The sequence below is a fragment of the Pseudomonas sp. SJZ077 genome, from assembly GCF_007993905.1.
GTDB lineage: Bacteria > Pseudomonadota > Gammaproteobacteria > Pseudomonadales > Pseudomonadaceae > Aquipseudomonas > Aquipseudomonas mandelii.
This window is the reverse complement of the sequence record NZ_VIUJ01000009.1, coordinates 55266-170608: the sequence shown is the minus strand read 5'-3', so window position 1 is coordinate 170608 and position 115343 is coordinate 55266. Positions and strand designations below refer to the sequence as shown.

The window sequence follows — 115343 nt, the reverse complement described above, 5'->3', positions numbered from 1 at the left end:
CCATCACCCGCACCGACGTGATCGACAGCATCCTCCAACGGTTCGCCGACCCGAGCTGGGAAGCGATCGAAAACGAGTGGCTGACGGGTGACATCGGTTCCCGTGAATGCCTCAGCCGCCAGCTCTCGCTGGTCAAGGCCACACCGGGCGAACTGCTCGGGTTCTTCGACACCATCGAGATCGACCCGGACTTCCCTGACTTCGTCGACCACGTCATCGGCCTCGGCGCTTCCCTTGAAGTGGTCAGCGACGGCATCGAGCAAGGCATTGCACGGATCCTGGCGCGCCACTACGTCAGCCTTTTGCCGATCCTCGCCAACCGCCTGCGGCAGCTCGACCACCAGAGCTGGCGCATCGACTTCCCTCACGCAAGCGATGCCTGCCGCGCCGCGTCCGGCAACTGCAAATGCAAATCCACCCCCAGCGCCAAACGGGTGCTGGTGATCGGCGACGGTCAGTCCGACATGTGCGTGGCCGCCACCGCCGATTTCGTATTCGCCAAGGATCGCCTGGCCGAGCACTGCGAGCGCAACAGCATCGCCTACGCCCGCTTCGACAGCTTCGCCGATCTGCCTGCGTTGCTCGCCCTGCTGCCAAGCGCCAGCGCCGCCAACGCCACCTCTTTCAACGTAGAAACACAGGAACGCTTCCACCATGTCTGATATTCGAATCGCCACACCTGAAGACCAGGTTCTTCTGGATAAAGAAGCCAAGTACTGCTCCTACGGCGACACCGTTCACTACATCGATCCGCCGCGCATTTTCAGCCGCTGCGAAGGCTCCTACGTCTGGGACACCGAAGACCAGGCCTACCTCGACCTGCAAATGTGGTACTCGGCGGTCAACTTCGGTTATGCCAACCCGCGCCTGAACAATGCGCTGAAACAGCAGATAGACACCCTGCCGCAGATTGCCAGCCAGTACCTGCACAAGGGCAAGATCGAGCTCTCGGAAATGATCGCCGTGGACGCGAAAAAGAAGTTCGGCCTCGACGGCCGGGTGCACTTCAACGTCGGCGGTTCGCAGTCCATCGAGGACTCGCTGAAAGTCGTGCGTAACGCCACCAATGGCAAAAGCCTGATGTTCGCCTTCGAGGGCGGTTACCACGGTCGCACCCTCGGTGCGTCGTCGATCACCTCCAGCTACCGCTATCGCCGCCGCTACGGCCACTTCGGCGAGCGCGCCAATTTCATCCCGTTCCCGTATCACTTCCGTGGCCCGAAAGGCATGACCAAGGAAGAGTACGGCAGTCATTGCGTGCAGCAATTCGCCCGCCTGTTCGAGACCGAATACAACGGCGTCTGGGACCCGAAAGTCGGCCAGAGCGAATACGCCGCGTTCTACGTCGAGCCGATCCAGGGCACCGGCGGTTACGTGATTCCGCCGATGAATTTCTACAGCGAACTCAAGCATGTGCTGGACCAGCACGGCATTTTAATGGTGGTCGATGAAATCCAGATGGGCTTCTGGCGCACCGGCAAGCTGTGGTCGATTGAGCACTTCGATGTCAAACCGGACGTCATCGTCTTCGGTAAAGCCTTGACCAACGGTCTCAACCCATTGGGCGGCATCTGGGCCAGGGAAGAGCTGATCAACCCGAAAATCTTCCCGCCAGGCTCGACCCACTCGACCTTCGCCTCCAATCCGCTGGGCACGGCGGTCGGCCTGGAAATGTTCAAGATGACCAGCGAAGTCGATTACGGCAAGAGGGTCATGAACAAGGGCAAATACTTCCTCGAAGGCTTGAAAGACTTGCAGAAACGCTACCCGATCATCGGCGACGTCGATGGCCTGGGCCTGGCACTGCGTTGTGAAATCTGCGGGCCGGACGGCTTTACGCCGGACAAGGCAACGCTCGACTTCATGGTCGAAGAAGGCATGAAAGGTGACATCGAAATTGACGGCAAACGCCTGGGCCTGATCCTCGATGTGGGCGGTTACTACAAGAACGTAATCACCCTCGCGCCGTCGCTGGAAATCAGCTACCCGGAGATCGACCTCGGCATCGCGCTGCTCGACCGTCTGCTTGATCGGGCGATGAAACGATGACCCCCTCTTTTTCAAGGGCAGACGAGATCGACATGGGCGAAGGCAGCGCCGGTTTCGTTCTCGGCAACGGCGAGGTCGCGGTGTTGTTGATCCACGGCCTCACCGGCACGCCGACCGAATTGCGACGGGTCGCGATGGGCCTGGCCAAGGCCGGCTGCACGGTCTATGTGCCGACCCTGGCCGGCCACTGCGGGGACAACGCCGACCTGCAAGCCACCGGTTGGCACGACTGGTACGAGAGCGCGCGCAATACCTTCGTTGGTGTGCGGCGCAAGCATGAGCATGTGTTCGTCGGTGGCTTGTCGATGGGCGCGGTGCTGGCGATGTACCTGGCGGCCGAGCATCCGGGGCAGATCGAAGGCTTGCTGCTGTATTCGACCACCCTGCGCTACGACGGCTGGAACATGCCTTGGGTCGCCAAACTGAGCAGCCTGGTGATGTCGATTCCGTTTGGCGTGCACCTGTGCCGCTTCAACGAAAAATCACCGTTCGGCATCAAGGACGAACGCTTGCGCGCCATTGTCGAACGGCAGATGAAGGCCGGTGAAAGTGCCAATGCCGGATTGCTGACCATGTCCGGCGTGAGTGTCCGGGAACTGCATCGATTGGTGGCCGCGGTGAAAAAGCGCATGCCGCAGATCACCACCCAGGCGCTGGTGTTGCACTCACGGGAAGACGACATCACCAGCCGCTGGAACGCCGACTATGTCGAACGCAAACTCGGCGGCCCGGTAGTGAAAGTCCTGCTCGACGATTGCTATCACATGATCACCGTCGACCTGCAATACCGCCGGGTCGTGGAGCTGAGTGCGGACTTCATCCAGCACCGGTTCATGCAACAAGTCACCGCCCCGCAACCCATGCGCCAGGACTATCGGCAACTGGCCTGAACACATTTGAAGAAGCTACGCATGCCCACCCTGTTACCCACCATGGCAGCCATCCCCCAATCCCTGTAGGAGCGAGCCTGCTCGCGATGCACTCAAGAGCGCCGCGTTTCTCCTGTAACCCCACGTTATCGTTAACGACCATCGCGAGCAGGCTCGCTCCTACAAGGAAACGATGTGATCACTGCCCTTGCCTATTCAACCATCGAAGCCATCGACCGCAGTGCCTGGAATGCCTGTTTCCCCGGCGAACTGGAGGACTGGGATTATTACCGGGCCGTTGAACAGGCAGGCATTGCGGATTTCCGGTGGCGCTATCTGGCGCTGTACGAAGACGAGGTGTTAGTCGCGGCGGCAGTGGCATTCACCACCGCGTATTCGCTGGACACCACGGTTCAGGGACCGGGTAAACGCGTCACCGAACAGTTGCGCCGCTGGTGGCCAGGGCTGTTGGACATCCGCTTGTACGCCCTCGGTTCGCCGGTGGCCGAGCAATGCCATGTGGGGACCGCACGCCAGATCGACCCCGCACGGCGTCCGGCCTTGCTTGAGCAATTGTTAATCCTGGCGCGCAACGACGCCGACCAGGCCGGAATCGGTCTGCTGGCGGTCAAGGACGCGTCCCATCGCGATCCACAGTGGTTGCAGGTGTGCCAGGCGGCCGGTCTGCAAAGCATGCCCGGCCTGCCCAGCGCCGAACTGCCGATCCGTTTTGGCTCCGTGGACGCTTACCTCGGCACGCTCGGCAAATCCACCCGTAAAGACCTGCGCCGCACGTTGCGCGGGCAAGGTCCGCGCATCGAATGGCGGCGCACTGTGGAAGACCTGCTCCCGCACATGATGGCGCTTTACGAAGCCACCCTTTCACGCAGCGACCTGACCTTTGAACGCTTGCCATCGGAGTACTTCCGCCAGGTCCTCGAATACCTCGATGAACGCGCCGCGTGCGTGCTGTACTGGGTCGGCGATGAGCTGGTAGCGTTCAACCTCGTGCTGCTGGACGAGCAACGCCTGGTCGACAAATTCTTCGCCCATGACCTGACCCGGACCCGCGAGCACAATCTGTACGTGCGCAGCTGGCTGGCCAATGTCGACTACTGTATTGAACACGGCATCCCGATCTACGCGTGCGGTCAGGCCGGCTATGCCAGTAAGCTGCGCCTGGGTTGCTCGTTCACCGGCAACACCGTGTTTTTCCGCCATCGCAACCGAGTGCTCGACGGTCTGTTGCGACTGGTGAAAATGTTCATTCGACCGGACCGCTCCGACCCTGCCATGGCTGCTGCATTAAGCGAAACTTCATGATCAAAAACCGCCCCGCCACCGCCCGACCTTTCGCCCTCTCCGGCTGGAGCCTGCAGCGCAAACTGGTGTTGGCGTTCTGGCTGGTCAGCGTGATTCCGACCATGATCGCCGCAGAACTGGCGGCCACCACCCTGTCGCAGATTTTCGACAGCAACGTGCGGATCTGGCTGCAGGAATCGACCCAGATCGTCGAGGACGAGATCACCGAGATCCGCCGGGATAACGCCCGGGCCGCGCAGTTGTTCCTGCGCTACACCCGCCCGCCGACGGACCGTTTGTCGAGCAAACACGACAAACTGACCACCGACATCGCCGATTCCATGGGTATCGACGTGGTGGCGCTGGTGCGCAACAGCGATCACAAAGTGGTGTTCAGCACCGCCGCCGATGACATCGTCCGGCAAATCAGCACCGAGTCCAAGGCGTTGTTGCAGACCCTGCAAGTTGGCGGCATCCCCACCGGCACGGTGGTCTCGACCTTCGAGACCGATCAGGACGGCATCGACTACAAACTGGTGATCGCCACCTACCTGGACAGTAGTTTCCTCACCAGCGTCGCCGATGTGCACTCCCTCGACCTGCGCCTGTACCTGGCCAAGGCCGATGACTTCTCGGAGATCTTTTCCACCCAGCGCTTCGAAGATCACCCGGCGGCGGTACCGGAAAAAATCGAACAGACCCTGCGCAGCACCAAGCAGCCGATCGAACAATTCACCAATCGCTACAGCGGCATCTACCGGCCGATCCTCAATGAAAGCGGTGAGCTGCAAGGCGTGATTTTCAGCGGTCTGCTGCGCCACACCAGCCTGGTCGGGCTGGTGAACCAGAGCAACCTGTTCATCCTGATTTTCCTGCTCAGCTCGGCGGCGTCCCTGGCGGTCGGCTGGATTGTTTCGCAACGCCTGACCAAGCCGTTGCGCGGGTTGTCCAAAGGCGTGCAAGCGGTGATTGCCGGGGATTACCGCCAACGCCTGGCGGTCACCGGCGGCGACGAACTGGCGGAATTGAGCAGCACCTTCAACCACATGAGCGAACGCCTCGGCGAGTTGCAGCACTTGGAATCGCAACTGCGCCGCCGCGACCGTCTGCATGCCCTGGGTGAAGTCGCCATGGGCCTGGCCCATGAAATCCGCAACCCGCTGGGCATCATCAAGACCGCCACGCAACTGCTGCACCGGCGCGCCGATTTGCCCGAGACCGACAAGCGTCACCTGGAATACGTGGTCAGCGAAGTCAGCCGCATCAACGACCTGATCACCGATTTCCTCGACTTCGCCAAGCCCAGCGCGCCGATGCGTTCGACCCAGGCGGCGCGGCCGCTGGTGGATGACCTGGTCGGCTTCTGCGCCCCGGAGCTGGCCAGCCATAACATCGATGTGCACATCGACGATCAGGCCCCCGGCGCGACCCTTCATGTCGACGCGCGGCAACTCAAGCAGGCGGGCCTGAACCTGATCGTCAACGCCATCGACGCCATGCCCGACGGTGGACGGCTGACCGTGGCGATCAGCAGCGAATCGCCGTACACCGTAATCAGCATCAGCGACACCGGCCAGGGCATCGAACCGGATATGCTCGAACGGATCTTCACGCCGTTCGTCACCACCAAGGCTTCGGGTACCGGCCTGGGGCTGGCGAAGGTGTTCTCGATCATGGAAGGTCATGACGGGCGCATCGAATGCGTCAGTGAAAAAGATGCCGGGACCACCTTCACGCTGTACATTCCGGCCAACGGTGAAGACTTCGACGAGGGCAGCGATGACACATAACGTACTGGTGGTGGATGACGAGCCCAAGCTCTGCGACCTGCTGGCATCGGCCCTGGGTCAGAACGGCATCCAGGTGTTCACCGCCGGCAACGGCTTGCACGCGCTCAAGGTGCTGGAGTGCGAGGACATCGACCTGGTGATCAGCGACTGGCGCATGCCCGGCATGGACGGCCCGCAGTTGCTGGCGGAAATCAAAAGCCGTTATCCGCAGCTGCCGGTGATCGTCATGACCGCCTACAGCACGGTGAAAAACGCCGTGCAGTCGATGCGCAACGGCGCCTTCGACTACATCGCCAAGCCGTTCGACATCGACGAACTGGACATCACCGTCAGCAAGGCCCTGCAATTTCGCGACATCCTCAAAGACAACCAGCGCATGCGTGCCGAGCTCGATGAGCATCAGCAGATTGACAGCCTGATCGGCGACAGCCCGAGTTTTCGCCGGGTGCTGCACGCCATCGATTCCGTGCGCGAAAGCAACGCGACGATTCTGCTGACCGGCGAAAGCGGCACCGGCAAGGAAATGGTCGCCCGGGCGATCCACAAACACGGTAACCGCGCTGACAAACCGTTTGTGGCGGTGAACTGTGCGGCGATCCCGGAAGGGTTGCTGGAAAGCGAAATGTTCGGTCACCGCAAAGGCGCGTTTACCGGCGCCGTGGCGGATCGCGTCGGGCGCTTCATGCAGGCTGACAAAGGCACGTTGTTCCTTGATGAAATCGGCGAAATGCCGCTGGCCTTGCAGGCGAAAATCCTCCGGGCCTTGCAGGAACGGGTGATCGAGCCGGTGGGCGATCCGCGCGAGCGCAAGGTCGATGTGCGGGTGATTGCCGCGACCAACAAGAACCTGCTGGACGCGGTGGCCAACAAGGAGTTTCGCGAGGACCTTTATTACCGCCTCAATGTGTTCCCGATTCCCTTGCCGGCCCTGCGCGAACGTGTGGAAGACATCGCGCCGCTGGCCCGGCATTTTGCTCACACCCTGGGCGCCACGGCAGGCAAGCGTTTTACCGGATTCAGCGCGGAAGCCTTGCAGGCCATGGCTCATTATTCGTGGCCAGGGAATATTCGTGAGCTGCAGAACTGCGTGGAACGAGCGACGATTGTCGCGTCGGGGGCGGTGATTGAAGAGGAAGATTTGCCGGCGTATCTGTTTGCCTCAAATGCCGGCACCAGCGGTGCGCTGGTCACCGAAGGCAGCGTGCCGGCGGATCTGGAAGCGGCGTTGGCGGAGGTCGAGAAGGCTTACATTCTGGCGGCGCTGGCGCAGAGCAATGGTGTACAGGCTGCGGCGGCGCAGTTGATCGGGATCTCCGAGCGCAGCTTCTGGTATCGCCTGAAGAAACTGGGCATCCACGTCGACAAAATCGTCAGGTAACCGCTCCCCCCTGTGGCGAGGGAGCCTGCTCCCGCTCGGCTGCGCAGCAGTCGTAAATCCAGCGAATGCGGTCTGCCTGGCTACAACGGTGCTGACATTGGGGCCGCTTCGCAGCCCAGCGGGAGCAAGCTCCCTCGCCACAGAAACACTCCCGGTAATTAGCTCACGGTCCCGCCCTTCGATTCGCTCATGATCTGCCGAATCGCCCCGACAAAGGTTTCGACCGGCTGCCCGCCCGTCACCGCGTACTGCCCGTTGAACACCACCGTCGGCACCGAACTCACCCCGCGCGCCAGCCACAACTTCTCTTCTTTGAGCACCTCTGTGGCGAATTCATCGGACGCCAGAATCGCCTCCGCCCGCTGCCGATCCAGCCCCACGCTTTCAGCCATCAGCGCCAACTGCTTGTGATCCGACGGATTGCCGCCCTCAGTGAAATACGCCTTGAACAGCGCTTCCTTCAGATTGAACTGCAACCCTTCCAACCCCGCCCAAAACAACAACCGATGCGCATCAAAGGTGTTGTAGATGCGGCTGTTGCCATCAGTGCGAAACGCGAACCCGACCTCGGCGCCACGGGCGCGGATCATCTCGCGGTTCTTCTGCGACTGCTCCGGGGTCGAGCCGTACTTTTCAGTGATGTGTTCGGTGATGTTCTGCCCTTCCGGCGCCATTTTCGGGTTCAGTTCGAACGGCTGGAAACGGATCTCGGCCTGGACCTCATCGCCCAGCAAATCCAGGGCCCGGGTCAGGCCATACAGACCGACCACGCACCATGGGCAGGACACGTCGCTGACGAAATCGATTTTCAGGGGGGTACTCATCATTCACCTCGCAGGCTTGGATCGCGCCGGAAAGTTTGAACGATACACCTGAAAGACCGAGGTGGCAGCCATTCCCCGTCCCCCTGTGGGAGCGAGCCTGCTCGCGATGGCGTCGTGTCAGTCGCCATCTGCTTGACTGATACACCGCCTTCGCGAGCAGGCTCGCTCCCACAGGGGATTTTCGGTGTTTTTGGACGTGTGTTTAGTTCTGTTTAAGGTTACTTCCTGAAAGCTACAGCGCCTTGCGCCGTCGCCTACAACAACGTCAGAATCCGCTGGCTTGTGCGCCTGGGTGGCCGTCGGTAACTTGGTTCGTGTCACTGATTCCCAGTGATCGGGTTTAGTAGCCCGGCTAATACGCTTACGGTTGCACAAGTGTCATCCCGTCAGGTTTTCACCTGCACTTGATGGTAGCTGTGCGCATGGCGCCCTCGGGCGCGCCGGGTTTTGGGCGTATTTTACCGGTCTACTAACTTGCGCACAGCTGCCACCCCTCCGTTTAGTAGCGAGACAGGTTGCGGCTCTACTATTAGGAAAAATACCCCATGTTCAAAATTACTCCGAACCCACCGGAAACCGACGACGTCTCCCCCTACGAAACCCCGGACTCCAAAAAACTCAACGAAGCCGCCGACCGCGCCCTCGATTTCTACCTCAAACCGGTCATTCCCAAAGACACCCCACGCCGGCCCAGCACCATCTACACCATCGCCCCCGACATCGATCAAGAAACCCTGCTGGCCAACGCCTGCGAATCCTTGGCGTCAGCGAGCGTGATGCTGAGTGATTTCGCCGGGTTGCTGGAAGGCCCGCAGCGCAACACTGTGCTGGGCATTCAGCAGTCCGTCATGCTGGGTGAACTGGCGGTGAACCGGATGCTGGATAACTTCGTTCCACCAAGCGCCGCGACCTGATTGGCTGACAAGGTTCCACTAACGAAGAAGATCCAAATGTGGGAGCGAGCCTGCTCGCGATGGCGGTGTGACATTCAGCATTGATGTTGACTGACACACAGCCATCGCGAGCAGGCTCGCTCCCACATTGGTACTGGGTACTACAGGAGGTTCGGAGTGGGCACCGGATCGATCTGTGCCCAATGCGAAGTGTCTTCGCGGTGGGCCTGCAAATACGGCAAAACCGCCGCCAGCAACGGCGCCTTGAACGCCTCCTGGAATCGATGCGCCAACCCCGGAATCAGCTTCAACTGACTGCCACGAATATGCGCCGCCAGATGGACGCCATGCATCACCGGCAACAGCGGATCGGCCGTGCCGTGAACCACCAGCGTCGGCACGCGCAATTGGTTAAGCAGCGCCACACGACTGCGCTCGGCGAGGATCGCCATGATCTGGCGCTTCACGCCCTCCGGGTTGAACGCCCGGTCATAGGACAACGCCGCCTGATGCAGCAACGCTTGCCGATCATCACTGACGGTCGGGCTGCCCAGCGCTGCCAGCAAATCGGCCTGCTGTTCCAGCGCCACTTCGCGATTCGGCGCGCTGCGCCGCGACAACAGCTGCACCAACGCCGCACTCGGCGCCGGCAAGCCTTCGGCCCCGGAACTGGTCATGATCAGGGTCAGGCTCTCGACCCGTTGCGGCGCCATCGCCGCCATGTGCTGGGCAATCATCCCGCCCATGCTCGCGCCCAAGACGTGAAACTGCTCAACCTTCAACGCATCCATCAGGCCAAAGGCGTCGTCCGCCATGTCGGTCAGGGTGTACGGCGCCGCCACCGGCAGACCGAGTTTGTAGCGCAGCACTTCGAAGGTCAGGTTGGCGTCGGCGGGCGTTTGCCGCCAGGTCGAGAGACCGACGTCGCGATTGTCATAACGAATCACCCTAAAACCCTGCTGACACAGCGCGACCACCACCTCGTCAGGCCAGTGAATCAACTGCCCGCCCAGGCCCATCACCAGCAACAACGCCGGGTCGGACGCACGGCCGATGCTCTGGTACGCCAGGCTCACCTGCGCCAGATCGGCCTGTTGGGTGGGAACATTGACATCGCAACGAGACGCCGCCAAAGACGGCAGGCCAAACAACAGCAAGGCCAGAAAAATGAATGCACGCATGAAAAAACACCGAAACGCAGAACCCCAGTAGAGCGCGAGTCTGATGAAGTTTGATCAAGCGCGCTGCCACAGTTACGTGACAGTTTGATGAAGATTGCCGAGCGGTCATTTTCGGGACCGCGTTATCGTTCATCGCGAGCAGGCTCACTCCCACAGGATTGATGTCGTACACAATATTTGTGATCGACCTAGATCCAATGTGGGAGCGAGCCTGCTCGCGATGGCGTCCGAACTGACGCTACATCGGCTAAGCCAACTGACTGCGCAACTGCCGCGCCGCCGCCACCATGTTCACCAGCGCCGCCTCGGTCTCCGGCCACGCCCGGGTCTTCAGCCCGCAATCCGGGTTCACCCACAACCGCTCCGCCGGAATGCGCTTCACGGCTTTGCTCATCAACTTGACCATCTCAGCCGTGTCCGGCACCCGTGGCGAGTGGATGTCGTAGACGCCCGGCCCGATGTCGTTCGGGTAGTCGAACGCTTCGAAGGCTTCCAGCAATTCCATGTCCGAACGCGAGGTCTCGATGGTGATCACGTCGGCATCCATCGCCGCGATGGACTCGATCACGTCGTTGAATTCGCTGTAGCACATGTGGGTATGGATCTGGGTTTCGTCCCGCACGCCGGAAGCGCTCAAGCGGAAGGCTTCCACCGCCCAGTCCAGGTATTCCTGCCATTGCGCCCGGCGCAGCGGCAAGCCTTCGCGGAACGCTGCTTCGTCGATCTGCACGATCTTGATGCCGGCGTTTTCCAGGTCGACCACTTCATCACGCAGGGCCAACGCCAACTGCTGCGCCTGGATTTTGCGCGAGACGTCTTCGCGCGGGAACGACCACATCAGCATGGTCACGGGACCGGTGAGCATGCCTTTCATGACCTTGTCGGTCAGGCTTTGCGCATAGGTGATCCAGTCGACGGTCATGGCGTTCGGACGGCTCAGGTCGCCGTAGATGATCGCCGGTTTGACGCAGCGCGAACCGTAGCTCTGCACCCAGCCGAAACGGGTGAACAGGTAGCCGTCCAGTTGCTCGGCGAAGTACTCGACCATGTCGTTGCGCTCGGCTTCACCGTGCACCAGCACGTCCAGGCCCAGGCGTTCCTGGACTTGCACCGCGTGACGGATTTCGCTGTGCATGGCATCGGTGTAATCGTTGGCCGACAGCTTGCCTTGCTTGAACGCCTGGCGGGCCAGACGGATCGAACCGGTCTGCGGAAACGAGCCGATGGTGGTGGTCGGGAATGCCGGCAGTTTCAGCCGAGCGCGTTGCTGCTCGATGCGCTTGGCGAACGGCGAGTGACGTTGGCTGTCCGCTGCGCTGATCGCATTGATGCGTGCCTGCACGTGGGCTTTATGGATACGCGGCGACTCGGCGCGGCTCGTCTGAATCACTCGGCTCTGGGCCAGAGCCGCTTGTACTTTGGGCGATTGCGGGTCGTTCAGGGCATCGCGCAGTACGGCGATTTCACCGCACTTCTGCACGGCGAAGGCCAGCCAGCTTTTCAGTTCAGGATCGAGTTTGTCTTCCCGTTCCAGGTCCACCGGGCTGTGCAGCAGCGAGCAGGAACTGCTGACCCACAGGTTGTCGCCAAAGCGCTCTTGCGCCGGTTGCAGTTGCGCGAGCACTTGCTCCAGTTCGCAACGCCAGACGTTGCGACCGTTGACCAGGCCCACCGAAAGAATCTTGTAGGTCGGCAGACGGTCCAGCACCTGACCGAGTTGATCCGGCGCCCGCACTGCGTCGATATGCAGGCCTTGCACCGGCAGGCCGACTGCCAGGCCGAGGTTGTCTTCCAGGCCACTGAAGTAGGTCGCCACGAGCTTTTTCAGCGGCGAGTATTGAAGGATGTGGTAAGCGCGCTCGAAGGCGTTTTTCCAGGCTTGTGGCAGGTCGAGGGTCAGGATCGGTTCGTCGATCTGCACCCATTCCACGCCTTGGGCGGCGAGGCGGCCGAGGATTTCACCGTAGATCGGCAGCAGGCGTTCGAGCAGGTCGAGCTTGTCGAAGTCGTTGCCTTTGGCCTTGCCCAGCCACAGGTAAGTCAGCGGGCCGATGATGACGGGTTTGACGTTGTGGCCGAGGGCCTTGGCTTCGTCGACCTCGTCGAACAACTGTTCCCAGCTCAGTTTGAACTGTTGGTCAGCTGTGAATTCCGGGACCAGGTAGTGGTAGTTGGTGTCGAACCACTTGGTCAGCTCCTGGGCATATTGGGCCTGGGTGTGTTCGCCACCGCAGCAGGCCGCCGTGGCGCCTCGGGCCATGGCGAACAGGGTGTCGAGGGTCGGCAGGCCGCGCGCATCCTTGGCACTGTCGAAACGCTCGGGGATCACGCCGAAGGTCAGGGAATGGGTCAGCACCTGGTCGTACCAGGCGAAGTCGCCGACGGGCAGCAGGTCGATGCCGGCGTCTTTCTGCAACTGCCAGTGGGTGGCGCGCAGTTGGCGGCCGACGCTTTTCAGCGCGTCCTGATCGAGGTCGCCCTTCCAGTAGGATTCGAGGGCTTTTTTCAGTTCGCGGTCAGCGCCGATGCGCGGAAAACCAAGTGTGTGGGCCAGAGCCATGGTGAATTTCTCCCTGTAAAAGATGGCGCTATTGTCGACAGCCAACCCAACATGAGACAAACTCAACCTTTTCGTGTTGATCACAAGTTTTCCTCATGGAGCCCCCGGTGCTTGAAATCCGCCACCTGAAGACCCTGCACGCCTTGCGCGAAGCCGACAGCCTGGTCGATGCCGCCGACCGTCTGCACCTGACCCAATCGGCCCTGTCCCACCAGTTCAAGGAACTGGAGGAGCGCATGGGCATGCCGTTGTTCGTGCGCAAGACCAAACCGGTGCGGTTCACCAGCGCCGGGTTGCGCCTGCTGCAACTGGCCGACGCCACCCTGCCGCTGCTGCGCGGTGCCGAACGCGATATCGCGCGGTTGGCGGGCGGCACCGCGGGCCGTTTGCACATGGCAATCGAGTGCCACAGTTGCTTCCAGTGGCTGATGCCGACCATCGATCAGTTCCGCGATGCCTGGCCGGAAGTCGAGCTGGACCTGGCTTCGGGCTTCTCCTTCGCCCCGCTGCCGGCCCTGGCCCGTGGCGATCTGGATTTGGTGGTGACCTCCGATCCGCTGGAACTGGCCGGGATCACCTACGTGCCGCTGTTCACCTATGAAGCGATGCTCGCGGTGGCCAATCAGCACCGTTTGGCGAACAAGGCCTACATCGTGCCGGAAGACCTGCTCACGGAAACGCTGATCACCTACCCGGTGGAACGCGACCGGCTGGACATCTTCACCCGTTTCCTGGAACCGGCCGACATCGAACCGGCGCAGGTCCGCACCTCGGAACTGACGGTGATGATGATGCAGTTGGTCGCCAGCGGACGCGGCGTCTGCGGCATGCCCCATTGGGCGCTGCATGAATACAGCTCGCGGGGTTACGTGAAGGCCAAGCGGCTGGGCGAGAAAGGATTGTTTGCGACGCTGTATGCGGGGATTCGTGCGGACATGCTGGATGCGCCGTACATGCGCGACTTCTTGCTGACGGCCAAGGACACATCATTCTCGACACTCGACGGCGTCAGCGCAGTCCGCTGACACACCACAACCGCTGTAGGAGCGAGGCTTGCCCGCGAAAGCGGTGTATCAGCCAAGTAGATATCGACTGTCACGACGCCTTCGCGGGCAAGCCTCGCTCCTACAGGGGTCTGTGGTGGGTTTAGAGCTCGCGCCACATGTGGATTTTGTCGAAGTAGTCTTCGCCGACGCGCACCGCCATGGGTTCGAGGCCGAACTGTACGAAGCCGCAACGCTGGTACAGGTTGAACGCCGCCTCATTGCCGGCGGTGACGGTGAGCTGGATCAGCCGCAGGCCTTTATGGTTCTGCGCTTCATCCAGCGCGGCTTGCACCAGTTGCTGACCCAACCCGCGCTGCCGGACTTTGCCGGACACATACATGCCAAACAGCGTCGCCTTGTGCCGGGCCTTTTCCCGGGGTTCGAAGGCCAGGCCGACGATGCCTGACAACGCGCCGTCCTCGAACGCCCCGAACACCACATCCAGCTTGCTGGTCAGGCGCGACTCCCACCAACTCAGCGGCATTGTTGCGCGTTCGCGCACACTCGAAGTGAAGGCCTGCGGGTGCAGGTCGTAGGCTTCCAGCATCAGCGCCCGATAGTCCAGCGCATGGCTGGCATCCAGTCGTTCAATCCACATGGTCAAGCCGTCCGTCGTTGCTCAAGCATCAGCCGCACCGCCAGCGCGGACAGGACAAACCCCATGAAATAACGCTGCAGCGCCAGCCAGGTCGGGTTGTTGACGAACCACGACGCGATGCCTGCCGCGAAGATCGCGATCAGCAGGTTGACGCAGAAACTGACGCTGATCTGGGTCAGGCCCAGCACGATGCTCTGGGTGAACACCGAGCCATGCTCAGGCGTGATGAACTGTGGAAACACCGACAGGTAAAACACCGCGATCTTCGGGTTCAGCGCGCTGGTGAGAAACCCCATGGTGATCAGTTTTCGCGACGAGTCCGGCGGCAACTGCTGCGCTTCGAAGGGTGAACGTGCGCCGGGTTTGACCGCCTGCCAGGCCAGCCACAACAGATACAGCGCGCCGGCCCATTTCAACACTTCGTAGGCCATCGGCACGGCCAGAAAGACCGCGGTCAAACCGGCCGCAGCGGCGAACAAGTGCACGAAGAATCCCGCCACCACGCCGAGCAACGAAGTCACGCCGGCCTTGCGCCCCTGGCAGATCGAACGGGAGATCAGGTAGATCATGTTCGGCCCCGGCGTCAGCACCATCAGCAACGCGGCAGCGGCGAAAATCAGCAAGTCTTGAAGTGGGATCATGGGGCAGTCCTAGTCCGTGGATGATCAGGCGATTGCAGTCAGCGAAGCTCGATAAAACGGCAGGATCACGTCCCGTGTCAATGGCGCCAACGAGAGATCGCCGTCGGTGGCCGGATCGATCCAGCGCACCTCTTCAATCTCCGCGGCGGGCGAGACGTCTGAATCGATGGTCAGTAGAAAGAGTTCAGCCTGGACGACAAAACCCGGCTCGTTGGCCGCCGGTGCCGAAAAGGGCCCCAGGTAGGTGGCGTGCGCGGGGTCGATGACCAGTCCAAGCTCTTCTTCCAGCTCACGGGCCAGGGCGTGAACCGGTTGTTCATGGGCCTCGATCTTGCCGCCGGGTTGCATGAAGGCTTCGGTGCCGCGTTTGCGGACCAACAGCGTGCGACCGTCAGGGCCGATCAGCAGGGCGGCGGCGATGCGGATGGTGCGGGGGGAAGGGGCGGATGAAAGCGTCATGGATCTGAGTGTGCCTTGAGTGAAAGGCGCAAAGGATCACATGGGTGTCGCGCCGGCGTCACGGGGGAAAATAGCGGTCTAGCCCTTTGTGGGAGCGAGCCTGCTCGCGATAGCGGTCTTTCAGTCAACATTCATGGTGAATGTCAGGCCGTCTTCGCGAGCAGGCTCGCTCCCACAGGGGTCAGTGTTGAGTCTTCCAAAGGGGGATCAGGGCTGAGTTTGAACCACCAGCGGCGCTTCGAGGATTGCGGCTTCCACCTCCTCCGGCACTTTCACAAAAACGCTGTATTTCGCCCCTTCCATCGCCTCGAACGCGATCAGTTTCTCCACCAGCGGCCCGCTCAGCACCTTCCCCGCATTGAGCAACAGCATGCCGTTATCGGCATTGAGGTTGCGCGCCAGAATCATGCCGGTCGCCAGGTCCCGGGTGGTCAGTACCTTGACCGTCGGATCGGCCAGTGACACATCGCTCTGGTAGGCGGCGCAGACCTGAATGAAGTCCTCCACCAGATCAGGATCGTAGAGACGACCGGCGTACTGGCGAATATAGACCAGGGCTTCATCGCTGTTCATCTGGCGCTCAAGGATCAGCCCACGCTGCAACTCGATGAAATCCACCGCCAGTTTCAGCCACCGCGCCCCGAGCGGAATCGCCTCGCCCTTGAGCCGGTCGGGGAAACCGGTGCCATCCCAGCGCTCCTGATGGTGAAGGATCAGGCGCGCCGCATCCTTCATCGGATCGAGGGTCATCAGCAACGATTCGCTCTGCTTCGGATAACCGCGATAGCGTTCCTGATCGTTGTGGTGCAGCAAATCCGCAGGCGCGGTCATCATGCTGTCGGTCCAGCTCAGCTTGCCGATGTTGTAAAGCGCCGCGGCCATGGTCAGGTCGCGGGTACTGCCCTCGTCCACGCCATGGAGTTTGCAGTACACCCGCACCAGTTCGATGATCTGCCGGTTCGTCTGCTTGGCCGGTGGCAAACGCAGGTTGGCCAGCAGCGAGAACACCTCGGTGCCGGTGACATAGCTGTGTTTGAGCTCTTCGTAGGCCAGGTCGAGCATGTCGGCCGTCTGCTGCAGCTCGGCGGTGCGGGACGCAACGTGTTTCTCCAGGGTCGCGTTGAGCAACCTCAATTCTTCGTTTTGCTCCCAGGTCTCCTGCACCAGATGCAGGCGTTCGCGCTCGGAACGCTGGTAGGCGAGGGATTGTCGCAACGTCAGCAGCAATTCCTCATCGTGCCAGGGTTTGCTGATGTATCGGTCAATCTGCCCGTCGTTGATTGCTTTGACGATCATCGTCAGGTCGGCATAACCGGTCAGCAAAATGCGCAGCGTGTCGGGATGGCGCTGGTGAATGTGCGCCAGCAGCGTGGCGCCGTCCATGTTAGGCATGCGCGCATCGCTCATCACCAGGTCGACGGGCTGTTTCGCCATGATATCCAGGGCTTGCTCCCCGCTGGTGGCCAGCAATACTTCGTAGGGCTGGCCGCGCAAGAGCCGGCGCAGACTGTTGAGGATAGACTCCTCGTCGTCGACCAGCAGAATCGTGGGTTTATCGGCAAAAGTAGTGGGGAGTTGCTCTTCCATGGCATTACCTCAAGCAAAACGGGCGTCGTCGCGTCAATCATCAGCCAGAACATTCCGTTTCTGGCGCTGCCTGAGCTACAGGCTAGATGATTTCCAGCGACGCCCCTGGAAATGATTCGTTTCAGGCGACCGGGCGAAGTGCTGCACAGGCGACTATGCTCAGTTCACTCGGATCCACTTTATGCGCTTGGCCACGTGATCAGGGAAAGGATGCCCCTATGAGCACACCGCACCACCACATTGCCACCGCTCCCGGCGTATGCCTATGAATACGCTGCTGGCACGAACCAACCGTCGGATACTTATCGTCGACGACACCGCGTCTATTCATGCGGACTTCATCAAGATCCTCAGCCCGCCATCGCCCGAAGACGACGACCTGATCAGCGCCGAAAAAGCCCTGTTCGGGACGCAAGCGACGGCAACCCTGCAAAGTTTCATGCTCGATTCGGCGTTTCAGGGGCTGGAAGCACTGGACAAGGTTGAACGAGCGCTGGCCAACGACCTGCCCTATGCGATGGCTTTCATCGACATGCGCATGCCGCCGGGCTGGGACGGCCTGGAAACCATCGAACGGCTGTGGCAGGTCGATCCCAAGCTGCAAGTGGCGCTGTGCACCGCTTATTCCGACTATTCCTGGGAAGACATCGATGAACGCCTGGAACTGGGCGATCGCCTGCTGATCCTGAAAAAACCATTCGATGCCATCGAAATCCGTCAGTTGGCCAGCGCCCTGACCGCCAAATGGCAAATGACCGAAGACGCCGAACTGAAGATGTCGTTGCTGGAACAGGCCGTGGAAGAACGCACCCGGGAGCTGTCCGACGCCAACATCATCGTGCAGAACAGCCCGACCATTCTGTATCGCCTGCGGGGCGAACCGTCGTTTCCGCTGATGTACATCTCCCACAACATCACCAAGTACGGTCATGTCGCGGCGAATCTGGTCGCCTCGGCCAACTGGGCCCGGGAGTTGATCCATCCCGACGACCAGCCGAAAGTCGACACGGCCATGGCCCGAGTGCTGGATCGCCATGCGGGGGGGGCGTCCATCGAGTTTCGGATGCGCACCGGCAACGGTGCCTGGCGCTGGGTCGAAAACCGCTATATTCCGGTGCGAGACGCCGAAGGACGTTTACTGGAAGTCGAAGGCATCATCATCGACGTCACTGAACGCAAGGTCGCCGAGGAGAAAATCGCCCTGCTGGCCCGCACCGACGGGCTGACGGGGCTGGCCAACCGTGCCACCTTGATCGAGCGCCTGCATCAGGCCTTCGCCGCTGCGCGCCGGGGTGCAACACCGTTCGCGATGTTCTACCTGGACCTTGACCACTTCAAACGCATCAACGATACCCTCGGTCATCCGGTGGGAGATCTGTTGCTGCAGGAAGTGGCCCGGCGCATCAAAGCCTGTGTGCGCGAAAACGACGTGGTCGCCCGCCTCGGCGGCGACGAGTTTGCCATCCTGCAACTGGACGTCAGCGACCCGACCCAGTCTGCGTCCCTGGCGGCCAAGGTCCGCGATGCACTGGTGCTGCCCTACTCCCTGGCCGGCAATGACGTGCGGGTGTCGGTCAGCATCGGCATCAGCAGCTATTCGCCGCGCATCACCAGCGCCGACGGCTTGCTCAGCCAGGCTGACATGGCGCTGTATCGCTCCAAGGAAAAGGGCCGCAATCAGTATCACTTCCACTCCGAGGAGATCAATCAGGAGGTGGTCGAGCGCATGACCATCGCCAGCGAACTGCGCACGGCCATCGACCATGAAGAACTCGAACTCAGATACTGGCCGGAAGTCGACCTGAGCAGCGGCAAGATCCTCGGCATGGAAGCCCAGGTTTGCTGGAACCACCCCGAGCGAGGCCTGCTGGAAGCGTCGGCGTTCCTGCCGGCCGCGGAAAAAACCGGCGCCATCATCCCCCTCGGGCACTGGGTGCTGGATCGCGCCTGCCAGCAAATGCGTCTGTGGCGCGACGAAGGCATGGCGCCCCCGGTGATTGCCATCAAACTGTCCCTGGCCCAACTGAAAAGCGGGCCCGAGCTGATCTATGACGTACTGCGCACCACCGCGCGCTGGGAATTGTGCGCCTGGGACCTGCGCTTCGATGTCACCGAAGCCACCCTGGCCCAGACCAAATGGACCCACAACGACGTGCTGCCACGCCTGCGCGAGCTGGGGGTGAAGATCGCCATCGACGACTTCGGCACCGAATACTCCTCGTTCGACTACCTCAAGACCTACCAGGTCAATCACCTGAAACTCGCCCAGGCTTTCATCGACACCGCTGCCCGCGACCCGGCAAGTGCCAACACGTTGCGCGCAATCATCAATTTCGCTCGAGAAGTAGGGATCGGAATCATCGCCGAAGGTGTCGAAACCCAGGAACAGCGTAGTTCGCTGATGGCCACAGGCTCGCCAATGAACGCACAGGGTTACTTTTTCAGTAAAGCGGTCAGCAGCCAACAAGCCGCCCAGTTGCTCAAAGCCGGCAGCATCGTGCCCGCAAGCCACGGACCGATCCTGGACAACCCGCACGCCACGGAGGACAAGTGATGAAAACGTCGTCCGTCCGGACCAACCGGCGCATCCTGATCATCGACGACACGCCTTCGATTCATGAGGATTTTCGCAAGATCCTCGGCCCGGACTCTGAAGGTGAGCAGACCCTGGCTGGCACTGAAGAGGCGCTGTTCGGCACGCAACAGCCGGCTCGGCTGACCTTCCAGCTCGATTCCGCCTACCAGGGCCAGGAAGCCCTTGAGCTGGTCCAGCGGGCCCAGGCCGAAGGTCGCCCCTACGCCATGGCGTTCACCGACATGCGCATGCCGCCGGGTTGGGACGGGCTGGAAACCATCGAACAGCTCTGGAAGATCGACCCGCACCTGCAAATCGCGCTGTGCACCGCCTATTCGGATTACAGCTGGGAGGACATGGCTGAACGGCTGGAGTTCGGCGACCAGTTACTGGTGTTGAAAAAACCCTTCGACAGTCTGGAAATCCGCCAGATGGCCAGCGCCCTGACCTGGAAATGGCAGATGACCCAGGACGCGGAGACAAAAGTGCAAAGCCTGGAGCAAACCATCGAGGCGCGGGTCCACGAACTGCTCAAGGTGTCCCACCTGTTGCAATACGACGTACTGACCGAGCTGCCCAACAGCACGTTGCTCGGAGATCGACTGAACCAGTCCCTGGCGTTGTCGCGCCGCCATGACAAGCAGCTGGCGGTGATGTTCCTGGGTCTGGATCGCTTCAAGCGCATCAACAATGCCCTGGGCCATCCGGCCGGTGACGAGATGCTCAAACGGGTCGGGCAAAACCTGGTGTCCACGGTGCGCGAATCCGATTCGGTGTTTCGCTACGGCGCTGATGAGTTCGTGGTGATCCTCGCTGACATCCGCCATCCCCAGCAGACCAAAGGCATCGCCGAAAAACTCTTGAACGCCATTGGCACGACCCAGCACATCGCCGGCCATGACCTGAGCGTAACCGCCAGCCTGGGCATCAGCATCTACCCCGATGATGGCTTCGATGCGATCGCGCTGATCAAGAAAGCCGAAACCGCGATGCGTCACGTCAAGGAAAGCGGCCCCAACGACTTCCGTTTCTTCATTGAAGAAATGAACCAGCGCGCCCGGGACCAGCAGACCATCGAGTCGGGCATTCGCCTGGCATTGGAGCGGGACGAATTTGTCCTGCATTACCAGCCCAAGCTCGACCTGGGCACCGGTGAGGTAGTCGGCGCAGAGGCCTTGATTCGCTGGCAGAAACCGGGACATGGCTGGGTCTACCCGTCGGACTTCATTGGCGTGGCCGAAGACAGCGGCTTGATCGTACCGTTGAGCAAATGGGTGCTGGCCCAGGCCTGTCGGCAAGCCTGCGCCTGGCAGGCGGCGGGGCTGCCGAGGCTGTGCATGTCGGTGAATGTGTCGGCCATCGACTTTCGCCAACGAGGCTTTGTCGAAGGCATTGAACAGGTTCTGAAACAAACCGGTCTGGACCCGTCATTGCTGGAGCTGGAAATCACCGAAGGCGTGCTGATGCAGAACGTCGATGCCACGGTCACCGCCCTGAACCGGATCAAGGCCATGGGGGTGCGGCTGGCCATCGACGACTTCGGCACCGGTTATTCCAGCCTGAGTTACCTGCGGCGTTTTCCCATCGACGTGCTGAAAATCGATCAGTCGTTCATTCGTGGCCTGAGCCGTGACATCAACGACGCAGCGCTGGTCAGCGCCATCATCAGCCTGGGCAAGAGCCTGAAACTGACCATCATCGCCGAAGGGGTGGAAACCCTCGAACAACTGGATTTCCTCAAGGCCCATCAGTGCGAGGAAGGCCAGGGCTACTACTTCAGCAAAGCCGTGGCGCCGGATGACTTCGTGCACTACCTGACGTCGGTAAAATCCCCTCCCCCTGCCGCCACATGACCGATAAGCAGCGACACACGGGCTATCCGCCAAGGAATTACAGGATGTCGCCATTTCTCTACCGCTTGCTCTTGATGCCTCTGCTCGGAGTCTGTCTGACGGCCAGCGGCGCGCCACTGGACGAACCACTCAAACCGCTGCCGGCCGTGCCGCAGCAAAACCCTCTGCGTGTCGAACTCGGTCGCCAGTTGTTCAACGAGCCACGTTTGTCGGTCAACGGCAGCCTCTCGTGTGCCAGTTGCCATCGCCTGGAAAGCGGTGGCGCCGATAACAAGGCGTTTTCCATCGGTTTCAACGGCCAGCCAGTGGCAGTCAATACTCCGAGCGTGTTCAACGCCAGCCTGAACTTCCGGCAATTCTGGAACGGCCGCGCCGACACCCTGGAAACCCAGGTCCACGCCGTGGTGCAAAGCCCCAGTGAAATGGGCAGCAACTGGGAACACGTGGTGCAGACGCTGTCCGCCGACGCCGATTATCGAACCGCGTTCGGCAACGCCTACCCGGATGGCGTGACCATGATCAATGTGCAAAACGCCCTGGCAACCTACGAGCGCACGTTGATCAGTGCCAACTCGCGTTTCGACCAATACTTGCTGGGCGACACCGACATTCTCACCCGCGAGGAGAAGTACGGTTACCAACGCTTCAAGGCGTACGGCTGTATCGCCTGCCATCAGGGAATCAATATCGGCGGCAACATGTTCCAGAAATTCGGGGTGATGGGCGATTACTTCAAGACACGAGGCAACCCGACCGACACCGACCTGGGCCGCTACCTGCTGACCAAGGACGAAGAGGATCGCTACGTGTTCAAGGTCCCGAGCCTGAGGAACGTCGCCGTGACCGCGCCGTACTTTCACGACGGCTCGGCCAAAACCCTCGAAGACGCCGTGGAGGTGATGTTCTCATTTCAACTGGGACGCATCCCCTCTGTCGAGGACAAGGTGCTGATCATCAAATTCCTCAAGACCCTGACCGGTGAATGGGAGGGCAAACCATTATGAAAATATCCCGCCGACGCAGTGTGGCACTCCTCGGTATCATGGCCCTGATACTGGCCTCGACACTGCTGTTTCTGTACCTCAAATCCAACTCCAATAAGACGTCGACCTACACAGAATCCCGGGATCTGATTTCCCGGATGAAACAGCTGAATGCGCAGTGGGAAACGGAAATCCTCAAGGCCAGGATTGCGATCAACCACAACTACGATCCGCTGGTCACACCGCTGACCGAGATGACGCTCCTATGGGAACGGTTCGACACAATGTCGTCGAATCACAGCCGCAACACCTCGCCCGTCTGGTTGACCAGTCATGATGCGTACCTGAGCGCCTTCGAGGAAAAGATCCGGCTGGTTGAGCAGTTCAAGTCTCACAATGCTGTGTTGCGCAACTCACTGGCGTTTCTGCCGACCGCCGAAGACGACATTCAGGAACCCCTCGCCCAGTTGCAGGACGGCGACAAACTGCAACTGCAGAACATCGCCAACGACACCTATGACCTGGTACTCAGCACCATGGAGTTCGCCATGGTTACCTCTGACGACAAGGCCGCCGAAATCCTGGTGGGATTGAGCAAACTGAAAGTGAACAAACTGCGACTGCCGGAGGAGTTCCACAGTCCGCTGGATGTGCTCAGTAACCATATTGAGCTCATTCTGCGTGAGCAACCGGTGGTCAACCGCTTGCTGGAAAACATCGAGGCGATTCCCGTGGCCGAGCGGCTCGACGGCATCACCGATCTGCTGAACAACGATCAGCAGCGCACCGATGCGGTCGACCAGCGTTATCACTTTTACATGCTGGTGTTTTCGGTGCTGCTGGTGCTGTTGCTGGTGTACCTGGCGATTCACTTGATGCGCAGTTTCACCGTGATCAATCGCGTCAACAAGGCCCTGAAAACCGCCAATGATGACCTCGAAAAACGGGTCGAAGAACGTACCCGCGAACTCAAGGATACCCAGAGCGAACTGCTGGACACCGCGCGCCAGGCTGGCATGGCGGAAATCGCCACCAATGTGTTGCACAACGTCGGCAACGTGCTCAACAGCGTGAACATCTCCGCAGACCTGGTCAGCCGCAAACTGCGCAGCAGCAAGGCCCAGGGGCTGGGCAAGGCGATGCAGCTGATTAACGAGCATCAAGGCGACCTCGGGGCCTTTCTGACCCAGGACGCGAAAGGCAAATTGCTGCCCGGCTATCTGAATCAACTGGTCGACGCCATCGCGCTCGAACAACAAAGCATGACCGACGAACTCGCCCAACTGACCAAAAGCGTCGACCACATCAAGGACATCGTCGCCACCCAGCAGTCCTACGCCGGCGCCAACAACCTGATGGAACCGCTGCACATCAGTGAACTGCTGGAAGACGCCCTGCGCATGAACTCCGGTGCCCTGACCCGGCACCACGTCACCGTGGTCAAGGAGTACAACGAGGTGCCGCAGGTCATGGGCGACAAACACCGGTTGCTGCTGATCTTGATCAACCTCATCAGCAATGCCAAATACGCCATGTCCGACCTCAGCAATCGTCCGCGACAAATGACCCTGGGGGTGAAAATCGTCGAAGACTCCACCCTGCAAATCAGCGTCAAGGATGATGGCGAAGGCATCGCGCCGGAGAACATGACGCGCATCTTTGCCCACGGTTTTACCACCCGCAAGGAAGGCCACGGTTTTGGTCTGCACAGCTGCGCACTCGCGGCGATAGAAATGAACGGCCATCTCAGCGCCCACAGTGACGGGCCCGGCAAGGGCGCGCAGTTCACCTTGCAGATTCCGCTGAAAACCGTCCCGGAGGAGGCATGAGTGAGCATTCGAACCGACGCATTCTGTTGATCGACGACACACCGTCGATTCATGACGACTTTCGCAAGATCCTCACCCCGGTTCCGGTGGAGCATCTGGAACTGGACGAGATGGAAGCCACGCTGTTTGGCCGTGAAATCAAAACCACCACGGCCCTGTTCGAACTGGATTCGGCGTATGGCGGCCAGGAAGGCCTGGGCAAACTCACTCAGGCCTTGCAGGAAAGCCGGCCCTACGCCCTCGCGTTCGTCGACATGCGCATGCCTGAAGGCTGGGACGGCGCGCAAACCATCGAACATCTGTGGCAGGAAGATCCGCACCTGCAAGTGGTGGTGTGTACCGCGTATTCCGACTATTCCTGGGATGAGCTGTTGGACCGACTGCAAGCCCATGATCGGTTGCTGATCCTGAAAAAACCGTTCGACAACATCGAAGTCCAGCAGATGGCCAACACCCTGCTGACCAAATGGGAGATGACCGAACGCGCCTCCGTGCAGATGAGCCATCTGGAGCATCTGGTGGACCAGCGCACCACGCAGTTCAAACAGGCCAGCGAGGCGTTGCAGCGGGAAATCGACGAGCGCAAACAGCTTGAATCGCAACTGGTGCAATCGGAAAAACTCGCGTCCCTGGGGCAATTGGCGGCCGGGGTCGCCCATGAAATCAACAACCCCATCGGCTTCATTTCTTCCAACCTTGGCAGTCTTGATGGCTACTTCAAGCAACTGCAGGACATGCTCGATGCCTATCGCGAGGCCGAAGAGGCGATTGCTTCAAATGAGGTGATCGAGCGGCTTGGTCAGTTACGGGAACGCATCGAACTGGAATTTCTGCGCGAGGACATTCCATTGCTGATCAAGGAATCCAAGGAGGGCATCAACCGGGTGGGGCAGATCGTCAAGGACCTGAAGGACTTCTCCCGGGTGGACTCCAACCAGGAATGGCAGTGGACCAATCTGCAACAGGGCATCGAATCGACCTTGAACATCGTCGCCAATGAACTCAAGTACAAGGCCGATGTGCTGAAGGAGTATCAGCCATTGCCCGACATCGAGTGCCTGCCATCGCAAATCAACCAGGTGATCATGAACCTGATCGTCAACGCGTCCCAGGCGATGGGCCCACAGCGGGGCACCATCACCCTGCGCACCGGGTTTGAGGGTGAACGGGTGTGGATTGAGGTGGCCGACACCGGCTCCGGTATTGCGCCGGACAGCCTGCAGAAAATCTTCGATCCGTTCTTCACCACTAAACCGGTGGGCCAGGGGACAGGGCTTGGGTTGTCCTTGTCCTATGGCATCGTTAAGAAGCACCGGGGGGATATTACGGTGCGCAGTGAAGTGGGCGTGGGCAGCACGTTCCGAGTCGAACTGCCCGTGCACCAGACACACTCAGCCACCTGAACTCCGTAATAAATGCAGGAGTGAGCCTGCTCGCGATGGCGGTATGTCAGTCGCCCTTGATGTTGACTGACATGGCCCTATCGCGAGCAGGCTCACTCCTACAGGAGGGTTGCAGTGTCCGAGGTCAGGTGGCTTCCTGGAAATCCATCTCCGGTGGCTGACGGCGGAAGCCACCGGTCAGCACCGCCAGGTACACCACGCCAATCGCCAGCCAGCTCAGGCCCAGGTAGATCGCCAGGTGATCGAGGCTGACCATCAGCCACAAATCCGCCGCCAGACCAATGAACGGAAACAGCAGAAACAGCACGAACTCGCGCAGCCCTTTCTTTTCCCCTCCTATCCAGTAATGAAAGATCACCGACAAATTCACCAGACTGAACGCCAGGAACGCGCCGAAGTTGATGAACGACGTCGAAGTGGTGACGTCCAGTTTCAGCGCCAGCAACGCGACCACGGCGCACAGCAGGATGCTGTTGACCGGTGTGCCAAAGCGCTCATGCAAGCTGCCGAAAAATGATTTAGGCAGCACGCCGTCGCGGCCCATGGCGAACAACAAACGCGAACCACTGGCCTGAGCCGACAGGCCCGAGGCGAACTGACCGACGATCAGGCCGATCAGAAAAATCGTCACAAACAAGTCGCCACCGATGTTGCGGGCGATTTCATAAGCGGCCGAGTCGACGCTGTCGAACTGGAACGAGGGATGGGCGATCTGCACGAAGTACGAGACGCTGACGAAGATCAGGCCGCCGATCAGGGTAATCAACATGATCGCCCGCGGGATGGTGCGGCGTGGGTCGCGGGTTTCTTCGGTCAGGGTGCTGACCGCGTCGAACCCGAGGAACGAGTAACAGGCGATGGCCGCGCCACTCATGATCAGCGGCATCTGCATGTCGCCGTTGAAGAACGGCTTGATCGACCACAACGGCGTGCTCGCATCGCCCCCGACGTAGTGGATGCACAGCGCGACGAAGGCGATCAGCACCAGGAACTGCACCAGCATGAGCAAGGCATTGATGCCGTTGGCCAGCTTCAGGCCGACGATGTTGATCGCGCTGGTGATGCCGATGAACGCCAGCACCCAGATCCACTGCGGCACGGCCGGGAAAGCGGAATTGAGGTAGGCCGCACCGATCAGCCAGATCGCCATCGGCAGGAACAGATAGTCGAGCAGCACCGCCCAACCGGCGATGAACCCCAGCTTCGGGCTGATGGCCTTGCGTACATAACTGTAGGCGGAACCGGCGACGGGGAATGCCGAGGCCATTCGACCGTAGCTCATCGCGGTGAAAAACATCGCCACCAACGCCGCCAGATACGCGGCCGGGACCATGCCGGCGGTAGATTGAGCGAGGATGCCAAAGGTGCCGAGCACAATGATCGGCGTCATGTAGGCGATGCCGAACAGCACCACCGAACCCAATGACAGGGTGCGTTGCAAACGAGCCATGAGCGACTACTCCGAATTTATTAGATTTATGGCAGAGCCGAGTTCGGCGCTAAATTTCGGGTGTTTCGTTGTTGTTTTGGTGATCGGTCAAACAGGTGTGTTGTCTGTCAGGACCTCTTCGCGAGCAGGCTCGCTCCCACAGGGGATCTGCAGTGGACACAAACTCAATGTGGGAGCGAGCCTGCTCGCGAAAGGGCCACTCGGAGCAATGCAACATCCGGATCAGCGCGAAGGAATCAGCAACTCCCGCACACCAGAAGCCTGCTCGACAATCTCACCCGGCAACTTCAGCCGCTGGTCATCCAGATACCGGTAATCCTTGCGTGCCGCCTCCAGCCGGCTGAAATCCAGCTCAACCGCAAACTGCCCTTCATCGCGTCCGGCCTCGAACAACAAGGTGCCGAGCGGATCCACCAGCGCACTGCCACCGGCAAACACCAATCCGTCATCACTCTCTTTGACCCGATTGACCATCAGCGCAAAGGCCTGGTTTTCCTGGGCCCGGGCCATGATCGCGGTGCGATGAGTGGGGCCGTAAGGGTCCATGTTGCCGTTGGTGACGATCAGTAATTCGGCGCCCAGTTGTGCCAGGGCGCGGGCAGTTTCCGGGAATTCGATGTCGTAGCAGATCAGCAGACCGACCCGCACGCCGTTCCACTCGCAAGTGGCGTAACGGTCGCCCGCCTCGAACACGCCGCGATCCGACGCCCACAGGTGCGTCTTGCGGTATTTCAGGGCGATGCCTTCGGGGGTAATCAGCAGCGTGGTGTTGTAGAAGCGGCCGTTGTCGTTCTCGGCCATGCCGATCACCACGGCGATGTTGCGTTCGCGGGCAGCCGCCACGACGGCGCTGACCGTCGGCCCGTCCAGCGGTTCGGCGGTCTGGGCCACGGTGTCGGCAGTCGGAAAGCCCATCAGGTGGGTTTCCGGGAAGACGATCAGTTGCGTATCCGCGTGGCAGGCAGCGATGGCCGCCAAGGCGCGTTCGAGGTTGTACGCTGTGCCGTTGTCACGGCCCGCCAACTGGGCGAGTTCGACTTTCATGGGTATTCCTTGTTTTGGGCCGAGCGGCAGAAAGATTGCCCGGTCTGTGTCTGTGCGCCAGTATGCGCAGCAAGCCACCGGGCGGGGAATCACGCCGCTGGGGTAACCCGATAGGGGTAGAGGCATGACACTTTCGTTAGACGACATCGCGTGGCACCGCTCGGTCGGGCAACTGATCGACGCCCTCGACAAGCCCAACTTCTGGACGCAGCTGGTGCGCCTGCTGGATCAGTACGTGACCTTCGACAGCTGGGTGGCGCTGCTTTTCAGCGCGGACCAGCACCCGCAGGTGTTCGCCGAATGCCCGGGCGAGGACGGCAGCCCTGATCAGCTGTTTCAGGATTACCTGCGCGGGCTCTATCTGCTTGATCCGTTCTACATCGCCTGCCGCGAGCAATCGCGCACCGGCCTCTATCGCCTGTCGGAAGTGGCGCCGGAGCACTTCGAGCTGACCGAGTATTACCAACGATACTTTCGTCTGAATGTGGTGGCCGACGAAATCCAGTTCAATTGCCAACTCGAAGGGGACCGCACGCTGTGCCTGTCATTGGGCAGCAAGCAGCGTTTCAGCGGCCAGCAGATTGCCTTGCTGTCGCTGATCCAGCCTTGGGTGCTCGGCCTGTTGCGCCAGCGCCTGCCCTACGAAATCAACGAGGCCGTGGCCCTCGCGCCAGCACCGATCCAGGGCGATTGGCGCGTGCAGCTGGAAGCCTCGGTGCAACAACTCAAGGGCGCGCAACTGACCGCCCGGGAACTGGATGTCGGGCGCTTGATGCTCAGCGGTTGCTCCAGTAAAGAAATCGCCCGTAAGCTGGAAATCTCTGTTGAAACCGTGAAAGTCCACAAGAAACACATGTACAGCAAGCTGGGGATCAAATCCCAGTCCGAGCTGTTTTCGATATTTCTCCAGGCGCAAAATGCCTGATTGCAACGCGGAGTGCTTTTTACTGTGGGAGCGAGCCTGCTCGCGATTGCGGTCTTTCATTCAGCATTGATGTCGACTGAACCACCGTAATCGCGAGCAGGCTCACTCCCACAGGGATCTGTGTGTATCCATGCACCTGCTGCGTTGAAATTATTGAGTCCGAACCAAGGAACCCGTATGAGCCTGTCACTCCTGAGCCGCTACGCCTTCTTTGCTGCCTGTGTGATTTTCACCCTCGCCAGCTTGCCCTTCCTGGAACACGACTGGCTCTGGCCAATCACCGCCGTGACGGGCGTCCTGAGTCTGGTGGGCCTGTTCGATCTGCTGCAAAGCCCTCACGCGGTGCGGCGCAACTACCCGATCCTGGGCAATATTCGCTATCTGGTGGAGGGCATTCGCCCGGAGATCCGCCAGTACCTGCTCGAATCCGACAGCGACGCCCTGCCCTTCTCCCGGGCCCAGCGCTCGCTGGTCTATTCCCGGGCCAAGAATGAAAGCGCCGACAAACCCTTCGGCACGCTGATCGATGTGTACCAATCGGGTTTCGAATTCATCGGCCACTCGATGCGCCCTGCGCCGTTGAGCGACCCGAGCAATTTCCGCGTCATCGTCGGCGGCCCACAGTGCACCCAGCCGTACTCGGCCTCGGTGTTCAACATCTCGGCCATGAGCTTCGGCTCGCTCAGCGCCAACGCCATTCGCGCATTGAACCAAGGCGCCAAACTCGGCAACTTCGCCCATGACACCGGCGAAGGCAGCATCAGTGCGTATCACCGGGAAAACGGCGGCGACCTGACCTGGGAACTGGGCAGTGGCTACTTTGGTTGCCGTACCGCTGATGGGCGCTTCGATCCTGAACGCTTCGCCGCACAAGCGCAGACGCCGCAAGTGCGGATGATCGAAATCAAGATGTCGCAAGGGGCCAAACCCGGGCATGGCGGCATCCTGCCCAAGCACAAAGTCACCAAGGAAATCGCCGAAACCCGCGGCATCCTGATGGGCGAAGATTGCATCTCGCCGTCGCGGCACAGTGCGTTTTCCACGCCGATCGAACTGATGCAGTTCATCCAGCAGTTGCGTGAATTGTCCGGCGGCAAACCGGTGGGCTTCAAGTTCTGCCTCGGTCACCCGTGGGAATTCATGGGCATCGCCAAAGCCATGCTGGAAACCGGCATCCTTCCGGACTTCATCGTGGTCGACGGCAAGGAAGGCGGCACCGGCGCCGCGCCCGTAGAGTTCACCGACCACATCGGCGTGCCGATGCGCGAAGGCCTGCTGTTCGTGCACAACACGCTGGTGGGCCTGAACCTGCGGGACAAAATCAAACTCGGTGCCAGCGGCAAGATCGTCAGTGCCTTCGACATCGCCAGCGTCCTGGCCATCGGCGCCGACTGGGCCAACTCGGCGCGCGGCTTCATGTTTGCCATCGGCTGCATCCAGTCGCAAAGCTGCCACACCAACAAATGCCCGACCGGCGTCGCCACTCAAGACACCCTGCGCCAGCGTGCGCTGGTGGTCCCGGACAAGGCCCAGCGGGTCTACAACTTCCACCGCAACACACTCAAGGCCCTGGCGGAAATGCTCGCGGCGGCCGGCCTCGATCACCCATCGCAGTTGTCAGCCAAGCACTTGGTGAGACGTATGTCCGCGACCGAGATCAAGCTGTTCTCGCAGTTGCATGTGTTTTTGAAGCCGGGGGAATTGCTCACCGGTGAGGTGAATGGCGAGTTTTACTCGCGGATGTGGCAGATGGCGCGGGCGGACAGTTTTGAGCCTAATGAGGTGGTTGCTGCGTAAAGATCGCTCTGCATGCCAGCCTTACGGACAGGCTGGCATCAGCGACACGTTCACGCTTCGCGCTCGCCATACAGGACAAATCTCGAGAAGAAAAACCCGTAGATCAGACTCAACAGCGAGAACGACCCTACGGTCACCAGCCCGTGGATTTTCCAGACATCAGCGTAATGTCCGACAACGAAACTCATGCCCCCCATGAAAAACACATACAGCAGATAACGAAGTACCGACCCCCCGGCCTCAAACGTGTAGAGCGCATGCACATAGAATGAGAACGTCGCGGCCACACAAAACGCCGAAAAATTACTGACGGCCTGACTAAGCTCGGCCGCAGTGGTCAGTACATAAAATAGCTGCCAATGGATAAGCGTATTGGCCACTCCAATGACTGCGTAGGTAGAAAATTCTTTCCATAAAGCTTTCATGTCCGATCCTTGACCCATTCCCGTTTCAGGCGCCGTTCAAACCTAAAGTCGAGGACAGGTGCGCGTCTACTGTAAGAACTAACAGGTAGCGCGGCATTCCAGACCAATGGTCACGGGGTTCACCACTGGAGAGAGCGGACCCGGGCGGGTTCTTTCATGACAATAAAGCCGTAGTCCCCCAACAGATAAATCCGATAAAACAGACTGTCCACCAGCGGTGGATACCCCTGATAACCCACCAGCGTCGCGTTACGCCGTTCCTTTTCCCTGACCACATTGGTGATGCCTGTTTTCGGCAGATTTTCCGCGAGCATGTAGAAATCGATGTTTAACAAGTAATGCAAAACCGGCATCTGCTTGAACGACCCGGCGGCCCCCACCAGCCAGTGATCGGAGTACGTCACCGACATATAAATGCGCTTGGCTTCGCGCAACGCCGGGCGCGAAGCAATGTCGGCACTCAAGGCGTACAGCGCATTCGTCGCGAAGGTTTTTTGTAACGTCAGCACCCGTCCATACGCGAAGGAAAGTGAAAGCATCGCCAACAATGGGACCAGCAACAGCAGCGGCAGCTTTCCGTGCACCGACGCCAGCGCCAGATGGCTCAGGTAGAACAGCAATACGAGCACGACAGCAAAGCCCATCAAGGTGCGGGCGCCTTCATTGAAGTCGCGGAAAAACAATGAGACGCCCGGCACCAGCACCATCAGGACGGGCAAGATCAACAGGCACAGCAGGCCGATCACGGTTTTGTTCAGCCCAGTACCGGCACGCTCCAGCACGCGCTGTCCCACGCGCACGGCACCGAACAGGGCGCACAGCAACAGCGCGGCGAATACCCAGGCAAAGCCGCCATGGAACAGCAGCACGATTTTTTCCAGCACCCAGCCCGCGCTGGTTTCTATTTGCTGCAACGGCGCCGCTGCCCCGTTCAACAATGAGGTGCGCTTCTGAGTCATGAAGGAATAGGCGGTGGCGTAATAGATCAACCCTGCCAGACCCACCTGTACAACTTTGCAGCCGATCAATCGCCACCACGCAGGCCATGCCAATGGGTCGTCCGTGCGCCGCAGCAACTCCATACAACACAGACCGAGAAACACATTAAAGCTGACCTGATAAAGCCCGATGGCCAAGGCGATCAGCGCGGCCGGTATCAGCAGGTGCTGAACGCGAGAAGGGCTTTGGAAGGTAATCGCGTAGATCACCGCCACCAGGCTGAGCGCCATGCTCGGTCCGTCGTATTGGTACGACAGGTTTTGCAGGAAGAACGGGTTGTACCAAAGCGGCAGCACCACCAGGCAATGGGCGAACGTCGGTTCGGGGAAATAGTGAAACGTCAGCCGGGTCAGGGCCCAGCTCATCGCCAGCGTGGCGATCAACAGCGGCAGCGGGAAGATGTTCGGCGCGGCGCCGCTGAAGGTCAGCAGGTTGTAGAACCACTGCGCGAACAGCCGGCCGTCCTCCGCCCAGCCGGTACCCGCGGCCAGGGCGCGCCAGTTGTCATCGATGTAGGGATAATCCGCGAGGATCAGCGGCAGGATGTACACCAGCGTCGCGAAAAGAAACAACAACCAGACTTGGCGGCCGGTGAGTTCTTTGTCGAGCCATTCGCTGATCTGCATACCGGCGCCTCAAGGGAATTCCGCCTTCAATCAATAAAGCTTTGAACCTCGACGGTCGTCAGAGATCGCCGACCTGCGTGTCTTTTAGACAGGCGGTTGTCGCCTCGGCGATGCACAGAGACACTCCCTAATATCCGCACTTTGCAATTGCCGCCGAATCCCTGCACCCTGCGCGCCGCCAATGTGCAGCGCGCAACCTTTTGTGTCGCCGGCGCTCCTACTTCAACCCCCGTTCCAGAGCCCGCAGCCATGACGACTGAACGCGATCACCGGATCGACTTTTTCCGAGGCCTGGCGCTGATCTTCATTTTCTGGGATCACGTGCCCCACAACCCGCTGGGTCAAATCACTCTGCGTAACGTCGGCTTCAGCGATGCCGCCGAAGTCTTCGTGTTTCTCGCCGGTTACGCGGCGGTCCTGGCCTACGGCAAGATCCTGGCCCGCGACGGTTACCTGATTGCCTGCGTGAAAATCCTGCGCCGCGCCTGGGTGCTGTATGTGGTGCATATTTTCCTGCTGGCGATGCTGATGGGCATCGTGTTCTTCGCCAACAGCCATGTGGAGACCCGAGATCTGGTGGAGGAGATGGGCATGCACCACTTCATCAGCAATCCGCAGCAAGCCTTGATCGATGAGTTGCTGTTGCGCTTCAAACCGAACCTGATGGACCCATTGCCGCTCTACATCGTGCTACTGGCCGGTTTGCCGCTGGTGCTGCCGATATTTGTGCGCAAACCATGGGTGGTGGTGGCGATGTCGTTTGCGGTGTACCTGACGGTGCCGTTGTTCGGCTGGAATCTGGCGGCCATCAAGGACGGCGTGTGGTACTTCAACCCCGTCGCCTGGCAACTGTTGTTCGTACTCGGCGGTGCCGCTGCGATTCACACGCAGCGCCCACGCTTGCCCGACAGGCGCCCGTTGCTGCGCCAGCCATTGTTTGTGAGTGCGGCGTTATACGCAGGCGTCGCCGGTGTACTGACCGTATTGTGGCGGTGGCCGCAACTGCATGATGCGATGGTTCCGACCAGCCTGAGCAATCTGTTGTACCCGATCAGCAAGACCGACCTGTCGCCGGTGCGACTGCTGCACTTCCTGGCGCTGGCGTATGTCACGGCGAAACTGTTGCCGGACACTGGCTGGACGCAGAACTGGCTGGCCCGGCAATGCAGTCGCATGGGCCGTTATTCGCTGGAAGTGTTCTGCCTCGGGGTGTTGCTCGCGCCGCTGGCAGACATGATCAATGCCCTGACCGACGATGCGTTTGCCATGCAAATCTTCACCGCGCTGGTGGGGGCAGGATTGATGGGGTTGTTGGGGGTTTGGCTGGATTTCAACAAGCGCCTGACCGCACCGATTCAACCGGTCGCCGTCCATTAAGAAACTCCGCGCCTTTGTGGCGAGCCAGCTCGCTCGCCACCGGAGATTTCGTCAGCCAATAAAAAGGCCCCGGCCAATGGACCGGGGCTTTTGCGTTTCAGGCGTTACGACTTACGCAGCCGAACGCACCGCACCTTGCGACACATTGGTCGGTTGCAGCTTGAACACGTAGAACAACACCGTCAGCAACACCAGAAACGCCGGGCCGACGTACAGCGCCACGCGGGTTTCCGGGAAGTAAGCCATCAGGCCGACCACCAACACCAGGAACGCCAGCGCCAGGTACGAGCTGACCGGGTACAGCCACATCTTGTATTTCAGACCGGCACGTTCGCTGGCACTCAGGCCTTTGCGGAACTTGAGCTGGGCCAGCAGGATCATCACCCAGGTCCAGATCGCGCCGAAAGTGGCAATCGCCGTCACCCAGACGAAGACTTTTTCCGGGACCATGTAGTTGAGCAGCACGCCCAGCAACAGCACGAAGATCGACAACAGCAACGCGCGACGGGGCACGCCGTTGCTCGATGTGGTGGCAAAACCGGCCGGGGCCTGGCCATTCTGCGCCAGGCTGTAAAGCATGCGCCCGGTGCTGAAGATGCCACCATTGCAGGACGACAGCGCTGCGGTGATTACCACAAAGTTGATGATGCCGGCCGCGGTCTTGATCCCCAGTCGTTCGAACGTCATCACGAACGGACTGCCCTGGGTGCCGATTTCGTTCCACGGGTAGATCGACAGGATCACGAACAACGCACCGACGTAGAACAGCAGAATCCGCCAGAACACCGAGCCGATCGCGTTGGGAATGGTCTTCTGCGGGTTCTTCGCTTCACCGGCGGTCAGGCCGATCATCTCGACACCGAGGTAGGCGAACATCACCATCTGCAGCGACATCAATACGCCTTGCACGCCGTTGGGCATGAAGCCGCCGTGGGCCCAGAGATTGGAAATCCCCAGCGCCACGCCGTCATTGCCGAAACCGAACGCGATCACGCCGATACCGCCGATCACCATCGCAATGATGGTGACGATCTTGATCAGGGCGAACCAGAACTCGAATTCACCGAAGGCTTTCACCGCGATCAGGTTGATCGAACCCATGCTGATCAACGCGGCGAGTGCCCAGATCCAGCGCGGCACATCAGGGAACCAGACGCCCATGTACACCGCCACGGCGGTGATTTCCGCGACACAGGTCACCAGCCACAGGAACCAGTAATTCCAGCCTGTCAGGAAGCCCGCCAAGGGGCCGAGGTAGTCTTGAGCGTAACGGCTGAAGGAGCCGGCGACCGGGTTGTGCACGGCCATCTCACCGAGGGCGCGCATGATCACCAGAATCGCCAGACCGCCGATGATGTAGGACAACATGATGGCGGGGCCGGCCATTTCGATGGCCTTGGCCGAACCGAGGAACAGACCGACGCCGATACACGCTCCGAGCGCCATCAAGCGGATATGCCGTTCGCCGAGTTCGCGTTTAAGCGGGCCGCCCTGAGCGGTCTCGCCATGGGGCAGATGATTGCCGACTGGCATAGGGGTACAACCTCGTCTTGTTATTGGATATGACCACCGAGTAACAAAGCGCTGACCGGTAAGCCATTGCTTCTGAGAAACCGGGCCTGCTTCGTGAGCAAACCCGTCTTGCAGGACAACACCGGCAAGATCAGCGGGGCGTGCAGTATAAAAAGCTTCGTACAGGGTTTTTCACTCTATAAACCACAACATTCAGCCAGAACTCTCGGGAAAAGCCCGGTTAGCGGAGGGGCATTACCTGACTTTTGTAGGATCTTTCACCAACTGAAACGCCGCCGAGTATTGCACAGCATTGGTGCATCGTCATGCCCCTGGCCGGGCCTTATTTGCTATTCGACGTGTCTAGGAAGGGCATTTCAGGCAGGCACTAGCCTGTGGAGAGGGAGCTTGCTCCCGCTCGTCTGCGCAGCAGTCGCAAAACCTGTGATCGCGGTTCTGCTGAAAGACCGAGATGGCAAATTCGGGTCTGCTTCGCAGCCCAGCGGGAGCAAGCTCCCTCGCCACATGGAATGGGGAATATTTGAGATCTGTGCGTCCACAATTTCTTCACCATCGCCAACCACCGACTAAGCTTCAGACAAGTCAGATCAATCTGCGTGAATGGATCAGTCGACTATGGGCGCGTTATGGCAAACCGATACGAGTAAAACTGTGGTCCCGACTGAACGTGTGGATGAAGCGCCTATTCCTGAAAAACCCCCTGGCAGTCGCACAAAGCATGGCTGGGGGGCGTTTTGGTTGTTGCTGGTTATTATCCTGATTGTCCTGGGGCTTGCCGCTGCCAAGGAAATGCGTACCTCGAAGTTTCAATCCCGCGAGGTCAGCAAATTCGCCGCCTCCCTGAGTTACGAAATGAAACCCGGCCCCAGCGACGCGATTCGCTATCCAGGCGCAGGCCCTTTCGACTTGCGTCTGGGCTACAGCTCGCTGGGTGAGTTTCTGCCGCGATTGCTCAAGCGTGACTACGTCATTGCGTCGCAAACCCGCTTCTCTGAAAAGCTGATGAACTACACCGACAAGGGCTTTTTCGTGCCTTACGCGGAGAAAATACAGGCTGGACTGTCGATCACCGATTGCCGTGCGGCGCCGCTGTACCAGTACAAATACCCCCAACAACTGTATTCAAGCTTTGAGTCGATTCCGCCCGTGGTGGCCAGCAGCCTGCTGTTTATTGAAAACCGCTTTTTGCTCGATCCTCGTCAGCCCCTGGCCAACCCCGCCGTGGACTGGCCACGGTTCGGCATGGCGATCTGGTCCCAGGTTGCCAAGCTGCTGCATATACCAGGGCAGTCGGCGGGCGGCAGTACGCTGGCGACGCAACTGGAGAAATACCGGCACTCGCCCGATGGCCTGACGGTGTCAGGCGCGGAAAAGATCCGGCAGATGATTTCCGCCACCGTGCGTGCTTATCAAGCGGGGCCGGAAACCTTGCAGGTCCGGCAAAATGTGGTGCGTGATTACCTCAATAGCGTGCCGCTGTCGGCGGTACCGGGACACGGTGAAGTGCATGGCATGGCCGAAGGGTTGCGCGTCTGGTATGGCGCCGACTTCAACAAGGCCAACGAACGGCTGGCCAGCACCGACACCGACCCCAAGAGCATGGCCGAAAAAGGCCTGGCGCTGCGTGAAATGCTCTCGCTGATGATCGCCCAGCGCCGCCCTTCTTATTACCTGACCAAGGGTCATGATGAACTGGCCGACCTCACCGACAGCCACATCCGCCTGCTGGCGGCGAATGGCGTGATCGACGCACCCTTCGCCGCCGCCGCCCTGGCCAGCCAGGTGACCTATCGCGACTGGCAGACCCAGCCGACCATCCAGCCGATTGAAACCAACAAAGGCATCAGCGTGGCGCGCAGCCGTCTGGGCGGGTTGCTCAATCGTCCGCTGTACGATCTCGACCGCCTCGACCTTTCCGCCACCAGCACCCTGCAAGGTGAATTGCAAAGCCAGGCTACCGAGTATCTCAAGCGCCTGGCCGACCCGGCGTTCGCCACACAAATCGGGCTGATGGGCGAACGCTTGCTCACCCCCACCAGCACCACTCAGGTGCGCTACAGCTTCACGTTGTTTGAGCTGACACCGGACGGCGCGCGTGTGCGGGTACAGACCGACAGCACCGACCAGCCGTTCGACATCAATGAAGGCAGCAAGCTGGAACTGGGCTCTACCGCGAAAATGCGCGTGCTCACCACCTACCTGCAAATCATGGCCGAGCTGCACGATAAATATGCCGGAATGACCGTCCCGGAACTGAAGAAAGTCGACATCCCGGATCAGGATCGCCTGAGTCGCTGGGCCATCGACTACCTGATTGAGAACAAGGACCGCAACCTGCCGGCCATGCTCGGTGCCGCGCTGGATCGTAAATATTCGGCCAGCCCCGGCGAAGCGTTTTTCACCGGCGGCGGGCTGCACACCTTCGTCAACTTCCGCAAGGAAGACAACGGTCGCATTCCGACCCTGCGTGATGCGTTGCGTGAGTCGATCAACCTGCCGTTCATTCGCCTGATGCGTGACCTGGTGCGCTACACCACGTACTCCGGCCCCAACAACAGCGCCGGATTGCTCAAGGACGATCGCGACCCGCGGCGTCAGGAATACCTGGCCAGTTTCGCCGACCGCGAAGGGACTTCGTTCCTGCTCAAGTTCTGGAAGAAATACAAAAACAAGGACACCCAGGCGCGGCTCGACACCTTCCTCGACAGCATGCGTCCGACGCCGATTCGCCTGGCGGCGGTGCACCGCTATTTGCTGCCGCAGGCCAGCCAGGAAAGCTTCAATGCCTTCGTGCGGGCACACCTCAAAGGCGCCAAGCTCACCGGAAAACTCACCGACGAACGCCTGCAACGGCTCTACGAGAATTACAGCCCCGGCGCCTACGACTTGCCGGATCAGGGTTTCATCGCCAAGGTTCACCCGCTGGACCTGTGGCTCATGGGCTACCTGCTGAACAACCCGGATGCCAAGTGGAGCCAGATCGTCAAAGCCAGCCAGTTCGAGCGTCAGGAAGTCTACAGCTGGCTGTTCAAGAGTCGTCACAAGGGCGCCCGCGACAGCCGTATTCGCACCATGCTGGAAATCGAAGCGTTCCTGGACATTCATCAGCGCTGGCAGAAAGTCGGTTACCCGTTCGATCACCTGGTACCGTCGCTGGCCACCGCCATCGGCAGTTCCGGCGATCGCCCGGCCGCCTTGGGCGAGTTGATCGGCACCATCCTCAACGACGGTGTGCGCATGCCGACACTGCGCATCGACACCCTGCATTTCGCGGCGAACACTCCGTACGAAACCAAACTGATCAATGACCCGGTCGCCGGCAAACGGGTAATGCCGTCCGAAGTGGCCACGGCCATGCGCGAGGCGTTGTTGCAGGTTGTGGATGCCGGTACAGCCAAACGGGTGTCCGGCAGTTTCATCACCCCCGATGGCAAACCCCTGGCGATGGGCGGCAAGACCGGGACCGGGGATAACCGCATCGAAGCCATTGGTTCCGGCGGGCGGATCCTGAGTTCGAAGTCGATCAACCGCACCGCCACTTTCGTGTTCTATATCGGTGATAGCCACTTCGGTACGTTGACCGCCTTCGTGCCCGGGCGCACCGCCGAGGCCTTCAAGTTCACCTCGGCGCTGCCCGTGCAAGTGCTCAAAGGCATGGCACCGATTCTCACGCCCTATCTGCAACCGGGTGCGCATACACAATGCCTGCCGGTGGAGGTCGCACGGCGCTGAAAAAAAGGTGGTAATTACCTATTTTCGGCATTGGTAATTCCAATGTTTATGGGCGGCTGGCACTGATTAAGCAGCGGTAATTCAGGCTTTTACTTTGAGCCTCGGGCGTTAGGCTGGTCATTCCACTTAACGCTCAAGGTTTATTAAAAGCATGACTGACTTACACGGACGTATATCAGCGCGACCGACACGGGGGGCGGATGACAATAAAGGTCGCCACTACGATTTCATCAAAAGCCGTATCCACCCCACGTTCAAGGACGCGTCACTGCGACGGATCCGGGAACTGAGCCTCACGCAAACGGCTTCAGGGTATTGGGTACAGAACACCAAGGGTTTCAATCACTCCCCGCTACAACACGCCAACCTCGAACTCTGGTCCGCTCAAAACACTGTCGACCGGGTCATGGACAAGGTCCAAGGTATTTACGAATTCGCCGAGCCGTTGCTGACCAGGGCGTTGCTGGAACAGTTCGGCGTCGACGTCGATGTAAAGACCACTTACCTGCACCTTTATCTACCCAAACAGCTTCCCTGGTATGCCAGCAACCTCAACGGCGTGGTGACCCGCACCGTTTCACTGCTGGACGCGGCCCTGCATAACTTCGCGAGCCACGAAACCTGCGAGGCGGACTCGAACTTCATCAGCCAGCCCGATGCCCGCGGGCATTTCGACACCCTGGCGATCAAACGCAAAATGTCCATCGCCCAGTTCCAGACCCTGTGTCGCACGCTGGACATTGGCGCGCGCTACACGAAATACCTCGAAGAACAATTGCGGCCCAGGGATGGCCTCGCCCAAGTGGTTTTGAAACACAAGATCATCGAGAACGAGAAAGCCGCGTTTAAAGCCGCCGCCAGGCTGGCCGTCCTGAAGGGCGACATCGACGCCGATGCCGGTGACCTGATCCTGATGATGCTCGATGGCCAGCGCAACCTCACCCGCAAAGGCCGAATCATGCAGTTCGCCAAACTGTCCATGCTCGACAGCCTGCTGACCGGCATCGTCTTGATTACGCCGGATCTGAACCGGGTCCATAAGGTAGTGCCGATCTTCGCGTATGTCCCACAAGACCCCGAGCACCCGCTGAAAGAGTACCCCTCGACCCTCGCGCTGATGAAAGAGCTGACGCGTCAGCTGCGCGACAACGCTGTCATCTCCTCCACCGGCATGACCTACCAGCAATTCTTCAGCCGGTTCGTCGATCAATCCGATCGGGGGCATTTTTTCGGCGGGCTGCAACAACGCCTGTTCCAAGTGAAATGGCATCGCAAGGAGCCGCTGGACCAGAGGCCGAGCTGGCGCGAAGAGGCTATCACTGCCCCTCGTCTGCAGTTCAACACCGCACCGATCAGCGGCGAACTCTGGCAGTACCTGTTCGAGCAAAAGCTCAACAAGGTCCTCAATGACGCCCGTCACATCGCCGTGTCCACCGCCGATGCCGATACCCATGCACGATGGGCCTGGTGGGAGAACTTCAAGAAAATCGTCTCGGACATCTTCAACATCGCCCTGATGGTCGTCACGCCGTTCGTGCCCGGACTGGGTCAGCTGATGATGGGCTACATGGCTTATCAGATGGCCAGCGACGCCATCGAAGGCCTCGTCGACATGACCCTGGGACTGTGGACTGAAGCCACCGAACACATTGTCGGCCTGGTCACCGATGTTCTTCAGCTGGAAGCGTTCGCCGCCGGTGCGCAGATCGGTGCGCTGGCACGCCTGAAACTGTCGCCGCTGATCGAAGGCATGAAACCGGTCACCCTGCCCAATGGCGAATCCCGGCTGTGGCACCCCGACCTCAAACCTTATGAATGGCCGGATGTGCAGTTATCGCCGGACTCCAGACCTGACGCGCTGGGGCTGCACGCTCACGAGGGCGAGGCTGTTCTGCCGCTGGATGACAAGCACTACGCCGTGCAAAAGGATCCGCAAACCGGCAACTACCGGGTCAAACACCCGCATCGCGACAATGCTTACCTGCCTGAGTTGAAACACAACGGCCTCGGCGCCTGGACCCATGAAGCCGAGAACCCGCGAGCCTGGGATCGTCCGACGTTGATGCGCCGTCTCGGCCACACCGTGGAGGGCTTCAGCGACGCGGAACTCGAAGCCGTTCGCATCGCCAGCGGTACCGACGACGGTGCGCTGCGCCGGATGTACGTCGACAACACGGCCCCGCCACCGTTACTCGACGACAGCCTCACCCGCTTGAACATCCAGCGCCAGACCCGCCAGGCCATCGAGCGGATTCGTTCAGGCCAGCCTCTGGATCCCTCCTCCTACTGGTTTGAACCGCTGGCGACTTACCTGGACGGCTGGCCCGCGGACAAAGCCCTGAAGGTCTACGAAAACGCCGACATGAGCGGCCGGTTCCGCCAGTACGGCAATGCCGATGCGACGGCCGAACAGACCCTCTCCACCAGTTTGTCCAACCTCATGAGCGAGCAATTTGCGCCAGACCTTGTCGAGTTTCTCAACGAAGAAGAACTGCACGCCGTGCTCGGTCGGTCCACCGCCCAACGTGAACGGGTGCAAGCCTTGCGCGATCGACTGGCGGACGAAGCCGATCGGCTGACCCCAGATATCATCAATCAGCTTTACCAAGGGGCCCAGGCGTTCGACGATCCGCCGCTGCGACTCATGCGCCACACCTTTCCCGAGTTACCGTCCCGTGCCGCCGCGACGCTGCTGAACACCACCGACGCTGCCGACCTCAAGCGCATGACCCAAACGCAACGACTGCCCTTGAGCCTCAAGAGCCGCGCCCGTGAGGCGGCCTTCGAAGCCCGGACCAACCACGCCTATGAAGGCTTCCAGGACGGCGCGCAGTGGGTGGCGCAAACCGAAAGCCTGGTGCTGAACGCCTTGAGGATTCATACCGACACGTTCGCGCAATTGCGCGTCGAGGTTCGTGAAGGCAACGATGCCGGACCCTTGCGCAGCCGTGTAGGGGCCGAGGACGCGTCGATGGTCCGGGTGCTGGTCAAGGACGATGGCAACCGGTTCGAAGTCTGGGACGGTGACAACCGAAAACTGCACGACGCCACTGACTTTTACGAAGCCGTTCTCAACGCCCTGCCGAAAAACAAACTGGCGCAGTTGGGTTATCGGCCAGGCCAGGGGGGGGTCTTCAAGCAATGGGTGATGGCCAAGACCGAGACACCGGCGCAGCGCCGCACGGCGCTCGCCGCCCCGCCGATCCGTCCGCTGGCTGACCATGAAGACATGATCCTGTTGCGCGGTCCCGGCTTCTCCACAGTCGCCCCCACGCTCACCCAACGGGTGCAGGACATTTACCCTCACTTCAACGACCGCGAGGTCAATACCTTCGTTCGATCCCTCGGTTCGCAGGAGCAAGGGCACCAGACACTGACCCGACTGGACCGCGAACTGGACGACCTGCGAGTGCTGTTGAATCGCTGGCGCTACCAGCAGCCGGATAGCTGGGGTCCGGATCAGCGCGGGTTCGTCAACAGTGGCGGGTTGCACATTGCCGAACGCTTTATCGACTGTTTCAAACGCAAGCCTACGGTTTTTGGTGAACGCAGCATCACGGCCGACGGCGGGTATGCGCTGGACCTGTCCACAGAGTTCCAGGTGCTCGACCTCGAACGCTGGTGGAAGGAACTGCCGGATATCAAACACTACCTCGATCAGATCAGCACCTTGAATCTGGACCGCACGACCTTTTCCGAAACCACCTCCGGCCTCTTGGGCGCCTTCCCTCATCTGCGACAACTGAGCGCCCGTAGCTGCGGCCTGACGCGACTTCCCGACACCATCGGCAAGATGCACCACCTGCGCACGTTGCGACTGATGAACAACGACATCACGTTGACCCCCTCCGCTGTCGAGCAACTGCGAAATCTGACCCGCCTGGAAACCCTCAGGCTCGATGACAACGCGAAGCTGGGCCTGCTCCCGGACGTCGGACGCATGCCCAGGCTGAGAATCCTGAGCTTGAGCAACACGGGCGCCACCACCTGGCCCGACGGCCTGTTCGGGCCCTCCAACAAACGTCGACCGCGCGGCTTCTTTCTGGATATGCAGGAGAACCCGATCAGGGTCATTCCGAAAGTCGTGCCCGGCTCGGAAGATGCCTTCCTCCTGGCCCGGACCCGCTTGTACGAAGAGCAGCTCTCGGACGCCAACCTGATCACCTTCAAGGCGTATCGACGGTCAGTCGGCCTCGCGCCCGAGCAGGTCTACATCGATGCGGCGCATAACGCGATAGAACTGTGGCCGATGCAAGACGATTCGGTCTGGTGGAGTGCCGAGGTCTCAGGGTTGGGGACCTTCCGCGAGGAAGCCTGGCACGAATTGATGACCGAGCCCGGCGCCAAGGATTTCTTTGCATTGATCCAGAAGCAGACCCGCTCGGCCGATTACAAGGCCGGTGGTGAATTGCGCCAACAACTCAGCAGCCGGGTATGGCGCATGATTGAAGCCATCGACCTGGACACCGAGCTGCGCAAGGATCTGTTCGAAATGGCCAGGGCGCCTACCACCTGTGCCGATGCCGGGGCCCAGGTGTTCAACCACATGGGTATCAAGGTACTCGCCTCCGAAGCCTATGCCTTGTCGACGTCCAACGCCGTGCTTGAAAACAAACTGGTGAACCTGGCCAGAGGTGCCGCTCGCCTCGCGCGCGTGGATGACATTGCCCGTGCCGATTTCGGCAGCCGCCCGGGCAATCCGGATGAGGTCGAGGTGTACCTTGCCTACGAAACCGGCCTGGCTCAACGCCTCGGTTTACCGTGGCAATCGGAGACGATGCTGTTTCGCACCATCGCCGGTGTGAACGCCAAAACCCTCGACACCGCCTTCGAGACGGTGATGTCGATGGAGGCCGGCGATGGGTTGGTCAACGACATGATCGAACAGCCGTTCTGGCAGAAATACCTGCAGGACACTTATCCGAACGAGTTCCGGCGCAATACCCGGTTTTACGAAACCAAGAGCGACTTGCTCGATGAGTTACGCGAAGTCCAACACACCTGGGCCAGTTCCAAGGGCCAGCAAATTGCACAACGACGCGCCCTCAAACAGCGTCTGCAAGACCTCGCCCGGCGCCTGAATATTGATGACAGTGTGGTGTTGACGGACCAGGACATGACCGATGAGGTCTACGGCCAATTGCTGCACGACATGGGTTACGAAGAAAAAGAGCTGAGCAGAAAACTCACCCGCGCAGCGCTGCAAAAAGACGCACAGCCGTAATCGGCAACCCCTGATGCATCGGGTGATGTATCAGGGGTCACGCTTAACCCACTTCCGAATCCCAAACCACCGTGACAGTGCCCGAGTACGTTCTGGCGACACCGGGTTTGATCATTTCCTCGACCTCATCCTGCGCAATCTCGAAGTGCAACGTGCCCGGTTTGCGATCGACATAAAAGCGCGGCTGGAACAGCTCGGTACCACTGCCGTCGCGCCGTAACAGCCGACGGCTGACCGGTTGATCGGTGGCATCCACCAAGCCATTGGGCAGGGTCACGCTGACGTCGAGCGGCACGACATGGCCTGAAGCCGGGTCGCGCACCGAGCAGCGGTTGCCATCGGTGCTGTACTGGCAGTCCAGGCTCATCTTGAAGCGACTCGATGAAGACACATTGAACGTCTGATCACGAAACAGCCGTGTGGGCTTGCGCCCTTGGGTCAGCCAGGCTTGCCAGCCGCCCTGCGGAACCAGTTCAACGCGATTGCCACCGGGTGGAATCTCGACCTTGAGGGTGTGCCGAACATCCAGAGAGAAGTTGAGGGTCAGTTGGTTGTCACTGGGGATCATGACATCGCCCATGTCGAAGTCCTGACGCGGACCGACGGTGTACGGCATGGTGCCGGTGTATTTGCCCGTCTTCATGGTCAGGGGGTTAGGCGTGCGCAGCTCATAAGCGAACACGAAGTACAGGTAGCGAAAGGAAAGTGGAATATCGAACTTCGCCGTCTTGCTGCACACGCCCACTCCTCTGGCGACTCGCCAGAAACTGTTGTAGCCCGAGGGCCCTGCCGAGTGCCAACCCACACTTGAACAGGGTATAGGCGCATAGGCCCAACCGCCACCTACCCACAAGTCATCCCACCAACCTCCACCGGTCAGTTCAGTGACAGGGCGGGGAATTGCGGCTTCGTGCCCGATCCCGCCGATACGAATGGAAAGCACCTCGGTATCACCCGACTCGTGGGTGACCACCACCTCTCTCCAGTCCGAGGGAACGCGGGCCATTCCGCCTTGCCGCGGGTCCGCATGGTTGGCCAGGATTGGCGCATTCGCCGTGAAGGAAATAGGCGCAATAAGGCTGAACAGCTTATAGGGCGCACAGGCCTGTGGAATCTGCCGGCAAAAACCTTCGGACGGGGTCATGTTGACGAACACGTTATTATTCGGATTCGAGGAATCCGGCTCGAATACCGCTTCGATGTCCATCACAGCGGCCTGTATGGGCAGGGCAAACACCGCACACAGCAGGCTGGCCGATGCAGCACCCTTCAACGTCCGGGCTGATCGCTTATTCAATAAATTCATCATTTGGGCAACACCGCGTTGAAGACCATGTTGACGCTTCCAAAATAGTTGCCGGGTTTGTAAACCCCATCGGCGGGTGGCACAGGCAGCACTTCCAGTAAAACCCGCTTGCCCTGCGCGGCGTCGACCAGCGAAACCACCTCGCGGCTTTCCCCCTCGCTCAACAACTTTTCGTTGAACAGCACGCGCAACCCGATGTCATGGGCCTGCGTCCCGTTAGACAAGTAAGGCCGGCCCTCAAGGCGGGCTTCGATGGAGCCGGCTTCGCTCTTCACATCGAAATACTTGCGCAAGCCGCCCAGGGTCGAGGTCGTCAGATTCCATGGCAATGACTGTTCGCGGTGAATCCAGCCGGGGTCTGCGGGAATGACGTAGAACGCCTGGCTCGGGATCGTCACGAATACTTCAAAGTGCTGCACTTCGCGGGCCGCGAACGCACCATGGCAGGCCATCGCCAACATCATCAGGACCGTCAGTTGTCTGAACATAGTCATCAGCCCTTCACATCGAGTTTCTTGCGGCTCTCGCCTTCAACCAGCGTGAAGCGGTACTCGCGGCCAGCCTGTTTCTCGAACTCGAAATGGCGACCGGCCAGAACATGATGTTTGGTGGTCGGCTGGCAGTCCTGGTCGTTCTTGACCGAGCAATCCTTGAACTCATCGATCACCACCACGGTGTTGCCGGTATTGCGAATCCGGTACCTGGCCGCCTCGTTTTCGATCACGCTGGCGTAACGCGGGTCCTTGGGGCGAACGAAAAACACCGCGCCATACCCGGCCAGCACCGTGACCCCGGCGGACAGGGCTTTCCTGTACTGCTCACGCTCCTCGCCGGAGACGGCGAATTCGTCTTCCTTCTCGGGCACCACCGGTATGAAACGCACACGGAAATAGCGCTCTTTTTCGCGCTCGCCCATGTACAGCAACCGCGTGCCCTGCATGCCACTGGCGGGCACGATCAGTCGCGCCGGGCTGGCCATCAAGCCATCCCGGGAATTGCCCTCGGCATTGGATTTGAGCGGCACCTCCCGCGACTTGCCATCGGCGTCGTAGAGGATTTCAAGGATGTTGACCTTGACGAAAGCGGTGCTGTCGCCGCCGTTATAGACGCGTTTCAAAAAGGTACTTTTGTCGCCGTCCAGGTAGTCGTAGACCGTGCCGATATTGATGTTCGGCCCGGCGTGTGCCGTCTGGGTGAACAAACAAAAACCAATCAGTGCCAACCGACGTTTCATCGTCATTTACCTCATAAAAAAATGCGGGGTGCCGGGCATCAGCCTGCCGTCGGCGTCTCAAGCGTCAGGTCCGCCAGCGTGTCCGGCGTGCAACGCAAATCACCAATCATCAGCACGTTGTTTTCCGTGTGGCCACGGCTCGGGTCGAGGCGGAACTGGCACAGCAACTGGTTGCCGTGGCGCACTTCCAGGGTCGGTGAACCGGCGTTCATTTCCATGGAGAAGAAGCCGTCCACCTCACTGACCCCGCGACTGGCGTGGTTGATGATGTGATGGCCCTTGAGCGGGTTGCCCTGGGGGTCGATCAGGCGACCGAGGACAGTGAGGGTTCGCATCACGCGAATCTGGCGATAATCCACGCCGCCCTTGTTCAGGTGATAACTGGAACGGGCCGGCTGGATGGTCGCGGCAGGCACGTGATTGCCTTCGAAATCGAAACTGACGGAGCTGCTTTTGTAAGCCGTGATCGGCACAAAATTGCGTCCGGGCTTGAGGACTGCGCTGCCACCGCTCAGATCGTCGGCGCGTAAAGTGATGTCGTCGATGTCCGACTCGACATCGATGATCATGCCCGCGCCATTGCGGTGGTATTGGCTGGTCACGATCATCTTTTGCCCGCCGACCGCCACGGTGCTGTCGAGGTTGAGGCCGCCGGTGAGGTCGTTGTTGTAGGACGAGCGCTGGATAAATCCGTCGCCGTTGACCCGGTCCGATTGCATCGTCGCCAGCGCATTCAAACCGAGGCCATAGGTGTCGGTGATGGCCGTGGCGGAAACGCTTTGCAGCAGGTGGTGCTGCAAGTCTTTGCGGTAAGTGATCGAGGCATTGTTATCACGCCCGCCATCGCGATCGGTGCGGGTGCCGATGCTGCCGGAGAGCTGCTCTCCCGGGCCACCCAGCGCCACGCTCACGCTCAGGTCAAGGCCGCGATTTCGATCATTGCCCGAACTGAAGCTGCCCGGCCTGTCGAACAGCGACAGGCGCCAATTGGCGTCGCTGCCGAACAGTTGCGTGCGTTGAGTCCAGCCCAGATCCACGCCGACCCCTTCGGTGTTGCCTTCGCTGTGGGACACCCGGGCATTGACCGAACTTTTGCTGGTGAGCCGATGATTGAGTGACAAGGACGAGTTGCTGGTCTGGCCGATAAATACATTGCGCTGCCGCACGCGCGTGCCGTCGGGCAAGGTGTCGTAGAGCCGGGTGGTGTCGAGCCAGCTGCGGTTATGGCTGGCGACGAGGCTGCCGCTGCCGTAGGAATAAAGCCCCTGCACGTCGAAACCGGTACCGTAGTCCTGAGTCTTGTAGACGTTGGCGAAGACGCTGGCGTTGTTGACGATGGCCCAATCGACCGACGTGCCGTATTGCAGGGTGTCTTTCACTTGCCGACCCGACAGGCCGAGAATCACCCGCGGGTGCAGCAGGAAGTTGAAGGCGGCGCCAGCGGTCATGTCGCCATCGGCCTGCTCATCCCAGTTGCTGAGCATTTTCGATTCACGCCCGGCAAACAGGTTGTAGCGCCAGCGCTCGTCATGATTGCGCCAGTTGTTGGGTTTGTAGACCAGCTCCTGCGTGCTGGAGGTGATCTGGCCGTCTTCGATCAGCCGCACTTCCACTTCATAGATGCCGCCGGGCAATGGCCGCGTATCGAGGGTCTGCAAACCAGCCGGTATCGCCTGAGTATTGATCAGCAAACCGTCGCGATAGATTTCCACCGAGCCCTGGCGATTGGCCGTGACGTAGATCGGGTAGACCGCCGGTTTCGGGTTATTGATGGCCAGGCTGTCGGAGCTGCCGTACATGACGCCGAGCGCGGTGTCAGGGCTGGCGCCGAAGGAGCGCGGCTGGCGCGTCAGGCCTTCCGAGGTGGGCGTGAACAAGCCCAGGCGCAGGAAGTTGCCTTCCAGTTCGCGCTGGGTAAAGAGCTCATGCACGGCGTGATAGAGCTGATTGTCCACACCGCCCAGGCGGGACAACTGCATGTTCACCGCCTGGGTCCAGTTGCCCAGGCTGCTGCTCGCTTCCAGACCGTATCGACCACCGAGGTCCTGGTTCTGGCCGCCATTGAGGTTCAGCTGGTTGCGCACGATCAACCCGGTGCTGCCGTCTTCGGGCTGGTTGTAATAGCGCTGCACCTGATCATCGTGCTCGGCGTTTTCCGTGAGGATCGACACCAGCGAGTTTTCCAGGCTGTAGTGCACGGCCAGCAGTTGTTCGGGGCAATTGGCCTGGCAGGCGCCCAGCACCACGCCATGTTTGAGGTAGTTGGCCCAGATGTCGCGCTCGCTGACGTTGATCGTGCTATCGCTGACATCGGTGAATTCAACGAGGGTGATGCGATCGTCGCGGGTCAGCACAACCATCGCCTCACCGAGAAACTGCTGATCAAGTTCCACGCGCACCGCCAGCGGCACATCAAAGAAGTGCTCTTCGAACTCGCTCGGTAATCCCTTGGCTTGCGCAAGCAGACTTCGGGGTGTGTGGCCGTTGTCCGCTGGCGCAGCCAGGGCAGTCGCACAAAAACATAGGGCAAGCGCCGTCGCGATGGGAGTCATCGGGAACATGAACGAAATACTCTGAAGATAAATTCGTTGAAACCCGATCGACAGGCACAACCTCCCTGGCGATCGGTGAACGTTGCCAAGTAAGACAGAACTTACTTACAGCACGCGTTTGCTTCAGATGCGCGGAATGGCATCAAAGATGACGACCGGGTTGGCGGTGTAGATCCCCACCTGACTGTTGCCCGGCTTCTCTGCGGTAATCACCAGGTCGGCGCGCATGCCGCCGTTGGACTCGGTGTCGCCGACCACTTCCTGAGAATCAGCGGTCAACTCCGTGCCATTGAAGGTATAGGTCAGAGGAATGTTCAAGGCTGGATTACCGTTGAACAGCGGAGTAGGACCGCCCACGACATAAGCGCCGACAGAGCCGTTGGTGTGTTGAATATCATAGGTGCCACGGACTTCCGTCAGGGTGCCGGAGCCGACGACATACTGCATTTTCTCGTCTTTACCGAAGTCTTTGTCTACAGGCTGAGCGTGGAAGACCTTGCTCGGAATATCAGCGGTAATGTTGATGGAGGTGCGCGATTCTTCCGCCGCGAACGCCATCGAAGTGCTCAGGGCCAGGAGGGTCATGGGAACGGCGATTGCAAACGTCTTGAACATTATTGAGTACCTGTATTTTTTCAAAGGATTGGGCCGAGGAAAGTCTGGAAAGCCGACATCTCTCCATACGGTGATGGCGATTTCACTTAACTTTCGACGCCGAAGAATGATCGTTCAATCCCTTAAAAAAGTAAGTACGCAACTTCCCAAGAACATGTAGTAACAATGGCGTTCGAACAATAGGAAAAACATTGAAAAAACGCCAACTCGATTGTTTTACCCTCAGAGAAAGACTACACACAGTTCTAACTGGAAAAGCACACAGATACGAACTAGTTGAATTCCGTCAGAAGAAGACTACTTATCTTGCGACAGTGGAATAATTATCAATCGATGAACTTTCATGATTAGTTCAATTGCTCTAAAAGAGCAACCGATACCGCATTCCTCATCGCTGATCGCTTCTGGACCTCCAGCGGTGGCCGAGAACGACCGTTGGTCCAGAACGCTTGCGTCTGTCTAAAGATATATCTTAAGTTGTATCTAAACACGACGAGAGAAGACGCAGAAATGAGAGACCATCATTCCCATCGCGACCATAGCGACAGCCGAGACGGCTTCGAGAAACGCCCAGGCCCCGGCCGTGAACGCGGCGGCCGCGGCCCCCGGGTGTTCGCCCCCGGCGACCTGAAACTGCTGCTGTTGGCGTTGATCGCGGAGCAGCCCTGCCACGGCTATGACCTGATCCGCCAGATCGAAAGCATGTTCGACGGCGCCTACTGCCCCAGCCCCGGTGTGATCTACCCGACCCTGACCTTTCTCGAAGAAAGCGAAATGATCCTGGGCGATGCCGAGGGCGGCAAAAAACGCTACACCATCACCGACGCCGGACGTCTGTCATTGACCGAACAGGCTATTGCGCTGGACGGCGTGCGAATGCGCATCGAGGTCAGCAAGCGCTCATTGCGCGGCCATGATCGTCCGGCCGAGATCCACGAGGCGGTGCACAACTTGCGTCACGCCCTGCAAATGCATCACGGCCGCTGGAGCCCGGAAGAAATCCTGCGGGTTCGCGACCTGCTCAACAACACCGCCAAAGCCATCGTCGATGGCCCTGCCGTTCAACCCGTCCAGGAGAAAGCCGAATGACTGAAGTTGTGCACACCATTCACCGTGTCATGCACGAGATCAAACGCCGTCGTCTGCAAGTGCTGCGGGTGGTTGACCTGACCCCGCGGATGCGTCGGATCACCCTGGGCGGCCCGGAGCTGGCCGGCTTCGTCAGCCTGGGCACGGACGACCACGTCAAACTGCTGTTCCCGCAAAACGCAGCCGAACACGCCGCGCTGGAAACCCTGGTGCTCGGTGCCGGCAAAGACAACGGGGCGATGCCGGCGATGCGCGACTACACGCCGCGTCGCTACGACCTCGACACCCTGGAACTGGACATCGATTTTGTCCTGCATGGCGACGGCCCCGCCTCGACCTGGGCCGAGCAGGCCACGCCCGGCCAGTTCCTGCACATCGGCGGGCCGCGTGGCTCGATGATCGTGCCGGACATGTTCGATAGCTATTTGCTGATCGGCGACGAAACCGCCCTGCCCGCCATCGCCCGCCGGCTGGAAGGTCTGGCGGCCAATCGTCGTGCGCTGGTAATTGTGGAAGTGGAGAACGGCGCCGAGCAGCAACGCCTGGAAAGCGCCGCGCAGGTCAGTGTGATCTGGGTCTTGCGCGAGGGTGGCAAAGACAACTTGCTGACCACCGTGAAGCAGCTGCAAGTGCCGAGCGGCAACCTGTATGCGTGGGTGGCGACCGAGACCAAGGTGTCACGGCAGATTCGTCGTGTGCTGCTTGATGAGCACGGTTTGAATGAACAATTCGTCAAGGCCGTGGGGTACTGGCGGGCGGAGGGCAGCGACGAGGAATAACTGCAACTCGATAGTGTGGCGAGGGAGCTTGCTCCCGTTCGGCTGCGAAGCAGTCGTAAAATCAGCCTGCGTGGTGACTCAGTTAAAACCCGGTTGCAGGTTTAAGCACTGCTGCGCAGCGCAGCGGGAGCAAGCTCCCTCGCCACAAAAGCCCTTCACATCACCCTCAGTATTCACCGACCGCGCCACCGGTCCAATGCGATCATTATCAGAGCAATCACCACAAACCCCGCCAACAATCCACCCGCATTCAAAAACACCTGTGGATAACCCAAGGTGCCGACGTCAATGAACGGATAGGGATAAACCGCCAACTCATGCCCCCTCAGCAATGAATAGGCGAAATACACCAGCGGATAGATCACCCACAACCCGAGATGCCGCAGGCGCAACGTGCCCTTGGGCACGCACCACCACCAATATGCCAGGAACAGCAGCGGCATGACGTCGTGCATCAACTCATCGGCCAGAAACTGCCAGCCTTCGGGATGCCACAAATGGCGCAACAACAGGCTGTACGCCAGACCGACGACCACGATGCTCACGGCAATGGCGCTACTGACCCACGGCTGCAAAAACCAGCGTCGCGCCGCCGACTCGCGAGAGGTCCACTCACACGTCAGCACCACCGCCACCAACGTATTGGTCAACACCGTGAAATAGCTGAAAAAGCTCAGCAGCCCACCGATCAAGCTCGCTTCCAGTGTCCAGCGCGAGTACAGAATCAGGTACAGCTGAATGGCCAGTCCGGCCCAGCCCAGCACAGCGGCCACCGCCACAAAACGACGCCTCGCGGCAGAACCTGGCGTCGACAGAAAGCCCATGTTCAGAGCGGGCGCTTGGTGCGCATCAGCTTCACGTACAAGCGCTCGACCTTCTCCCGCGCCCATGGGGTTTTACGCAGGAAGGTCAGGCTCGACTTGATGCTCGGGTCACTCTTGAAACAGCGGATATCAATGCGCTCGGCCAGCCCCGACCATTCGTAATGCTCCACCAGGGCGTTGAGGATTTGCTCCAGCGTCACGCCGTGCAGCGGGTTGTTGTTCTGTTCGGTCATGCCGGGCCTTTGAGCGATGAAGGGGATTGGAAGCCGCGCACCTTAGCCGAGGGTGTCGCCGGGTGGAAGCGCTCTGTGCGCTCTCTGGTAAATGTAGGTGAACTTGAACCGATCGCTGTCCGGCACTGTTACCGAATACGAAATAATTCATGTCACGAAAAGCGCTTTCTCTATTTGTAACAGAACATTATCCTTGCGCCCGTCAAGCTGAAACGCTTCATCCAGGCGCGACATAGTGCCGCTTTCAGTTCACCCCCCAGAAAAGATCAAGAATTCCTTCTCTATGCCTGATTTCCCAACTCCGCGAGACAGCGCTGTCTGCATCGCTATTGTCAGTCGAAAAGCCCTGAACCTGATCGGTGGTTTCACTGCTTTTGGCCTGGCTACCTGCACCCAGGCCGCGCCCGCCTTCGATAGCGAATCGCCCTGGATGTTCGGCGACTGGAATGGCACGCGCACCGAACTTTCGGAAAAAGGCTACGACTTCAAAGTCGATTACACCGGCGAAATGGGCAGCAATCTGCACGGCGGCTACGACCACGATCGCACCGCACGCTACAGCGACCAGTTCGGTTTCGGCACGCACCTGGACTTGCAGAAAATCCTCGGCTGGGACGACGCTGAATTTCAGCTGACCGTCACCGAGCGCAATGGCAACAACATCAGCAACGACCGGATCAACGATCCGCGTGTCGGCGGTTTCACTTCGGCGCAGGAAGTCTGGGGCCGTGGGCAAACCTGGCGCCTGACGCAGATGTGGTACCAGCAGAAATTTTTCGACCAGAAACTCGACATCAAAGTCGGCCGTTTCGGCGAAGGCGAAGACTTCAACAGCTTCCCATGCGACTTCCAGAACCTGGCGTTTTGTGGCTCGCAGGTCGGTAACTGGGTCGGCGGCATCTGGTACAACTGGCCCGTCAGCCAGTGGGCAATGCGGGTGAAATATCACCTGACGCCGGAGCTCTACGCGCAAATCGGTGCGTATGAGCAAAACCCGTCGAACCTTGATCGCGGCAACGGCTTCAAGCTCAGCGGCAGCGGCACCCAGGGCGCGATTCTGCCGGTCGAACTGGTGTGGTCACCGATACTCAACGGCCTGCCGGGCGAATACCGCGCCGGTTATTACTACAGCAACGCCAAAGCCACGGATGCCTACAAGGACAGCAATGGTCAGCCGGCAGCCCTGAGCGGCGAGGCTTACCGCAGCGCATCGAGCAAGCACGGCGTGTGGCTGGGTGTGCAGCAGCAGATCACCAGCCGAGCCAGCGACAATTCGCGCGGCCTGAGCGTGTTCGCCAACGGCACGATGCACGACAAGAAGACCAACGCCATCGACAACTATGTCCAGGCCGGCGTCGTCTACAAAGGCCTGTTCGATGCGCGCGCCAAGGACGACATCGGCTTTGCCCTCGCCCGGGTTCACGTCAACCCGGCCTATCGCAAGAACGCCGAAGCGACCAACCAGGCCCGCGTCGTCTATGACTACGACGATCCCTCGTTCCTTCCGCCCCAGGACACCGAATACAGCGCCGAACTCTATTACGGCGTGCACGTCACGAACTGGCTGACCGTGCGCCCCAACCTGCAATACATCCGCCACCCCGGTGGCGTGGACAAGGTCGATGACGCGCTGATCGGCGGGATAAAAATCACCTCGTCCTTTTAAGACACACACAAAACCTGTGGGAGCGAGCCTGCTCGCGAAGGGCCGTCAGCCTGAACATCAATGCCGACTGTCCCATCGCTTTCGCGAGCAGGCTTGCTCCTACAGGGAACGCACCAACCGAACCTTTTTTTTTCTGAACCATGCCCGCACAGGATCGTCATCTACAGTGAACTTGCGCGGGACTACTTGAAACGTCACGGAGAACCACACTATGAGCACTGATGGTGCTTTGAGTCGAAGCCGTCTACTGCCGACCCTGCTCGGCATTCTGCTTCTGCTAATGGGCCTGGCCATGCTGGCCGGCGGGATCAAGCTGAGCCTGCTCGGCGGCTCGTTGTATTACCTGCTGGCCGGTATCGGCCTGACACTGACCGGCGTGCTGCTGATCCTGGCCCGCCGCGCTGCACTGGGCCTCTACGCACTGGTGCTGTTCGCCAGTACCGTGTGGGCCTTGTGGGAAGTCGGCCTCGATTGGTGGCAACTGGTGCCGCGTCTGGCGATGCTGTTTGCGCTGGGCCTCGTCATGTTGCTGCCGTGGTTCCGCCGTCCGTTGCTGATCACCGGCCCTGCGCCGATGGGCACCGGCGCACTGAGCGTGGCAGTGGTACTCGCGGGCGTTGCCGCACTGGCCAGCCAGTTCACCAACCCGGGTGAAATCAAAGGCGAACTGGACCGCGACAGCGTGCCCGGCATGACCAACACCGCCCCGGCCATGCCCGACGGTGACTGGAATTCCTACGGCCGCAGCGCTCATGGTGATCGTTACTCGCCACTGGCGCAGATCACCCCGCAGAACGTGAACAAGCTCGTTCCCGCCTGGACCTATCGCACTGGCGACCTGCCAGGGCCGAACGATCCGGGTGAAACCACCGCCGAAAACACCCCGCTGAAAGTCAACGGCATGCTCTACGTGTGCACGCCGCACAGCCAGGTGATCGCGCTGGACCCGGACACCGGCAAGGAAATCTGGCGTTTCGATCCGAAGCTCTCCACGCAAAACGCGGCGAACTTCAAGGGTTGGGCGCACATGACATGCCGTGGCGTGACCTATCACGATGACGCCGTCTACGCGTCCGAGCAAAGCCCGACCGGCACCGCCAGCCCTGCGCCGGTCAGCACCGTCTGCCCACGCCGGATCTTCCTGCCGACCGCCGACACCCGCCTGATCGCCCTCGACGCCGACACCGGCAAAATGTGCGAAGACTTCGGCGACAAAGGCCAGGTCGACTTGACTGCCAACATCGGCGGCTTCAATGCCGGCGGTTACTACTCCACCTCGCCTCCAGCGGTCACTAAAGACCTGGTGGTGATCGGCGGCCACGTCACCGACAACGTTTCCACCGACGAACCCAGCGGCGTCATCCGCGCGTTCGACGTGCACACCGGCAAACTGGTGTGGAACTGGGACAGCGGCAACCCGGACGACACCACGCCGATTGCCGAAGGCCAGGTCTACACGCGCAACTCGCCGAACATGTGGTCCATGTTCGCCGTCGACGAAAAGCTCGGCATGCTTTACCTGCCGATGGGCAACCAGACCCCGGACCAGTTCGGTGGCGATCGCACCCCTGAGTCGGAACTGCACGCTGCGGGCCTGACCGCCCTCGACATCGCGACCGGCCAGGTGCGCTGGCACATGCAGTTCACCCACCATGACCTGTGGGACATGGACGTCGGTGGCCAGCCTACCCTGATGGACCTGAAAACCGCTGACGGCGTGAAGCCAGCGGTACTCGCTTCGACCAAGCAAGGCAGCATTTACGTGCTGGACCGCAGCACCGGCAAGCCGATTGTGCCGATCAACGAAGTGCCGGTGCCCCAAGGCGCTGTCGCTGGTGATCACACCTCGCCGACCCAACCCAAATCCGACCTCAACCTGATGCCGCCGCCGCTGCAAGAGCGCGACATGTGGGGCGTGACCCCGTTCGACCAACTGATCTGCCGGATCGACTTCAAATCCATGCGCTACGACGGCCCGTTCACGCCGCCATCGCTGCAGGGATCGATCGTTTACCCCGGCAACTTCGGCGTGTTCGACTGGGGCGGCATCGCGGTTGACCCGGTGCGTCAGATCGCTTTCGTGAACCCGAGCTACATGGCGTTCAAATCGAAAATGATCCCGGCCGCCGAAATCGCCGCCCAAGGCCCGCGTAAAAGCGAAACCGAAGGCGTGCAGCCGAACAAAGGCGCGCCTTACGGCGTCGTCCTCGAAGCCCTGCTCTCGCCAATGGGCCTGCCGTGCCAGGCACCGGCCTGGGGTTATGTGGCCGCGGTCGACCTGACCACCCAAAAAACCATCTGGAAACACAAAAACGGCACCGTGCGCGACAGCTCACCGGTTCCGATCCCGCTGAGCATGGGCGTGCCTAGCCTGGGCGGCACCTTCACCACCGCTGGCGGCGTCGGCTTCCTGAGCGGCACCCTCGACCAGTACCTGCGCGCCTACGACGTGAAAAACGGCAAGCAACTGTGGGAAGGCCGCCTGCCTGCCGGCGCTCAAACCACGCCAATGACCTACACCGGCAAGGACGGCAAGCAATACGTGCTCGTCGTTGCGGGCGGTCATGGGTCGCTGGGCACCAAGCAAGGTGACTATGTGATTGCGTACAAACTGTCCGAATAAGGTTTAGCGGCGGTTAAAGGAAAGGCGACTCCTGCGAGGGGGTCGCCTTTTTTTTTGCATCGCTGCAAATCAAAATGTAAGAGTGAGCCTGCTCGCGATAGCGGACTGTCAGCCACCCAGGATGTTGAATGTTAAACAGCTATCGCGAGCAGGCTCGCTCCCACATTGGGTCGTGTCGGGCCTGAATATTTTTTCCAACGTCCTACAGCCGTGACTTTTATGGAGGAGGATTCCGACAAGTTCTGGCGGTTGTTGTGTCAGAAGCCCGTTCGATAGGCTTTCGGGGTCGCTGCAAATTCAGCGGCCGGGTTTGGTCGCCCGGGTTTAGAATGGCGCACTTTTCGTGCTTGCTTCATGGCGAGCTGTGCGTGGGAGGGCTCCGGCCCTGCCGGGTTCCATTCCCTGGTCGACCAACCTGCGTATGGTTCGCCACCCAACTGCTTGGTCGCAGTCGTGGCGAACTTCCAGTCCCCGAATGGAGCTTCACCATGTTCAAAGAAACCCCGAATCCCCCGCAAAACGACGACGTTTCCCCCTACGAATCCCTCAACTCCAAAAAACTCCACGATGCCGCCGATAACGTCGCCATCACAAAACCTGCGCCACACAGCTGATCCCCTGTAGGAGCGAGGCTTGCCCGCGAAGGCGGTGTGTCATTCAACATCAATGTCGTCTGACACTCCGCCATCGCGAGCAGGCTCGCTCCCACATTGGGTCGTGTCGGGCCTGAATATTTTTTCCAACGTCCTACAGCCGTGACTTTTATGGAGGATGATTCCGACAAGTTCTGGCGGTTGTCTTGTCGGAAGCCAGGGGGATAGGCTTTCGGAGTCGCTGCACATCAGCGACCGGGCGTCGCGGCCTGAATCAGCTTACTTGGTGCATAATCACCCGCCTCAACCGACCAGCCTTCTGTGCGTGTCGTTTGGTCTTATGGTGGCTGTGCGCGGGATACCCTCGGGTATGCCGGGTTTCCAAGTAGCTCGGTCCGCGAACCTGCGTACAGCTGCCACCTACCATCGCGTCGCGGCGATCAGTGGCGGCTCCATTACTTACTTGGAGCTTCACCATGTTCAAAGAAACCCCGAATCCCCCGCAAAACGACGACGTTTCCCCCTACGAATCCCTCGACTCCAAAAAACTCCACGATGCCGCCGAGCGCGCATTGGATCACTACCTCAACCCAGCAGCCCTCAAATCCTCTGCTACCCGCAAACCCAGCACGATGTTTTTGATTGCCCCGGATATCAAGGACGAAGACCTGCTCGCACACACCTGCGAGTCATTGGCCCAGGCCAGCGTGATGGCGAGCGACTTCGCGGACTATCTGGAAGGCCCGCACCGGCACAAGGCAATGGCGATTCAGCAGATCGTGATGCTGGCCGAACTGGCGGCGAACCGGATGCTCGATAACGTCGCTATCACAAAACCTGCGCCACACTGCTGATCCCCTGTAGGAGCGAGGCTTGCCCGCGATGGCGGTGTGTCATTCAACATCAATGTCGTCTGACACTCCGCCATCGCGAGCAGGCTCACTCCTACAGTGGAATGTGTGTACCTGCAAGAGATTGGTCGGCTGTCAGGCCGCCTTCGCGGGCAAGCCTCGCTCCTACAAGAATTCAGCGTACAGCTTTTGATTCTCACCACTCATCAGGCCGAGCGTTAGCTCGCCTGCAGCTCTTGATCTTGATCCACCCGCCCCTTTCGGGAGGCTGAGTGGAGGTGTTCATCCGGGGAGTGGCGCGCAGCGCCGTTCGACGCAGTCGAACACGCTGCATGTAGGTCGTCGCGAAGCAGACCGGAGGGCAGTGTCCCCGGATGGATACCGGAGCGAAGGTACGCCGAGCCTTAGCGAGGGGCCGGACGCTTGGGGCGAGACTTTTTGGTTCCTTTTGGCTGGGCCGGCACTCCGGGCGTTTGACAAAAGGGACTCGCCGTAAGGGAGAAACCGCCAGCCGCCGTTACCGCAAAAATGGATATGCACACAACCACCAAGAACAGGGTCGGCCCAAAGGCCGCCAAGTCAAAAGCACCTGTCCAAACCCTGAACACACACCCAGAAATATCCTGCCCCATTGAAACCACCCCCCACCTGCCCCATCTAAGACCCATACCCCATTGCGCAGGTGCCCCATGAGCGACCAGCAAGAATTCCCTGAAGACCCGAGCGAATACGCCGACCCAGAGAACGCCGAACACCATTCCACCGGCAAAGGCCTCGCCCTGCCCGGCCAGAACCTGCCGGACAAGGTCTACATCATCCCGATCCACAACCGCCCGTTCTTCCCGGCCCAAGTGCTGCCGGTCATCGTCAATGAAGAACCGTGGGCTGAAACGCTGGATCTTGTGAGTAAATCCGATCACCACTCCCTGGCCCTGTTCTACATGGACACGCCCCAGGAAGATCCGCGCCATTTCGACACCTCGGCCCTGCCGCTGTACGGCACCCTGGTCAAGGTGCACCACGCCAGTCGCGAAAACGGCAAACTGCAATTCGTCGCCCAAGGCCTGACCCGCGTGCGCATCCGCACCTGGCTCAAGCACCATCGCCCGCCGTATCTGGTGGAAGTCGAATACCCGCACCAGCCCACCGAGCCGACCGACGAGGTCAAGGCCTACGGCATGGCGCTGATCAATGCGATCAAGGAACTGCTGCCACTCAACCCGCTGTACAGCGAAGAGCTGAAAAACTACCTCAACCGCTTCAGCCCCAACGATCCGTCGCCGCTGACCGACTTCGCCGCCGCCCTGACCTCGGCCACCGGCAGCGAGCTGCAAGAAGTGCTCGACTGCGTGCCTATGCTCAAGCGCATGGAAAAAGTCCTGCCGATGCTGCGCAAGGAAGTCGAAGTTGCACGGCTGCAGAAAGAGATTTCCGCCGAAGTTAACCGCAAGATCGGCGAGCATCAGCGCGAGTTCTTCCTCAAGGAACAACTCAAGGTCATCCAGCAAGAGCTGGGGCTGACCAAGGACGACCGCAGCGCCGACATCGAACAGTTCGAGCAGCGTCTGGAAGGCAAGGTGCTGTCGAGCCAGGCACAGAAACGCATCGAAGAGGAAATGAACAAGCTGTCGATCCTCGAGACCGGTTCGCCGGAATACGCCGTCACCCGCAACTACCTCGACTGGGCGACTTCGGTGCCGTGGGGTGTGTACGGCGAGGACAAACTCGACCTCAAGCACGCGCGCAAGGTCCTGGACAAACACCACGCTGGCCTCGACGACATCAAGGACCGCATCCTCGAATTCCTTGCGGTCGGTGCTTATAAAGGCGAGATCAGCGGCTCCATCGTCTTGCTGGTCGGCCCGCCGGGCGTGGGTAAAACCAGCGTCGGCAAGTCCATCGCCGAATCCCTCGGCCGGCCGTTCTACCGCTTCAGCCTCGGCGGCATGCGTGACGAAGCCGAGATCAAGGGCCACCGCCGCACCTACATCGGCGCGCAACCGGGCAAACTCGTGCAAGCGTTGAAAGACGTCGAAGTGATGAACCCGGTGATCATGCTCGACGAAATCGACAAGATGGGCCAAAGCTACCAGGGCGACCCGGCCTCGGCGCTGCTGGAAACGCTGGACCCGGAACAGAACGTCGAATTTCTCGACCACTATCTCGACCTGCGGATGGACCTGTCGAAAGTGCTGTTCATCTGCACCGCCAACACCCTGGATTCGATTCCCGGCCCATTGCTGGACCGGATGGAAGTGATTCGCCTGTCGGGTTACATCACCGAAGAAAAAATCGCCATCGCCAAGCGTCACCTCTGGCCCAAGCAGCTGGAAAAGGCCGGCGTGTCCAAAGGCAGCTTGAGCATCAGCGACAGCGCGCTCAAAGCCCTGATCGACGGTTACGCCCGCGAAGCCGGGGTGCGCCACTTGGAAAAACAACTGGGCAAACTGGTGCGCAAAGCCGTGGTGAAGTTGATCGACGAGCCGAAAGCGGTGATCAAAATCGGGCCGAAAGACCTGGAAGCCTCGCTCGGCCATCCGGTGTTCCGCAACGAGCAAGTGCTTTCCGGCACCGGCGTGATCACCGGCCTGGCCTGGACCAGCATGGGCGGCGCAACATTGCCGATCGAAGCCACGCGCATTCACACGCTCAACCGTGGCTTCAAACTCACCGGGCAACTGGGCGACGTGATGAAAGAGTCGGCGGAAATCGCCTACAGCTACGTCAGCTCGAATCTGAAGTCGTTTGGCGGTGATCCGAAATTCTTCGACGAAGCCTTCGTCCACCTGCACGTCCCGGAAGGCGCCACCCCGAAAGACGGCCCAAGCGCCGGCGTGACCATGGCCAGCGCCCTGCTCTCGCTCGCCCGAAACCAGGCGCCGAAAAAAGGCATCGCCATGACCGGCGAACTCACGCTGACCGGGCATGTACTACCGATTGGCGGGGTGCGTGAGAAGGTAATTGCGGCGCGGCGCCAGAAAATCTTCGAATTGATCCTGCCGGAGCCGAACCGTGGCAGCTTTGACGAACTGCCGGACTACCTGAAGGAAGGGATTACCGTGCACTTTGCCAAGCGCTTTGCGGATGTGGCGAAGATTTTGTTCTGAATGAATGTTCGCCATCATGCCTGCACTGCAGGTGTGCTGGCGAACCACTCTTATTCCTAATAAAGCTAAGTAACTGTCAGACATGACAGTTACCTCCTATTGAATTGATCGCCAAACTTCCCACTCGAGAATGGCTCATCATCAAAAGGAATTAGCACATGACCACAGATAAAATCAGCCCCTCTACCGAAGAACTATTCGCATTGGATGGCAACATGACGTTCATGGGGCCCGGTCGGCTTGAGTTCAGATCGAATGATCTGGAGATTCGACTTTTAATCCTGAACGAAACGACGATTGGTTTTTATCAGAACCGGAACCGTCCTGCCGAAAAGCACCTGTCGTTTACTTTCAGCAAAGACATTAAAAGTGGCACTCACGAACTTGCGCAAGCGGGCCCCTTCCTCGCGGCGAATTTCCATGAAGTGCTTAACAATCAACTGGGCATGCAATCCCCCGAGCATTACAAAGCAACCAAAGGCACGGTGAACCTGGTTCTTTTGGACAATTCACCTGATCAAACCAGTCATATTGTCACTGGTTTCAATCTAACTCTGGAGTCGTCGACTACCGGTAAAAGCATTGATCTTTCCGGAGAATTTCAAAGCCACATGACTTACACCACGGCGAAATAGGCCTGACTGCACCTCTACGGGCGCTGAACAGGTACCAGAAGATCGCGCCCGTAGTCCCTTCCGTCACAATTTGTCTCATCTTCAGTTATGCTCGCCGTTCGTCGTGAATGCCGGAGCCACTGACCTTATGTCCCCCACTCGCCTGTTTGTCCCCCTCGCCCTCACCTTGCTGGCCGCTTGCGCCACGCAACCGAAACAGAACGTGACCGTGGAAAAACAAGGCGAATGCCCGGTGCAAATGCACAATGGACAGAACCTCATCCTGACCCTGCCAAGCAACCCGACCACGGGTTATCGCTGGTCGATCCAGGATTCGGCTGGTGGTGTGCTGCATGCGCTCAGCCCCGAGGTGTATAGCAACCCGGAAGACGCCGGGATCGTCGGCAGCGCCGGTATTTCGACCTGGCGCTTCCAGGCATTTGCCACCGGTACAGGCCGCTTGCGCCTGACCTACTCACAGCCATGGGCCCCGGAAGTGCCGGCCGTGAAAACCTTCGATTGCGCGATTGCGGTTAACTGATCGTGGGCTGGCTGATTCTGGCGCTGATGGGCGCAGTGACCTTTCTGTATGGCTTGAGCGTGCACGCTGCGCTGCTGTGCCTGCTGGTCAAACCGTTGCCGGTCTTGGCGCTGCTCGGTTGGCTGCACGACGCACCGCCCACTGAGTATCGGCGCTGGATCAGCCTCGGATTGATTTTCTCCCTGCTCGGCGATGTGTTGCTGGCGTGGCCGGGGGATTTGTTTGTGTTTGGCCTTGGGGCATTTCTGGTCGCTCACCTGGCGTATCTGAAAGCTTACTTGAGCGATTGCCGGCGGTTGGCGTTGTTGCCCTTGGTGATTGCCTTGGGGGTTGGCGCGGTTCTGTTGGGGATTTTGATTTCCCACGGACTGGGCCCACTGTTGATTCCGGTGATCGTCTACGGTTTGGCCATCAGTGCGATGCTCTGGCGGGCGCTGGCCCGGCTCGGGACCGACGTGCCGAAACGATCGGCGCTGCTGGCGGCGGGTGGCGCAGTGGCGTTTGTGTTTTCCGATAGCGTGATTGGCATCAGTCGCTTTGCGGTGCCATTCAATGCGGCGCCCTACGTGATCATTCTCAGTTACTGGCTGGGGCAATGGGGGATTGCGGCGTCTGCGTTTGGACCGAAACCGCGTTGAATTCGTCAGACAACCCGCGCATCCCCCCGTCAATTTGGCTAAAATGCCGGCCTTTTCCACCTACGCCGCTGGAACCGCCGTGAGCAAAGAACCCGATCGCCTTTTCGCCCAGCCTTTGGCCCAGGTGCCCGACTTCGCCTTTAACGAGGACGTTGTGCGGGTGTTCCCGGACATGATCAAGCGCTCGGTGCCGGGTTATCCGACCATCGTCGAGAACCTCGGCGTGCTCGCCGCGCAATTCGCCCAGCCCAACAGCGTGCTCTACGACCTCGGCTCGTCCCTGGGCGCCGTGACTCAAGCATTGCGCCGCCACGTGCGCACCGACGGTTGCCGCGTGATCGCTGTGGATAACTCCGCTGCGATGGTCGAGCGCTGCCGCGAATACCTCAACGGTCAAGACTCGATGTTCCAGGAGTTGCTGCCCGTGGAAGTGATCGAAGGTGACATCCTCGCCCTCGAATTCCAGCCCGCCTCGGTGGTGGCACTGAACTTCACCCTGCAATTCATCGCCCCGGACCAGCGCACCGCGTTGCTTTCGCGCATCCGCCAATCGCTGCTGCCTGGCGGTGCGTTGATCCTGTCGGAGAAGCTGCGCTTCAACGACCTCGAAGAACATGCGTTGCTCACTGATTTGCACGTCGCGTTCAAACGCGCCAACGGCTACAGCGAACTGGAAATCGCCCAGAAGCGCAGCGCCATCGAAAACGTCATGAAGCCCGACAGCCTCGAAGAACACCGCGAGCGCCTGTTGGCGGCCGGGTTCTCGAAAGTCGTGCCGTGGTTCCAGTGTCTTAACTTTGCCTCGTTGATTGCCTTGCCATGATTGATCTGTCCCCCCTCGCCCGCCGTCTGGCCGGCACGCCGCTGGCCGAATGGGCCAACACCCTGCAAGCGCAACTCGACAAGAAAATGGAAAAGGGCCACGGCGACCTGGAGCGCTGGCAAAGTGCGCTGGATGCGTTGCCGAAGATTCAGCCGAGTGAAGTCGACTTGTTGAACGGTCTGACACTGGACACCGATTGCGACCCTGAGACCCGCGCGCAAATGCGCACCGCGTTGATGGGGTTGTCGCCATGGCGCAAAGGACCGTTTGATCTGTTTGGTGTGCACGTCGACACGGAATGGCGTTCGGACTGGAAATGGTCGCGGGTCGCGCCGCACCTGGACCTCAAGGGCAAACGCATCCTCGATGTGGGTTGCGGCAATGGTTACTACATGTGGCGCATGCTCGGTGCTGGCGCCGACAGCGTGATCGGCGTCGACCCGAACTGGCTGTTCTTCTGCCAGTTCCAGGCGGTGCAGCGTTACTTGTCAGAACCCAATGCCTGGCACCTGCCGTTCCCTTTCGAAGACCTGCCACCGAACATGGAAGGCTTCGACACGGTGTTTTCCATGGGCGTGTTCTACCACCGCCGTTCACCGATCGAACATTTGCTGGCACTGAAGGATTGCCTGGTCAAGGGCGGCGAACTGGTGCTGGAGACGTTGGTGATCGAAGGCGATCAACAGCAGGTGCTGGTGCCGGAAGACCGTTATGCGCAGATGCGCAACGTGTGGTTCCTGCCGTCGGTGCCGGCGCTGGAGTTGTGGTTGCGACGTGCCGGGTTTACGGACGTTCGCTGCGTTGACGTCAGCGTGACCACGGTCGAGGAACAGCGCGGGACGGAGTGGATGAAGTATCAGTCGTTGAGTGACTTCCTGGATCCGGACGATCACAGCAAAACGATTGAAGGACTGCCGGCGCCGATGCGTGCCGTCATCGTGGCCCGTAAGTAAATCTATCAAACACCGCATAACCCTGTAGGAGTGAGCCTGCTCGCGATGGCGGTCTGACAGTCACATCAATATTGACTGTCAGACCGCCATCGCGAGCAGGCTCACTCCTACATTGGGCTTTGTGTTTATTCAGTGGGCTTTGCGCGTCTAGCCTTGAAAAACTCGCTGAGTACCGCCCCGCATTCCTCCGCCAACACCCCGCCTTCAAACAACACCCGGTGGTTCAAGAAGCCCTGGGTAAAAAACTGCCCCTGACTCTGCACAATCCCGGCCTTGGGCTCCAGCGCGCCATACACCACCCGCGCAATCCGTGAATGCACGATCAGCCCTGCGCACATACTGCACGGTTCAAGGGTTACGTACAGCGTGCTGCCTGGCAGACGATAGTTGCTGGTGGCCAAGGCTGCGGCGCGGATTGCGACCATTTCGGCGTGGGCACTCGGGTCGTTGCCGCTGATCGGGCAATTGAAGCCGCGACCGATGATCTCGCCGTTCTGCACCAACACCGCGCCCACGGGCACCTCACCCAGCGCCGCGCCTTGTGCGGCCAGGGCCAGGGCTTCGCGCATGAAGTCGCGGTCACGGCTGCGGTCGATGATCGCGGCGGGACGTATCTGACGCATCAAGCCACCTCGATAGCGGCCATCAGGCCGGTTTCCATGTGATCGATCACATGGCAATGGAACATCCACACGCCGGGGTTATCCGCCACCAGCGCCACTCGTGCGCGCTCGTTCTTGCCCAACAGGTAGGTGTCGGTGAAGTACGGGATCACCTTGTGCCGGTTCGAGGCGATGACTTTGAAGCTCATGCCGTGCAGGTGAATCGGGTGCTGATACTGAGTCATGTTCTTCAATTCGAAAATGTAGCTCTTGCCCTTTTCAAGCTTTGCAATCGGGCGGTCGGCGCAGGTCTTGTCCGTGATGTCCCAGGCCTTGCCGTTAATCTGCCACAGGCTCGGCGGCTTGCCGTTGTCGACGTTGACCGACACCGAGCCCACCCATTCGAAATTGAAGTTGAGTTTCTCGGCATTGGCCAGGTCGGGCTCGGCCACCGGGTTGGCCGGCAGGGCAGCGGGCCATTCGGTGGGTGCATCGGTGCTGGCCACCGAGCGCAACGTGCCCAGGCGAACCGGGCCGTTGCGCAGGGACAGTTCTTCACCGGCGGGCGGCGCCTTGATCGCCAGGCAGATACGCATGCCCGGGCCGAGCCAGTATTCCTTGCCCAGCGGGCGCGGCTCCACCGGATTGCCATCCAGCGCGTAGATCTGCGCTTCGACGCCAGGAATATTGAGGCGATAGGTCAGGGTGTTATCGAGGTTGAGCAGGCGCACGCGGGTGATTTGCCCGGCGGGCAAGTCGATCACCGCTTGCGAGACACCGTTGATGGTCGACAGCCGTCCCGCCGTGCCACCCCGGGCGGCTTCGCGAGGAATGCTGAAGGCCACGAAAGCCCCCTCTTCATCGACGTGCCAGCTCTTGAGGCTCAGGGTTTTCTCGTATTTGAAACCGGTGGGTTCACGCTCTTCGACGATCAGCGGGCCGACGAGGCCGCGGCCGAGCTCTTCGCTGCTGTTCACATGCGGGTGATACCAGTAACTGCCCGCGTCTGGCACACGGAATTTGTAGTCGAAGTATTCCCCAGGCAGCACCGGCAATTGCGAAACGTACGGGACACCGTCCATTTCCAGCGGCAGGCGGATGCCGTGCCAGTGAATGGTGGTCGCCACCGGCAGATGGTTGATGAAACGCACCCGCAACCATTCACCCTGACGAACCCGCAACTCGGTGCCCGGTGCCGAAGGGCCGAACGCCCAGGCTTCGGTCTTGTGCCCGGCGACCAGTTCGACGTCCAGCGGTGCGGCGATCAGCTCATAGTCATGACCGGCGTCAGCATCAGCCATCTTGCCCAGCCAGTACCGCGACGCGCCCCCCGCTCCGACACCAACGACAACAAGACCGGCCAGGCCACCGAGGATTTGGCGACGGGTAAAGGACATGAACTCAACTACCTCACGTATCAGCGACAGGCCCGAGGGCCTGTAAAAGGCGAATACGATACACCTGCGGATGAGAAACAGTAAGGGCGACCGAGGGCCGCACATCCCCCTGAAGGGAATCGGTTATGGCTGCAGGCCGGTAATCAGATGCACCACCCCGTCATCCAGCATCATGACGCCCGGCACACCTGCCACACTCAATGCCTGCCGATCCATCCGCGCCACATCCCGCAACGCCACCCGGACCCGGGTCAACGCTACAGGCTGCTGAGACTTGAGGTTATCCACGCCACCCAGTGCGTCCACGACATTCGCTGGCAACCCGGACACCGGCTGAACAACTGCCTTCGGCTCCTCCGCCACCAGATCCGGCGTCAACGCTTTCCAGAACGCCCGCTGCATTTTCTCGAACATGTTCAGTTCTCCAGAACCAGTGAAGTATCGACCGTCGCCTCGTGATACAGGCGCAATGCCTCGCGTACCTGTCCGGCACTTTCCAGGCCCAGCACTTGCTGGGCGATGGCCTGACAGTCCATCAGGTCCAGCTCACGAACCGCTGCCTTGATCGACGGAATCAACGGCACACTCACCGACAGTTCATCCACCCCGAGCCCCAGCAACAGCGGAACGGCCAGCGTCTCGGAGGCCATGGCGCCGCACACACCGACCCATTTGCCGTGGGCGTGCGCGGCCTTTACGGTGCTGGCAATCAAGCGCAGCACCGCAGGATGAAAGCTGTCCGCCTGACTGGCCAGCTGCGGGTGATCGCGGTCCATGGCCAGGGTGTATTGCGTGAGGTCGTTGGTGCCAATGGAAAAGAAATCCACCTCGGGTGCAAACAGGTCCGCCATCAGTGCCGCCGCCGGCACTTCGATCATGATGCCCAGCTTGGGCAGTTCCGTGAGGCCCAAAACCAGCGCCTCTTCTTCGAGCAGTTGCCGAGCCAGGCGCAACTCCGACAGCTGCGTAACCATCGGCAGCATGATGTGCAGGCGAGCGAGCCCGACACTGCCAAGGATGGCCTTGAACTGATCGCGCAATAGCTGCGGGCGCTCCAGGCACAAACGAATCCCGCGCATGCCGAGGAAGGGGTTGGTTTCGCTGTCCATCGGCACGTAGGCCAGCGGTTTGTCACCGCCGACGTCCAGGGTGCGCACCACCAGATTGCGCGTCGCCCCGAGTACTTGGGCGATGGCGTTGTAAGTAGACGCCTGCTCGTCATGGCTCGGCGCATGGTTGCGATCCAGATAGAGAAACTCCGAACGGAGCAAACCGACGCCCTCGCCTCCCAGTGCCATGGCCTGCTCGGCTTCGGCCAGCGAAGCGATGTTGGCCGTCACTTCAAAATGGTGACCGTCGCGGGTGCAGGCGGCCAGTGTTGCGTGCGCCAACTCATGCTGCCGGCGTTGCTGTTGAAGCTGGCGCTTGGCTTGCAGCTGTTCGATGACCTGCAGATCCGGATCCAGCTGCAATTCGCCCTTGTCGGCATCGAGCAACACCTGGGTTCCATTGACCAGCGCCAGCACTTGTACCGGCAGTCCGCAGATCGCCGGCAAACCGGACGCCCGGGCGAGGATCGCGACGTGGCTGGTGGCACCGCCACCCACCGTGGCGAAACCCAGTACCTTGCGGGTATCGAGCCCGGCGGTCTGCGACGGCGTCAGTTGTTCGGCGATCAGGATCGCGCCTTCAGGCAGCTCCATCGCCTGATCCCGTACGCCGAGGATCTGCTTGAGCACCCGCTGGCTCACATCGGCGAGGTCCGCCGCCCGCTCCGCGAGCAGGGCGTTACCCAGGCTCTTGAACAAGGTGGCTGCTGACTCGGTGGCCGAGCGCCACGCAAACCCGGCGCTTTTGCCTTCATCGATCAGTACGTGAGCCACTTCCAGCAAACCAGGGTCTTCGAGCAGCTCCTGATGCGCCTTGAAAATGTCGGCCTGCGCGTCGCTCTTGGCGTTGTCACGCAGCTGTTGCAGGGCCACCAGTGCTTCGGCCAGGGCGCGGGACAGATGATCGCGTTCCACCTGCGGTGTTGAGCCGAGTTCATTCACTTCCAGGTTTTGTTCGGCGATCTGTACCACTTGGCCAAACGCCGACCCGGGTGATGCACAAACCCCGCGCAGTACCGTCAGCGATGAAGCCTCGACCGCATTTACCTCAACCTGCATCGGACCCGCGACCACTTCACCGCATCCAGTCAGCAGCAGTTCGGCCAGCGTCTTGATCGCCGCTTCCGCATCCGGACCGGCCGCGCTGACTTGCATGACATCACCGTGCGCCGTCTGCAACGCCATGATCGCCACCAGGGATTTCGCGTTCGCAGTCTCCTGCTTTTTATGCAGGTAGATGCTCGCCGAAAAAGCTTTTGCCGCCTGGGCGAATACCGCGGCTGGACGGGCGTGCAAGCCGTTGAGGTTGGCCAGCGTCACCGGTTTTGAAAACAGCGCTTCTTCCGCTGCGGTTAGCGGCGTATCGCTTGTCTGCTCGACAAGGTTCAGGCTCAGCAGCGGCTGGCCACTGTCTACCAGACCCGTTTCCGGCGCCAGCCAGGTGAACGGTTCTCCACTGACCACCAGCATCAACGTCAGCAGGCTGCGGGCATTCAATGCAACAAAATCGGCATCGAACTCGATCAGCGCCTGCCCAACGTCAACCTGCTGGCCTTCCTCCACCAGCCGCGTAAACCCGTTTCCGGCCAGGTTCACCGTGTCGAGGCCGATGTGCATCAACACCTGCACACCCTTTTCGTCAGTGATGCTGACGGCATGCCCACTGGCCTGCACATTGCTGACAACCCCGGCCAGCGGCGCGCACAAGGTCGTTGAAGTCGGGTCGATGCACAGCCCGTCGCCGATGACCCGGCTGGAAAACACCGGGTCGGGCACGAGGTGCAGCGGCACCAATACGCCTGACAGGGGGGCGTGCAGTTGCAATTGTTGGGGTGTGGCCATGACGTCACCTGCTGTTTTGTTCTTTGAAGTGCCGATGGAGCGCGAGGCTCCGACAGCATCGCTTATTTCCACCAATACTCGACCTGCAATCCGACATTCGCACCGTGCCGCGCCGTGCCGAAGGCGCCGGTATCGGACAACGCCGAGCCCGCCGCCAGTTCATTGGCTGCCCGTTTGGCCGCCTCGTTCCAGCTGGCATAGGTGTAATACAGACGCACTTCGGGCCGCGCCCAGAATTCCGGACCTTTGGGCGACCATGTCGGGGCGAAGGTGAACTTGCTCAGCTTGCGCGTTCCGCCCGCAGCTTCGACCTGATCGTGGCCCAGTTCGGTCACCAGTTTGAACTGCTCGGTGATCGCGTACGCCGGACGAATGCCCAGGGAAATCCAGTTCTGATCGGCCCCGTCCGGGCGAATGTCCTTCTGGTAAACCGCCTCGACTTGTCCGCCAAACCGTGGCGTCACTTGCCAGTCGAAGAACTCCACCACCCGGTAGCTTTTGTTGCTGTCGTCCAGCTTTACGTTGCCGGTATAGCCCAGCCCGGTGCCGGGGCCTTCGCCGTACTGGAAGGCCAGTTTGTTCTTGCCGCCCAGAAAACCTTTTTGCACATGCTGTGCGGTGATTGCCCAGCCGCGGTGTGCGTCGCGGCTGTCGGGTTTGTCGATGTAGCTCAGTCCGAGTTCCAGTTCACCACCGGGGTTGGTGCGGAAACCGGCGACGTTGAAATCGTGACGGTTGATGTAGTCCTTCTGATACAGGTTGTCCTTGCGCGAGAAGGCATAGCTGTATTTCAGATCGCCGATCAGCACATCCTCGATACCACCGCCCGTGGCGCTCTGGTTCCAGTAGTAGAAGTCGGAGATGTGGATGTCGTTTCGCTTGTAGTAACGCCGACCGGCCCACAGCGAACCGCCGTTGAGGCTCGGCATGTTCGACCACTGCGCGTACAACTGCGGCATGCGCACCGAGCCATTGTCGCCATTGAACGTCAGGTCCTTGTCGTACTGGTTATACAGAGAAGCCATGCCGTCGACGCTCAGCACCGAACCATCGTCCAGGGTGTACAGGTCCTGGCGAAGTTCAAGCTCACCGTACTGCTCACACTCGTTGCCCAAGCGGTATTTGGTCTGCGCGCCGGGCAGTTGGAAACACTGTTGTTTTCCACTGTTGACCGATGTCCCGACGCCGCTGCGCACGTAGCCGCCGAACTCCAGGGCCTGCGCTGACAACGGCAACGCCAGGCATAAGCTCGCGGCAGCAAGGCTGCAATTTAGTGTTGTTTTCAAGAACCACCCCATTATTTTTATTGTGTTGTTCCGCAAATTCGGCGCGCAAAACTCCCCCGCGCAGCGCTCTGCGTGTTTTTTAAAGTCGGTGTTTTTAGTGGTCGATCAGTCGGTCAGGTGCAAAACGAACGACTCATAGGGCCTTAAAGAAATCTGCCGGTTTCGCGGCGGACAGTTCGGGTAATTGCTGATGACCAGGCGTTGAGTCATGGCTTCGCTGATCACGTCATCGGGCAGCTCGACGTCGCACGGCGTGCCATAGAAGTTGTTCAGTACCAGCAAACGCTCGCCTTGACCTTCACGCACATACGCCCAGATTTGCGGGTGCTCCGGCAACAATTGCCGATAGACGCCATCGGAAATCAGCGCTTCGCTACGGCGCAGGGCAATCAACTGACGGTAGTGATGCAGCACGGAGTCCGGGTCGTCTAGCTGGGTGGCGACGTTGATCTGCGTCGCGTTGGCCGGCACGCCAATCCAGGGTTCTGCGGCGCTGAATCCTGCGTTCGGCTCGGTGTTCCAGTGCATCGGCGTACGGCCGTTGTCCCGGGATTTCTGCATGATCGCCGCCATGTTGTCGGCATCACTTGCACCAGCCTCCCGCTTGAGGCGAAAGATGTTGAGCGTCTCGACATCGCGGTACTGATCGATGTGATCAAACCCCGGATTGGTCATGCCCAGTTCTTCGCCCTGATACACAAACGGTGTGCCCTGAAGGAAGTGCAGCGCGGTGCCGAGCATCTTCGCCGAGATCACCCGAAACTCGCCGTCATGGCCAAAACGCGACACCACCCGTGGCTGGTCGTGGTTACACCAGAACAACGCGTTCCAGCCACCGCCGGCCTGCATGCCGGTTTGCCAGTCCGAAAGAATGCGCTTGAGTTCGAGGAAGTCGAAGTCGGCGCGAATCCACTTCTGCAGGTTCGGGTAATCGACCTTCAGGTGATGAAAGTTGAACGTCATCGACAGTTCTTTCGACTCTGGCTTCGAGTAGCGAATGCAGTGTTCCAGGCTGGTGGACGACATCTCGCCGACGTTGATCAGGTCGTGACCTTCGAAGACTTCGCGGTGCATTTGCTGCAAGTATTCATGCACGTTCGGGCCGTCGGTGTAGAAGCGTCGACCGTCGGTGTTGTCTTCTGGAAAGTCCGAAGGTTTGGAGATCAGGTTGATCACATCCAGACGGAAACCGCCCACGCCTTTATCGCGCCAGAAACGCATCATCTTGAAGACTTCGGCGCGCACCTTCGGGTTATCCCAATTCAGGTCGGCCTGGGTGTGATCGAACAGGTGCAGGAAGTACTGACCGGTCTGCGCTTCGTATTCCCAGGCCGAACCACCGAACTTGGATTCCCAGTTGTTCGGCTGATCGCGCCAGATGTAAAAGTCACGGTACGGGTTGTCGAGGCTGCTACGGGCCTGCTGGAACCAGGCGTGTTCGATCGAGGTGTGGTTGACCACGATATCGAGCATCAGCTTGATCCCGCGCTTGCCCGCCTCGGCAATCAGCAACTCACAATCGGCCATGGTCCCGTAGCTCGGGTCGATGGCGTAGTAATCGCTGATGTCGTAACCGTTGTCGCGCTGGGGCGAACGCAGGAACGGCGTGATCCACAGGCAATCGACACCCAGCCAGTGCAGGTAATCGAGCTTGGCCACGACGCCGAGCAAATCCCCCGTGGGGTTGCCGGCGTGGCTGTGAAAACTCTTCGGGTAGATCTGATAGATCACCGAACGTTGCCAGTCTTGCATGGCGCTATTCCTTCAATAATTTTGTCCAGGCCTTGCTCGCGAATCCGGTCTGTCAGGCAACCCGATACCCTGGCCGGATAATCTTCATGCTCAACCCACAGGTCAGAACAAACGGCACGACCATCGCAATCACCATTCCAATCACAAACATCGGAATGAACTGCGGAATGATCGAGATGAAACCGGGCAAGCCACCCACACCGATGGCCGAGGCCTGGACCTTGTTCAGCGACAGGAAGATGCAACCCAGGGCCGAGCCGCACAGGGCCGCATAGAACGGAAACTTGTAGCGCAGGTTGACCCCGAACATGGCCGGTTCGGTGATGCCGAAATAGGCGGAAATCGCCGAGGTTGAGGCCATGCTTTTGTCGCGTACATTGCGGGTCATGTAGAACACCGCCAGTGCCGCGCTGCCCTGGGCGAGGTTGGACATGACGATCATCGGCCAGATGAACGTGCCGCCCTGGGTGGAGATCAGTTGCAAGTCGACCGCGAGGAACATGTGGTGCATGCCGGTGATCACCAGCGGCGCGTAGAGCAGCCCGAAAATCGCCCCGCCGACCATCGGCGCGAGGTCAAACAGCATGACCACGCCTTCGGTGATGAGAATCCCCAGATGCCGGGTCACCGGGCCGATCACGGCCAGTGCCAACACGCCGGTGACCACGATGGTGGTAATCGGCACCACCAGCAATTGCACGGCGTTCGGCACCCGCGCCCGCAGCCATTTTTCGATGACGCTCATGACATAGGCCGCCAGCAGGATCGGCAGGATTTGTCCCTGATAACCGACCTTCTCGATCTGGAACAACCCGAGAATGTCGAAGTACGGCAGGCTCTGCCCGTCCAGCCCGGCCACCGCTTTGCCGTAGTTCCAGGCGTTGAGCAGGTCTGGGTGAACCAGCATCAGGCCGAGCACGATGCCGAGGATTTCGCTGCCACCGAACCGCTTGGCCGCCGACCAGCCCACCAGTGCCGGCAAGAACACAAACGAGGTGTTGGCCATCAGGTTGATCAGGCTCCAGAGCCCGTCGAGTTTCGGGTAGGCATCCAGAAGGGTCTGGCCTTCGATGAACATCCCCTTGGCGCCGATCAGGTTGTTGATGCCCATCAACAGCCCCGCAATGATCAACGCCGGCAGGATCGGCATGAACACGTCGGAAAACACCCGCACAAGACGCTGCATCGCGTTTATCTTGTCGGCGCTTTTTTGTTTAACGTCGGCGATGGTTGAGGCGGCGAGACCGGTTTGACGGCGCAGTTCGGCGTACACCTTTTCAACCTCGCCGGGGCCGATGACCACCTGGAACAGACCACCGGTGAAGAATGAGCCTTTCACCAGGTCAATCTGATTCAGCGTGGCGCTGTCGACCAGGCTGGGGTCCTTGAGGGCCAGGCGCAGACGTGTGACGCAGTGCGCGGCCTGCTCGAGGTTGTCGCTCCCACCGAGGCTTTGCAGCAGCTCGCTGGCGATGTTCGGATAGTCGTGGCTCATGCTTTTCTTCCGCTGTAGTTTTTTGTTTTTGGCAGCACGCCGAAGCGAAAAGTACTCGTCTGTACGAGTTAAAGCAACAACTCGTACAGACGAGTTTGATTTTGTTTACTACGACCCCGTCAATCGGCGACTTTTCCTACCTCCCGAAACGATGAAACCCAAAGCCGCATGGACAAACCCCTACCCTGCCCTTAAGGTTCGAAACCTTGAGTACATCGCGGCACAGAGCCATCCCCATGAGTAAATACAACCAGATCTACAGCGATCTGCTTGCCAGCATCACGACCGAACGTCTGGAACGCGGCGCCCGGTTGCCTTCCGAAACCGAATTGATGGACACCTATCAGGCCAGCCGCGGCACCGTGCGCAAAGCCATCGAGCAATTGCAGGAGCGCGGTTTCGCCCAGAAAGTCCACGGTAAAGGCACTTTCGTGTTGTCGACCAACCCGATCGAATTCCAGTTGGGCGGCATCGTCAGCTTCCAGGAGACCTATCCGCGACTGGGCAATGACGTCAGCACCGAGGTGGTCGAATTCACCCAAATCCCCCTCGAAGGCCCGCTGCTCGACCACATCAAAGCTGAAGAAGGCAGCCTGATCACGCGGATCAAGCGCGTGCGGCGGATTGACGGCAAACGCGTGATCCTCGACATCAACCATTTCGTCAGCGACGTGATTCCCGGCCTGAACCGCGACATCGCCGAGCAGTCGATCTACGCCTTCATCGAACAGACCCTGCAGCTGCAAATCGCCTACGCCCAGCGCACCATCGAAGCGGTCCCTCGAAGCAAGGACGACCAACACCACCTGGACCTCGACGGCCAGAGCCATGTGATCGTGGTCAGCAACCAGACGTTCCTGCAGGACGGTCGCCAATTCGAATACACCGAATCACGGCATACCCTCGACAAGTTCTACTTTTCGGATGTGGCACGGCGCTGACCCTACACGGTCACGAAAGGCATGTGGGCATAACTATGTAGTGCACTTGCCTTGAGCAAACGGGTCATCCTCACGGCCCATTTCTCAAGGAGCGAGATCATGCCTGCCGATCAAAGTACTGAAGCGTTACCCAATGCTGCCGACAGGGAGCAGCTGAAAACGATTGCCCCCATCGTTGTCACAGCCTGTCCGGGGTTGAAGGAAGAAGCCCACGCGGTCGCCAGTGAAATCCTGAAAAAACACGGCATCACCGACAAGGACCCTGACCAGGTCTGGTGGCATCGGTTCGATAACGTCTCGGCCAGCAGCACCAAGGCCTTTCTGAGTTGGGAACACGCCCCCAAGCCCTGTGAATCACTGACCCTGACGCAACTGGTGATCCAGGGATATCGCGTGACCGATCAAGACGACGCCCTCGAACTGAACAGTAACGGCGGGTTTTACACTGAAGACGCAAACGCCAGCATTTTCAATGAAACCAACGAGGTGCGGATGTACCCCAGCAAGGTCCTCACAGACCTGTGGGAGATGAACCTCAGTGAACGCTACCTGAATAAGCTGAACGCTTTCTGGACCACGCATTTCGATGACTTCCGGACCCTGGCCAAATCCAGCTACCTCAGCAAAGCGGTCGAGGCGCGGCAAAACGGTCAGCTGGAAGAGGACGATTTCCAGACCGTCGTAAGGGCCGTTGTCGCTGACGCAGCCTGGCCGATTACCCTGGCGACGCTGCAATCCCAAACCACGGCGCCTGCGGATCTTCGTGTCTGCGCCCTGGATGTCGCAGGGCACGTCGCCACCGATATTCTACGCATCGTTGACCGCAACGGCCGACAGATCACTTATGTTCCCGGCGCCGCACAGGCCTTCCACGTGCATCCCACACAAACGGACATGCACTGGTGGATGTTGCTGCAAATGAATGAGGCGCAGCCGCGCACCGAGTTCATGACCCATTTCCCGCTGTCGGTTCGCAAGGAAGTCCATGACAACATCACTCCGCTGATGAACCAGCTGGTCGGCACCTGGGGAAAATACGACCATCACCTGATCAATCAGAAAAACATCACCATCAGTGGCGATGCCTTCACCTGGCAGAGCCGGGCAGTCCAGAGCACGATGCTGGAAGAGGCGGACCTGACGCTGGTGACCCACGGACAAATGCGCAAACAGCTCTGGCTGGGTTACCTGAGTGCCGGTCTGCATGTTTTCGGCCCCTTGGCGGTGATGGGCTGGCCAATCGCGCTGCCGGTGATCGGTGCCAGCCTCGCCGCGATGGGCTTGAACATCGACAAGGCGGTGAATGGCAAAACGGCGGCGCAGCGCAAGGCCGGCGTCATTGGCGCGGTGCTCGATGGCATCAATGCGCTGTTCAACATTCCGCTGCTCAAGGAAGTCAACGTATTGGAAGACGTCGCGGCTGCGGCCGAGGCGGCTGAAGCGACCGAGATGGCGGATTTGAACAAGACCCTCAATCCGGAAGAAAGCGTCGTCACGCAAGACCCTCTGGCGCCCGGAGAGTCAGAGGAAGGGCCTCTGCAACCGGGTGTGTTGCCGACCCTGCCCGAGGAAACCGCCGAAGCTTTTGAAGTGCCGGAGCACTACCAAAGCAATGAAATCCTCGAAAACTACCCGATGGCCACGAGCGGAAAATTCCAGGGTATCTATACGCTGGACTCAAACCCTTCCACCGCCATCATGATGAACGATCAGGCTTATTACGTGCGCTACGAAGCCGACATCAACGGTGGCGGTACGTGGGCGATCATCGACCCCAGTCATCCGCAGGCGTCCACGGGGTCGATTCCCGTGCGCCTGAATGACGAGGGCGAATGGGAGCTGGCACCCACAGCCGGATTGAAAGGCGGCGGCAAAGGCCTCAGCAAGCCTGCGCCCGTACCCGGTCCTTCCAGGCCGACGACTCACGCCCGGCCAAGGTCTGATTTTTCCAGTCATTTGACGCGATACGATGCACCGAATGGACGTTCGCTGAACTTCCTGGCCCTGGGAAAGCCGGAAACCCATATAAAAGTCGTGGCCATGCCTAACGGGTTCATCAGAGGAGTCTCCCCCTACGAAGAGTATGTCGCTGGCCGTCGAGCGGTGCTGATCAGGGATGCAATCGTATTCCAGACCCCGGAGGACTTTTTTGCCTCGTTGCCCGCCCGGCCGGTGCAGCCCGTGATCACACCCTCCACCACCGTGACGGAACTCATCGAGAACATTTTCAACACTGCGCCCGGCCTTGTCGTCGGTGAAAGTCAGGATCGCATTGCCAGCATGCGGTTCCTGATCGAAAACATGCAGACGCTGGCGAAACAAGGCGTCAAGACGATCTACATGCATCGCCTGCTCAACGACTTCAATCAAGTCGACCTGAACGAGTTCGCCGAAACCGGGGACATGCATGGGATGCTGGAGAAATACCTGCAGAAACTGCCAGGTGATCCTGCCGGACAGTACACCCCCCTTGAAGTCGTCAAAGCGGCCCAGCAGAACGGCATTCGAATCCAGGCCACCGATTGCCTGGCGAGCTATCGCTACACAGATTCAAACTTCCGCGCCATCTCACGACAATCCGTCAAGACCTACCTCACCCATACCATCATGCAGGCCACTCAAGCCCGCAATGGCGGCGGAAAATGGCTGGCGCTCACCGACCAGGAGAGTACAAACACATTCAGGGGGATGGCCGGCATCAGCGAAACGGAGGGAGGTATCGGTCTACGCATCGAAGAAGTGGGCCCAGACCAGCCTATGCACCTGGGCATCGACCATGGCATCGAGGTCGGCCGTGATGTTTCGGAGGCCGGCGCTCAAATGCGCGGTGATTTCGACACCCTGTATGCCGACATCAGCTTGCAGATGCCGACTCCGGTCATTCAACGATCGTCTGAGCAAATCAATCAGCTGCTGTTCCGCCAGGGCATGTTCACCATTGAAAGGTCGGACGACGCGTTGACGCTGATCCATCGCAGCCGGTCGAATCAGATTGTGCGAACGATGATTGAGCGAACGGCGAATGGGGGCTTTCTGATCAACCGCCCTGCCTGGGCCGCCGTGCATCAGGTCACTTACGCGAATCTGATCAGCCTTGTCCACGCACTCAATCGCATGGGCCTTATGCTTGAAGGGCGCCTGCCCACTGTAGCGGCCTGATCGCAAAAAGGCCCCGTGAACTCACGCTCACGGGGCCTTTCAGGTGTTACGGGCGATCAGTCAGACCGGGATCATTCCCACTCGATCGTCGCTGGCGGCTTGCTCGACACGTCGTAAGTCACGCGGGAGATGCCTTCGATTTCGTTGATGATCCGGCCGCTGACGGTTTCCAGCAGTTCGTAAGGCAGGTGTGCCCAACGCGCGGTCATGAAGTCGATGGTTTCCACTGCACGCAGCGCCACGACCCAGGCGTAACGACGGCCATCACCAACCACGCCAACCGATTTCACCGGCTGGAACACCACGAAGGCCTGGCTGACTTTGTGGTACCAGTCGGCTTTGCGCAGTTCTTCGATGAAAATGTGGTCGGCGCGACGCAACAGGTCGGCGTATTCCTTCTTCACTTCACCGAGGATGCGCACGCCCAGGCCTGGGCCCGGGAACGGGTGACGGTAGACCATGTCGTACGGCAGGCCGAGTTCCAGGCCCAGACGACGGACTTCGTCCTTGAACAGCTCGCGCAGGGGTTCAACCAGCTTGAGGTTCATTTCTTCCGGCAAGCCACCCACGTTGTGGTGCGACTTGATCACGTGGGCCTTGCCGCTTTTGGCGCCAGCCGACTCGATCACGTCCGGGTAGATGGTGCCTTGAGCGAGGTACTTGATGTTGTCCAGTTTGTTGGACTGGGCATCGAAGACGTCGATGAAGGTACGGCCGATGATCTTGCGCTTCTTCTCCGGGTCGGACTCGCCGGCCAGGTTGTTCAGGAACTGGTCTTCAGCGTTGGCGCGGATCACCTTGACGCCCATGTTCTCGGCGAACATGGCCATCACTTGCTCGCCTTCGTGCAGACGCAGCAGGCCGTTGTCGACGAAGACGCAGGTCAGCTGGTCGCCGATGGCTTTGTGCAGCAGCGCGGCAACCACCGAGGAGTCAACGCCGCCGGACAGGCCGAGCAGCACGTTGTCAGTGCCGACCTGGGCGCGGATATTGGCGATGGCGTCTTCCGCAATCTTCGACGGCGTCCACAGGGCTTCGCAGCCGCAGATGTCGAGGATGAAGCGCGACAGGATGCGACCGCCCTGCTTGGTGTGGGTCACTTCCGGGTGGAACTGCACGCCGTAGTAGCCACGAGCATCGTCGAACATGCCGGCAATCGGGCAGCTCGGGGTGCTGGCCAGGATGTGGAATTCCTGCGGCATCTTGGTGACCTTGTCACCATGGCTCATCCACACGTCGAGACCGAACAGGCCGTCAGCGTCGATGTGGTCTTCGATGCCGTCGAGCAGGCGGCTCTTGCCGACCACGTCGACACGGGCATAACCGAACTCACGCAGTTCGGAACCTTCAACCTTGCCACCCAGCTGTTCAGCCATGGTCTGCATGCCGTAGCAGATACCGAAGACCGGAACGCCCAGGTCGAACACCGCCTGCGGGCAGCGAGGGCTGTCGGCTTCGTGCACGGACTCGGGGCCGCCGGCGAGAATGACGCCTTTTGGAGCGAATTCGCGAATCGCGTCTTCATCCATATCGAACGGATGCAGTTCGCAGTACACGCCGATTTCGCGCACGCGGCGGGCAATCAGCTGGGTGTACTGGGAACCGAAATCGAGGATCAGGATGCGGTGAGCGTGAATGTCGAGGGCCATGATTCAGTCTCGTCTAGTAATTCAGAAACAGTCGTGATTCAGAAACAACTCGGGGCTGAATAAAACAGCCCCGGTTACTTAACGTTTTGCTTGAAGCCTCAACCTACGCGGTAGTTTGGCGCTTCTTTGGTGATCTGTACGTCGTGGACGTGGGACTCGGCCATGCCAGCGCCGGTGATCCGCACGAACTCAGGCTTGGTGCGCATTTCTTCGATGTCGGCACTGCCGGTGTAACCCATCGAGGAACGCAGGCCGCCCATCAGTTGATGGATGATGGCGCTCAGGCTGCCCTTGTAAGGAACACGCCCTTCGATGCCTTCCGGAACCAGCTTCTCGGCACCCGCGGAGGAGTCCTGGAAGTAACGGTCGGAGGAACCCTGGGCCTGGGACATGGCGCCCAGCGAACCCATGCCGCGGTATGCCTTGTACGAACGACCCTGGAACAGTTCGATCTCGCCCGGGGCTTCTTCAGTACCGGCGAACATCGAGCCCATCATCACGCAGGAAGCACCGGCTACGATGGCCTTGGACAGGTCACCGGAGAAGCGGATGCCGCCGTCGGCGATCAACGGAACGCCAGTGCCTTCAAGGGCAGCGGCGACGTTGGCGATGGCACTGATTTGCGGGACGCCGACACCGGCGACGATACGGGTGGTGCAGATCGAGCCAGGGCCGATACCGACCTTGACCGCATCAGCGCCGGCTTCGGCCAGGGCCTTGGCAGCAGCGCCGGTGGCGATGTTGCCGCCGATGACCTGCACTTCAGGGAAATTCTGTTTGACCCAGCGAACGCGGTCGATCACGCCTTTGGAGTGACCGTGTGCGGTGTCGACCACCACCACGTCAACGCCGGCATTGACCAGGGCAGCGACGCGGTCACCGGTGTCTTTACCGGTACCAACTGCTGCGCCAACACGCAGACGACCTTGATCGTCCTTGCTGGCCAGCGGGTAAGCCTTGGCTTTTTCGATGTCGTTGACGGTCATCATGCCTTTGAGGGCAAATTTGTCGTCGACGATCAACACGCGTTCGATACGGTGTTTGTGCAACAGCTCGCGAACGTCGTTCTTGTCGGCGCCTTCCTTGACCGTGACCAGACGCTCTTTGGGCGTCATCACTTCGCGGACAGTGGCTTCCAGACGATTTTCGAAACGCACGTCACGGGAAGTGACGATGCCGACCAGGTCGCCATTGTGCAAAACCGGAACGCCGGAGATGTTGTGCAGACGGGTCAGTTCGAACAGTTCACGCACCGTGGCTTCAGCCTCGATGGTGATCGGGTCCTTGACCACGCCGGCCTCATAACGCTTGACCTTGCGCACTTCGGCAGCTTGCTGCTCGATGGTCATGTTCTTGTGGATGATACCGATGCCACCTTCCTGAGCCATGGCGATTGCCAGACGGGCTTCAGTGACGGTGTCCATGGCGGCAGAAACCAGAGGAATATTCAGCTCGATGCCACGGGTAAGGCGGGTCTTGAGACTGACTTCGTTAGGAAGCACCTCGGAATAACCGGGCACTAGGAGAATGTCGTCGAATGTCAGAGCTTCTTGGCTGATACGCAGCATCGCGGGGGCTCCCGAGCGGGAAAATGGAAGCGCGCCATTATAGTCAGACACCCCCTCGTGTTCAATGTAAAACTCTTTCTATTATTAGCATTACTGATATACGGGGATTGTCGCTTCCTACAACTCGACTTTCACCCAACTGACGGGCTGATCCAGCCAATCGGCAAACTCATCGATAAAGCTCTGCTTGAACCCGGCTTCGGCCCAATTGTTGAAAATGAACCCCAGGTTGGAAAAGCCGCATTCCTGTAAGAACAGAAAGCCGTTGATGTCGTCTTCATGCCCGCATTCCGGGCAGGTGAAGTTATCGGTGCGGCCCGGCATCCAGTCTTCCAGGCTTTCGAACAGCGCTTCGCCGACTTCCTTGCGGCACTCGGCGCACCCCGCCTCTTCCAGAAACCCCTTGGCCGGCGTGTAGATGCAGCGCTTGGTGATGATTTCCAGGCCATTGATCGGCTCGCCGAACGGCAGCGCTTGTGGGTGCAACACCACGGCGCGGGCACCGTCGGCGATGGCGTGGCCCATGCGGTTACCGGTACGGCCACACGTGGTCAGCTCTTCCTTGATGATGTTCTTGCGCACCAGCCAGCGCACGACCGCCCGGGCCCGGGGTTCGTGTACCGGCAGTGTGGAGATTTTCGGGACGATGATGCTTTGCGAATTCATGGTGCAAGCCTACTGCGTCAATTGGATGTTTCTGCGGTGTTCTTACTGACGCCTTCGCGGGCAAGCCTCGCTCCTACCGGAAAAGTTTGCGAACGACTGTAGGAGCGAGGCTTGCCCGCGAAGGCATCGGAACGGCCGGCAGCTTAATCCCTGACGAAATCCGGTCAAGTACTCAAATAACGCCCGATCAAGGCAATCCCGCTCGCCAGCACCAACCAGGTCACCAGCCGCACGAACGCCTCGCGGGACAATCTCAGGGTCAATCTCCGCCCGACCCACAGCCCCACGGCCATGGCCGGCAATAGACACAGGGCTAATATCAATAAGGGTAGCTCGGCATAGACACCTGCGACGGCAAACAGGCTCAAGCGCACCACGGTGCTGCAACTGATCAGCGCACTCTGGGTCGCCCGTGCCGCCTCTTTCGGCAACCGGCTGTTCAAATAGATCGCATATAAAAAGCCGCCACTGCCAAACAATGCCCCGAACATCCCGCCCACCGTGCCCATCGGCACCGCCCAGGCGACGGACAATTGCGTCGGCCGGGTTTTGACCCACAGGCTGTAAATCGCATAAGCGCTGATGAACAGCCCCATCAACAGCAATAACACATCGGATTTGAGGTTCAGCAGAAAGATCACCCCCAACGTGCAGCCCACCGCCATGCAGGGCAGCAGCCGCAGCAACTCGGGTTTCGCCACATCCCGCCGCGAAGGCAGCAGATTGCCAAACGCTGCTACGAAATCCAGCAGCACCAGCAACGGCACGATCTTCGACAGCGGCATGAACAGAATCAGAATCGGCCCCGCCACCAGCGCAGTGCCAAATCCGGCGATACCAAACACGATATAGGCCAGGGCAATGCCCAACCCGATCACCAGCCAATCCGTGGCGCCGAATGGCCATGGGGTCAACAGCTCAAGCACACTCATTCCCTCGCCTTCCCTGAATCCCGGGGCTGACTTTACTCCTTATGGGAGCGCGCAGGCCCGCTCTCACAAGGGATTTGTGCGCACTCATGGAGATTGTTCGACGAATGCCTTTATCATGCGCCCCATGATTAAAGATCCCTTTGCAAGACTCGGCCTGGACCGTGAAGTCCTGACTGTCAGCCAGCTCAACGGCCGTGCGCGGGTGTTGCTCGAAGACGTGTTCAGCAACATCTGGGTCGAAGGCGAAATCTCCAACCTCGCCCGCCCGGCGTCCGGCCACGTGTATTTCACCCTCAAGGACAGCGGCGCCCAGGTTCGTTGCGCGCTGTTTCGGCAGAACGCGGCGCGGGTTCGCCAGGCGCTGAAGGACGGCCTGGCGGTCAAGGTGCGTGGCAAGGTTTCGCTGTTCGAGGGGCGTGGCGACTATCAGCTGATCCTCGACACCGTGGAGCCGGCCGGTGACGGTGCGCTGCGTCTGGCGTTCGATGCACTGAAGGAAAAACTCAGCGCCGAAGGCCTGTTCAGCGCCGAGCGCAAAGTGCCGTTGCCGGCGCATCCGCAGCGCATCGGCATTATCAGTTCGCCGACTGGCGCGGTGATTCGCGACATCATCAGCGTCTTTCGCCGCCGCGCACCGCAGGTTCAACTGACTCTGATCCCGACCGCCGTACAGGGCCGCGAAGCGACTGCGCAAATCGTCCGAGCGCTGAAACTGGCGGACGCTCGCGGTTTTGATGCGCTGATCCTCGCCCGTGGCGGCGGTTCGCTGGAAGACCTCTGGTGTTTCAACGAAGAAGCCGTGGCCCGCGCCGTGGATGCGTGCGTGACGCCGATTGTCAGCGCCGTCGGCCATGAAACCGATGTCTCGATCAGTGACTTCGTCGCCGACGTCCGCGCCCCGACGCCCTCCGCCGCCGCCGAATTGCTCGCGCCGGATTCCAGCGACCTGGTGCGCCGGGTCGAAAGCCTGCACCGGCGCCTGGTGATGCGCATCCGCGACCGCTTGATGCGTGACCGTCTGCGCCTGGAAGGCATGTCTCGCCGCTTGCGCCATCCCGGCGAACGTCTGCGCCAGCAAGCGCAGCGCCTGGACGATCTGGACATGCGCATGCGCCGCGCGTTCGAACGCAGCCTCAATACCCGTCGCGAACGCTTGATTCGTCTGGAAACCCGCCTCGCCGGGCAACACCCGGGACGGCAATTGGCAATGCTTCGTCAGCGCCTCGACAGCTTCGCCGAGCGCCTGCCGCGAGCCATGCGTGAAGGGCTCAAGTCCCGTCGCCTGCAACTGCAAAGTCAGGTGCAGACGCTGCAAGTGGTCAGCCCGCTGGCGACCCTGGCCCGTGGCTACAGCATTCTGCTGGATGAACGCGGCAACGCGATTCGCAGCGCCGAGCAAACCCATACCGGTCAGCGCCTGAAAGCCAAACTGGGCGAAGGCGATCTGCACGTCCGGGTCGAAGACAATCACCTGACGCCTGTCACCCTTTCTTTACTGGATTGATCCATGCCGCGTTTTTTAGCTCCGCTGCTGTTGCTATGCCTGACCTTCAATGCCCACGCCGACAGCTACATCACCCGCCTGTTGAATAAACCGGTGCCGGGGGGCGTGGCCGTGGTGGACCTGGGTGCTTCTGCACAGGCGCCAAAAGCCAGTTACCAAGGCAAGTCGGTGCTGGTGGTCAAGGAACAGAACAATTGGCTGGCGATTGTCGGCGTGCCGTTGACGGTTAAACCGGGCACGCAGCAGGTCAGCAGCGGCGGTCGCACTCTGAGTTTCACGGTCGGCAACAAGAAGTATCCGGAACAGCACATCACCCTGAAGAACACGCAGCAGGTCAATCCGAACCCGGAGAACCTTAAGCGCATCGAAGGTGAACTGGCCGAGCAAATCGCCGCCTACCGCACGTTCAGTCCGAACATCCCGAGCAACCTGCTACTGGACAAACCAGTCAACGGGCCGCTGTCGAGCAAGTTCGGTGTGCGCCGGTTCTTTAATGGCGAAGAGCGCAATCCCCACTCGGGCCTGGATTTCGCCGTGGGCGCCGGCACACCGATCAAGACCCCGGCGGCGGGCAAGGTAATCCTGATCGGCAACTACTTCTTTAATGGCAATACGGTGTTCGTCGACCATGGGCAGGGCTTTATCAGCATGTTCTGCCATATGTCGAAGATTGACGTGAAGGTGGGGCAGCAACTGGCGCGCGGCGGTGTAGTCGGGAAAGTCGGCGCCACCGGGCGGGCGACCGGGCCGCACATGCACTGGAATGTCAGCCTGAATGATGCGCGGGTGGATCCGGCGATTTTTATTGGTGCTTTCCAGCCCTGAATCTTCTTTGAGGCGACTGGCCCATTCGCAATCAGACTCGCGATAGGGCCATCACTGCCGCCGCTTATTCAGCGTCCAGATCCTCAATACCATGGACCTCCCGGTCCGCCAGACAATTGCTGACCCATGTTTGAGTGTCTTGTGAGAAGCCAGCCAATTCTTCAGCCGTGATCAACTCGCGGGCACACAACGCCAGCAAGTGAGAACTGGCGTCATCGCGTGAGAACCTGAAAGCGCCAAATGCCCAATACAGCTCCTTTTGTCCGGCTTTGAGCAGCTCTTCGCTCGCTTCAATTCGATCATAAGGCGCTTGGCTTCTATCCAGCACCGTGCGCTCGACTTCGTCCATGATCCGGTTACACATCCGCTCATGGGCCAACGGGCGCAACGCACTGTAAAGCTTCCAATCCGACTCGTTCATTGCTGACTCCTGCATTCCAGTCGTCTGGTTGAGGCTTTAAGAATAGCTGCCGTCGCCAAGACAAGGCTGCCAACTTTCAATTGCGCCCTCTTCAAACCTCGCGCAAACATCAACACAATCACCCGGCCGAACCGCAATAAAATCGCGATAATCCCGACTATTCGAGTATTCCTCTCAATTTTTTTCGACTGCTTGCCATCCTCAATCACGGCGGTTAGGGTTGAAGGCATGAAAACCTCTCACACCCTCATTCAGCTTCGTCAGCACCGCAGCCTGTGCCTCGTCAGTGCACGACTGCCAGGCTGAATCGCGGTGCCTCGCCCCACGCTTTTCCCCAAGAACATTGATCCACCGGCAGGCCGCCTTTTTTCGGCCCACACAATAAGGATTTCCCGATGAGCATGCTCAAAGACCCGTCTTCGAAATACCGCGCGTTCCCGACCATCGACATCCCGGACCGCACCTGGCCATCGAAGACCATCACCGCAGCGCCGATCTGGTGCAGTTCCGACCTTCGTGACGGCAACCAGTCGCTGATCGAGCCAATGGACGCGGTCAAGAAGCTGCGTTTCTGGAAGACGTTGGTGCAAGTCGGTGTGAAAGAGATCGAAGCGTCGTTCCCGGCCGCGTCGCAAACCGACTTCGACTTCGTGCGTACCCTGATCGAAGGCAACCACATCCCGGACGACACCACCATTCAGGTGCTGACCCAGGGCCGTGAAGACCTGATCGAGCGCACTTTCGAATCCCTGCGCGGGGCGAAGAAAGCCATCGTTCACTTGTACAACGCGACCTCCCCATCCTTCCGCCGCATTGTCTTCAACCAGGACAAGGAAGGTGTCAAGGCCATCGCCGTGAACGCCGCCAAGCTGTTCGTCAAATATGCCGCCCAGCAACCGGATACCCAGTGGACCTTCGAATACTCGCCGGAAACCTTCAGCGCGACCGAATTGGAGTTCGCCAAGGAAGTCTGCGACGCGGTCATCGACGTCTGGAACCCGACGCCTGAGCACAAGGTGATCCTCAACCTGCCGGCCACCGTCGAATGCGCGACCCCGAACATCTATGCCGACCAGATCGAATGGTTCGGCCGTCACATCAACCGTCGTGACAGCGTGATCATCAGCCTGCACACCCACAACGACCGTGGTACGGGCGTTGCGGCCACCGAACTGGGCCTTATGGCCGGTGCTGACCGTGTCGAAGGCTGCCTGTTCGGTAACGGCGAGCGTACCGGTAACGTCGACCTCGTGACCGTCGCGTTGAACCTCTACACCCAGGGCATTCACCCTGAGCTGGACTTCTCCGACATCGACGGCGTGCGCAAAGTCGTTGAAGAATGCAACCAGATCCAGGTGCACCCACGTCACCCCTACGTCGGCGACCTGGTTCACACCGCGTTCTCCGGCTCGCACCAGGACGCGATCCGCAAGGGCTTTGCCCAGCAGAAACCGGACGCCTTGTGGGAAGTGCCGTACTTGCCGATCGACCCGGCCGACATCGGCCGCAGCTACGAGGCGGTGATCCGCGTCAACAGCCAGTCGGGCAAGGGCGGTATCGCCTACTTGCTGGAACAGGAATACGGCATCAGCTTGCCGCGTCGCATGCAGATCGAGTTCAGCCAGGTGGTACAGCGTGAAACCGATCGCCTCGGCCTGGAGATGACCGCCCAACAGATCCACGCCTTGCTGCACAGCGAGTATTTGCAGGCCAACACCCCGTATGCGCTGGTCAGCCATCGCCTGCAGGAAGAAAACGGTCACAGTGCCGTGGAAGTGGAAGTCTCGGGCAAAGGCCAGGGCGAAACCAACCTGCACTGGCGCGGCAAGGGCAACGGCGCGCTGGAAGCGCTGGTGGCCGGCCTGCCGATCCCGGTGGAAATCATGGACTACAACGAACACGCAATCGGCGCAGGCACCAATGCCAAGGCGGCGGCCTACATCGAACTGCGTGTGAACGGTGAACGTGCGGTGCATGGCGTCGGTATCGATGAAAACATCACCACCGCGAGCTTCAAGGCCCTGTTCAGCGCGCTGAACCGCTCCCTGAGCCAGCCGGAAGCGAAAGCGGCGTAAGCGTTCGCGGCAATGCAAAAGGCCTCGAGGTGAGAACCTCGGGGCCTTTTTGTTTGCCTGGCATTTTTAGGGTGCCTGTCATGGCCTCTTCGCGAGCAGGCTCACTCCCACAGGAGGCTTCGGGTGCACACAAAATCTCTATTCACGCGATCCACTGTGGGAGTGAGCCTGCTCGCGATGAGGCCGGCTCAGGCTGCCGAGATATCAGGTGAACTCGAACGTATCAGCATCGAGATTCGCCGGAAACCGTGTGCGATAGGCTTGCAGATCCGCCGCATTCAGCACGACCTGGAACACGCCATCGGCTTCGCCGGCACTGAGCAATGTCTCACCCTGGAAATCCAGCACCTGGCTATCACCGGTGTAAGCAAAGCCTTTGCCGTCGGTACCGATGCGATTGACCGCCGCCACGTAGCACAGGTTTTCAATCGCCCGCGCTGGCAGCAAACGGTTCCAATGCTGACGACGCGCGCCGGGCCAGTTGGCGGTGTAGAGCAGCAAGTCAGTGTCTTGTGCATCGCGACTCCAGACCGGGAATCGCAAGTCATAGCAAATCAGCGGCCGCACACGCCAGCCCTTGAGCTCGAACTGCACCTGGCGCTCGCCCGGTGTGTAGTGGTTGTGCTCACCGGCCATGCGGAACAGGTGACGCTTGTCGTAGTGCCAGACTTCCCCGTCCGGCCGCGCCCACAACAGTCGATTGCGGTGGCTGCCATCAGCGGCCTGGACGATGACGCTGCCGGTGATCACCGCATCAAGTTTCGCCGCCTGGACGCGTAGCCATTTGCTGGTCGGACCGTTTTCCGCTTCGGCGAGGGTCTGCGATTCCATGGAAAAACCGGTGGTGAACATCTCCGGCAGAATGATCAGATCCGCCCCGCGAGCCTGCTCAAGCAATGGCTCGAAATGCTCCAGGTTGGCCTGACGGTCGTGCCAGGCCAGGGTGGTCTGGATCAGCGCGACGTTCAGATTGGGCAGTGCACTCAGATCACGCATAGTTTTGCCGCTGCTTCACGCAACGTCTCCTCGCGTTTGGCGAAGCACAAGCGCACCAGGCGCTGGCCTTCAGGTGGTGCCTGGTAGAAAACCGAGATCGGGATGCTCGCCACGCCATGTTCACGGGTCATCCACAGCGCCATTTCGACGTCATTGAGGTCCGGGCGGATCTGCGAATAATCGACCAACTGAAAATACGTGCCGGTCACGCGCTTGAAGCTGAAACGCGACGACGCCAGCAGATCGCAGAACAGATCGCGCTTGGCCTGGTAGAAACCCGGCAGTTCTTCGACGTGTTCAGGATGTTCGGCCATGAAGTCGGCCAAGGCGTATTGCAGCGGGGTTACGCCGCAGAAACTGACGTACTGGTGAACCTTGCGCAGCTCGGCGGTGAGCGCCGGCGGTGCGACCACGTAGCCGGTTTTCCACCCGGTGACGTGATAGGTCTTGCCGAAAGAACTGACCACGAAGGCGCGCTGATACAGCTCTTCGTGATTCAGCACGCTGACGTGAGGCACGCCGTCGAAGACCAGGTGTTCGTAGACTTCGTCACTGACGATGTAGATGTCGCGATCCCGAATCAACGCTGCCAGCCGGTCCAGCTCAGCACGGCTGATCAGCGCGCCACTCGGGTTATGCGGAGCGTTCAGCACGATCATCCGCGTGCGCGGCGTAATCGCTTCGGCGAGTTTCTCGAAGTCGATGGAAAAATCATTCAGACCCAGTTGCACATGCACGCATCGCCCACCGGCCAGCTCCACCGACGGCTCGTAGCTGTCGTAGCACGGATCGAACACGATCACTTCATCGCCGCTGTGGATAACCGCTTGAATCGCACAGAAGATCGCTTGAGTGGCTCCCGGAGTGACCGTCACTTCATGGTCGGCATCCACGCTGACGCCGTAGGTGCGGGCGATCTTCGCCGAAATCTGCTGACGCAGCGCCGGCAGGCCGGTCATCGGTGAATATTGGTTGTGGCCATTGGCAATGTGTCGACCGACCGCATCGCACAGGGCTTGCGGTGCATCGAAATCAGGAAACCCCTGGGACAGGTTGATCGCCCCGGTTTGCGCCGCGAGCTGAGACATCTGAGTGAAGATAGTGATGCCGACATTCGGCAGCTTACTGGTGATCATCGGTAGCCCCTTGCAGGTGAGCTGCAAGTTTCAAGCTGCAAGCTGCAAGTGGTCAAGCAACAAACCATCAGACACAAAAAAGGGCTCTGACTTGAGCCCTTTTCTGCAGTGACTTGAAGCTTGCAGCTTGAAACTTAAAGCTGCTTCTATTTCTTATCGCGGCGCTTTTTGTCGGCCTTTTTGTGGTGCGACATCATGCGACGCTTCTTGTTGACCTGACGGTCGGTGAGCGTGGTCTTTTTGCCTTCGAACGGGTTCTCGCCGCCCTTGAACTCGATGCGGATCGGCGTACCGACCAGCTTCAAGACACGACGGTAAGTGTTTTCCAGATAACGGACGTAAGACTTCGGCACCTTCTCGATCTGGTTACCGTGGATCACGATGATCGGCGGGTTCGCACCACCCAAGTGGGCATAACGAAGCTTGATCCGGCGGTTGTTGACCATCGGCGGCGCGTGCTCGCTGACCGCATCTTCCAGGATCGTGGTCAGGCGGTTGGTTGGCCAGCGGGTAACCGCGGACTTGAACGAGTTCTGTACAGAGGCATAGAGGTTGCCCACGCCCGTACCGTGCAGGGCCGAGATGAAGTGGATGTCGGCGTAGTCGACGAAGAACAGTCGACGTTGCAGCTCGACCTTCACGAAGTCACGCTCGCTCGGCGTCATGCCGTCCCACTTGTTGATCGCGATCACCAGCGCACGACCCGACTCAATGGCGAAGCCCAGCAGGTTGAGATCGTGATCGACCACGCCCTCGCGGGCGTCCATCACAAAGATCACCACGTTGGCGTCTTTGATCGCTTGCAGGGTTTTGACCACGGAGAACTTTTCGACTTCTTCGTGGATCTTGCCGCGCTTGCGCACACCGGCGGTGTCGATCAGCGTGTACTTCTCGTCGTTACGCTCGAACGGGATGTAGATGCTGTCACGAGTGGTACCAGGCTCGTCATAGACGATAACCCGGTCTTCACCGAGCATGCGATTGACCAGGGTCGACTTGCCGACGTTCGGGCGGCCGATGATGGCGATCTTGATCCCGTCTTTTTCGCTAGGGCCAGGAATGCGCTTGGCTTCCTCGCCTTCGGCAACGATCTCTTCCTCGCCTTCTTCCTGTTCGTCATCGTCTTTCGGGAAGTCGCTCAGGGCGATTTCCAGCATCTGGGTGATGCCACGACCGTGGGCGCCGGCGATCGGAATCGCGTGGCCCATACCCAACGGGGCGAACTCGGCGCGGGCCATTTCAGGGTCGATGTTGTCGACCTTGTTGGCAACCACGTAGGAACGCTTGTTACGTTTGCGCAAATGCTCGGCGATCATCTGGTCGGCGGCGGTAAAACCGGCCTTGGCATCTACCAGGAACAGAACGACATCCGCTTCTTCAATGGCCAGCAACGACTGCTCGGCCATTTTTTCGTCCATACCGTGCTCGTCACCGGAGATACCGCCGGTGTCGACCAGAATGTAGGAACGCCCTTGCCACTTGGCCTCACCGTATTGGCGATCACGGGTCAGACCGGACAAGTCGCCGACGATGGCGTCGCGAGTCCTGGTCAGGCGGTTGAACAAGGTGGACTTGCCGACGTTCGGTCGGCCCACCAGGGCGATTACGGGAACCATGCGGCTCTCCACTTCGTTATTTCAGAAAATACAAAAGCCGCTGCGAGGCAGCGGCTGGTGCTCGGGGCAGCGCTTGAAGGCGCCGCAAGCCTTGCAGAACAAGGCCGCCTGGGGGTTAAACCCCAAGCATAGTCAAACCTTTACTTAATGGTCAGGGCTTCCAGTTTGCCACTGTTGCCATACACATAAATCGTGTCACCCACCACCAGCGGACGGGCACGCAGGCCGTCGCTGTCGATGCGCTCGCGGCCGACGAAACGACCGTCCACCTGGCTCAGCAGGTGCAGGTAGCCTTCCATATCGCCGACTGCAACGTAGCTGGAGAACACTTCCGGAGCCGACAGTTGACGACGAGCCAGCGAATCGTTGCTCCACAAGGCTGTGGTGGAACGTTCGTCGACGCCTTCAACGGTACCCGAAGACAGGCTCACGTAAACGCTGCCAAAACCCTGCGCGACGCCGGCATAGCTGGAAGCATCACGCTGCCAGAGCTGACGACCGCTTTGCAGGTCCAGTGCCGCAACGCGACCCTGGTAGCTGGCGACGTACAGCGTTTCGCCGGACAGCAGCAGGCCACCGTCGATATCGACCACACGCTCCAGTTCCGAACGACCTTGTGGAATCGCGACCCGTTGTTCCCACACCGGCACGCCGTTGGAAATATCGAGAGCGACCACTTTACCGGTCGACAGGCCAGCCACCGCGAGGCGGTTGGTGACGATCGGTGCGCTGGTGCCGCGCAAGGTCAGGACCGCAGGCGTGCTGTCATACAACCAGCGCTGGGTGCCGGTGGCGGCATCCAGACCAATCAGACGGTCGTCCTGAGTCTGAACCACAACCACGTCACCGTTGTTGGCCGGCGGTGCGAGTACTTCGCTGGACACGCGAGCGCGCCATTTCTCTTCACCATTGATCGCATCCAGAGCAACGATTTCGCCCTTGATGGTGCCGAACATGACCAGACCGTAACCCACGCCAACGGCGCCGGAAACAGGCAGTTCAAGGTCCTTCTTCCATTTGACGTCGCCGTTGCTGCGATCCAGCGCCATCACCACACCGGTGACGTCGGCAGCATAGATGGTATCGCCTTCGATCGCCGGAACCAGCATGTTGTAGGTTTCGCCCTGACCGTCACCGATCGAACGACTCCACTGCTTCTGCAGAACCACTTCTTCTTTGAAGTCGGTCAACTCGGCCGGTGGCAATTCTTTTTTGCTGTTGCTGCTGCAACCCGCGGCCAAAATGGCCAGAGCCAGCAATGCTGCATGTTTCCAACGGATCACGTCACGCATCCCCTTTGGCCAGGTCGTCCAGCTTGATTTGTAGGCCACCGACCGCCGCTTCATCCGACAGTGCCGCCTTGGCTTTTTGATACGCCGTGTTTGCTTCGTCGGTACGACCCAACTGCACCAGCAGGTCGCCTTTGAGTTCTTCGCGCGTGGCCAGGAATGCCTTGTCAGCATCGCCTTCGAGCAGCTTCAGGGCCTCATCGACCTTGTTCTGCGCCGCCAGTACCTGCGCCAGACGCTGACGGGCGATTTCGCCCAGCGCCGGGTTGGCCGGTTTTGCCACGATGGCTTTCAGCTCGGTGGCCGCGTCGTCCAGCTTGCCGCTGTCGACCGCGACTTTTGCCACGAACAAGCTGCCGTACTGTGCATAGGCGCTACCGCCGAACTCGCTGTTGAGCTTGCCGGCCAGGTCCGAAACACGGGCGGCATCAGGCTTGCCGTCAGGCGTCAGCGTGGTTTCGAGCAGTTGCTGATAGAGAATCGAGGCGCCTTGCGACTGATTGCTCTGATACTTCTGAAAGGCCTGCCAGCCGAACACGATGACCAGCGCCAACAGGCCGCCAGTGACCAGGGGCTTGCCGTTACGTGTCCACCAGTCCTTAAAATCTGCCAGGTTTTCGTCTTCGGTACTCGACACCCCAATACTCCTTAATCGCTAAATCGGCTGTTTATGACAGCTTCAACCCTGCACGACGCAGGTGGCCAGGTGTGCAGCAAGCGCATCCCAGGCAATGCTTTGTTGTTCGCCCTGGCCACGCAGGGGTTTGAAACCTACCACTTGCTGGGCCATTTCGTCGTCACCGAGGATCAGCGCATACAGCGCACCGCTCTTGTCGGCCTTCTTGAACTGGCTTTTGAAGCTGCCCGCGCCGGCATTGACTTGCAGGCGCAGGTTGGGCAATTGATCACGTACACGTTCACTCAGGGCCAGACCGGCCAGCTCGGCGGCTTCTCCGAAGGCGCAGAGGTAAACGTCGACCTGACGGGAGATTTCTTCCGGAATCTGCTCCAGGGTTTCAAGCAACAGCACCAGGCGCTCGATACCCATGGCGAAACCGACGCCCGGGGTTGGCTTGCCACCCATCTGCTCCACCAGACCGTCGTAACGACCACCGGCACACACGGTGCCCTGGGCGCCCAACTTGTCGGTGACCCATTCGAAAACGGTCTTGCTGTAGTAATCCAGCCCGCGAACCAGCTTCGGGTTGATCACGTAAGGAATGCCGGCGGTGTCCAGACGAGCCTTCAGGCCCTCGAAGTGCACACGGGATTCTTCGTCCAGGTAGTCGGCCATTTTCGGCGCATCGACCAGCACGGCTTGCGTGTCGGCGTTCTTGGTATCGAGCACCCGCAAAGGGTTGGTTTTCAGACGGCGCTGGCTGTCTTCGTCCAGCTTGTCCAGACGGGACGAGAGGAACTCGACCAGCGCTTCGCGATAACGAGCACGGGACTCGGCGGTGCCCAGGCTGTTGAGCTCAAGCTTGACCGCATCACGGATGCCCAGCTCGCCCCACAGGCGCCAGGTCAGCACGATCAGCTCGGCGTCGATGTCCGGACCGTCGAGGTTGAAGACCTCGCAACCGATCTGGTGGAACTGGCGATAACGGCCTTTTTGAGGACGTTCGTGACGGAACATCGGGCCGATGTACCAAAGTTTCTGCACCTGACCACCGCCGGTGATGCCGTGCTCGAGCACAGCACGCACGCAGGCCGCCGTGCCTTCAGGGCGCAGGGTCAGGGAATCGCCGTTGCGGTCGTCGAAGGTGTACATCTCTTTTTCGACGATGTCGGTCACTTCACCAATGGAGCGCTTGAACAGCTCGGTGAACTCGACGATCGGCATGCGGATCTGCTTGTAACCGTAGTTATCCAGCAGACGCGAGACGGTGCCCTCGAAATGACGCCACAGCGGGGTCTGTTCGGGCAGGATGTCGTTCATGCCACGTATGGCTTGCAGAGACTTGCTCACTATAAATCCTTAAATTCGTTCGATCAGCCGCGGGCGATTACTGCCGCGTCGGCTTCGACCTTTTCGGCCGCTTTCTGGCGGATCAAGCGTTCAAGCTCATCCACCAGATTGTCATTCGTCAGTTTCTGCGACGGCTTGCCGTCGATGTAAATCAGGTTTGGCGTGCCGCCGGTCAAGCCGATATGGGCTTCCTTGGCTTCACCCGGCCCGTTGACCACGCAACCGATGACCGCGACATCCAGCGGCACCAGCAGATCTTCGAGGCGCCCTTCCAGCTCGTTCATGGTTTTGACCACATCGAAATTCTGCCGCGAGCAGCTCGGGCAGGCGATGAAGTTGATGCCACGGGAACGCAGGTGCAGGGATTTGAGAATGTCGTAGCCGACTTTCACTTCCTCGACCGGGTCGGCCGCCAACGAGATGCGAATAGTATCGCCAATCCCTTCGGCGAGCAGCATACCGAGGCCCACGGCGGATTTCACCGTGCCTGAGCGCAAACCACCGGCTTCGGTGATGCCCAGGTGCAGCGGCTGGACGATTTCCTTGGCCAGCAGACGGTAGGCGGCGACGGCCATGAACACGTCGGAGGCCTTCACGCTGACCTTGAAGTCCTGGAAATTCAGGCGTTCAAGGTGCTCGACGTGACGCAGGGCAGACTCGACCAGCGCCGCCGGGGTCGGCTCGCCGTATTTCTTTTGCAGGTCTTTTTCCAGGGAACCGGCGTTGACGCCGATGCGGATCGGGATCCCGCGATCACGGGCGGCATCGACCACCGCGCGCACGCGGTCTTCACGACCGATGTTGCCCGGGTTGATCCGCAGGCAATCAACGCCCAGTTCGGCGACGCGCAGCGCAATCTTGTAGTCGAAGTGGATGTCGGCAACCAACGGCACCTTGACCAATTGCTTGATCTTGCCGAAGGCTTCGGCGGCATCCATGTCCGGCACGGAAATCCGCACGATATCGACACCAGCGGCTTCCAGACGATTGATCTGGGCCACGGTGGCGGCCACGTCATTGGTGTCGCTGTTCGTCATGCTCTGAACAGCGATGGGCGCATCGCCGCCCACGGGCACGTTACCGACCCAGATCTTGCGGGATTCGCGACGTTTGATTGGAGATTCGCCGTGCATGACTTATTGACCCAACTTCAGGCGAGCAGTCTCGCCACTGGTGAACGGAGCGACATCAACCGCCTGCCCGTTGTAGCTGACCTGCGCGCCACGGGCGAAGCCCAGACGCACGGCAAACGGTGGCTTGCCGCTGACGGAAACACTTTCGCCTTTACGCTTCAGACCGCTCAACAGCACTTTGCCGGTGCCATCGGTCACTTGCGTCCAGCAATCGGCGGTGAACTGCAGTTGAACCTGACCTTGGCCGGCAACCGGAGCTGCCGGTGCTGCCGGTGCTGCCGGTGCTGGAGCGGGGATGGTCGGCGTCACCGAAGCGCTTGCAGGCGGAGTTGATACAACAGGAGCCGTCGGAGCCGGCGCTACGGGAGTCGCGACAACCGGAGCGCTGCTGTGCGCCGGTGCAGCAGGCGCTGGGACAACGGGCGCAGTCGGCGCGGCGGCAGGCGCAGTGGCTTCAGTCCCGGCCGGTGCTTCAGTGGCGTTTTCGGCTTGCGGCAACGCCAGCGCGGTTGCCCCGTCAACCTGACTTTCCGCGACGGCCTGGTCTTCCGGCTCGTCCAGCGGATGGATCTGGGTGGTGCCATCAGCACCTTCGACTTCGACGTGTTCCGGGCTCGGGGTGATCAGGTCCTTGGTGCGCTGGGAGGTTTGATCCTGCCACCAGACAAAACCACCGCCAATCACTGCGATCAGCAACAGCAGGCTGACAATGCGCAAAATAGTGTGGGAAACCCGAACCGGTTCTTCGATACGCCCCAGGCTGTGGACGTTGCTGCCCTGAGAGTCGGTGCCGGTGGATTGGTCGAACTGCTGGACCAGAACGGTCTGGTCCATGCCCAACAATTTGGCATACGCGCGAATATAACCGCGAGCAAAGGTGTGCCCCGGCAGCTTGTCGAAAGCGCCGGCTTCCAGATTACTCAAGGAATTAACGGTGAGGTTGAGCTTGAGGGCCACTTCAGCCAGCGACCAGCCATTGCTTTCGCGGGCCTGGCGCAAAGTCTCACCGGGGTTAACGCGATTCGCTGCTACAACTTCGGGATGCGCCGCTTTCATCATTGCTCCGACAGGTATTGCTGATATTCCGGCGTACCGGGATAGAGTCGTTTTAGTTGCAGGCCAAAACTGGCGGCCTTGTCGCGATCTTCAAACACTTTTGCCAGCCGAACGCCGAGCAATAGACTACGTGCATTTTGCTCGGTGAGCAGGCTAAAACGATCGTAATAGTCACGCGCGGGCACATAATGCCTGTCTTCGAAGGACAACTCAGCCATTTCCAGCAATGCACGCGGTTGTTGGCGGTTCAAACGCAGGGCTTTTTCCAGTTGCTGCTGGGCCAGATCACGCTGACCCAGCTTCGAAGCGGTCATGCCCAGGTTCTCGAACACCCGCGAACGCTCAGGATACAGGGTATCGGCGGCGGCCTGTTCAAAGCGCTCGTAAGCCTCTTTGTAACGTTTTTCTTCGAAAAGAAAGCTGCCGTAGTTGTTCAGGATTCGAGCATCGTCGGGGCGGGAAGACAGCGCCTTGCGAAAGTGCTGGTCTGCCAGTTCAGGTTCCATTTCAGCCTGAAACACCAACCCAAGCGCCGCATTGGCATCCGGGTCCGAGTCATCCAGATCCAAGGCTTTCTTCAACGGCACTTTCGCCCGTTCGGTCATGCCTTGCTGCAAGTACCCCAAGCCCAGTTGCACATAGGCAGCACGCGCTTCATCGCGACCTTTGCTGGTTTTCATCGGGTTGAAATCGCCCGACAGGACGCAACCAGCACACAGGCTGGCCAACAGCAGAAGCAGCGCAAAGCGCAGGGACATAGAGATCCTCTCTTGATTTATTCCGCAGCGTTTTGAGCCATATCGTTCTCGGCGTTCAACTCACGCACGGCGATATAACGTTCGCTGCGACGGGTGCGATCCAGCACCTGCCCTACCAATTGGCCACACGCGGCATCGATGTCTTCACCGCGGGTGGTGCGCACGGTGACATTGAAGCCGGCATGGTGAAGCTGATCCTGGAAACGGCGAATCGCGTTGTTGCTCGGGCGCTCGTAACCGGAATGCGGGAACGGGTTAAACGGAATCAGGTTGATCTTGCACGGGATGTTCTTGAGCAACTCGATCATCTCAACGGCATGTTCAACCTTGTCGTTGATGTCCTTGAGCAAGGTGTACTCGATGGTCAGCACGCGCTTTTCGCCCAGGGACGACATGTAGCGCTGGCACGACTCGAGCAGCATCTTAAGCGGATACTTCTTGTTGATCGGCACCAATTGGTTACGCAATGCGTCGTTTGGTGCGTGCAGCGACAACGCCAGGGAGACGTCAATGTGCTTGGACAGCTCATCGATCATCGGCACCACGCCCGAAGTGGACAGGGTCACGCGGCGCTTGGAGATCCCGTAGCCCAGGTCATCCATCATCAGATGCATGGCGGCCACGACGTTGTCGAAGTTCAGCAGCGGCTCACCCATGCCCATCATCACCACGTTGGTGATGGCACGGTCGGCGGTCGCCGGGATGCTGCCGAACGATTTATTGGCAATCCACACCTGGCCGATGACTTCAGCGGCGGTGAGGTTGCTGTTGAAACCTTGCTTGCCGGTGGAGCAGAAACTGCAATCCAGGGCACAGCCTGCCTGGGACGAAACGCACAAAGTGCCGCGCTTGCCCTGGGGAATGTAAACGGTCTCGACGCAGCTGCCGGACGCCACGCGCACTACCCATTTACGGGTACCGTCGGTGGAGATGTCCTCGCTGACGACTTCAGGACCGCGAACTTCGGCAATAGCCTTGAGCTTGTCGCGCAAGGCCTTGCTGACGTTCGTCATGGCGTCGAAATCATCGACGCCAAGGTGGTGAATCCATTTCATTACCTGACCGGCACGGAAACGCTTCTCCCCGATTGAGTCGAAGAATTTTTCCATTTCCAGCTGAGTCAGACCCAGCAGGTTGGTTTTTACAGTCGATGTAGTCATGGATTCACCTTCACTCATAAGCCAATGCTTAGCGAGTGGTTACTTCAGTAGCTGCGAAGAAGTACGAGATTTCGCGAGCAGCAGCGGCTTCGGAGTCCGAACCGTGTACAGCGTTGGCATCGATGGAGTCAGCGAAGTCAGCACGGATGGTGCCGGCAGCAGCTTCTTTAGGGTTGGTAGCGCCCATCAGCTCACGGTTCAGAGCGATAGCGTTTTCGCCTTCCAGAACCTGAACGACAACTGGACCGGAGATCATGAAAGCAACCAGGTCGCCGAAGAAACCACGAGCGCTGTGCTCAGCGTAGAAGCCTTCAGCTTCGGCTTTGGACAGTTGCTTCATTTTCGAAGCTACAACCTTCAGGCCGGCTTTTTCGAAACGAGTGGTGATCTCGCCGATGACGTTTTTTGCAACAGCGTCAGGCTTGATGATGGAGAAAGTACGTTGAACAGCCATGGTGTAACTCCAGAAACGGTAATTTGCGAAAAATTAAACCCGCGAATTATACGCGGGTTCTTTGGTATTGCCTAACTGCATACGGCGCAGACTCAGTCTGCTTCTTCGATCCAGGCGGCCTGAATGGCTTCAAGTACCTTCTCGCCACCGCGGGTCGGATCATCACGGAACTCCGGCAATGCCAGCACCCATTTGTGCAGATCGACGAAGTTCACATAACGCGGATCCACTTCCGGCCGGGATTCAGCCAGCTGGATCGCGATTTCCAGCACATCAACCCATTTCAGACTCATGACGTTTCCTTGAATCAGTGCGGCGCTTCGGCCGCATGGTTGAGCGAGTACTTCGGAATTTCGACGGTCAGGTCTTCAGTCCCGACTTTTGCCTGACAGGCCAGGCGTGAGTGGGGCTCCAGCCCCCAAGCCTTATCAAGATAGTCTTCTTCCAGCTCATCGGCCTCTTCCAGCGAGTCAAAGCCCTCGCGAATCAGGCAATGGCAGGTGGTGCAGGCGCAGACGCCGCCGCAAGCGCTTTCCATCTCGATATGGTGTTCGTGAGCCAGTTCGAGGATGGAGATGCCGGGTTCAGCCTCCACAACCATGCCGTCCGGGCAAAACTTCTCGTGTGGCAGAAAAATGACCTGCGGCATCGTTATTCCTCAATCTCATTCAAGTTGCGCCCCGCCAGCGCGGCTTTCACCGTTGAGTCCAGGCGGCGGGCAGCAAAAGCGTCGGTCACTTGCGACAGACGCTTGGTCTGCTGCTCGATGGCGAAACCATCGGTACCTTTCATCAGTTCGGTCAGTTCCTGCATCTGCAACTCGATGACCATGCGCTCTTCGGCGTCGAGCAAGCGCTCACCGTCGACATCAAGGGCAGCCTGCACCGCTTCGATCAGGCGCTGGGCGTCGACCTGCTGCTCACGCAACACACGGGCGACCTTGTCGTCGTTGGCGTGCTGGAACGATTCCTTGAGCATTTTGGCGATTTCGCCGTCGGTCAGACCGTACGACGGCTTGACCTGAATGCTGGCCTCGACGCCTGAACCCAACTCGCGAGCGGAGACACTGAGCAGACCGTCGGCATCGACCTGGAACGTCACGCGGATTTTCGCGGCACCGGCGACCATGGCCGGAATGCCGCGCAATTCGAAGCGCGCCAGGGAACGGCAGTCGCTGATCAGCTCACGCTCGCCCTGCAGCACGTGAATCGCCATGGCCGACTGGCCGTCTTTGTAAGTCGTGAAGTCCTGGGCGCGGGCAACGGGGATGGTGGTGTTGCGTGGAATCACCTTCTCCATCAGGCCGCCCATGGTTTCCAGCCCCAGGGACAACGGAATGACGTCGAGCAAGAGCAATTCGCCGCCATCGCGCTTGTTGCCAGCCAACGTATCGGCCTGGATCGCAGCCCCAATGGCCACCACTTGATCCGGATCGATTTCAGTCAGCGGCTGGCGACCAAAGGCTTCAGCGACGGCTTCACGAACGCGAGGCACGCGCGTCGAGCCGCCGACCATGACCACAGCGTGCACTTCGTCCAGCTCGATGCCGGAATCACGCACCGCGCGGCGGCAGGCTTTCAGGCTGCGGGCGACCATTGGCTCGATCAGCGCATCGAAGGCTTCGCGGGTCAGTTGCGCTTTCCAGTCGCCGTAAGCGACTTCAACCGTCGAGGCATTGGTCAGGGCTTCTTTGGCCGCACAAGCGGTTTGCAGCAGATGGCGCTGAGCACCCGGGTCGAGGTCGGCGGACAAGCCGGCGCTCTCGATGATCCAGCCAGCGATGGCGTGGTCAAAGTCATCGCCACCCAAGGCGCTATCGCCACCGGTAGCGAGGACTTCGAATACACCGCCCGTCAGGCGCAGGATCGAAATATCAAACGTACCGCCACCCAGGTCGTAAATCGCGACCAGGCCTTCGGCATGCTGATCCAGACCGTAAGCCACTGCGGCTGCGGTCGGTTCATTGAGCAAACGCAGCACGTTCAGACCGGCCAGCTTGGCCGCATCCTTGGTCGCTTGACGCTGAGCATCATCGAAATAGGCCGGAACGGTGATCACCGCGCCCACCAACTCGCCGCCCAATGCCGCTTCAGCACGCTGACGCAGCACCTTGAGGATATCGGCGGAGACTTCGACCGGGCTTTTCGGCCCCTGAATCGTGTCGATGAACGGCATGTGCGACTCGCCACCGACAAAGCGGTACGGCAGTTGGTCGCCCAATTGCTTGACGTCGGACAGACCACGACCCATCAAGCGCTTGACCGACAGCACGGTGTTCAAAGGATCGGTAGCGGCCGCCAGCTTGGCGGACTCGCCGACTTCGACGCGATCGGCGTGGTAGCGCACGGCGGACGGCAGGATGACCTGCCCTTCGGCGTCGGCCAGAGGCTCGGAAAGACCACTGCGCAACGCAGCGACCAGCGAATTGGTAGTGCCCAAGTCGATCCCCACAGCCAGACGACGCTGGTGCGGTTGAGGACTTTGGCCGGGTTCGGCGATCTGCAGTAGGGCCATCGTTATCAGGACTTATCTGTATATCAGGCGTGCGACCGGAGCGGCACTGGGTTAATCGTCGAGGCGCTCTTCTAACTGGCGCACTTCGTAGGTGAGCTTGTCGAGGAACTGCATGCGCCGCATCAGGCGTTCGGCCTGCTCACGTTGCGCTGCATCATCCCAACAGGCTGCGAAGCTTTCGTTCAGTTCATCCTGAGCCGTCTTCAGGCGACGCTTGAACACTGCAACACCCGCCAGGTCGGCGCTGTCTTGCAGGTCTTCGAGCTCTTCACGCAATTCCATCTGCTGCAGAAGGAATTCCGGATCATGCACCGTGACCTCCAGCGGCAGCTCGCCTCCATTCAAAGCGAGCAGGTATCGCGCGCGCTTTGGGGGACTTTTGAGCGTCTGATAGGCCTCGTTGAGGCTCGCGGATTGCTCCAGCGCCAGCCGCTGCTCGCGCTCGGAAGCGTCTGCAAAGCGGTCCGGATGAACACCGCGCGCCAACTCACGATAGCGCGTGGCCAACTGATCGAGATCCAGACGGAAGCTCGGCTGCAGTTCAAATAAAGCGAAATGACAAGGAGTACCCACGAGCAGCCTCAGATGTTGAAGCTTTCGCCGCAGCCACATTCACCGCGCACGTTGGGGTTGTTGAACTTGAAGCCTTCGTTCAACCCTTCCTTGACGAAATCGAGTTCGGTGCCGTCCAGGTAGGCCAGGCTTTTCGGGTCGATGATCACTTTCTCGCCGTGACTTTCGAACACCTGATCCTCTGCAACCACCTCGTCGACAAACTCCAGCACGTAGGCAAGGCCGGAACAACCTGTGGTGCGAACACCCAGGCGAATCCCCTCACCTTTGCCGCGCCCGTTAAGGGAGCGTCGCACGTGTTGAGCAGCCGCTTCTGTCATGCTGATAGCCATCGTTGACTCCTTACTCGTCGCTTAATGCTTAGATCAAGCCTTTCTTCTGCTTGTAGTCGCGAACGGCCGCTTTGATAGCGTCTTCAGCGAGTACGGAGCAGTGAATTTTTACCGGCGGCAGTGCCAGTTCTTCGGCCAGCTGAGTGTTCTTGATGGTCTCTGCTTCATCCAGAGTCTTGCCTTTCATCCACTCGGTCGCCAGGGAGCTGGAGGCGATCGCCGAACCGCAACCATAGGTCTTGAACTTGGCGTCTTCGATGATGCCTTGCTCGTTGACCTTGATCTGCAGGCGCATCACATCGCCGCACGCCGGAGCGCCGACCATGCCGGTGCCGACATCAGGGTCTTCCGCGTCCATCTTGCCGACGTTGTGCGGGTTTTCGTAGTGGTCGATGACCTTTTCGCTGTAAGCCATGATTCTTAATCCTCACTCATCAGAGAGTCGCTCTTGAGCCCTGAAAACCTTGGTTTTGCAGGGCCGGTTTGCGGCGACTTGAAATCAGTGTGCCGCCCACTCGATTTTCGAAATGTCGACACCGTCTTTGTACATGTCCCACAGCGGCGACAGGGTGCGCAGCTTGGTAACGGCCTCGCAGACTTTCTGCGCGGCGTAGTCGATTTCTTCTTCGGTGGTGAAACGGCCGAAGGTGAAACGGATCGAGCTATGGGCCAGTTCGTCGTTGCGGCCCAGGGCGCGCAGTACATACGAAGGCTCAAGCGATGCCGAGGTGCAGGCCGAACCGGACGAAACCGCCAGATCCTTGAGCGCCATGATCAGCGACTCGCCTTCAACGTAGTTGAAGCTCAGGTTCAGGTTGTGCGGTACGCGGGCGGTCATGCTGCCGTTGATGTACAGCTCTTCCAGGCCTTCGACCTGCTTGAAGAAACGGTCGCTCAGGGCTTTGATACGGATGTTCTCGGCCGCCATGTCTTCCTTGGCTACGCGGAACGCTTCACCCATGCCGACGATCTGGTGGGTCGCCAGGGTGCCGGAACGCATGCCACGCTCGTGACCGCCGCCGTGCATGGTCGCTTCGATGCGAACACGCGGCTTGCGGCTGACGTACAGCGCGCCGATGCCTTTAGGGCCGTAGGTTTTGTGGGCAGAGAACGACATCAGGTCGACTTTCAGCTTCTGCAAGTCAATCTCGACCTTGCCAGTGGACTGAGCGGCGTCGACGTGGAACAGAATACCCTTGGAGCGGGTCAGTTCGCCGATGGCTGCGATGTCGTTGATGGTGCCGATTTCGTTGTTCACGTGCATGACCGAGACCAGGATGGTGTCGTCGCGCAGGGCGGCTTCGATCATCGCTGGCGTAACCAGGCCGTCAGTCTGAGGCTCGAGGTAGGTCACTTCGAAACCTTCACGCTCCAGTTGGCGCATGGTGTCGAGGACAGCCTTGTGCTCAATCTTGGTGGTGATCAGGTGTTTGCCTTTGGTCGCATAGAAATGCGCCGCACCCTTGATTGCCAGGTTGTCGGACTCGGTGGCACCGGAGGTCCAGACGATTTCACGCGGGTCGGCGTTAACCAGGTCAGCGACCTGACGACGAGCGTTTTCGACGGACTCTTCAGCTTTCCAGCCGAACACGTGGGAACGGGACGCCGGGTTACCGAAGTTTCCGTCGACCAGCAGGCATTCACTCATCTTTTGCGCAACACGCGGATCAACCGGGGTGGTCGCAGAGTAATCAAGGTAAATCGGCAATTTCATGGACTATCTCCTAATCAGGCTGGCTGGCGTACCGCTTTGCTCTCTGGCTGTCATTCGACGGCGGACGCTTCAATCTTGTCCAGGCGTGGCGCCTTGCTGTTGCAACGGCGCTGGTCCTGACGCTGGGCTACTTCTTGCACCTCACGGCGAGTTACAAGGTCAGCCAAGCTGATACCGCTCAGAAATTCGTGAATCTGCAGGCTCAGATCGCACCACAAGTGGTGGGTCAGGCAGGTGTCGCCTTGATGGCAATCACCCTGGCCCTGGCATTTGGTTGCATCGACCGATTCGTTCACCGCATCGATCACCTGGGCGACCTGGATGCCCTGCATGTCGCGGGACAGTTGGTAGCCACCGCCCGGGCCACGAACGCTGGAGACCAGATTGCTGCGGCGCAATTTGGCGAAAAGCTGTTCGAGGTAGGACAGGGAGATGCCTTGGCGCTCGGAGATATCGGCCAGGGACACCGGCCCGTGCTGCGCGTGCAACGCCAGGTCGAGCATGGCGGTTACGGCGTATCGGCCTTTTGTAGTCAGTCGCATGGACAATTACCACGGAGTTCGGAATGGGGCGAGTATGCAATTCCCGAGTATTTAAGTCAACTATAAGACCTAGTACTTTAGTCAGGATTACCCGCAAAAGAGCGCGCGCATCATAGCAAAGGCTGGCCGCGTACAGCCAGCAGTACCGCGTTATCGTTCTTCGCGGGCAAGCCTCGCCCCTACAGGGGTCGCGCCAAGGCTTGCCCGCGAAGGGGTCGGCGCGGTTTAGCTGGCCTGGCTCTGATCCTTGTCCTTCACACAGGCAAAGTCTTCTTCGCGCAGCTCAGGCAGATCTTTCGCACAGTAATTACTGCCCAGGTCCTTCAACGCTCCGCACATCCCCTCCAGACGGCCATCGACTGCCTGCAGGTGATCGAGCAATTGGTTGATAGCCCGCGCCACCGGGTCAGGCATGTCTTCGCCAACACCGTAGGCATCGAAACCGATCTTCTCGGCCATGGCCTTGCGCTTGGCGTCCTGCTCTTCATCGGACTTGACGATGATCCGCCCCGGAATCCCGACCACCGTGGCCCCGGCCGGAACCGCCTTGGTCACGACGGCGTTGGAACCGACCTTGGCACCCGCGCCCACCGTGAACGGACCGAGGACCTTGGCGCCCGCCCCGACCACCACGCCATCTTCCAGCGTCGGGTGACGCTTGCCCTTGTTCCAGCTGGTACCACCCAACGTCACGCCCTGATAAAGGGTGACATCGTTGCCGATCTCGGCGGTCTCGCCAATGACGATGCCCATGCCATGGTCAATAAAGAAGCGACGACCGACCTTGGCGCCGGGATGAATCTCGATCCCGGTCAGCCAGCGACCGAAGTTAGAGACAACCCGCGCCAGCCACTTCCAACCCATACCCCACAGGGCCGATGACAGGCGATGGATCCAGATGGCGTGCATGCCGGGGTAGCAGGTCAGGACTTCAAAGGCGTTGCGCGCTGCCGGGTCACGATGGAAAACACTCTGGATATCTTCACGCAAACGCTCGAACATTTTTAATCCTTCCGCTTTAGAAGCTCGCCACGGGCCGCTTTCTGGGTTTCCGTGAGGATGCCACGCAATATATTCATTTCCGCCCGGCTGACCGAGCTGCGACCGTACAACCGGCGCAGGCGCGCCATCAAGTGCCGTGGTTTTTCCGGGTCGAGGAATTCGATGGCCACCAGGGTTTGCTCCAGGTGCTCATAGAATCGCTCCAGCTCATCCATGGTCGCCAGCTCACCACTTTTGGTGGACGCCACCTCATCCTTCTCGACCTTGCTCGGCTGGCCTTGGGCCGCGAGCCAGGACATGCGCACTTCATAACTCAACACCTGCACCGCTGCCCCAAGGTTCAGCGAACTGAACTCAGGGTCTGATGGGATGTGCACGTGATAATGACATCGCTGCAGCTCTTCATTGGTCAGGCCGGAATCTTCACGACCAAAGACCAAGGCAATCTCGGCACCCGATGCCGCTTCCTCGACCACCTTCACACCGCATTCGCGGGGATCGAGCAACGGCCAGGGGATGCGACGGTCACGGGCGCTGGTGCCAAGCACCAGATTGCAGCCGACCAAGGCATCTTCCAAGGTGGCGACGACTTGCGCGTTTTCAAGGATGTCCCCGGCGCCGGAAGCACGGGCATCGGCCTCGTGGTGCGGGAACAACCGCGGTTCGACCAGCACCAGCCGCGACAGGCCCATGTTCTTCATGGCACGCGCAGCCCCGCCGATGTTGCCGGGGTGGCTGGTATTGACCAGGACGACACGAATGTTATGCAGCACGGGAGGCGTTCTCGAACACAAATTTGGGAGCAGAATCTTACAGTTGATCCTACCGTTAAGCTATGAAAGCGAACACCAACCTTCACCTGTAGAAAAGTTCTGATAGAATGCCCGGCTTTCTTTAACAACCTTAGGTGACACATCCATGCAGCCCATGCTGAATATCGCGCTGCGCGCCGCCCGCAGCGCCAGTGAATTGATCTTCCGCTCCATCGAGCGCCTGGATACCATCAAGGTCGACGAAAAAGACGCCAAGGATTATGTATCCGAGGTGGATCGCGCCGCCGAACAGAAAATCATCGACGCGCTGCGCAAGGCCTACCCGAATCACTCGATCCTGGGTGAAGAAACCGGCATGCACGCCGGCACCGGGATTGAAGGCGAAGAATACCTGTGGATCATCGATCCGCTGGACGGCACCACCAACTTCCTGCGCGGCATTCCTCACTTCGCTGTCAGCATCGCCTGCAAATACCGCGGTCGCCTGGAGCACGCTGTTGTTCTGGACCCGGTTCGCCAGGAAGAATTCACCGCCAGCCGTGGTCGCGGCGCCCAACTGAACGGTCGTCGCCTGCGCGTCAGCGGTCGCACCAGCCTGGACGGCGCCCTGCTGGGTACCGGCTTCCCGTTCCGTGACGACCAGATGGACAACCTCGACAACTACCTGGGCATGTTCCGCGCCCTGGTAGGCCAGACCGCCGGCATCCGCCGCGCAGGTTCGGCGAGCCTGGACCTGGCCTACGTGGCTGCCGGTCGTTTTGACGCCTTCTGGGAGTCGGGCCTGTCCGAGTGGGACATGGCGGCAGGCGCCCTGCTGATCCAGGAAGCCGGCGGCTTGGTGAGCGACTTCACCGGTGGCCACGACTTCCTTGAGAAAGGCCATGTCGTTGCAGGCAACACCAAGTGCTTCAAGGCAGTATTGACGGCGATCCAGCCGCACCTGCCGGCCTCGCTGAAACGCTAAGCGAACGCCCGCAAAAAAGCACCCTTCGGGGTGCTTTTTTTATGCCCGGGATTTTTACCTGCAGCACCACGGACCCCATGTAGGAGTGAGCCTGCTCGCGATAGCGATGTATCAGTCTCCACCTGTTTTGACTGATAGATTGCAATCGCGAGCAGGCTCACTCCTACAGGGGATTTGCTGTGTCGCTTAAATCGTGGGCAAAAAAAAGCACCCATCCGGGTGCTTCTTTTTGAATCTGAATTGCAGTTTTTTAGTGAGCCTGTTCGTTCTGCGACAGGACCAGCTTGCCTTCCTTGTCGACCGGAATCTGGTTACCCGGATCACGATCCATCCGCACCTTGCCTTCCTTGCCATCCAGCGAATAACGAACGTCGTAGCCTACAACCTTGTCGCTGATGTCATTCACTGTGTTACAGCGAGTCTGAGTCGTGGTGTAGGTGTCACGCTCTTGCATGCCTTCCTGAACCTTGTTGCCCGCATAACCACCACCGACAGCGCCTGCGACCGTGGCAATCTTCTTGCCGGTACCGCCGCCGATCTGGTTACCCAGCAAACCACCGGCTAATGCACCGACCACCGTACCGGCGATCTGGTGTTGATCTTTCACCGGCGCTTGCCGGGTTACTGCTACATCCTTGCACACTTCACGTGGCGTCTTGATTTGTGTCTTGACCGGTTCAACGGCTAGCACTTGCGCATACTCAGGGCCGCTTTTAACCAGGCTGTAGGTGGCAACAGCACCCCCGGCTGTTACACCGACAGCACCCAATACCGCACCAACCAGCAACGACTTGTTCACATGAACCTCCTGACCATCACATGCGGGCAAAGCCCGCGCTTCTCCCAGCCTTGGAGCATAAAAAAAGGCGCGAGTTCAACTCGCGCCTTTTTGGGCTGACAGCTGGAGGAGCGATGGCCGTTATGGACGGTCGTCGACTTCCTTGTCAGTGGCCACAGGAGGAATCAGGTCCTCGCTGCTCAGGCTCAGCCAGATCAGCACCACGTTCGCGATGTAGATCGACGAGTAAGTACCCGCCAGAACACCGATAAACAGGGCAATGGAGAAGCCGAACAGGTTGTCGCCACCGAAGAACAGCAGGGCCGCGATCGCCAGCAAGGTGGAGATCGACGTCGCCATGGTGCGCAGCAGGGTTTGCGTGGTCGAGATGTTGATGTTCTCGATCAGGCTGGCCTTGCGCAGTACACGGAAGTTCTCACGAACCCGGTCGAATACCACGATGGTGTCGTTGAGCGAGTAACCAATGATCGCCAGTACCGCCGCCAGCACCGTCAGGTCGAAGGTGATCTGGAAGAACGACAGGATACCGATGGTCACGATCACGTCGTGGATCAGCGAAACGATGGCACCGACCGCGAACTTCCACTGAAAGCGGAAAGCCAAGTAGATCAGGATACCGCCCAGCGCCATCAGCATGCCGAGGCCGCCCTGGTCGCGCAGTTCTTCACCCACCTGCGGGCCGACGAACTCGACGCGCTTGACCGTCGCCGGGTTGTCGCCGCCGACTTTCAGCAGCGCTTCTGCCACTTGATGGCCCAGCTGCGGGTCTTCACCCGGCATACGCACCAGCAAATCGGTAGTCGCACCGAAGCTCTGCACGATTGCCTCGTGATAACCCGAAGTGACCAGCTGCTCACGCACCTTGGTGACATCGGCCGGACGCTCGTAGGTCAGCTCGATGAGCGTACCGCCGGTGAAGTCCAGGCCCCAGTTCATGCCCTTGGTGGCGACACTGAACAAAGCCAGCACGGTAAGGAACAATGTGACGCCGAACGCAACGTTGCGAACGCCCATGAAGTTGATTGTACGTAACATGGCAGCCCCTTAAATCCACAACTTCTTGAAGTCACGACCGCCGAAGATCAGGTTGACCATCGCGCGGGTCACCATGATGGCCGTGAACATCGAGGTAAAGATCCCGAGGGACATGGTCACTGCGAAGCCTTTGACTGGACCTGTGCCCATCGCAAAGAGAATCCCGCCGACCAGCAACGTTGTCAGGTTGGCGTCGAGAATCGCAGTAAATGCCCGGCCGAAGCCTTCGTTGATTGCCCGTTGCACGGTCATGCCCGCCGCGATCTCTTCACGAATCCGCGAGAAGATCAGAACGTTGGCGTCGACCGCCATACCCATGGTCAATACGATACCGGCGATACCCGGCAGGGTCAGCGTTGCACCCAGCAGCGACATCAAGGCCAGCAGCAGCACCATGTTCACCGACAGTGCGACGGTGGCGATGATGCCGAAGAAGCGGTAGATGGCGATGATGAACAGCGAGACAAACAGCATACCCCACAGCGATGCATCGATACCTTTGATGATGTTGTCGGCACCCAGGCTCGGGCCAATGGTGCGCTCTTCAGCGAAGTACATCGGTGCAGCCAGACCACCGGCACGCAACAGCAGCGCCAGTTCGGACGACTCGCCCTGACCGTTCAGGCCAGTGATGCGGAATTGAGCACCCAGCGGCGACTGGATGGTCGCCAGGCTGATGATCTTCTTCTCTTCTTTAAACGTCTGGACCGCAACGTCTTTCTCGACGCCGTTGACCATTTGCTTGGTGTACGTGGTGACCGGGCGCTGCTCGATGAAGATCACCGCCATGCTGCGACCGACGTTGCTGCGAGTCGCACGACTCATCAGCTCGCCACCGTGGCCATCCAGACGGATGTTCACTTCTGGCGTGCCGTGCTCGCCGAAGCCAGCCTTGGCGTCAGTCACCTGGTCACCGGTGATGATCAGGCCACGCTCGATCTGTGCCGGTGGACGATTGCCTTCACGGAACTCGAAGCTTTCGGAAGTGGCTTTCGAAGCGCCCGGCTCAGCGGCCAGACGGAACTCAAGGTTGGCCGTCTTGCCGAGGATACGCTTGGCTTCTGCGGTGTCCTGCACGCCCGGCAGCTCAACCACGATGCGGTTGGCGCCCTGACGTTGAACGATCGGTTCGGCAACACCCAGCTCGTTGACGCGGTTACGTACCGTGGTCAAGTTCTGCTTGATGGAGTATTCACGGATTTCCGCCAGCTTGGCCGGGGTCATCGCCAGACGCAGCACCGCCTGACCATTGAGGTCGGCCGGAACAATGTCGAAATCGTTGAAGTTCTTGCGGATCAGTGCGCGGGCCTGTTCGCGGGAAGCTTCATCAGCGAAGCCCAGCTGAATGGCACCGTTGAGTTGCGGCAGGCTGCGATAGCGCAGTTTCTCTTTACGCAACAGACTCTTTACATCGCCTTCGTACACTTTCAAGCGTGCGTCGAGGGCTTTGTCCATGTCCACTTCGAGCAGGAAGTGCACACCACCGGACAAGTCCAGACCCAGCTTCATCGGGTGCGCGCCCAGGTTGCGCAGCCATTGCGGGGTGGTTTGTGCCAGGTTCAGCGCGACGACGTAGTCATCACCCAGCGCCTTGCGCACGACGTCTTTGGCCGGCAGCTGGTCTTCAGCCTTGGTCAGACGAATCAGACCGCCCTTGCCATTGGCCGCCAGCGTGGCTGCCTTGAAGTTGATCCCGGATTCCTTGAGCGCAGCGCTCACACGATCCAGATCAGCCTGATTGACTTGCAGCGCAGTGCTTGCGCCGCTGACCTGAATGGCCGGGTCATCAGGATATAAATTGGGAGCGGAATAAATCAGACCGACCGCCAGCACCGCCAGGATCAGAATGTATTTCCACAGAGGGTATTTGTTCAGCATCACGCCGCCCGCTTATGACGCGGGGCGCCTTGCGCGCCCCGTCGATTGAGTAGAAGTTGAAACTTAGATCGCTTTTAGCGTGCCTTTTGGCAGCGTGGCGGCAATGGCGCCTTTCTGGAACTTCATTTCGACGGTGTCGGAAACTTCCAGAACCACGAAATCATCAGCCACTTTAGTGATCTTGCCGGCGATGCCGCCGGTGGTCACAACTTCGTCGCCTTTCTGCAGGCTGCTCAGCAGGTTCTTCTGCTCTTTGGCGCGCTTGGCCTGTGGACGCCAGATCATCAGGTAGAAGATGACCAGGAAACCGACCAGGAAAATCCACTCAAAGCCGCCGCCCATTGGGCCTGCAGCAGGTGCAGCAGCGTCAGCCATGGCATTAGAGATAAAAAAGCTCATTTAGCACTCCAGTTGCAAATGTTGAATCTTGGGGTCAGAAAACTCAGTCCAAAGGCGGAACAGGAAGCCCGCGTTTGGCGTAGAAGGCATCGACAAAGGCGGCCAATGTACCCTGTTGAATAGCCTCGCGCAAACCAGCCATAAGCACTTGATAATGACGCAAGTTATGGATGGTATTGAGCATGCTCCCCAGCATTTCGCCGCACTTGTCCAGGTGATGCAGATAAGCGCGGGAGAAGTTCTGGCAGGTATAGCAATCGCAGGTCGGATCGAGCGGCGAATCATCATGGCGATGGAACGCGTTTCGGATCTTCAGCACGCCTGTATCAATGAACAGATGCCCATTGCGGGCATTACGGGTTGGCATCACGCAATCGAACATGTCCACACCGCGGCGCACACCCTCAACCAGATCTTCCGGTTTGCCAACGCCCATAAGGTAACGAGGTTTGTCTGCCGGCATTTGCCCCGGCAAGTAATCCAGCACCTTGATCATCTCGTGCTTGGGCTCGCCCACCGACAGACCGCCAATGGCCAGGCCATCGAAGCCGATCTTGTCGAGGCCTTCCAGGGAGCGCATGCGCAGATCCTGGTGCATGCCGCCCTGAACGATGCCGAACAGCGCCGCCGTGTTGTCGCCATGGGCTTCTTTCGAACGCTTGGCCCAACGCAACGACAGCTCCATGGAAATCCGCGCGACGTCCTCGTCGGCCGGGTACGGCGTGCACTCGTCGAAAATCATCACGATGTCTGAGCCCAGGTCACGCTGAACCTGCATCGACTCTTCCGGGCCCATGAACACTTTGGCGCCGTCGACCGGAGAAGCGAAGGTCACGCCCTCCTCCTTGATCTTGCGCATCGCGCCGAGGCTGAACACCTGGAAACCACCGGAGTCGGTCAGAATCGGGCCTTTCCACTGCATGAAATCGTGCAGGTCGCCGTGCTTCTTGATCACTTCGGTGCCAGGACGCAGCCACAAGTGGAAGGTGTTGCCCAGAATGATCTCCGCGCCGGTCGCGACGATATCCCGCGGCAGCATGCCCTTGACGGTGCCATACGTGCCCACCGGCATGAACGCCGGGGTCTCGACGGTACCGCGCGGGAAGGTCAAACGACCGCGACGAGCCTTGCCGTCGGTAGCAAGCAACTCAAACGACATACGACTTTGGCGACTCATTCTTTGTCCTCAGGGCCACGTGGTGCGGGGTTACGGGTGATAAACATCGCATCACCGTAGCTGAAAAAGCGGTATTCATGCTCAACAGCCGCTTTATAAGCGGCCATGGCTTCGGGATAACCGGCGAACGCCGAAACCAGCATCAACAGCGTGGATTCGGGCAAATGGAAGTTAGTGACCAGGGCGTCGACCACATGAAACGGCCGGCCCGGGTAGATAAAGATATCGGTGTCGCCACTGAACGGCTTGAGCACACCATCGCGCGCGGCGCTTTCCAGGGAACGCACGCTGGTGGTCCCCACCGCCACCACACGACCACCACGAGCGCGACAGGCCGCCACGGCATCCACCACGTCCTGGCCGACTTCCAGCCATTCGCTGTGCATGTGGTGATCTTCGATCTTCTCGACGCGCACCGGCTGGAACGTGCCCGCACCGACGTGCAAGGTCACGAACGCGGTCTCGACGCCCTTGGCGGCAATCGCCTCCATCAGCGGCTGATCGAAATGCAGCCCCGCCGTCGGCGCCGCCACCGCGCCCAGGCGCTCGGCGTACACCGTCTGATAACGCTCGCGGTCCGAGCCTTCATCCGGGCGGTCTATATAAGGAGGCAGCGGCATGTGCCCGACGCGGTCGAGCAGCGGCAACACCTCTTCGGCAAACCCCAGCTCGAACAACGCATCGTGCCGCGCCAGCATCTCGGCCTCGCCACCGCCATCAATCAGGATCTTAGAACCTGGCTTCGGCGACTTGCTGGACCGCACATGGGCCAGCACGCGATGACTGTCGAGCACACGCTCCACCAGAATTTCCAGCTTGCCGCCGGAAGCCTTCTGGCCAAACAGCCGCGCCGGAATC

The 115343-nt window shown here is 59.8% G+C and carries 94 protein-coding genes (2 of these 94 cut by a window edge); 36 read left to right on the top strand and 58 right to left on the bottom strand.

Annotation, left to right across the window (positions count from 1 at the left end):
• The 6 genes from FBY01_RS15835 to FBY01_RS15805 form a co-directional block, all read left to right on the top strand.
• Nucleotides 1–662 carry the 3' portion of an MtnX-like HAD-IB family phosphatase gene (locus tag FBY01_RS15835; protein ID WP_145308517.1) on the top strand. It extends 37 nt beyond the left edge of the window, so only the last 662 of its 699 coding nucleotides appear in the window; its start codon lies beyond the left edge, outside the window; it ends in the stop codon at nt 660–662.
• Nucleotides 655–2049: an aspartate aminotransferase family protein gene (locus tag FBY01_RS15830; RefSeq protein WP_010457715.1), complete on the top strand. Its 1395-nt coding sequence runs from the start codon at nt 655–657 to the stop codon at nt 2047–2049. The genes FBY01_RS15835 and FBY01_RS15830 overlap by 8 nt, the downstream gene beginning before the upstream one ends.
• Nucleotides 2046–2939: a carboxylesterase gene (locus FBY01_RS15825; protein WP_145308514.1), complete on the top strand. Its 894-nt coding sequence runs from the start codon at nt 2046–2048 to the stop codon at nt 2937–2939. Before FBY01_RS15830 ends, FBY01_RS15825 begins: the two co-directional genes overlap by 4 nt.
• 174 nt (nt 2940–3113) lie before the next feature.
• Nucleotides 3114–4241 carry a GNAT family N-acetyltransferase gene (locus FBY01_RS15815; RefSeq protein ID WP_145308510.1) on the top strand — a complete coding sequence of 376 codons (1128 nt, stop codon included), beginning with the start codon at nt 3114–3116 and terminating at the stop codon, nt 4239–4241.
• Nucleotides 4238–6010 (top strand): ATP-binding protein, encoded by a 1773-nt coding sequence (locus FBY01_RS15810; RefSeq protein ID WP_145308508.1) that lies wholly within the window; start codon nt 4238–4240, stop codon nt 6008–6010. The genes FBY01_RS15815 and FBY01_RS15810 overlap by 4 nt, the downstream gene beginning before the upstream one ends.
• Nucleotides 6000–7388, top strand: coding sequence for a sigma-54 dependent transcriptional regulator (locus FBY01_RS15805; protein WP_145308506.1), 1389 nt, complete (start codon nt 6000–6002; stop codon nt 7386–7388). Before FBY01_RS15810 ends, FBY01_RS15805 begins: the two co-directional genes overlap by 11 nt.
• Before the next feature lie 158 nt (nt 7389–7546).
• Here FBY01_RS15805 and FBY01_RS15800 read toward each other — a convergent pair whose 3' ends face one another.
• A complete protein-coding gene (locus FBY01_RS15800) occupies nt 7547–8212 on the bottom strand; it encodes a DsbA family oxidoreductase (RefSeq protein WP_145308504.1) in 666 nt (221 codons plus the stop codon).
• Between the two features lie 545 nt (nt 8213–8757).
• Between FBY01_RS15800 and FBY01_RS15795 the strand changes: the two genes are divergently transcribed.
• Nucleotides 8758–9126, top strand: a complete 369-nt coding sequence (locus tag FBY01_RS15795; RefSeq protein ID WP_145308502.1) for a DUF6124 family protein — start codon at nt 8758–8760, stop codon at nt 9124–9126.
• Nucleotides 9127–9266: 140 nt separating this feature from the next.
• Here the strand turns inward: FBY01_RS15795 and FBY01_RS15790 are convergent, their stop codons facing one another.
• Both FBY01_RS15790 and metE read right to left on the bottom strand, forming a co-directional pair.
• A complete protein-coding gene (locus FBY01_RS15790) occupies nt 9267–10286 on the bottom strand; it encodes an alpha/beta fold hydrolase (protein WP_010457723.1) in 1020 nt (339 codons plus the stop codon).
• 247 nt (nt 10287–10533) lie between these two features.
• Nucleotides 10534–12846: a 5-methyltetrahydropteroyltriglutamate--homocysteine S-methyltransferase gene (gene metE, locus FBY01_RS15785; protein ID WP_145308500.1), complete on the bottom strand. Its 2313-nt coding sequence runs from the start codon at nt 12844–12846 to the stop codon at nt 10534–10536.
• Between the two features lie 107 nt (nt 12847–12953).
• Between metE and metR the strand changes: the two genes are divergently transcribed.
• The gene (gene metR / locus FBY01_RS15780) at nt 12954–13871 is read left to right on the top strand and encodes a transcriptional regulator MetR (RefSeq protein ID WP_010457725.1); all 918 of its coding nucleotides are present in this window, start codon (nt 12954–12956) and stop codon (nt 13869–13871) included.
• Nucleotides 13872–13992: 121 nt separating this feature from the next.
• On the opposite strand, the gene FBY01_RS15775 is transcribed toward metR, so the two are convergent.
• The 4 genes from FBY01_RS15775 to FBY01_RS15760 form a co-directional block, all read right to left on the bottom strand.
• Nucleotides 13993–14490 carry a GNAT family N-acetyltransferase gene (locus FBY01_RS15775; RefSeq protein ID WP_010457726.1) on the bottom strand — a complete coding sequence of 166 codons (498 nt, stop codon included), beginning with the start codon at nt 14488–14490 and terminating at the stop codon, nt 13993–13995.
• Nucleotides 14491–14492: 2 nt separating this feature from the next.
• On the bottom strand, nt 14493–15131 hold the full coding sequence (locus tag FBY01_RS15770; protein WP_010457727.1) for a LysE family translocator: 639 nt from the start codon (nt 15129–15131) through the stop codon (nt 14493–14495).
• Nucleotides 15132–15155: 24 nt separating this feature from the next.
• Nucleotides 15156–15590 (bottom strand): NUDIX domain-containing protein, encoded by a 435-nt coding sequence (locus tag FBY01_RS15765; RefSeq protein ID WP_077749828.1) that lies wholly within the window; start codon nt 15588–15590, stop codon nt 15156–15158.
• Between the two features lie 207 nt (nt 15591–15797).
• Complete coding sequence (locus FBY01_RS15760; protein WP_102594177.1) at nt 15798–17177, bottom strand: HD domain-containing phosphohydrolase; 1380 nt, start codon at nt 17175–17177, stop codon at nt 15798–15800.
• A 259-nt stretch (nt 17178–17436) separates the two neighbouring features.
• On the opposite strand from FBY01_RS15760, the gene FBY01_RS15755 reads away from it, so the two are divergent.
• From FBY01_RS15755 to FBY01_RS15735, 5 genes are read left to right on the top strand one after another with little or no spacing between them, the layout of a single operon-like run.
• Nucleotides 17437–19731, top strand: a complete 2295-nt coding sequence (locus FBY01_RS15755; RefSeq protein ID WP_145308498.1) for a bifunctional diguanylate cyclase/phosphodiesterase — start codon at nt 17437–17439, stop codon at nt 19729–19731.
• Complete coding sequence (locus FBY01_RS15750) at nt 19731–21605, top strand: bifunctional diguanylate cyclase/phosphodiesterase (RefSeq protein ID WP_145308496.1); 1875 nt, start codon at nt 19731–19733, stop codon at nt 21603–21605. The genes FBY01_RS15755 and FBY01_RS15750 overlap by 1 nt, the downstream gene beginning before the upstream one ends.
• 44 nt (nt 21606–21649) lie before the next feature.
• On the top strand, nt 21650–22609 hold the full coding sequence (locus FBY01_RS15745) for a cytochrome-c peroxidase (protein WP_145308494.1): 960 nt from the start codon (nt 21650–21652) through the stop codon (nt 22607–22609).
• Complete coding sequence (locus FBY01_RS15740) at nt 22606–24417, top strand: DAHL domain-containing protein (protein WP_145308492.1); 1812 nt, start codon at nt 22606–22608, stop codon at nt 24415–24417. Before FBY01_RS15745 ends, FBY01_RS15740 begins: the two co-directional genes overlap by 4 nt.
• A complete protein-coding gene (locus tag FBY01_RS15735; RefSeq protein WP_077749823.1) occupies nt 24414–25820 on the top strand; it encodes an ATP-binding protein in 1407 nt (468 codons plus the stop codon). The genes FBY01_RS15740 and FBY01_RS15735 overlap by 4 nt, the downstream gene beginning before the upstream one ends.
• A 124-nt stretch (nt 25821–25944) precedes the next feature.
• Here the strand turns inward: FBY01_RS15735 and FBY01_RS15725 are convergent, their stop codons facing one another.
• Complete coding sequence (locus FBY01_RS15725) at nt 25945–27270, bottom strand: APC family permease (protein ID WP_077749822.1); 1326 nt, start codon at nt 27268–27270, stop codon at nt 25945–25947.
• A gap of 222 nt (nt 27271–27492) precedes the next feature.
• Nucleotides 27493–28314, bottom strand: coding sequence for a carbon-nitrogen hydrolase family protein (locus FBY01_RS15720; protein WP_077749821.1), 822 nt, complete (start codon nt 28312–28314; stop codon nt 27493–27495).
• A 124-nt stretch (nt 28315–28438) separates the two neighbouring features.
• Between FBY01_RS15720 and FBY01_RS15715 the strand changes: the two genes are divergently transcribed.
• The gene (locus tag FBY01_RS15715) at nt 28439–29239 is read left to right on the top strand and encodes a LuxR C-terminal-related transcriptional regulator (protein ID WP_010457744.1); all 801 of its coding nucleotides are present in this window, start codon (nt 28439–28441) and stop codon (nt 29237–29239) included.
• 177 nt (nt 29240–29416) lie between these two features.
• Nucleotides 29417–31036, top strand: coding sequence for an FMN-binding glutamate synthase family protein (locus FBY01_RS15710; protein ID WP_010457746.1), 1620 nt, complete (start codon nt 29417–29419; stop codon nt 31034–31036).
• Between the two features lie 50 nt (nt 31037–31086).
• On the opposite strand, the gene FBY01_RS15705 is transcribed toward FBY01_RS15710, so the two are convergent.
• Both FBY01_RS15705 and FBY01_RS15700 read right to left on the bottom strand, forming a co-directional pair.
• A complete protein-coding gene (locus tag FBY01_RS15705; RefSeq protein ID WP_145308490.1) occupies nt 31087–31461 on the bottom strand; it encodes a GtrA family protein in 375 nt (124 codons plus the stop codon).
• Nucleotides 31462–31580: 119 nt separating this feature from the next.
• Nucleotides 31581–33086, bottom strand: a complete 1506-nt coding sequence (locus FBY01_RS15700; RefSeq protein WP_145308488.1) for a glucosyltransferase domain-containing protein — start codon at nt 33084–33086, stop codon at nt 31581–31583.
• Nucleotides 33087–33335: 249 nt separating this feature from the next.
• Between FBY01_RS15700 and FBY01_RS15695 the strand changes: the two genes are divergently transcribed.
• Nucleotides 33336–34463, top strand: coding sequence for an OpgC family protein (locus FBY01_RS15695; RefSeq protein ID WP_010457751.1), 1128 nt, complete (start codon nt 33336–33338; stop codon nt 34461–34463).
• Nucleotides 34464–34574: 111 nt separating this feature from the next.
• Here FBY01_RS15695 and FBY01_RS15690 read toward each other — a convergent pair whose 3' ends face one another.
• On the bottom strand, nt 34575–35996 hold the full coding sequence (locus FBY01_RS15690) for an amino acid permease (protein ID WP_010457753.1): 1422 nt from the start codon (nt 35994–35996) through the stop codon (nt 34575–34577).
• 615 nt (nt 35997–36611) lie between these two features.
• On the opposite strand from FBY01_RS15690, the gene FBY01_RS15680 reads away from it, so the two are divergent.
• Nucleotides 36612–39728: a transglycosylase domain-containing protein gene (locus tag FBY01_RS15680; RefSeq protein WP_145308485.1), complete on the top strand. Its 3117-nt coding sequence runs from the start codon at nt 36612–36614 to the stop codon at nt 39726–39728.
• A 151-nt stretch (nt 39729–39879) separates the two neighbouring features.
• Nucleotides 39880–44952: an NEL-type E3 ubiquitin ligase domain-containing protein gene (locus tag FBY01_RS15675; RefSeq protein ID WP_145308483.1), complete on the top strand. Its 5073-nt coding sequence runs from the start codon at nt 39880–39882 to the stop codon at nt 44950–44952.
• Between the two features lie 43 nt (nt 44953–44995).
• On the opposite strand, the gene FBY01_RS15670 is transcribed toward FBY01_RS15675, so the two are convergent.
• The 5 genes from FBY01_RS15670 to FBY01_RS15650 form a co-directional block, all read right to left on the bottom strand.
• Entirely contained in the window at nt 44996–46261 is a 1266-nt protein-coding gene (locus FBY01_RS15670; protein ID WP_145308481.1) for a hypothetical protein, read from the bottom strand.
• Nucleotides 46258–46746, bottom strand: a complete 489-nt coding sequence (locus FBY01_RS15665) for a CS1 type fimbrial major subunit (RefSeq protein ID WP_145308561.1) — start codon at nt 46744–46746, stop codon at nt 46258–46260. Before FBY01_RS15665 ends, FBY01_RS15670 begins: the two co-directional genes overlap by 4 nt.
• 5 nt (nt 46747–46751) lie before the next feature.
• A complete protein-coding gene (locus FBY01_RS15660) occupies nt 46752–47492 on the bottom strand; it encodes a molecular chaperone (RefSeq protein ID WP_145308479.1) in 741 nt (246 codons plus the stop codon).
• Between the two features lie 38 nt (nt 47493–47530).
• The gene (locus tag FBY01_RS15655; protein WP_145308477.1) at nt 47531–50053 is read right to left on the bottom strand and encodes a TcfC E-set like domain-containing protein; all 2523 of its coding nucleotides are present in this window, start codon (nt 50051–50053) and stop codon (nt 47531–47533) included.
• Nucleotides 50054–50167: 114 nt separating this feature from the next.
• Entirely contained in the window at nt 50168–50659 is a 492-nt protein-coding gene (locus tag FBY01_RS15650; RefSeq protein ID WP_145308475.1) for a CS1 type fimbrial major subunit, read from the bottom strand.
• A gap of 510 nt (nt 50660–51169) precedes the next feature.
• On the opposite strand from FBY01_RS15650, the gene FBY01_RS15645 reads away from it, so the two are divergent.
• Both FBY01_RS15645 and FBY01_RS15640 read left to right on the top strand, forming a co-directional pair.
• Complete coding sequence (locus FBY01_RS15645; RefSeq protein ID WP_010457769.1) at nt 51170–51748, top strand: PadR family transcriptional regulator; 579 nt, start codon at nt 51170–51172, stop codon at nt 51746–51748.
• Nucleotides 51745–52527, top strand: coding sequence for a siderophore-interacting protein (locus FBY01_RS15640; RefSeq protein WP_145308473.1), 783 nt, complete (start codon nt 51745–51747; stop codon nt 52525–52527). The genes FBY01_RS15645 and FBY01_RS15640 overlap by 4 nt, the downstream gene beginning before the upstream one ends.
• 173 nt (nt 52528–52700) lie before the next feature.
• Here the strand turns inward: FBY01_RS15640 and FBY01_RS15635 are convergent, their stop codons facing one another.
• Nucleotides 52701–53351, bottom strand: a complete 651-nt coding sequence (locus FBY01_RS15635; RefSeq protein WP_077749807.1) for a Pr6Pr family membrane protein — start codon at nt 53349–53351, stop codon at nt 52701–52703.
• A gap of 2 nt (nt 53352–53353) precedes the next feature.
• Nucleotides 53354–53584, bottom strand: a complete 231-nt coding sequence (locus FBY01_RS15630) for a VF530 family DNA-binding protein (protein WP_007903672.1) — start codon at nt 53582–53584, stop codon at nt 53354–53356.
• Between the two features lie 283 nt (nt 53585–53867).
• Here FBY01_RS15630 and FBY01_RS15625 point away from each other — a divergent pair, with 283 nt between their 5' ends.
• From FBY01_RS15625 to cmoB, 10 genes are all read left to right on the top strand, one after another.
• Nucleotides 53868–55250 carry a carbohydrate porin gene (locus FBY01_RS15625; protein WP_145308471.1) on the top strand — a complete coding sequence of 461 codons (1383 nt, stop codon included), beginning with the start codon at nt 53868–53870 and terminating at the stop codon, nt 55248–55250.
• Between the two features lie 211 nt (nt 55251–55461).
• On the top strand, nt 55462–57873 hold the full coding sequence (locus FBY01_RS15620) for a glucose/quinate/shikimate family membrane-bound PQQ-dependent dehydrogenase (protein WP_083375822.1): 2412 nt from the start codon (nt 55462–55464) through the stop codon (nt 57871–57873).
• A 488-nt stretch (nt 57874–58361) separates the two neighbouring features.
• Nucleotides 58362–58487, top strand: coding sequence for a hypothetical protein (locus FBY01_RS31870; protein ID WP_256664424.1), 126 nt, complete (start codon nt 58362–58364; stop codon nt 58485–58487).
• A gap of 455 nt (nt 58488–58942) precedes the next feature.
• A complete protein-coding gene (locus FBY01_RS31580) occupies nt 58943–59320 on the top strand; it encodes a DUF6124 family protein (RefSeq protein ID WP_178113260.1) in 378 nt (125 codons plus the stop codon).
• Nucleotides 59321–60006: 686 nt separating this feature from the next.
• The gene (gene lon / locus FBY01_RS15600; RefSeq protein WP_010457788.1) at nt 60007–62424 is read left to right on the top strand and encodes an endopeptidase La; all 2418 of its coding nucleotides are present in this window, start codon (nt 60007–60009) and stop codon (nt 62422–62424) included.
• 158 nt (nt 62425–62582) lie between these two features.
• Nucleotides 62583–63059 carry a hypothetical protein gene (locus FBY01_RS15595; RefSeq protein WP_145308466.1) on the top strand — a complete coding sequence of 159 codons (477 nt, stop codon included), beginning with the start codon at nt 62583–62585 and terminating at the stop codon, nt 63057–63059.
• Nucleotides 63060–63186: 127 nt separating this feature from the next.
• Nucleotides 63187–63579, top strand: a complete 393-nt coding sequence (locus tag FBY01_RS15590; RefSeq protein WP_010457792.1) for a protease inhibitor I42 family protein — start codon at nt 63187–63189, stop codon at nt 63577–63579.
• Nucleotides 63580–63581: 2 nt separating this feature from the next.
• Nucleotides 63582–64217, top strand: a complete 636-nt coding sequence (locus tag FBY01_RS15585; RefSeq protein WP_042933023.1) for a lysoplasmalogenase — start codon at nt 63582–63584, stop codon at nt 64215–64217.
• A gap of 43 nt (nt 64218–64260) precedes the next feature.
• Nucleotides 64261–65040, top strand: coding sequence for a carboxy-S-adenosyl-L-methionine synthase CmoA (gene cmoA, locus FBY01_RS15580; protein WP_154501569.1), 780 nt, complete (start codon nt 64261–64263; stop codon nt 65038–65040).
• Complete coding sequence (gene cmoB, locus FBY01_RS15575) at nt 65037–65993, top strand: tRNA 5-methoxyuridine(34)/uridine 5-oxyacetic acid(34) synthase CmoB (protein WP_010457799.1); 957 nt, start codon at nt 65037–65039, stop codon at nt 65991–65993. Before cmoA ends, cmoB begins: the two co-directional genes overlap by 4 nt.
• 125 nt (nt 65994–66118) lie before the next feature.
• On the opposite strand, the gene tadA is transcribed toward cmoB, so the two are convergent.
• From tadA to treP, 7 genes are all read right to left on the bottom strand, one after another.
• Complete coding sequence (tadA, locus tag FBY01_RS15570) at nt 66119–66616, bottom strand: tRNA adenosine(34) deaminase TadA (RefSeq protein WP_145308464.1); 498 nt, start codon at nt 66614–66616, stop codon at nt 66119–66121.
• On the bottom strand, nt 66616–67992 hold the full coding sequence (locus FBY01_RS15565; RefSeq protein WP_145308462.1) for a multicopper oxidase family protein: 1377 nt from the start codon (nt 67990–67992) through the stop codon (nt 66616–66618). Before FBY01_RS15565 ends, tadA begins: the two co-directional genes overlap by 1 nt.
• A gap of 123 nt (nt 67993–68115) precedes the next feature.
• Nucleotides 68116–68406: a PTS transporter subunit EIIB gene (locus tag FBY01_RS15560; RefSeq protein WP_010457805.1), complete on the bottom strand. Its 291-nt coding sequence runs from the start codon at nt 68404–68406 to the stop codon at nt 68116–68118.
• Between the two features lie 2 nt (nt 68407–68408).
• Nucleotides 68409–70943: a phosphoenolpyruvate--protein phosphotransferase gene (ptsP, locus tag FBY01_RS15555; protein ID WP_145308460.1), complete on the bottom strand. Its 2535-nt coding sequence runs from the start codon at nt 70941–70943 to the stop codon at nt 68409–68411.
• Nucleotides 70944–71005: 62 nt separating this feature from the next.
• On the bottom strand, nt 71006–72229 hold the full coding sequence (locus FBY01_RS15550; RefSeq protein ID WP_042933022.1) for a carbohydrate porin: 1224 nt from the start codon (nt 72227–72229) through the stop codon (nt 71006–71008).
• A gap of 105 nt (nt 72230–72334) precedes the next feature.
• The gene (gene treC / locus FBY01_RS15545) at nt 72335–73981 is read right to left on the bottom strand and encodes an alpha,alpha-phosphotrehalase (protein WP_145308458.1); all 1647 of its coding nucleotides are present in this window, start codon (nt 73979–73981) and stop codon (nt 72335–72337) included.
• 52 nt (nt 73982–74033) lie between these two features.
• On the bottom strand, nt 74034–75476 hold the full coding sequence (gene treP, locus FBY01_RS15540; RefSeq protein ID WP_145308456.1) for a PTS system trehalose-specific EIIBC component: 1443 nt from the start codon (nt 75474–75476) through the stop codon (nt 74034–74036).
• Between the two features lie 236 nt (nt 75477–75712).
• Here treP and treR point away from each other — a divergent pair, with 236 nt between their 5' ends.
• Nucleotides 75713–76417, top strand: a complete 705-nt coding sequence (gene treR / locus FBY01_RS15535) for a trehalose operon repressor (protein ID WP_010457814.1) — start codon at nt 75713–75715, stop codon at nt 76415–76417.
• A 99-nt stretch (nt 76418–76516) separates the two neighbouring features.
• Nucleotides 76517–79576 carry a membrane-targeted effector domain-containing toxin gene (locus FBY01_RS15530; protein WP_145308454.1) on the top strand — a complete coding sequence of 1020 codons (3060 nt, stop codon included), beginning with the start codon at nt 76517–76519 and terminating at the stop codon, nt 79574–79576.
• Between the two features lie 71 nt (nt 79577–79647).
• On the opposite strand, the gene guaA is transcribed toward FBY01_RS15530, so the two are convergent.
• The 4 genes from guaA to FBY01_RS15510 form a co-directional block, all read right to left on the bottom strand.
• The gene (gene guaA, locus FBY01_RS15525) at nt 79648–81225 is read right to left on the bottom strand and encodes a glutamine-hydrolyzing GMP synthase (protein ID WP_010457818.1); all 1578 of its coding nucleotides are present in this window, start codon (nt 81223–81225) and stop codon (nt 79648–79650) included.
• Nucleotides 81226–81323: 98 nt separating this feature from the next.
• Nucleotides 81324–82793 (bottom strand): IMP dehydrogenase, encoded by a 1470-nt coding sequence (gene guaB, locus FBY01_RS15520; protein ID WP_010457821.1) that lies wholly within the window; start codon nt 82791–82793, stop codon nt 81324–81326.
• Nucleotides 82794–82910: 117 nt separating this feature from the next.
• Entirely contained in the window at nt 82911–83459 is a 549-nt protein-coding gene (locus tag FBY01_RS15515; protein WP_077749331.1) for a sugar ABC transporter ATPase, read from the bottom strand.
• A gap of 164 nt (nt 83460–83623) precedes the next feature.
• The gene (locus tag FBY01_RS15510) at nt 83624–84391 is read right to left on the bottom strand and encodes a sulfite exporter TauE/SafE family protein (RefSeq protein ID WP_145308452.1); all 768 of its coding nucleotides are present in this window, start codon (nt 84389–84391) and stop codon (nt 83624–83626) included.
• A 124-nt stretch (nt 84392–84515) separates the two neighbouring features.
• Here FBY01_RS15510 and xseA point away from each other — a divergent pair, with 124 nt between their 5' ends.
• Together xseA and FBY01_RS15500 are read left to right on the top strand one after the other, a co-directional pair.
• Nucleotides 84516–85895: an exodeoxyribonuclease VII large subunit gene (gene xseA, locus FBY01_RS15505; RefSeq protein WP_145308559.1), complete on the top strand. Its 1380-nt coding sequence runs from the start codon at nt 84516–84518 to the stop codon at nt 85893–85895.
• 3 nt (nt 85896–85898) lie between these two features.
• Entirely contained in the window at nt 85899–86720 is an 822-nt protein-coding gene (locus FBY01_RS15500) for a peptidoglycan DD-metalloendopeptidase family protein (RefSeq protein WP_145308450.1), read from the top strand.
• A gap of 64 nt (nt 86721–86784) precedes the next feature.
• Here FBY01_RS15500 and FBY01_RS15495 read toward each other — a convergent pair whose 3' ends face one another.
• On the bottom strand, nt 86785–87141 hold the full coding sequence (locus tag FBY01_RS15495) for a hypothetical protein (protein ID WP_145308448.1): 357 nt from the start codon (nt 87139–87141) through the stop codon (nt 86785–86787).
• Between the two features lie 395 nt (nt 87142–87536).
• Between FBY01_RS15495 and leuA the strand changes: the two genes are divergently transcribed.
• Nucleotides 87537–89216, top strand: a complete 1680-nt coding sequence (leuA, locus tag FBY01_RS15485) for a 2-isopropylmalate synthase (RefSeq protein ID WP_010457834.1) — start codon at nt 87537–87539, stop codon at nt 89214–89216.
• 204 nt (nt 89217–89420) lie between these two features.
• Here the strand turns inward: leuA and FBY01_RS15480 are convergent, their stop codons facing one another.
• The 21 genes from FBY01_RS15480 to trmJ form a co-directional block, all read right to left on the bottom strand.
• Nucleotides 89421–90212, bottom strand: a complete 792-nt coding sequence (locus tag FBY01_RS15480; protein WP_010457836.1) for an amidohydrolase — start codon at nt 90210–90212, stop codon at nt 89421–89423.
• Complete coding sequence (locus FBY01_RS15475; protein ID WP_145308444.1) at nt 90200–91348, bottom strand: pyridoxal phosphate-dependent aminotransferase; 1149 nt, start codon at nt 91346–91348, stop codon at nt 90200–90202. Before FBY01_RS15475 ends, FBY01_RS15480 begins: the two co-directional genes overlap by 13 nt.
• Before the next feature lie 146 nt (nt 91349–91494).
• On the bottom strand, nt 91495–92964 hold the full coding sequence (gene der / locus FBY01_RS15470; protein WP_010457840.1) for a ribosome biogenesis GTPase Der: 1470 nt from the start codon (nt 92962–92964) through the stop codon (nt 91495–91497).
• A gap of 140 nt (nt 92965–93104) precedes the next feature.
• Nucleotides 93105–94256, bottom strand: coding sequence for an outer membrane protein assembly factor BamB (gene bamB / locus FBY01_RS15465; protein ID WP_042932605.1), 1152 nt, complete (start codon nt 94254–94256; stop codon nt 93105–93107).
• Complete coding sequence (locus FBY01_RS15460; RefSeq protein ID WP_145308442.1) at nt 94249–94890, bottom strand: tetratricopeptide repeat protein; 642 nt, start codon at nt 94888–94890, stop codon at nt 94249–94251. Before FBY01_RS15460 ends, bamB begins: the two co-directional genes overlap by 8 nt.
• Before the next feature lie 42 nt (nt 94891–94932).
• Nucleotides 94933–96222 carry a histidine--tRNA ligase gene (hisS, locus tag FBY01_RS15455; RefSeq protein WP_010457847.1) on the bottom strand — a complete coding sequence of 430 codons (1290 nt, stop codon included), beginning with the start codon at nt 96220–96222 and terminating at the stop codon, nt 94933–94935.
• A gap of 23 nt (nt 96223–96245) precedes the next feature.
• Complete coding sequence (gene ispG / locus FBY01_RS15450) at nt 96246–97355, bottom strand: flavodoxin-dependent (E)-4-hydroxy-3-methylbut-2-enyl-diphosphate synthase (protein ID WP_010457850.1); 1110 nt, start codon at nt 97353–97355, stop codon at nt 96246–96248.
• 3 nt (nt 97356–97358) lie between these two features.
• Nucleotides 97359–98411: a RodZ family helix-turn-helix domain-containing protein gene (locus FBY01_RS15445; protein WP_145308440.1), complete on the bottom strand. Its 1053-nt coding sequence runs from the start codon at nt 98409–98411 to the stop codon at nt 97359–97361.
• Nucleotides 98411–99169 (bottom strand): type IV pilus biogenesis/stability protein PilW, encoded by a 759-nt coding sequence (pilW, locus tag FBY01_RS15440; RefSeq protein ID WP_010457854.1) that lies wholly within the window; start codon nt 99167–99169, stop codon nt 98411–98413. Before pilW ends, FBY01_RS15445 begins: the two co-directional genes overlap by 1 nt.
• Before the next feature lie 17 nt (nt 99170–99186).
• On the bottom strand, nt 99187–100329 hold the full coding sequence (gene rlmN, locus FBY01_RS15435; protein ID WP_010457857.1) for a 23S rRNA (adenine(2503)-C(2))-methyltransferase RlmN: 1143 nt from the start codon (nt 100327–100329) through the stop codon (nt 99187–99189).
• A 28-nt stretch (nt 100330–100357) separates the two neighbouring features.
• Complete coding sequence (ndk, locus tag FBY01_RS15430; protein ID WP_010457859.1) at nt 100358–100783, bottom strand: nucleoside-diphosphate kinase; 426 nt, start codon at nt 100781–100783, stop codon at nt 100358–100360.
• 92 nt (nt 100784–100875) lie between these two features.
• Complete coding sequence (gene iscX / locus FBY01_RS15425) at nt 100876–101076, bottom strand: Fe-S cluster assembly protein IscX (protein WP_010457861.1); 201 nt, start codon at nt 101074–101076, stop codon at nt 100876–100878.
• Nucleotides 101077–101090: 14 nt separating this feature from the next.
• Complete coding sequence (fdx, locus tag FBY01_RS15420) at nt 101091–101432, bottom strand: ISC system 2Fe-2S type ferredoxin (protein WP_010457863.1); 342 nt, start codon at nt 101430–101432, stop codon at nt 101091–101093.
• Between the two features lie 2 nt (nt 101433–101434).
• On the bottom strand, nt 101435–103297 hold the full coding sequence (hscA, locus tag FBY01_RS15415) for a Fe-S protein assembly chaperone HscA (protein ID WP_083375808.1): 1863 nt from the start codon (nt 103295–103297) through the stop codon (nt 101435–101437).
• A gap of 51 nt (nt 103298–103348) precedes the next feature.
• Nucleotides 103349–103870 carry a co-chaperone HscB gene (gene hscB, locus FBY01_RS15410; protein ID WP_010457866.1) on the bottom strand — a complete coding sequence of 174 codons (522 nt, stop codon included), beginning with the start codon at nt 103868–103870 and terminating at the stop codon, nt 103349–103351.
• Nucleotides 103871–103878: 8 nt separating this feature from the next.
• Nucleotides 103879–104202, bottom strand: coding sequence for an iron-sulfur cluster assembly protein IscA (gene iscA / locus FBY01_RS15405; RefSeq protein ID WP_007903589.1), 324 nt, complete (start codon nt 104200–104202; stop codon nt 103879–103881).
• Nucleotides 104203–104230: 28 nt separating this feature from the next.
• Entirely contained in the window at nt 104231–104617 is a 387-nt protein-coding gene (gene iscU, locus FBY01_RS15400; RefSeq protein WP_147213287.1) for a Fe-S cluster assembly scaffold IscU, read from the bottom strand.
• Nucleotides 104618–104701: 84 nt separating this feature from the next.
• Nucleotides 104702–105916 (bottom strand): IscS subfamily cysteine desulfurase, encoded by a 1215-nt coding sequence (locus FBY01_RS15395; protein WP_010457878.1) that lies wholly within the window; start codon nt 105914–105916, stop codon nt 104702–104704.
• A gap of 50 nt (nt 105917–105966) precedes the next feature.
• Nucleotides 105967–106458, bottom strand: coding sequence for a Fe-S cluster assembly transcriptional regulator IscR (gene iscR / locus FBY01_RS15390; protein WP_007903581.1), 492 nt, complete (start codon nt 106456–106458; stop codon nt 105967–105969).
• Between the two features lie 225 nt (nt 106459–106683).
• Nucleotides 106684–107460, bottom strand: coding sequence for a serine O-acetyltransferase (cysE, locus tag FBY01_RS15385; protein WP_010457882.1), 777 nt, complete (start codon nt 107458–107460; stop codon nt 106684–106686).
• A gap of 2 nt (nt 107461–107462) precedes the next feature.
• Nucleotides 107463–108233 carry a tRNA (cytosine(32)/uridine(32)-2'-O)-methyltransferase TrmJ gene (gene trmJ / locus FBY01_RS15380; protein ID WP_010457884.1) on the bottom strand — a complete coding sequence of 257 codons (771 nt, stop codon included), beginning with the start codon at nt 108231–108233 and terminating at the stop codon, nt 107463–107465.
• Nucleotides 108234–108378: 145 nt separating this feature from the next.
• On the opposite strand from trmJ, the gene suhB reads away from it, so the two are divergent.
• The gene (suhB, locus tag FBY01_RS15375) at nt 108379–109197 is read left to right on the top strand and encodes an inositol-phosphate phosphatase (RefSeq protein WP_008053258.1); all 819 of its coding nucleotides are present in this window, start codon (nt 108379–108381) and stop codon (nt 109195–109197) included.
• Between the two features lie 250 nt (nt 109198–109447).
• On the opposite strand, the gene FBY01_RS15365 is transcribed toward suhB, so the two are convergent.
• The 6 genes from FBY01_RS15365 to queA all read right to left on the bottom strand — a co-directional run.
• Nucleotides 109448–109996: a glycine zipper 2TM domain-containing protein gene (locus tag FBY01_RS15365; RefSeq protein ID WP_010457893.1), complete on the bottom strand. Its 549-nt coding sequence runs from the start codon at nt 109994–109996 to the stop codon at nt 109448–109450.
• 120 nt (nt 109997–110116) lie between these two features.
• Nucleotides 110117–111031: a protein translocase subunit SecF gene (secF, locus tag FBY01_RS15360; RefSeq protein WP_145308438.1), complete on the bottom strand. Its 915-nt coding sequence runs from the start codon at nt 111029–111031 to the stop codon at nt 110117–110119.
• Between the two features lie 9 nt (nt 111032–111040).
• Nucleotides 111041–112909: a protein translocase subunit SecD gene (gene secD / locus FBY01_RS15355; RefSeq protein ID WP_145308436.1), complete on the bottom strand. Its 1869-nt coding sequence runs from the start codon at nt 112907–112909 to the stop codon at nt 111041–111043.
• Between the two features lie 63 nt (nt 112910–112972).
• Nucleotides 112973–113308, bottom strand: coding sequence for a preprotein translocase subunit YajC (yajC, locus tag FBY01_RS15350; RefSeq protein WP_007982729.1), 336 nt, complete (start codon nt 113306–113308; stop codon nt 112973–112975).
• Between the two features lie 43 nt (nt 113309–113351).
• Nucleotides 113352–114467: a tRNA guanosine(34) transglycosylase Tgt gene (gene tgt / locus FBY01_RS15345; RefSeq protein WP_010457900.1), complete on the bottom strand. Its 1116-nt coding sequence runs from the start codon at nt 114465–114467 to the stop codon at nt 113352–113354.
• Nucleotides 114468–114481: 14 nt separating this feature from the next.
• A protein-coding gene (queA, locus tag FBY01_RS15340; protein WP_008025479.1) for a tRNA preQ1(34) S-adenosylmethionine ribosyltransferase-isomerase QueA crosses the window boundary here: on the bottom strand, nt 114482–115343 show its 3' portion. 188 nt of this gene lie beyond the right edge of the window; 862 of the gene's 1050 nt are visible here — the last part of the coding sequence; its start codon lies off the right edge, out of view; the stop codon is at nt 114482–114484.

Excerpts from the sequence above, each read along its gene's own strand:
- FBY01_RS15830 (WP_010457715.1), top strand. The coding sequence starts at position 655 with ATGTCTGATATTCGAATCGCCACACCTGAAGACCAGGTTCTTCTGGAT.
- FBY01_RS15825 (WP_145308514.1), top strand. The coding sequence starts at position 2,046 with ATGACCCCCTCTTTTTCAAGGGCAGACGAGATCGACATGGGCGAAGGC.
- FBY01_RS15810 (WP_145308508.1), top strand. The coding sequence starts at position 4,238 with ATGATCAAAAACCGCCCCGCCACCGCCCGACCTTTCGCCCTCTCCGGC.
- FBY01_RS15805 (WP_145308506.1), top strand. The coding sequence starts at position 6,000 with ATGACACATAACGTACTGGTGGTGGATGACGAGCCCAAGCTCTGCGAC.
- FBY01_RS15800 (WP_145308504.1), bottom strand. The coding sequence starts at position 8,212 with ATGAGTACCCCCCTGAAAATCGATTTCGTCAGCGACGTGTCCTGCCCA.
- FBY01_RS15795 (WP_145308502.1), top strand. The coding sequence starts at position 8,758 with ATGTTCAAAATTACTCCGAACCCACCGGAAACCGACGACGTCTCCCCC.
- FBY01_RS15790 (WP_010457723.1), bottom strand. The coding sequence starts at position 10,286 with ATGCGTGCATTCATTTTTCTGGCCTTGCTGTTGTTTGGCCTGCCGTCT.
- metE (WP_145308500.1), bottom strand. The coding sequence starts at position 12,846 with ATGGCTCTGGCCCACACACTTGGTTTTCCGCGCATCGGCGCTGACCGC.
- FBY01_RS15775 (WP_010457726.1), bottom strand. The coding sequence starts at position 14,490 with ATGTGGATTGAACGACTGGATGCCAGCCATGCGCTGGACTATCGGGCG.
- FBY01_RS15770 (WP_010457727.1), bottom strand. The coding sequence starts at position 15,131 with ATGATCCCACTTCAAGACTTGCTGATTTTCGCCGCTGCCGCGTTGCTG.
- FBY01_RS15765 (WP_077749828.1), bottom strand. The coding sequence starts at position 15,590 with ATGACGCTTTCATCCGCCCCTTCCCCCCGCACCATCCGCATCGCCGCC.
- FBY01_RS15760 (WP_102594177.1), bottom strand. The coding sequence starts at position 17,177 with ATGGAAGAGCAACTCCCCACTACTTTTGCCGATAAACCCACGATTCTG.
- FBY01_RS15755 (WP_145308498.1), top strand. The coding sequence starts at position 17,437 with ATGCCTATGAATACGCTGCTGGCACGAACCAACCGTCGGATACTTATC.
- FBY01_RS15750 (WP_145308496.1), top strand. The coding sequence starts at position 19,731 with ATGAAAACGTCGTCCGTCCGGACCAACCGGCGCATCCTGATCATCGAC.
- FBY01_RS15745 (WP_145308494.1), top strand. The coding sequence starts at position 21,650 with ATGTCGCCATTTCTCTACCGCTTGCTCTTGATGCCTCTGCTCGGAGTC.
- FBY01_RS15740 (WP_145308492.1), top strand. The coding sequence starts at position 22,606 with ATGAAAATATCCCGCCGACGCAGTGTGGCACTCCTCGGTATCATGGCC.
- FBY01_RS15735 (WP_077749823.1), top strand. The coding sequence starts at position 24,414 with ATGAGTGAGCATTCGAACCGACGCATTCTGTTGATCGACGACACACCG.
- FBY01_RS15725 (WP_077749822.1), bottom strand. The coding sequence starts at position 27,270 with ATGGCTCGTTTGCAACGCACCCTGTCATTGGGTTCGGTGGTGCTGTTC.
- FBY01_RS15720 (WP_077749821.1), bottom strand. The coding sequence starts at position 28,314 with ATGAAAGTCGAACTCGCCCAGTTGGCGGGCCGTGACAACGGCACAGCG.
- FBY01_RS15715 (WP_010457744.1), top strand. The coding sequence starts at position 28,439 with ATGACACTTTCGTTAGACGACATCGCGTGGCACCGCTCGGTCGGGCAA.
- FBY01_RS15710 (WP_010457746.1), top strand. The coding sequence starts at position 29,417 with ATGAGCCTGTCACTCCTGAGCCGCTACGCCTTCTTTGCTGCCTGTGTG.
- FBY01_RS15705 (WP_145308490.1), bottom strand. The coding sequence starts at position 31,461 with ATGAAAGCTTTATGGAAAGAATTTTCTACCTACGCAGTCATTGGAGTG.
- FBY01_RS15700 (WP_145308488.1), bottom strand. The coding sequence starts at position 33,086 with ATGCAGATCAGCGAATGGCTCGACAAAGAACTCACCGGCCGCCAAGTC.
- FBY01_RS15695 (WP_010457751.1), top strand. The coding sequence starts at position 33,336 with ATGACGACTGAACGCGATCACCGGATCGACTTTTTCCGAGGCCTGGCG.
- FBY01_RS15690 (WP_010457753.1), bottom strand. The coding sequence starts at position 35,996 with ATGCCAGTCGGCAATCATCTGCCCCATGGCGAGACCGCTCAGGGCGGC.
- FBY01_RS15680 (WP_145308485.1), top strand. The coding sequence starts at position 36,612 with ATGGGCGCGTTATGGCAAACCGATACGAGTAAAACTGTGGTCCCGACT.
- FBY01_RS15675 (WP_145308483.1), top strand. The coding sequence starts at position 39,880 with ATGACTGACTTACACGGACGTATATCAGCGCGACCGACACGGGGGGCG.
- FBY01_RS15670 (WP_145308481.1), bottom strand. The coding sequence starts at position 46,261 with ATGATGAATTTATTGAATAAGCGATCAGCCCGGACGTTGAAGGGTGCT.
- FBY01_RS15665 (WP_145308561.1), bottom strand. The coding sequence starts at position 46,746 with ATGTTCAGACAACTGACGGTCCTGATGATGTTGGCGATGGCCTGCCAT.
- FBY01_RS15660 (WP_145308479.1), bottom strand. The coding sequence starts at position 47,492 with ATGAAACGTCGGTTGGCACTGATTGGTTTTTGTTTGTTCACCCAGACG.
- FBY01_RS15655 (WP_145308477.1), bottom strand. The coding sequence starts at position 50,053 with ATGTTCCCGATGACTCCCATCGCGACGGCGCTTGCCCTATGTTTTTGT.
- FBY01_RS15650 (WP_145308475.1), bottom strand. The coding sequence starts at position 50,659 with ATGTTCAAGACGTTTGCAATCGCCGTTCCCATGACCCTCCTGGCCCTG.
- FBY01_RS15645 (WP_010457769.1), top strand. The coding sequence starts at position 51,170 with ATGAGAGACCATCATTCCCATCGCGACCATAGCGACAGCCGAGACGGC.
- FBY01_RS15640 (WP_145308473.1), top strand. The coding sequence starts at position 51,745 with ATGACTGAAGTTGTGCACACCATTCACCGTGTCATGCACGAGATCAAA.
- FBY01_RS15635 (WP_077749807.1), bottom strand. The coding sequence starts at position 53,351 with ATGGGCTTTCTGTCGACGCCAGGTTCTGCCGCGAGGCGTCGTTTTGTG.
- FBY01_RS15630 (WP_007903672.1), bottom strand. The coding sequence starts at position 53,584 with ATGACCGAACAGAACAACAACCCGCTGCACGGCGTGACGCTGGAGCAA.
- FBY01_RS15625 (WP_145308471.1), top strand. The coding sequence starts at position 53,868 with ATGCCTGATTTCCCAACTCCGCGAGACAGCGCTGTCTGCATCGCTATT.
- FBY01_RS15620 (WP_083375822.1), top strand. The coding sequence starts at position 55,462 with ATGAGCACTGATGGTGCTTTGAGTCGAAGCCGTCTACTGCCGACCCTG.
- FBY01_RS31870 (WP_256664424.1), top strand. The coding sequence starts at position 58,362 with ATGTTCAAAGAAACCCCGAATCCCCCGCAAAACGACGACGTTTCCCCC.
- FBY01_RS31580 (WP_178113260.1), top strand. The coding sequence starts at position 58,943 with ATGTTCAAAGAAACCCCGAATCCCCCGCAAAACGACGACGTTTCCCCC.
- lon (WP_010457788.1), top strand. The coding sequence starts at position 60,007 with ATGAGCGACCAGCAAGAATTCCCTGAAGACCCGAGCGAATACGCCGAC.
- FBY01_RS15595 (WP_145308466.1), top strand. The coding sequence starts at position 62,583 with ATGACCACAGATAAAATCAGCCCCTCTACCGAAGAACTATTCGCATTG.
- FBY01_RS15590 (WP_010457792.1), top strand. The coding sequence starts at position 63,187 with ATGTCCCCCACTCGCCTGTTTGTCCCCCTCGCCCTCACCTTGCTGGCC.
- cmoA (WP_154501569.1), top strand. The coding sequence starts at position 64,261 with ATGCCGGCCTTTTCCACCTACGCCGCTGGAACCGCCGTGAGCAAAGAA.
- cmoB (WP_010457799.1), top strand. The coding sequence starts at position 65,037 with ATGATTGATCTGTCCCCCCTCGCCCGCCGTCTGGCCGGCACGCCGCTG.
- tadA (WP_145308464.1), bottom strand. The coding sequence starts at position 66,616 with ATGCGTCAGATACGTCCCGCCGCGATCATCGACCGCAGCCGTGACCGC.
- FBY01_RS15565 (WP_145308462.1), bottom strand. The coding sequence starts at position 67,992 with ATGTCCTTTACCCGTCGCCAAATCCTCGGTGGCCTGGCCGGTCTTGTT.
- FBY01_RS15560 (WP_010457805.1), bottom strand. The coding sequence starts at position 68,406 with ATGTTCGAGAAAATGCAGCGGGCGTTCTGGAAAGCGTTGACGCCGGAT.
- ptsP (WP_145308460.1), bottom strand. The coding sequence starts at position 70,943 with ATGGCCACACCCCAACAATTGCAACTGCACGCCCCCCTGTCAGGCGTA.
- treC (WP_145308458.1), bottom strand. The coding sequence starts at position 73,981 with ATGCAAGACTGGCAACGTTCGGTGATCTATCAGATCTACCCGAAGAGT.
- treP (WP_145308456.1), bottom strand. The coding sequence starts at position 75,476 with ATGAGCCACGACTATCCGAACATCGCCAGCGAGCTGCTGCAAAGCCTC.
- treR (WP_010457814.1), top strand. The coding sequence starts at position 75,713 with ATGAGTAAATACAACCAGATCTACAGCGATCTGCTTGCCAGCATCACG.
- FBY01_RS15530 (WP_145308454.1), top strand. The coding sequence starts at position 76,517 with ATGCCTGCCGATCAAAGTACTGAAGCGTTACCCAATGCTGCCGACAGG.
- guaA (WP_010457818.1), bottom strand. The coding sequence starts at position 81,225 with ATGGCCCTCGACATTCACGCTCACCGCATCCTGATCCTCGATTTCGGT.
- guaB (WP_010457821.1), bottom strand. The coding sequence starts at position 82,793 with ATGCTGCGTATCAGCCAAGAAGCTCTGACATTCGACGACATTCTCCTA.
- FBY01_RS15515 (WP_077749331.1), bottom strand. The coding sequence starts at position 83,459 with ATGAATTCGCAAAGCATCATCGTCCCGAAAATCTCCACACTGCCGGTA.
- FBY01_RS15510 (WP_145308452.1), bottom strand. The coding sequence starts at position 84,391 with ATGAGTGTGCTTGAGCTGTTGACCCCATGGCCATTCGGCGCCACGGAT.
- xseA (WP_145308559.1), top strand. The coding sequence starts at position 84,516 with ATGATTAAAGATCCCTTTGCAAGACTCGGCCTGGACCGTGAAGTCCTG.
- FBY01_RS15500 (WP_145308450.1), top strand. The coding sequence starts at position 85,899 with ATGCCGCGTTTTTTAGCTCCGCTGCTGTTGCTATGCCTGACCTTCAAT.
- FBY01_RS15495 (WP_145308448.1), bottom strand. The coding sequence starts at position 87,141 with ATGAACGAGTCGGATTGGAAGCTTTACAGTGCGTTGCGCCCGTTGGCC.
- leuA (WP_010457834.1), top strand. The coding sequence starts at position 87,537 with ATGAGCATGCTCAAAGACCCGTCTTCGAAATACCGCGCGTTCCCGACC.
- FBY01_RS15480 (WP_010457836.1), bottom strand. The coding sequence starts at position 90,212 with ATGCGTGATCTGAGTGCACTGCCCAATCTGAACGTCGCGCTGATCCAG.
- FBY01_RS15475 (WP_145308444.1), bottom strand. The coding sequence starts at position 91,348 with ATGATCACCAGTAAGCTGCCGAATGTCGGCATCACTATCTTCACTCAG.
- der (WP_010457840.1), bottom strand. The coding sequence starts at position 92,964 with ATGGTTCCCGTAATCGCCCTGGTGGGCCGACCGAACGTCGGCAAGTCC.
- bamB (WP_042932605.1), bottom strand. The coding sequence starts at position 94,256 with ATGCGTGACGTGATCCGTTGGAAACATGCAGCATTGCTGGCTCTGGCC.
- ispG (WP_010457850.1), bottom strand. The coding sequence starts at position 97,355 with ATGCACGGCGAATCTCCAATCAAACGTCGCGAATCCCGCAAGATCTGG.
- FBY01_RS15445 (WP_145308440.1), bottom strand. The coding sequence starts at position 98,411 with ATGAAAGCGGCGCATCCCGAAGTTGTAGCAGCGAATCGCGTTAACCCC.
- pilW (WP_010457854.1), bottom strand. The coding sequence starts at position 99,169 with ATGTCCCTGCGCTTTGCGCTGCTTCTGCTGTTGGCCAGCCTGTGTGCT.
- rlmN (WP_010457857.1), bottom strand. The coding sequence starts at position 100,329 with ATGACTACATCGACTGTAAAAACCAACCTGCTGGGTCTGACTCAGCTG.
- ndk (WP_010457859.1), bottom strand. The coding sequence starts at position 100,783 with ATGGCTGTTCAACGTACTTTCTCCATCATCAAGCCTGACGCTGTTGCA.
- iscX (WP_010457861.1), bottom strand. The coding sequence starts at position 101,076 with ATGAGTCTGAAATGGGTTGATGTGCTGGAAATCGCGATCCAGCTGGCT.
- fdx (WP_010457863.1), bottom strand. The coding sequence starts at position 101,432 with ATGCCGCAGGTCATTTTTCTGCCACACGAGAAGTTTTGCCCGGACGGC.
- hscA (WP_083375808.1), bottom strand. The coding sequence starts at position 103,297 with ATGGCCCTACTGCAGATCGCCGAACCCGGCCAAAGTCCTCAACCGCAC.
- iscA (WP_007903589.1), bottom strand. The coding sequence starts at position 104,202 with ATGGCTATCAGCATGACAGAAGCGGCTGCTCAACACGTGCGACGCTCC.
- iscU (WP_147213287.1), bottom strand. The coding sequence starts at position 104,617 with ATGGCTTACAGCGAAAAGGTCATCGACCACTACGAAAACCCGCACAAC.
- FBY01_RS15395 (WP_010457878.1), bottom strand. The coding sequence starts at position 105,916 with ATGAAATTGCCGATTTACCTTGATTACTCTGCGACCACCCCGGTTGAT.
- iscR (WP_007903581.1), bottom strand. The coding sequence starts at position 106,458 with ATGCGACTGACTACAAAAGGCCGATACGCCGTAACCGCCATGCTCGAC.
- cysE (WP_010457882.1), bottom strand. The coding sequence starts at position 107,460 with ATGTTCGAGCGTTTGCGTGAAGATATCCAGAGTGTTTTCCATCGTGAC.
- suhB (WP_008053258.1), top strand. The coding sequence starts at position 108,379 with ATGCAGCCCATGCTGAATATCGCGCTGCGCGCCGCCCGCAGCGCCAGT.
- secF (WP_145308438.1), bottom strand. The coding sequence starts at position 111,031 with ATGTTACGTACAATCAACTTCATGGGCGTTCGCAACGTTGCGTTCGGC.
- secD (WP_145308436.1), bottom strand. The coding sequence starts at position 112,909 with ATGCTGAACAAATACCCTCTGTGGAAATACATTCTGATCCTGGCGGTG.
- yajC (WP_007982729.1), bottom strand. The coding sequence starts at position 113,308 with ATGAGCTTTTTTATCTCTAATGCCATGGCTGACGCTGCTGCACCTGCT.
- tgt (WP_010457900.1), bottom strand. The coding sequence starts at position 114,467 with ATGTCGTTTGAGTTGCTTGCTACCGACGGCAAGGCTCGTCGCGGTCGT.